This window comes from Algoriphagus zhangzhouensis (assembly GCF_900148515.1).
GTDB lineage: Bacteria > Bacteroidota > Bacteroidia > Cytophagales > Cyclobacteriaceae > Algoriphagus > Algoriphagus zhangzhouensis.
In genome coordinates this window covers 299,871-396,708 of record NZ_FRXN01000005.1, presented here as the reverse complement: position 1 = coordinate 396,708, position 96,838 = coordinate 299,871, and the positions used below count along the sequence as shown (strand labels likewise).

Here is a 96,838-nt window from a genome sequence, read left to right as displayed (position 1 = left end):
CCCAATGGGAAGATGGTCGGAGCATCGTTGGTGACTTGAACTCCTCCGCAATTGTCTCCTGATTGAGCTTCTCCCAAATCCACATTGCTTGCTTCGCAAAGTCCTGGATCAGTTCCAACAATGATATTCGCTGGAGCTACTAGGCTTGGAGCTTCAGTATCTGAAACTGTTATAGTGAAACCATTCTGAATTGTATTACCACTGGCATCCACAGCTTGGTAAAGGATCAGGTGTTCTCCCAATCCAAATGCCGAACCATTTGGCTGTCCAGTTATTTGTTGAATACTTGAACCGCTACAATTATCCAATGCTATTGGTTCGATCCAGCTGACTATTGCTGTACAATTCCCAGGATCATTTCCTACCACAATTGAGGCAGGCATATTCTCTATGGTCGGAAGGATATTATCTTTCACCATTACCAAAACCTCCTGAGAGGAGCTGTTTCCAGCGAAATCAGTTGCTGTGAATTGGAGTGGAATCCAAGTATCCAAAACAGAACAATCCAGGCTATTTTGATCCAATGTCATGGATTCAATACCGCAGCCCTCATCATAAGATCCATTATCAAAATCTTCAGCTACTAGATTTACCAGTCCAGATTCATCCAAGAACAATTCAAGGTTTTGAGTAAGCAAAGTTGGCGGAATGATGTCTTTGATTTCACCTACAATCCCATTGTCTAAAACATTGAATTCCTGAGGATCAGAGTTTTTGATTCTCGCCAAAATCGGATATTCAGGATTGACTACTGTCCAATTGATGGATTCGGAAATCCCAGATTGAAGGTCTACAAAAATCGCTTTAGTCTCAATTGGAATAGTATCGTTGTCAGTGATGTATGCGAATTCCAATTCGGCATTTGAAGCCAAATCTCCCTCATTAAATATATCCACGTGGATGCTGATTTCATCCCCTATTTTAGGACATAGATAGCTAAATGAGATATTTTCAAAATACAAATTCGGAGCTGTGCCTACCACCAAAGCTCTGGTAGCTTCATTGTTATTATAATTGACATCATTGGCCAATTGATCCGGATCAACTTGACCTTTCATAACTTTAATGCCAGCGGTAGAACTACTATAAGGTGTCGGAATAGCTACCGTAGAAATCTTTCCTGCACCCAGCCCACTTACGGAAATATCCTGACCCAGAATCTGATCATCCATCAACAATCTCAGTTTGAATGGACCAGCATCGACTACCCCGATATTTTCAAAAGACAGGAATATCTGCACCTGCTCATCCGGCTCAGGATTCAATTCAGTAGGTGAAATAAACTCTGAAAGAATTCTCAAATCAGGCTGAGGTCCTTTTACTGTGATAGATTTAGACCAGGTGTTATTTCCTTCATTGCATTCTATCCATTGATCTTCTCCATCAATTATTGCTTTCAAGACAAAGGTGCCTGACTCTGTGAATACATAAGGAATCGACACACTCACACCAGAGCCTGAATAGGAAGGCGGCACACTAGGCAGGGTCGTTTCAGCTATTTGGAAACCGTCCAATTCGAAGGCTACATTGACATTCGTTGCTGTAAAGAGACCTTTGTTTTTGACTTTCAAAGTCAGGTATTGCTGGGTATTGACAAAGAATCCACCATTCCAAACATTTCCTACCTGAATGGCCTCAAAATCAGTACACAATGGCATTTCAGCTTTATTGTCTGTTTCATAGGATTCAGCTATGGTATTTGCAGGATCCAATTGAAGCCTTACAAAATGATTTCCATAAGCATTCAAATTGGCAGGAGCGCTTATTTGGGCTGTTTCTCCTACTGCTAAGCCACCTGTCCAGATATCGTCAATGACAGTTTCAGAACCTGATTCATTGATAATCCATCGAATAGCAATATCCTCCGTGACAGGAGCTGACCCATTATTTCTAAATACTGCATTTATTTCAAAGTCCTGATTTTCAAGAGGTGAAATCGGATTGACGGTCAGATCATTGATCTGGACATTGAGGTTGGGATAAAGAACCGGAGGAGCGACATATCTTATTAATTTGGAATATTCATTATTGTCTTCCTTATGTTCTGCAATTTGTCCAGAACCGATAGGCTCGTCGACTTTGATTTCAACCAGGTGATCCTCCAGTAACTCAAAATCCAGATTAAGTGTGTAATTGATTTTTGCACAAGGTTCTAATCCCGGAAAATCCCGAATATCTACTAAGCTTCCATCCACATAGGTATTGACTGTAAAGGTATTTTCTACAGCAATGCCACCAATATTGTCCACTCTTACATAAACCTGAGTAGGCGATTCCATTTTACTGCTACTAGGAGTATAGCTTTGGCTAACTGTTAAATCCGGTGCATTTGGATAGACAGTTACATATCTGATTCTGGAATTATTGCTTTTGGATTTTTCATCCACTTGGTTGCCAGGATCTGCTACTGCCTGGAAGTAGCAATTATTCTTGTTGAAGCAATTGCCCAAAGCAGAAATCTGGGTACTGAACTCGAAGCTCAAGCTTTCTCCTGGGGCTAAGGAGCCAATCAATTCTTCTCCGAGCTGGATTTCACAATTTCTCCATTGGAAAAGGAAATTATAGGCAGTGGCATCTCCAGCGTTTGTAATCGTTGCCCTACCAGTTACAGCTTGACCTTGCAAAATTTCCAATTCATCCAACTCAACTGCGGCAATAAGGTCCGGCTTATTAGGGAATGGAATTACTTCCACTTCCATTGGAGCTATTTCCCCTGTCAATGTATAGTCCGTCACTTGACCAGAGAACATATAAGTACCCGGAACAGATGGCATTTTAAAGCTTTGGCTAAATGAGCCATCTCCCCTAGTGGTAAGGTTTACTGTTCCATTGGCCCATTGGATTTCAACAGCGGCTCCCACCACATCAGGATTTACACCATCATCAATTCCAAAATACTGAGCCAAACCATTCAGAGTCACATATTGACCTGGGTATACAGTATAAGAATTCATTGAAGCTTCCACTTCCATGCCTCCCGGTAATACATAATCACCCACCAATACAGGACGAATGGCAAAATTATTTAGCTCATTGATTTCTTGGATTTCATTTGCTTCATCGATGACAACTTTGATCGGATAGAAACCGGCTGATTCAAAGCTATATGGCCAAGAAAGATCTATGTTGGCATTTCCATTTAGAGTTGGAATGATTGTATTGAAAATCTGAATATCTCCATCGTATGCTGTGACAGAAATATTTTCTACCGGTTGGCCAGAATAATTTCTGACTCTGGCAAAAACAGTAATGGGCTCGAACGCATTTGGATTTTCATTGCTGAAACTGATATTGTTTGCAAAAATGCCCAAATCAATATCTGAATCACTAAGTGTTGGTCCTGCAATCCAATCGCTTGCCTGATCACAAGCCAGTAGGTTGGAAGCTTCCACTTTTGCCCGGAATGTGCTTGCAGGATTGAGATCTGAAATCAGAATTTGATATACTTTTCCATCTGCCAGATTTTCATCACTTGGATCCAATTCTTCCAGTATATAAGAAGTCTCAAAAGTCCCTGATGAATTTATCTCTTCCAAAATCAAGCGAGGATAACCCAAAGCAAGAGCAATCTCATCCGGGTCTGTATAGGTGATAGAGAATACAAACTCAGTTTCTCCATCTCCAAGCGCAGGACTAAAGGTCAATTCACCCAATTCGGATTGACAGGCTATTGGGAAACAAGATCCTTCATAACATGCGTAACCCTCAGGACAGGACAAATTGGAGCAAAGACTCAATAAGTCCACATCGATCACAGGATTGGACTCATTGGGAACCTGAATAGTCTGAGAATTGTAGCTGGTAAGGCTAAATATCAAATCCCCTATCACCTGAGCCTCGATATTGTATGTACCATCTGGCGCTGTAAACACAGTCGTATTTCCATCTCCAACAGCTACCCCTTGTAATGGAGTCAGTGAATCTGCATCTCTTACTGTTCCCGTTACAGTTACAAATTTTGGAAAACAAGACCCTTCATAACATTCATAACCTTCTGGGCAAATCACTCCGGAACAAGGATCTTCTTGAAGATAACATGATCCTTGATAGCATATATAGCCATCAGGACAAGTGATGTTGTAGCATGGATTTGAAATAAGATCTACATCGATCACTGGTGATTCCTGATCTGGCACCTGGATACTTTGCGTTTCATAGCCTTCCAATTCAAAGCTTAAGTTTGTCAAAACTTGAATCTCGATGCTATATGTACCTTCGGAAGACGTGAAAACTGTTTCACCACCATTGCTGACAGCCACATCTGCCAAAGGACTTGCTGTATCAGCGTCACGAACTGTTCCTGTTACCGTTACAAATGTTGCAAAACATGAGCCTTCATAACAGGAATATCCAATCGGACAGGTTACACCTAAACATGGATCTTCTTCAGGATAACAAGAACCTTGATAACATACAAAGCCTTCCGGACAAGTGGAGTTAAAGCATGGGTTTTCAAGATCTATATTAATAATTGGAGCTGATTCATCCGGAATTTCGAAACTTTGACTTTGATACCCTGTCAATTCAAAAGTTAAATCAGTAAGGACTTGGGCTTCGATGCTATAGGTTCCATCTGGGGCAGTATAAACTATCATGGCGCCATTTCTGACAACCACATTTTCCAATGGAGCGGCAGTATCGGCATCCCTGACAGTGCCTGTAACCGTCACAAAAGTTGCAAAACAGGACCCCTCATAACAAGTATAACCAGGAGGGCAGGTCACATTGTAACATGGGTTTTCCAGATCAACATCTATCACCGGTGCTACCTCATCCAGCACTTCAATACTTTGACTTTGATATCCTGCCAGTTCAAAAGTCAAATCAGTTAGCACTTGGGCTTCTATGCTATAAGATCCGTCAGAGGCAGTAAATACTGTAATTCCTCCATTGGTTACGGCTACATTTTCTAATGGAGTGGCTGTATCAAGATCACGGACTGTTCCAGTGACTGTCACAAAAGTGGCATAACAGGACCCTTCATAACAAGTGTAGCCAGGAGGACAAACGACACCCCAGCAAGCATCAGCGATCAGCTCTGCATCTATAATTGGATTTGATTCATCCAGAACTTCGAAACTTTGACTTTGATAACCAGTCAATTCAAAAGTTAAATCAGAAAGGACTTGGGCTTCGATGCTATAAGTTCCGTCAGGAGCAGTAAATACAGTAGTTCCTCCATTGGTTACAGCCACATTATCCAATGGAGCGGCAGTATCTGCATCCCTGACAGTGCCTGTAACCGTCACAAAAGTGGCAAAACAGGAACCTTCATAACAAGTATAACCAGGAGGGCAGGTCACATTGTAACATGGGTTTTCCAGATCAACATCTATCACCGGTGCTGCCTCATCTGGCACTTCAATGCTTTGACTTTGATATCCAGTTAGCTCAAAAGTCAAGTCAGTCAGCACTTGGGCTTCTATGCTATAAGTCCCATCAGGGGCGGTAAATACTGTAATTCCTCCATTCGTTACGGCTACATTTTCTAATGGAGAGGCTGTAGCAAGATCACGGACTGTACCTGTGACCGTCACAAAAGTGGCAAAACAAGATCCCTCGTAGCAGGTATAGCCAGGTGGGCAAACGACACCCCAGCAAGCATCAGCGATCAGCTCTGCATCTATAATTGGAGTTGATTCATCCGGTACTTCGAAACTTTGACTTTGATAACCTGTCAATTCAAAAGTTAAATCAGAAAGGACTTGGGCTTCGATGCTATAAGTTCCATCAGGAGCAGTAAATACAGTTGTTCCTCCATTGGTTACAGCCACGTTTTCCAATGGAGAGGCAGTATCGACATCCTTAACAGTTCCTGTAACTGTCACAAAAGTTGCAAAACAGGACCCCTCATAACAAGTATAACCAGGAGGGCAGGTCACATTGTAACATGGGTTTTCCAGATCAACATCTATCACCGGTGCTGCCTCATCCGGCACTTCTAGGCTTTGACTTTGATATCCTGCCAGTTCAAAAGTCAAATCAGTCAGCACTTGGGCTTCTATGCTATAAGTCCCATCAGGGGCGGTAAATACTGTAACTCCTCCATTGGTTACGGCTACATTTTCTAATGGAGTAGCTGTATCAAGATCACGTACTGTTCCAGTGACTGTTACAAAAGTGGCATAGCAAGACCCCTCGTAGCAGGTATAACCAGGAGGACAAGTCACATTATAACATAGATCCGGAATGACTTCAACTAAAACTGATCTTTCAACTTGGCAGCCATTCTCACCTGTAATCACAACGGTAAAGGTGGTAGTTTCTGTAGGCTGAACAGTGATTTGAGAACTTGATTCTCCTGTGCTCCACAAGTATGAAAGTCCACCACTTGCTTCCAAAAGGAGAGATTCACCTTGGTTAATGCTTGTATTTGGCGTAATTGATGTAACTAAATCTGCATAGTTTTCAACCTCAATTTGGATCATATCATTTGAAGGATCCAAATCGTCTTCAATCATCAAATTCACTTCAAATTGATAGACTTGATCTATTGATAAGTCTGCCAATTGATTAAATGTAAATGTGTAGGTTCCATTAGAAGGAATCAAATCAATCTGGGATAATTCTTCAATGACTGGATCTCCACCATTGATAGAATAGGACAATTTGATATAGTCGACGGGATATTCAGTCAAATTGGAAATCTCAACCTGTACTTCCTCTCCACTACTTAATTCACAATCAGACAATGGATTGATCAAAGTAGTCAAGGCAAGATCAATAGGTGTCAATGTTTCTTGAGAAGAAGTGTAAGCAGGAGCCAGATAGAGCTCTCCCGATGCAGACATCGCATATTCAAAAAATGCGAGGTAATAAACCGTTCCTGCTGAGAGTCCTTCCAGAAGGAAGGTTTCATCGGAACCCTGATAGATTACAAAATTTCCATTGCCTATTTCATCACCCCATGCGAAATGGCCATTGGAATTATACGAAGTAAAATCTGAAGGTCCGGCATCTACCGGGCTTCCTGCTTTTGCCAATACTATTCTGCCAGAGCCATTCCCTTTTGTAAAATCTACTGTAAAGGAATCGTTTGTAATCTGACTAAATGAAGCATTGGAAGTTTGAACCGTTGGTCTTTCACCATAAGTTTCCAAAGAAAACTGATAACCTGGCCTTAAATACATTTTGGCAGATGAGCCATTATATTCGAAAAGGGCAAAATGATAGTTGGTACCAGGTTCTAGATTGGTGATGTTCACAGCGTTACCAGAACTTGAATAGAGGACGTAATTGCCTGTTCCTATTTCTCTTTGCCCAAAAACTGAAGAGCTGCTATAACTACTTAAGTCTGAAGGCTCAACATTTACAGGGCCATCTTTTCTACCTAATAAAATCCTATTTGATCCATTCCCTTTGGTCCAGGAAATATTGATACTGGTATTGCTGCGGCTACTTGTGAAAGCAGAGCTTGACTGAACGGTTGGTGTTCCTAAAGTAGCCTGAAATGCTTCCAAGTAAGGATCAATTAAATAATATTGACCATCTCCATTGTGCTCGAAAATTGCGAAGTGATACTCTGTCCCTGGGATTAATCCATACAACCAGCTTCCTGAGCCAGTGCCTTCATAAACCACAAATTCATCTAATGACACCTCTTGACCAGATCCAAATGTAGTGCTTCCAGAATAGGTTTGACCATCTTCGGGTGTAAAGGTTACTGGACTTCCTGCTTTGGCTATTACAACCCTTTTGGTTCCATTTCCTTTCGTGAAACCATAGTAGAAGCGATCACCATCCACATTGCTAGTGTAAAAATTACTAGCTGGAACTGTCGGAGCAGTGCCTGTCAGTTGATTTCCACTTAGGCCAGGACGAAGGTATAGCCTTCCATTATTGCCTCGATATTCAAAAATCTTAAAATGATAAGTCCTATTTGGATCGACATTACTCAGGGTCATAGAGCTTCCGCTTCCATTAAAGACCACATAATTTCCATCACCTAAACTGGATCCTGATCCAAAACTAGAGCTAGGACTGTAGTTTGTAAGATCTTCGGGTTCTACATTGACCTCTGAATCTGGTCTGGCAATAATAGTTCTACCCCAACCATCTCCATTTGTCCAGGATAATCCGATTGAATTTCCTGTTACATTGGAAAATTGCAGATTGCTTACCTGAACGGTTGGTCTGTTGATGGTACTTTGACTTCCTGTCAAATAAGGGTTCTGCAGGTAATCTCTTTCAGCTCCTGTGCCATTGGATTCAAAAACCGAGAAGTGATAAGTCGATTCGGTTTGCAACCCGTATATCCAGCTTCCTGAAGAAGTACCCTCATACACCACAAATTCTCCAGCCGAAACCTCCTGCCCTGAACCAAAGGTCGTACTCGCTGTATAGGTCTGTCCGTCCTCTGGTACAAAGCTTACTGGACTCCCCAATTTTGCAATCACCAACCTTCTTGTTCCATTTCCAGCAGAAAAACCATAGAAAAAGCGGTTACCATCTACATTACTCGTGTAAAAATTACTAGCTGGAGTCGTTGGCTCTGAAGCAGTAAGTTGACTTCCTGTTATGCCAGGTCTAAGATATAGCCTACCATTATTTCCACGATATTCAAAAATCTTGAAATGATAAGTCCTATTTGGGTCCAGATTACTCAAATTCAAAGAACTACCCCCTCCATTGAAGACTACGTAGTTTCCATCACCCAAATTGGAACCTGCACCAAAACTGGAACTTGGGCTGTAATTTATAAGATCCTCAGGCTCTATATTTACTTCAGCATCTGCCCTCGCTATAATGATTCTACCCCATCCATCTCCATTGGTCCAGGACAAGCCTATTGAGTTACCTGTCACATTGCTAAATACCAAGTTGCTTGTCTGTACAGTTGGTCTATTGATTGTACTTTCGATTCCACTCAAATAAGTACTTTGCAAGTAGTCTATCTGTGTTCCACTTCCATTTGATTCAAAAATCGAGAAATAGTAAGTCGATTCAGTTTGGAGACCATATAGCCAACTTCCTGATGAAGTGCCTTCATAAACTACAAATTCTCCAGTTGCCACTTCCTGCCCAGAGCCAAATGTGGTACTTCCAGTATAGCTTTGTCCATCTTCAGGCACGAAGCTTACAGGGCTCCCTAATTTTGCAACCACTAACCTCCTTGTTCCATTTCCGGCAGAAAAACCATAGTAAAAACGGTTGCCATCTACATTACTCGTATAAAAATTACTTGCTGGAACAGTTGGTTCCGAACCTGTTTGCTGACTTCCACTAAAGCCAGGTCTTAAATAAACCCTTCCACTATTCCCTTTGTATTCAAATATTTTGAAATGGTAGGTTGTATTTGTAGCTAGGTTGCTCAAATTCATTGTACTTCCTGTCCCACTATAGACAACAAAATTCCCATCACCCATATCCGATCCCAATCCGAAATTTTGGCTGTAGCTATAATTGACCAGATCCTCAGGTTCAACATTTACTTCTGCTCCAGCTCTTGCAATAATAGTCCTACCCCATCCATCACCATTGGTCCAGTTCAAATTCATGGAGTTTCCTGTCACATTGCTGAAAAGCAGGTTACTGGCCTGAACAGTAGGACCACTGATAGTGGTTACTTCTCCCAATAAAAAATCAGAAGTGAGATATTCTGTAGAAAAATCAATTCCGTTATATTCTACAATTTTTAAATAATAAGTGGTTGCTGGGCTAAAACCATAGAGCCAAGTACCTGATGAGGCTCCGTCATAAACAACGAATTGCCCCGGAGCTATTTCATTTCCCAAGCCAAAATTCCCGGGAGTATAATCCACTCCATTGCTTGGCGAAGCAGTTACAGGATTTTCACTTGCAATAATGATTCTTTTCTGTCCATCACCTGCTGAGAATGAAACATAGAAGGTACTACCATCTATATTTGAAACAGAAAAATTGCTAGAGGGAACAGTTGGTGCTTGGGCGAAAAGACTAAGTACAGGAAGTAAAAAAAGTAAGGTGAAAAAATAAATAGACTTGCTAAAAGTCCCATGATTAAATAGGGAGCATCGCGACTGCAGTTCAAACATTTGAATACGCTTTGACTGAATTGCAGTTTTCAAAAAGGACCTGAAAAATTGAAAAGCAAGAAAAAGGCTGGGGTAATTTTTTTCCATATAATGAGTTGATAAACAATAGAATCAAAAATGCCAACAATGGCTGTCTTTCGATTTCAATCATGTATCAATTCATAGCACTATTGTAACAAACTGGTCCAAACGCTAAAAAAACTAGTCCTAGGCTAATCAAATACACATTTAGAACGAATTGGATTACAGTCCTAAGGAGCCTCTTTGTCAAAAGGGAGAATCAAAGAAAAGTCAAGATTTAACTATTTATATTTTAATTGAATTAAAAAAAGATCAAACTATTCCAGAATACTGGAATTCAGTTTATTTTAAGTCTTCCTTAATGGATTTTTTTATCACCTATTTCATCTGGAAATGAATCAATTTCTTTCAAGGCTGAAGGTCACTCTCCTGCTCCTTTGGTCTCTTTTTGCATTTATTCAAAAAGGCAAAAGTCAAAGTGACATTTCCTTTAGACAGCTCTCGGTCAATCAAGGATTGTCACAAAATAGTGCCGTGTCAGTGACTCAAGATCAAGAGGGATATTTGTGGATTGCCACGCAAGACGGACTCAACAAATATGATGGCCGTCAATTCACCATATTCCCCAAAAAGTTCAGTGACATCACCCAGAAAAATCAGTTGGTTTTGGGCAAAGTTTTGGCTGATAAAAACCATAGAATTTGGATAATTCCAGACAGCCAGAATCCAGAGGTTTTAAGGCCTGGAAAAATCGAATTTGAACCTATTTCTGAAATCCTAGGAGCAACTTACATCTTTGAAGATACGGAAGACGCTATTTGGATTGCAACTCAATATGGGCAGCTATTTAGATGGAATGAAAAGTTAGATTTTCCTGAATTGCTTTTTTCAAATTCGGAAAGTGACTTGGTACATATCTCCCAATTCGATAAAGATTTTCTGATTCTCACTTTTACGGATTCTGTCTACCTTTTTGACAAAAATACTTTTGAATTAAAGACTCTAATTTCCTCAGATATACAAGGCTTATTTTCTGTCTCCCAATTGATTCCAAATGGGCAGGTTTTAATGGGTACTCTGAATCAGGGACTTTGGCTTTGGGATCCGACTGAGGAAAAAATCGAGAAATTTCAAGAGGCAATCGGATTGAAAGTCGATCCCATTCAGCAACAAATGGTTTTGGATATTCTAGTTGACTCAAAAGGGAAAGTCTGGATAGCAACCTATGGTGCCGGAGCATATTTATTGGATTTGGAAAACCCAAGTATGGTTCAATTTTCAAATTTCAAACAAAATCCAAGATCTCTCCACTACAATGATATCCTGTGCCTGTTTGAGGACTATACCAAAACTGTATGGCTGGGAACTGATGGTGGAGGATTGAGTTTTTACGACTCCTATCTGGAAAAATTCAATTTTTACCATAACAATCAGGTGCCTGAAGACATAAATATCGATGTGGTCAGATCCATTTATGCGGACTCATCGTTTATCTGGATCGGAACATCAGGCAAAGGCCTAACTCAATTTGACAGAAAGGACCAAAGTTGGAAAACTTTCAAGGCAGCCAATTCTGGAAAACAAAGCCTACAAGGAAATCGAATTATGAGCCTTTTCAAAAATGAAAATGAGCTTTGGATAGGTTACCAAGGTGATGGGATGAGCATTTATGATCTAAAGACAAAGACTTTTAGACATTTTGGACTCCAAACTTCCCCTAGCCTACCTGCTCGGACAGTTTGGAAGATTTTCAAAGACGCACAAAACAGAGTTTGGCTATGTACACGAAATGAAGGGCTATTTCAATTTGATAAGAACCAAGGAGTGGTTCAAAGCTTTCAGTACAATGCAGGAGAAGAAGGATCGATCCCAGAAAATAATATCAGAGATATTATTCAAGTCAATGAAAATGAATTCTGGATCGGGACAGAAAATATGGGAATTGCCAAACTGGATCTGTCCTCAGGTTTATTTTCTTCAATTCCAGCAGAAGAAAATGAAATCAGTTCAACTAAGATTAAATCCCTCTATTTAGGTCCAGAAAATTACTTGTGGATAGGCACCAATGGTTCTGGTTTGAATAGGTTGAATTTGGAAACTTGGGAAAATAGAGTTTTCGACACCAAATCAGGTTTGGCTAATGATGTAGTCTATGGGATTCTGCCAGACGAGTTGGGAAATCTATGGCTAAGTTCTAACAGAGGAATTACCCAAATAAAGCTTCAAGGAAATGACAATTATGCAATCTTCAATTACAATAATTACGATGGCTTAGCAACTGAATTCAATACCGGGGCCTACTTTAAAGATCAGCAAGGATTACTCTATTTCGGTAGCTTAGAAGGTCTATATTGGTTTCAGGCTAAAAACATTGAGTTGAATTCAACTCCTCCGAAAACAGTGGTTTCAGGACTTCAGGCATTTGACAAAACCGTCGATATTGGAAGAAAAATCAAAATACCTTATGATCAAAACACCTTGACTTTCACCATATCAAGCATGTTTTTTTCATCCCCTGGGAAAAACCAATTTCAATACAAACTTGATGGGTATGACAAGGATTGGAACTTCAACGGGAATAACTCCATCGCCAGATACACTAACTTACCTCCTGGGGATTATACATTTTTGGCTAATTCAAGCAATTATGATGGAATATGGTCGGAAACCCCAGATCAGATTAAGTTTACCATTGCCCCGCCTTGGTATGGAAGCATGCTGGCAAAGTTCCTGTATTTCGTATTGTTTGTTCTCTTGATTTATTGGACTTATCAGTATTTGGTATGGAGATTCAAAATTCAATTCGAGCTTAAAAGTAAGAATGAGGAAGCGCAAAGACTGCGAGAGATGGACCAGTTCAAAACTTCCTTTTTTACCAATATTTCCCATGAATTCAGGACTCCTTTGACTTTGATCATGGGACCAGTTCAAAAGTTATTAGGACAGACGGAAAACCCACAAGTCAAATCTCAACTAAATCTGATCCAACAAAACTCTATTCGCCTCCTTAATTTGGTAGATCAGCTTTTGGAAGCTTCCAAATTGAAGTCAGGCAGGATCAATTTAAAAGTCAGAAAAGGAAACTTGAGTCTTCTTCTACAGACGCTAGTTATCAATTTCTACTATTTGGCTAATGAAAAAGGCATGAACCTCATTTCGAAAGGGCCATTGATCACCGAGGTATGGTTTGATGCAGATAAGATTGAAAAGATTGTTGGCAACTTGCTTCAAAATGCGATCAAATATGGAAAAGCAAAGTCTGATATCCATTTGAATTGGAAAGCAGATGGATCGCAACTGCTATTACAAATCAAGAATTTCTCAAGTCAATATTACTCTGAATACGAAAAAGAGCTCCTTTTTGAAAAGTTTTTCAAGCCAGACCCGAAATCGGAAGGATTTGGATTGGGACTTCCTTTGGTGAAAGATTTGGTAGAACTTCACAGAGGGCAGATCACATTGCAAATCCCAGAGGGCAACCTATTTGAGATTTCTATTTCTATTCCATTGGACAGGTATAGTTATGACTCAGAAGAGATTTGGGAAGAATCAAATTCCATATTGGAAAAGAAGCGAATCACAGGCAAAAAATCTACTGGAAGCACAGAAAACCTTATGATTTTGCTGGTGGATGACAATCAATCAGTGCGGGAATTTTTGAATCAGGAACTGGAAGAAAACTATACCATTCTTCAGGCAGAAAATGGAAAAGAAGGGATTGATATAGCTTTGGATAAAATCCCGGACCTGATCATTTCTGACATTATGATGCCAGAGGTAGATGGTCTTCAACTATGTGAAACCCTAAAAAATGATGAAAGGACCTCCCATATCCCGATCATTTTGTTGACAGCCAAAATTGAAGAGGAAAATAAAATCAAGGGATTAAAAGTCGGTGCAGATGACTACATCTACAAACCTTTCACGACCAATTCCCTTCTGATTCGAATTCAAAATCTAATAGACTTAAGAAGAAATCTAAGAAATCGCTATTCAGGGAAAACCAAAATCAGTCCTAAAGAATTGGCTGTAAGTTCATCAGAAGAAAAATTCCTTCAGAAAGTCCAAAAAATAGTGGATAATGAGCTGATGGATGTCAATTTCACCATTGAAGATTTCTGCAAAAACATAGGCATGAGCCGAATGCAGCTTCACCGTAAACTCACTGCGATTACCGGACTCTCTACTTCGGCATTTATCCGGGATCAACGTCTAAAAAAGGCAGAACAAAAATTAAAATCGGGAGATGAAAACATCTCAGAAATCGCCTATTCTGTGGGATTCAGTTCACCATCCTATTTTATCAGATGCTTTAAGGAAACCTATCATATGACTCCAAAGGAGTATCAGGAAACCAAAAAATAGAACCTGGCTTTAGGCTATGGTTTGATTTTTTGGAGGTAGTTGCTAGAAGATTAGGAGATTAGAGAGAAGAGATTGTAGAATAAGTAAAAAGGCTAAAATCAGAAAGCTGAAAACTCTAAAGGGGATTGGTGGATGAGAGTTATTGGGTTAGTGGTTATTAGTCCATAGACAATAGTCCTTGGTCCATTTTTGGAGGTTGAAAGATAATTTAGAAGGCTAAAATTTGAATAGTCCTAAAGGGGCTTAACCTTGAATAGGCCTACCAAAGGTAGACAGGTCTGGGTTTTAACCCAGGTTAAAAGAGAATAAAAGTCCATTTCCCTCGGCCCGGAGATTTGAATTGACTACGAGGATTGATGCCGAGGAGGGGACGCAAGCAGTGAACAGTGGTCAGTTTGTAAATAGTAAAAAGTAAGTGAAAATTGGTCCACAGTCTATAGTCCATGGTCCATTGTTGGAGGTTGAAAGATAATTTAGAAGGCTAAAATTTGAATAGTCCTGAAGGGACTTAACCTTGAATAGGCCTGGGTTTTAACCCAGGTTAAAAGAGAATAAAAACCATTTCCCTCGGCCCGGAGATTTGAATTGACCTATAGACATATTGCCGAGGAGGAAACGAAAACATCTTTTCTTTAACCTTTTAATGGGTCTATTTTGGAGTTGAAAACTCCTTAGATAGAGGTTCTAGATTGCAAATCTAGAACAGCTAGAAAGCCCTTATCTTTTAAAAACATATTTTTTGAATGGGCTAAAACGCCATTCCTATTCAATGAGGATATCGGTTGGTGAGAACTCTCATAGCAATCGAGATCTCGAAAAACGGAAATGATTAACCTCAGGGCTAAACAATTACCAAATTTTCAAAACAAAAAAAGCGACTTAGAAACTCCAAGCCGCTTTCTGGTCAACACTCAATCTATTATATCTGGGTTATTAACTCTTCTTTTGGGGTCCTTACCTTTTTCATATTGACTAACCAATCTTTGGTTTCATCTCTATATCCTAAAGGCAGAACAATGACACTTTTCAAGCCTTTTTCCTTTAGGTTCAATACTTCATCCAATCCTTTATTATCAAAGCCTTCCATTGGTGTAGAATCTACTTTTTGCTCCGCTGCTGCTACCAAAGCACTTCCTAGTGCGATATAAGCCTGCTTGGCAGCATGGGTAAAGTTTTCTTCCTGCGATTGAGCTTGGAACATTCCCAAAAGCCTGGTTCTGTAGGCATCTGTTGCACTGTCATCCAAACCTCTTTCAATGTTGTTTCTTTTGAAGACTTTGTTCACTCGCTCCTCTGTATATTGATCCCAGGCAGCAAATACCAACACGTGGGAAGCATCAGTGATTTGACTTTGGTCATAGGCTACTTTTCTGATTTTTGCTTTTACTTCTGGATCGGTAATCAATAGGACTTCGTAAGGCTGAAGGCCAGAGGAAGAAGCACTTAATTGGATGGCATCTAGGATATAATCAACTTTTTCTTGAGGAACTACTTGGCCATTCATGGCTTTGGTAGCATATCTCCATTTCAAATTTTGTAGGACGTTCATAATGTTGGTTCTTAAATATAGACATTAAATGTATATACATCAGAAAATCAAAAATGAACTGAAAAGGTTCCAAACCCAAAAGCATTTTTTTTAAGACCAGCCCCTTTTTTATAAAAAAAAATTAATGAGTCTAGAATATGAGCCACAAATAAATCCTCATAGCTTTTAGGGCTGGAAGACCGATGTCCGATGACGGATGCAAACTGGATCTAGACCTTCCTGCAGCTTTTAAGCAATCCAAAACTCAAAAGAATTGAATACGAAAATTCCTACTCTGGTTTTAAAAGTAAATCTTTACCAATTCTTGAAGAGAAGACTAAACTGATTGAAGTTTTTTAGAAGACTTTTCTAAATCTTCATTTACAAGCCTTCGAAGTTTAAAATCAAACACAAACCAGGTAACAAAAATCAATACTCCTAAAATTCCTGATACAATTAGGATGGATTCCCAAGACACTCCATAGCGCATAATTAAGAAGTAATACATATACCCTGTAATCAGCATTCCCAATCCCCAATTGACAAATCGCCAAGCTCCCATCACGGGTTTTATATTCGCTATAGACTTTTGAATTGCTTGTCTTTTCAAAGCAATCCAAATCCCTGTTAGTATTAGACCACAGATTGAAGCTCCTCCCAAAAACCAAAGGATTTTTGTTGTCAATCCTCCCCATTTCCCAAAATGAATAGGATCAGCAATATCATTGAGGTACATGACCGTTGATATTTCCTCAGCCTTTTGAATCTGGACAACTTTCTTTTCAAAAGGGTCCACATAAACTCTATTGGACCTTTTTCTAACCAAAGGAACATCGCTTTTCCCTCGGATATATATCGGATCATTCAGGGTCTTGCCTGGCACAATCCCTCCAATTTTTAAGTTAGGGATTTCTTTATGGGCCAATTGAGCCGCTAATTCATAATCTAGCTGAAAGTGAAAATTACCGTGATTTATTACAGAATCCTCAGAGCCTAGAATTTTGGGAGCTTTAGGATTAGCCAAATCTGAAATCCCCGCCGTATTGGTTCTTTCTAAGAAATACCAGATTCCAGTGATCGTAATTAGAAATGCAAAAGGCAAAGACCAAAGGCCTACCACACGATGGAGGCTTCTAAAAAACACCAGTGGATTCTTTCCTTGCTTCAATTCTAAAAACTTCTTCCACCATTTTTTATAAAATACCAAGGCTGAAATCCAGGCTATCAAGAGGAAAAACGCAAAAACAAGGACTATGAAATACCCGATTTGGTAAAAGGGCATAAACAGGTAATAATGAAAATCTCGGAAAAACCTTTGAAAGGTCACAGGGGTACTTCCTGTGACCTTTCCGGAATAGGGATCTACAAAAACATATTTTCGATAACCTCCAACTTCCACATAGACAATGTCATTGAGATAAGGCTCATCGGCCATTACCCAATAAGTTAATTTGCCATCAGGATAGGACTGTTCTATTGATTTGACGATCGTATTATAAGAAACTCTTTCCCCAGCCCCACTAGCTCTCAAACCTGGATAAAACAACCAGTCCATTTCATTGCTCAGGGTAGCCATTGTTCCAGAAAAGCAAACCAAAAAAAACAGGATGCTTACTTTCACTCCTACCCATGAATGGATTTGAAAAAAGAGTTTCTTATTCAGTTTCAATTTCTCCTTGCGTATTAAAAGGTGTATGAAACAGTGGTCATGATTGATCTTGGGCTTCCAGGGAATGCACGAAGTACATCATATCCGCCTACCCAATGAGTTTTATTAAGCAGGTTGTTTGCATTGACTTGGAACTGCACTTTCCCCATTTGGTAATAAACAGCAGCATCCACAATGCCATAAGATGGAAAGACATCTGGCTGATCTGCAGAAACGATAGATCCATATCTCTCAGAGACGTAATTATATCCCAATCCAACTCCTAAACCTGAGAAAGAACCTTGCTCAAATACATATTTGGACCAAAAATTAGCAGAGTTTCGAGGAGAATTCGGCTTTTGTCTTCCGATTACCGCCTCATCATCTGCCTGAGTAATCTTAGCATCATTGAAAGCATAACCTGCCACAATTGACCAGTTAGGAAGAATATTTCCAGTCAAATTCAATTCAACGCCTTTGGATTGTTCCTCTCCAAGCTGAACCAATAGTTCTGGGTTCTCAGCATTATTGGCATTGTAAAGCCCACCACGTTCTACAATTTGATATAGAGATAGTGTTCCAGTCACTCTTTTGTTAAACCATTCAGATTTAGCGCCTACTTCTATCATTTCACTAGTCAAAGGATCAAAAGGTCCACCTGCATCTGGATTGATGATACCTGCAGCTTCTTGTGGTTGATAGCCTTTTACCCATGTTCCATAGAAGTTGATACTAGGATTAAGCGTATATACCAATCCAACTCTTGGTAGCAAAGCATCTTGCTTCACTTCCACTTCCTCCGAACTATTATAATCCAACAAATCTTGGAAATACTCTTGACGAAGCCCTAGCAAGATTTTTAGTGGCCCAATTTCAGACTGGTTCTGAATATAGACTCCGTGAGTTTGTTGCAAATACTGATTATAAGTTCTGGTAGTGTAGAGGTATTTGCTCATATCTCGAAGTCCATTGGCAACTGGAGAAGTCAAATCAAAATGAGACACGTTAGTTGCTGGATTTCCAGATTCATCTAGGATATAATTATCTACATTGGCTACTTTGAAACTATTGGTGGTACCTCCATTTTTTAGCAAATAAGTCTGCGCCTCTAGTTGAGAACCGCCAGGAAGCAATTCTTGTCTAAAATAATCATACCCTACCAAAGCGGTATTCTTGATTTTTCCTAGCTGATATTTTGCATTGATATAATTATTGAATGCATTATTGTTCCAAGTTCTTTTTCTAATAAACACCCTCATTGCAACTTGGGTATCATCAAAAGAACCATCCCCTAGTGCTGCAAATTGATTGGAAGTACGGTGCTCTAGCAAATCTTCAGAATAACTAGACAGCTGATAGGTACTATTCAAACTGATATTTTCTGAAAAATTATGGCGAAGAGAAACCGTAGAATTCAATGTAACCTCGTTGAGATAATCATTCATGGCACTCAATGAAGTGGTAATTGGAGTAGTAGTTAAATCTCTATTACCAAAGGCTGCCTGACCTCTATCCAATCTTCCTTTTGAGTCCTGATATACCAAGTCAAAATTCAAACTGGTATTGGCTGTAGGAAGGAAGGCAAAAGACGGAGCAATCACCAAATTCTTTTTAAACTGAAGGTCACGGAACCCATCAGAATTCTCATAACCTAGATTCAATCTGTAAAGCAATTTCTTATCCTCTGTCATTGCGCCTGTAAAATCCGCCAAAGCTCTTACAGTATTGAAGCTTCCCACAGAAGTAGTAATTGACTTTCTGTTTTCTGCCAAAGGTTTTTTGGTTACTCTATTGATAGAACCACCCGGAGAAGCATTGCCAAAAAGGGCAGATGCTGGTCCTTTGATCACTTCTACTCTTTCGATATGAGGGATTAATTGTGGCTTCCAGAAACTGGTAAACGTTCTCATACCATTCAAAAGCGTTCCAGAATTCCTTTGTCCTTGGATTCTAAACCCGCGGATAGTGATATCATTGTAAAAAGTAAATTGATTTACTCCAGGCACATTTTTCACCACATCATTCACTGTGAAGGCAACTTGATCCAAGATCAATTCTTTGGTTACAAAATTGATTGTAGAAGGAACATCCTTTACCAAAGAAGCTGTTTTGGTCGCCGAGAAAGTTTCTTTATTATCATAGCCCACTTCTCTTCTACCTGTAATCTCTACAGTTTGCAATCCTAATTGACTTTCATTTAAAACAAATTCAATTTTCGTTTGCTCACCTTTAAGGATCTGAACCTGCTTTGATACCGGTTCAAACCCGATCATAGAAGCGGTCAAAACAACTGATTCTTGACCAACACCATCAATTGTAAATTTCCCCTCCGAATTAGAGATTGCTCCTTTGGAGCTATTTTTTATCAGGACATTGACAAACTCAAGAGGACTCCCATTTTGATCAGTAACTTTTCCTTGTATTGAACCGGTTTGTGCAAGAACCGAATTGATAAATAGAACGAATAGAATAGATAATAAGAAAGGGTAAGGATTTCTCATTTTTATTTAGATTGATTTTAAACAGCCGCAAAACTAAAGCACAAAATGTTTCTAATCTAGTTTTATTTAGATTATTTCTTAATAATAATTCAAGCCATTGTTTATCAGTTATTTGGAAAACATTTTAATAGCTCTAGCAATTAAAAAATGGATGAATTGGCCCAAAAGCTCACTATTTGATTGATTACCAGAGAGAAAAAATTCAATTCTTGGACCATAGAGGTCTCTCAAAAGTGGGATATTTTTTATCTTACTATTTTAAATAATCTTTTCAACACACTCATTTTGAGACAATAAACCCCATACCATGATTTTAAAGACGCTTTTTGGAGGCATCCTATTTTCAATTTTCTCCATTTTTCAAACCTCAGCACAATCCTATGACATCGTAATTTATGGAGGAACATCTGCCGGAGTAGCTGCGGCAATTCAGGCATCCCGAATGAATAAATCAGTACTCTTGATCGAGCCAAGCTATAGGTTGGGTGGATTAACCACTGGCGGTTTAGGGGCAACAGATATTGGAAACAAGCAAGCCATCGGAGGAATAGCGCGGGAATTCTACCAGCAGATCAAGGAGTACTATGCTCAAGATGAGAATTGGAAATGGGAAAAAAGGGAGGAATATATGACTGGGAGGCAGGCCCGAAATAAAGAAGGTGAAGATGCTATGTGGACCTTTGAGCCTTCTGCAGCTCTACAGGTTTATTTACAGATGTTGGCTAAGGAAAAAGTAGAAATTCTCTTTGGAGAAAGACTCCTCAGAAGTAGCGCTGGGGTGAAAAAATCAGATGGCGTAATCCAAGCTATCACGATGGAAAGCGGGAAAACATTTTCGGGAAGGATGTTTATGGATGCAACATACGAGGGTGATTTATTGGCTACTGCAGGGGTAAGTTATACAGTTGGAAGAGAAGGAAATGAGCAATACAAAGAGTCTTTAAATGGGGTTCAGGCAAATTTTTACAGTCCCACTTTAGGGGATAAGGTATCTCACAATGCCATCAACCATAATTTCGTGGCCCGAGTTGATCCTTACGTAGAAAAAGGAAACCCTGAAAGTGGTCTTCTTCCAAATATTAGCCATCAAGGACCGGGAATAGATGGAGAAGGAGACAACAAAGTTCAAGCATATTGCTTTAGGATGTGTTTGACAGATCACCCAGAAAATCGAATTCCTTTCCATAAACCTGAAGGGTATGATGAAAAAAATTATGAACTGTTGATCAGGAATTACGAGGCAGGTGAAAAGACTTTACCATGGATCAATTCAGCAATGCCGAATCGAAAAACAGATACAAATAATCGATTAGGCTTCTCAACAGACTTCATCGGCCAAAACTATGATTATCCTGAAGCTAGTTATGAAGAACGAGAGAAAATAGTCGAAGCCCATCGAAACTACCAACAAGGTTTGATGTGGACCTTGGCCTATCATCCCCGAATGCCACAATGGGTCAGGGATGTTTATTCAAAATGGGGAATGAGTAAGGATGAGTTTGAAAGAGGGGACGGCTGGCAAAACCAATTATACATCCGTGAGGCAAGAAGAATGATTAGTGATTTGGTGATGACTCAATACCACTGTGAAGGTTTGGAAAAAGTGGATGATGGGATTGGGTTGGCCGCCTATGGAATGGACTCTCACCACATCCAACGCTATGTAGATGCCAACGGCTATGTTCAAAATGAAGGGAATGTGGAAGCGAGGGTTGAAGGTCCCTACCCTATCAGCTATAGAGCCATTATTCCTAAAAAATCTGAGGCCAAAAACCTATTAGTCCCTGTATGTGTCAGTGCCAGCCATATTGCCTTCGGTTCCATACGGATGGAACCGGTTTTCATGGTTTTGGGTCAATCAGCAGCTATCGCAGCTTCCCTTTCCATAGATGAAGAAATAGCTGTACAGGATTTATCCTATGAAAAATTAAAATCTGTTTTATTGACCAATAAGCAAAGGTTGGAGTAATTAAGATTCTTGTGGGAGAATCAACCTAGATAAAATTCATTCAATTACCCAACAATTCGGGTAACTCATAAAATAATGGGAGTCGAAGGAGGGTTCCTGAAAAGCGATCTGCGTTTGGTAGTTTCCTTTGATATTGATCTGGGAAATATCGCTTTGAAAAATCGGATTTGTGAAGGCTTTGATAGTGAAAAACAGCCATAATTCCGCTTTCATCCAGCTTTTGAATATAAGCTTTCCGGCTACTTTCATTTTCAAATAAAAGGTAAAAAAGATGTGAATTTGCTTGATTGTTTAGACTCATGACCTGAAAATCAAAAACAAGCAAGTTTTCTAAATAAGCAATTGGTAATATCGAATCTCTGGTTGATTGGGACTGAAAAAAATTAAAATAGGAAAGCCAAATGGCTTCCCTTCTAGTTTGGATCTTCTCCAAACTTTCCAATTGTGCAAAAAGGTAGGCGGCATTGAGTTCGGATGGTAAAAAGGAACTTCCTAAATCTACCCAGGTGTATTTACCCACTTCACCCTTTAGGAAGGACGATCTGTTTGTACCTTTTTCCCAAATGATTTCAGCTCTATTTACAAGCTTCAAATCATTCACCACTAGCATCCCTCCTTCACCGCATTGGATATTCTTGGTTTCATGAAAACTAAAACATGCCATATGCCCCCAAGATCCCAAAGGTCTTTCCAAGTAATAACTATCAATTGCTTGGGCTGCATCTTCTATCACCATCAAACCATATTGATTAGCCAAGGCTGAAATCCTTTCCATTTCACAGGGATATCCACCATAGTGAACAGCTACGATCGCTTTGGTCTTTGGGGTAATCAACTCTTCGAGCAAGTCCACATCCATATTTGGATAATCTTCCTGACTATCTACAAAGACAATTTTGGCCCCTCTTAGTGCGAATGCATTCGCAGTAGAAACAAAAGTAAAACTGGGAACTATTACTTCATCTCCCTCTTGAATATCCAAAAGGATAGCCGCCATTTCAAGAGCATCTGTGCAGGAGGAAGTCAAAAAACATCTCCCAAACTGATACTTCTCCTGAAAGTATTGCTGGCATTTTTGGGTATAATATCCATTACCCGAAAGATGTCCTCTTTGAATGGCATCTTCAATATAGCTCAGCTCTAGCCCTGTTTGAAATGGCTTATTAAATGGGATTTTCAAATTCTAAATGTCCTGATTTCAGGTATTGCTTAGAATGATCCTGTTTTCTTTTCGATAATATAGATTGGCCTTCCTTTCACTCCTTCGAAGGTCTTTCCAACATATAGTCCGACCATTCCTAAGGTTATTAATACGATTCCTGTCAATACCCAAATGGAAATAATCAAGGAGGCATAGCCAGCGACAATGATAGTTCCTGTCAAATATTTATAAAGTGTAAAAATTGCAAACAGGAATCCTGAAAAGGCTATTATCAAACCTAACTTGACGGTCAGCCGGACCGGTTTATCACTATATGCTAGCATAATATCCAAACCTAAATCCAACAACTTTCCTAAACTGTAGCTGCTATTTCTTTCCCCATTCGCTCCATGTTCAACATGTATGGTTGTTTGACGAAAACCAACCCATTTGACCATAGTAGGAAAAAAACGAATAGACTCTCTCATTCCAATAATTTCATTAATCACATTACGATGATAAATCCCAAAGTTGGCGATTCTTTCATCTTGCTTCGATCCAGTCAACCAAGCCAGAGTCCTATAAAAGACCTTCGAGCTAAGCTTTTTGAAAAAGCCATCCTTTCGATTTTCTCGCAATGCCAAGACCACATCAAAGCCTTCTAGAGCTTTCATGTAAAGGTTGGGAATCTCCTCTGGTTTATCTTGCAGGTCACAATCCATTACAATTACCCACTCCCCTTTGGAGTGATCTAATCCAGCAGTAATCGCATAGTGCTGTCCAAAATTCCTCGAAAGTTTAATTCCTTTTACAAAATCATATTTCAAGGATAGATTTTCTATTTCAGTCCATGAACCATCTGGACTAGCGTCTTCTACCAAGATCAATTCAAAAGATTTTCCAAAAGGCCTAAGAGTCATTGCCACTCTTTCACATAGTTTTTGAAGAACATGCTCTCCCATATAAACTGGAGATACTATAGAAATGTGAGTACTCAAGAGAAATTTGGGTTCCAATAATGATAAATATATACCCTATCCACCTCCTGAAAACCCAAGGAAGAGTAAAGTCCCAAGGCTTGCCGATTGAGCTCTTGAGTAGCAACTTTCAATGCCTTGATTCCTTTTTCATTTGTAAAAAAGATTGCTGCATTTAGAAGTTTCCTACCCCAACCTTTCCCTTGATGTTCTTTTGAAACAGCTAAAAGACCAATATTTCCTACTTCATTTTCAAAAGATAGTGTCAGCATTCCTTCTAAATAAGGAGTGATGTATACATGTTTGTGCTTAATGGCCTCTGAGATCCAAGTTTTATAGAGTTTCCTAAACTCTCCATTGGACAATCTTGAATCCCTGCGGAATCGTGAATAAATACCACTTTCATAGGCTAAAGACTCCAAATCTGAATCCAATTCCATCGATGGATAAGTTCCAATATTAGTGGACTTAACAGGTGAGTTTACCTTCTTTTCTAGGGTTATTTTGATATCCACAAATTGAATAGATGAATCCTGAATTTGTAATTTTTCCTTTGAAAAAATATATGTCAGTTGATAAGGATTTGATTTCTTTAGAAACTCAGATTCATCCCATTTCTGATCTATACCCCAATTACTAACAGGATACCCAAACAACTCAGAATCAAAAGGTAAAGGGTTATTCAAGTGGAAAATAGTTCAGTAAAAACCAAAAGATGAGATTAAAAGCCTTTTAGGCTACATCTGCAAAAATCCGTTCCATTCTTCGGAAATAAAGCATTCCAAAAACAAAGAAAATAACTGCTACTATACTTCCAGGCCAAATCCAATCCCAAGGCATGGGTCTATTTAAAAATGCGGCTCTGAAACCTTCAATAACTCCCACCATTGGGTTTAAAATGTAAATATTCAGGTATTTTTCAGGAACGGCTTGTGTACTGTAAACAACCGGTGCTGCATATAAAAGCAGCTGTACCAAAAAAGTGAGTGCATGTTTGACATCTCTGTATTTGACTGCCAAGGCTGACAAAAACATACCGATTCCCAGGCTGCACATCAACAATTGAATGATCAATAAAGGCAAAAACACGATCCCCCAACCAGGCATCTGTTTGAAATAAATCAACAATCCTATCACCACTACAAATGCAATGATAAAATCCAATAGTTTTGAAAGAATAGCAGACAGTGGCAAAACCATTCTAGGAAAATACACCTTGGTAATCATATTGGCATTTTGAATCAGTGAATTGGCTGACTCAGTAAGTGTACCTGAAAAATAATTCCAAGGCCACAAAGCCAAATAGGAAAACAAAAGATAAGGCATCCCATCTGAATCAACCTTAGCTAATCCTCCAAAAACCAAAGTGAAAACTAGGGTAGTAAATAAAGGCTGAATAATTGCCCAGGAAACTCCTAGAATGGACTGGGCATAGCGGGCTTTGATCCCACGTAAAGTCAGAAAATAAAGGAGGTCTTTATACCTCCACAATTCCTGGAAATCTACCATTTTCCATCCTGAGGATGGCTCAATTACTTTGTAGTGTTTAGATTCTTGTGTTGTTGCCAACTTGGATTATGATTTTAGTATTTTTTTTTGCCGGAGGAAGCCTTGTAAAAGTCTTCCATATTTCAACCTAGCTTTCCCTAAATAGAGGAACCTAACAAAGGTATTTATGATAGTTTGAGTCTATTATAGACTAAAAAATAAAATTTATTCAAAGGAACCTTAAAATCTGGTCTGTGATATTTCAACATTTTCCCAGTACAAACAGTGTAATAATGCTTCCTGATAAATGTATATTTCCCGTTTTCTTTTAAAAACTCCCTTACCTTATTCCTAAATTGAAAATAAGTATCTCTTTTTTTCAAAAGATTATTTTTTGAATTAGTGATGGAGTTTTTCTGTGGAAATTTATGAACCAAAACAGGATCTGAAAATTTTACATCTTCATTTATTTTAAGAAGTTCAAACATTAAATGGTATTCCTGAACATTCAATAAACTCTCATCCCAACCGCCAACTTTTTGAACCCAATGCGAATTCCACAAATTTGAACTGGTATTTCCTAGACGTGTAGCAAGTAATCCTGCCCAGACATCTTTGAAGATGGCAATTTCCTTGCCTTCACTATCAAATTTCCCAACAATAAACGGAACATCTGGGCTTGCTTTTTGCAATTGAGAGCCAATTTTCCCTGCAAGTAATTCATCGTCTGCATCCATGAATTGAATCCAAGGATAGTTAGACTTTTTTAACCCTAAATTCCTTGAAGCAGGTGCACCTTTATTTTCACCATTTGGATGTTGAAAAACGCATATTATAGAATTTTTTTGAGCCAATTTTTGACAAAGTTCGAGGCTGCCGTCTCTACTTCCATCATCTATTAAAATAACCTCAGAGATTTCTGGTTGAATCAGAAGCGAATCTACTGCCCTTTCTAGGGTTTCAATAGCATTAAAAACTGGAACTATTGCTGAAACCTTCATATCCATTTAAAAATTATTTGGCAAAAAGCGTTTTGAAACAATATTCATCTTCATTGAAAAAAACATGAATGAAAGAAAACCTAAAGTACTCTTTTATCTCAAAAAGAAAAACTAAATCTTCTTTTTATAACTCTAACTTAACATGTGAGATTTGGCTTTAATGATTAACCACTTGAGGTTTCTTGTTTGCCAAATATTCATAGGAATTTAGAATGTTTTTCATCTATAAAAACGGAAAAACCATAAAAAACTAGATTCTAAAATTGTTTATCCCTATATCCCAATTTCAAGCACCAAAAACCAAAATACCTGAAATTGTACCTGGGTCTTCTTCTAAGATGGATACCTGTACCTTTCTATTGACTTTCTCGAATGTCTTGTTTTTGATGAACTCCAAATATTGGGTATCCAAATCTTTCCCTATTAAAATCATTTCAACTGTACCAGAGTCAATTCCATTTGCATAATCACCAATGATATATGCTTTTTCTACATCTCCCATTCGTTTTACAATTCTTTCCATCAGATCATCAAGACCCAAAAATTTAGAAACCATATTTTTGATTTCTGTGAAAAACGGGTGCTGAGAATTGGCTTTATACACTTTTGTTTTACCCTCTTCTTCTGATACGAGAAGACCTGCTTCTGTTAGCCGGTTCAATTCAACTCTTACCGAATTTGTAGATTCATCAAAATCTTTGGCTAAAGAGCGTAGATAACCCGAATTCTGATGAGAGAAGAATTTTAATAAAAGCTTAACTCTGGTTTTTGATGTGACGAGAGATTCTAACAAGGTGTTGATTTAAAAATCTAAAAATTGGGAGAACAGTAATTTAAAAGCTTCGCCCTTTCACTCCCATAGAAGCTAGCCTCGGATGAGTAAAAAAATTACTCAGTAGCAAATTAAGGTGATTTGACATATTTCAAAAGAACATGAAACGTTTTTAAAAAAAGTATCCTGAATAACTAAAATGGAATAAATAGTAGATTCCAGAAAGGACTTGAATAAAAAAGACCATACAAACAAGATTCTTTTTTATAAATCTGGACAGACTCTTTTTTTCTTCATCTTTCCAAATCACCAATACATGCTTGATCATAACTAATAAAAATAAAAAAAACGCCACTGGTATTTGCCAATAAAAATTCCCATGCAAGTAGCCAGGCCCAGTTTCTGAGTATGAAAAAAATACAATCATAGAAAATAAGAACACAAAAGCTGAAAGTTGAAAGTCCTTTTGAGTTTTCAATTTCTGCCAATAAAAAACCATAATAAGCATTGGCAAAAGGAAGCTACTTAACAAATCCCAACCTAAATTTTCTGAAAACTCTAACCAAACCCCCAGGGGATCTATCCTCACTCCACCTTTTGAATTGAAATTATAAAAGATGCTTGAAGGGGCACTTCCTTCAAAAATCAATATTTTACTCAACCATAATAATAACAAAATAAAGGTCACGTAAGCAATCAGAACTCTCCATGTTCTGGTTGAATATTTCTCAATTGCCAATGCTGTCAGAATGCCAGGAACATATCCAAACAAATAGCTAGGCTTGATCAATAAAATAATAACTGAGTAAATAACTATTGCCCAAATACTCGAACTCTCTCCTTTTAAATAATCAAGTGTATTGGTGAAAAGTAAAAAACAAAATGGCCACATGAGGACAGAACTTCCATTATGCCAAACATTTGGAGAAAATTTACCCAAAAAAAAACTTTTCTCAATCCATGGTATAGTGACTGGAAATAAAAATAGAAATGCAACCGGAAGCCAAGGAAGCAATGCTTCTACCCTTCCTTTTTGATCGAAATATTTATACGTCAAAATATACTTCCAACCCCAACCTAGAATCACAATAATGAGCAATCCTATTTCAAAACTTTTTTCAATTGGTAATACCCAACCAAAAAAACCAAAAGCCGCATAATATAAAGGGGGATACGGGAATTTCTCATTCTCTAAATAGAAATTAAGGATATCGATATGGGCAGGAAAATCTGAAAATATTCTCCCTGAAATCATCCAAAACCCCAATAATCCATTAATCCCACAAATCAGAAACAAAGAGTACCAAAAGGATTTGGGTAACTTTTTTATGTCCCAATTGATATTCATCGCACCTTTAAAAAATTGAGAATTCGCAAATTTTCTAATTCAAACTCAGATTTGACTTCATATTTTGAACCTAAGCGCTGAATATAATCTGGAAATACCAATGGTTCAGGAAACTGAAAAGCTATCAAACTATAGGATTCTAATTCATTTAAATTTTCAAAACCTCTAAGCTCAAATGCTTTTCTTTGAAAAGGGCTATTGGATATCCAGCCATAAGTTAGAGCTGGCACAGGCTCTAATTTATTGAATGATTCCATATAATTATATTCAAAAAACCCTTCCAAAAACAAAGGTGAATTCTCTTCTTTCTTTTCAAATAAAAAATAAAACTCCTTGTTAATCTTCTCTCTTCCTAAAGCTTCTTTCCAAAAATTAAAAGCATGTATACCCAGAAAGGTCCATAATACTAAAACACTTGGTATTATGAATTTTGAAGGTTTTTCTGTTTCTGGCTTTTTCAAGATGGGAAACAAAAAAACTAGAAAAAACAGGAGATTAACTCTCCCTAATAAGAGGTTATAATGGTTAAAAATCAAATAGAAAATCAGCCAAACCACCAAATAGAGGAGCTTTCTATCGAGTTTCCATGAACTTCTTATCACACCAAAAAAGAGAATCAAAATCATCATTGATTTGAAAAGTTCTGTCAATTGGACTCTAATAATTCTCTGCAAACCATTTTTCAACTCTTTCCAGGTGTACAATTGTTTATCGAGTTCAATCTTTTTTGATTTAAGTCTTTCTATATCAATTGGGAGTTCTTCAAACATCCATCTCCCATAATAAAACCAATCACTTTCTCTACTTATCTCTTCATTTCTGATACTTTCAACAAATACGGGATGATCAATCACTCCAGCCCTTGCTTTATTGAAAGCCAAAAAATCTTGCTCAACAAATCTTTGTTCATAATCTAATTTCAACCCCAAAAGGGTTAGAAATATGGCTACAACAAGCAATAGATTCTGAAAAAGTACTTTTCTATTATCAATGGAGAAAATAAAAGAACTCCAAACCCAACCAATCATCACTAAAGCAACAGATTCCCATCTAATCATTACCCCTGTAACTATAAGAATAATCGAAATTCCTTTTTCAAGATAATTTCTCCTATTACCAGATAAGCAATACATACCTGAATAGCCAGCCAAACCAGCTACTAGTGTAAACTGGGGAAACAAACAAAAATGAAATCCAAGTAAAAAAATGAACGATGCCCAAAATGCTTTCCATTTGGGTGAAGCGATATCACTTAGAATGCGATTTAGTACTAATACAACTGAAATTGAAATAGTTATATACCATGAAAGCCCATACCAATTGAACTGAGGATATGCATCATAAATCTGAGCAAGACTCCAACTTAAATAAGGATGAATGAAAACTGCATAAGTTTCAGAAACTCCAGTATAAGCACCTGAAACTAGCCACATTATTATTACATCATCGTTTGTCTGAAATCTCCAAGGAATTAGAAAAAACAGACATAGGTATACAATTACCGTTAAAGCTAAGACAAGATGATTCCACGAAGGCAATCTCATTTCCATAGAAACTGAATTTTTTCACCTTGATAAAACCCAATATTTTCTGTTTGGTATTTTTCTTTCATACCGAACGGCAATGCTTCCTCTCCCCAATAAATCAATTCATTTGGAAATCCCTTTAATTGAATAATCATTTCCAATTCGGACTTTTCCCAAAAGCCAATTTTCCCCCAATTTTTCATACCAGCAAGATAGGCCATGCCTGGGTTTCTATATGCACAGGCAACTTCATCTTTTTGTGTAGCTCCCCTGAATTCCCGAAGATTTTCCAACAAAGTAACTTGCTCTTCATTTAAAAGTATTGAATTACTTGAACCATACTTCCATTCGTACTTGGCTTCCCATAAAGGTTTCTGCTCAAATGGATTTAGCCAAATTCCATTTAAAACGAGCAGAAATGTTAAAGGCCCAATACTAAATCCAATGAATTTCCTTCCATTTTCCCATATAAGAAATAAGGCCAAAAGCCAGAAAACCAAAAAATGAATCCCTAGCCTGAGCCAATACACATTGCTTCCAAAATGAAGGACGAATGGAAGTACCATTAAAGTAATCAGGATTGAAACATCAGGAGATGAAGTCCTTTTCAAGTCAACTTCAGCCATGACCCAACCCAGCCCAGCAGATATAGCTAGTAAAATTAGATGGTTCCATTCATCGGTAATGTGGGTAAACCATCCAATAATTGCCAAAACTAAAATCCCAAAAGTAAAGATTAGGTTTCGTCCGCTTCGCTGGACAATACTAATTTTCCGACTTGAATAGCAAGTCATAAAAGATAGAAATATCCAAAAAATCCCAACCACAGTACTTTTAATCAATGCAAGTAAACTATAACTGGGCCTGGCAATTGAATTGGTGAGGAAATAGTTTATTCTATTTAAAAACCCATCCTCAAAGAGGAAATAAAAGATCAATTCAAAGCAAAACAAAGTCACAAACAAGCCCAATAGGAACCATAGGTTACCCAACCTGTTTTCCCTCCAAATCAAAAGAATTGAAATGAAAAAAAGTAGAATAGCTGAAGGCAACTTTACATAGCACAATAAGGCTATACTGACTCCTGCCAGAAATAAACGTGAGTACTTTTTTTGAAACAAAAAATAAAGCCACCAACAAGTGCCAATCAACAAAAGCGTATTGTATGACAAACTTGGAGGCAAAAAGGCATATGAACACATCAAGCCAAAAAAAACTACCCATACCAAACTTGAATTAGCTTTTTCTTTCCGGAGCTGATTTGTAAATAAATACAAGGCAAAAACTGAGCTTAGAGTCCCAATCAACCTTATCCATCTTAATCCCTGAATATTAAATTGAATACTGAAAATCTTGTAAACCAATTTTAAAAATAGGTCATATAAAATCGGTCCATTTGAATTGAGTTGATTTGGATCAGCCAATAGCACATACAACCCTTCATCTGAAAAATCAAAGCCTCTTGGGATACCCCAAACAATAATTAGTAGGGTTAATATTGAAAAAATCTGAAGGGTGCGAAGCATGCACACAAATTAGCTAGAGTGTAGTAAAAGAAAAAAATCAACTGAAAAAATCCATCTTGAATTAAACTACAGCCAAAAACAGGCATCTTGCTTAAGTATTATTATTTATTGCTTTCCTACCATTTTGTGGAAAACTTTTTATGAATTACCCTAAAAAATACCCAGTACAGGGTATTTTTTTTTCATTAAGAGGAAGTACCTTTGAAATAGGGTGATTAAGCAGCTTTTCTCATCAATTTTTTCTAGACCATCATTAAGGGATTTTTTCCAACACTTTTTGTTCCCTTAATACTTTATTACCAAAAGTAAAAACCTCCATTCAGAAGATGAATGGAGGTTTTCTTTTTTGAATTCAAAAAAAACCATCCCGCAACGCTGCAGAATGGTTTCCGAAAAAACGAGTCAATCATCACTCAATTAGGATGTAACAAACATCTAACCTTATTTACTTTACTTTCAACTACTTAATTCCATCCACCACCAAGTGCCTGGTACATGTTGACCATGGCATTCATCTGCTGCATCTTGGTTTCGATCAACTCCATTCTAGATTCCAATGCTTCTCTTTGAGTAAGCAAAACTTCCATGTAATCTGCACGAGCAGAACTAAACAAGTTATTGGAAATAGTAATAGATTCTGTCAAGGCTTGTACCTGTTGAGATTTCAGGGCAAAACTCTGCTGAAGGTTTTCAATTTTGGCCAACTGATTCGCTACTTCTACATAGCCGTTCAAAATGGTCTTTTCATACTCATAAACAGCAGCTACTTGCTTGGCATTTGCAGCTTGATAGTTAGCCTTGATTGCATTTCTGTTGACTAATGGTGCTACCATATCACCAGCCAAATTGAAAATCAATGATTCTGGTGTAGTCAACAAATACTTGGCATTGAATGCATTGTACCCAATTCCACCGACAATTCTAAAAGAAGGATAAAACTCAGCCTTTGCAACTTGGATATCCAGCTTAGCAGCTTCTAAGCCCATTTCAGCCTGGCGTATATCTGGTCTGTTAGCTAAAAGTTGAGAAGGAATACCTTCTTTCAACATTTGAGGCATCAAATCAGGAAATGCTGCAGAACTTCTTACAATTGGTTGAGGATATCTACCCAACAAGAAATTGATGCCATTCTCAGTTTCGGTGATTTGCTGACGAACTTCATAAATTCTACTTTGGTTTTTAGCTACTTCCGCTTCAAATCGCTTAACCGCCAATTCGGTAACCTTTGCGGCTTGCTTTTGCATTTTCACCACCTTTAATGCATTCTTTTGGATTTCAATATTCTGGTTTAGAATATCTAATTGATTATCCAAAGCCATTAGCTCAAAGTATGAATTGGCGATTTCAGCGACTAATTTGGTTGTCATGAAATTCTTGCCCTCCACAGTGGACAGGTAATTCATCACAGCTGCTTTCTTGGAGTTTCTCAACTTTTTCCAAACGTCAAGTTCCCAAGAAGCAACAGCTCCGAACATCAAATCCCCTAATGGCTCAGGGAATTCTTTTCCTTCGGTAATTTCATGGCTATGCTCAACTACGCCATTACGTGTATATCTTCCTACTTTATCCATTCCGGCACCTGCCTGAATATTTACAAAAGGAAGGTATTCTCCTTTTCTAGCCTGAATTTCTGTTGAAGTGATAATTACTTCTTGCATCACCTGATTCAACTCCTGGTTTCTTACCAAAGCTGTATCAATCAATGCCTTCAAATTCGGGTCATTGAAGAAATCAGACCAAACGATTTGAGCGGAGTTAGTAGTATCCGTGGATCCCAGAAAAGCATCTGGGACCTCACGGTTTTCCTTTTTAAGAGCTTGAGTAGGTGCACAAGAGTAAAGTGTGGCCGCAACCAACAGGGCTCCGACACCTTGAAATATATGTTTCTTAAGCATGGCGTTCTTCTGTTAGAGGTGCAAAATCTTCATCCTTGATCATCTTTCTTCCATCTGCAATCGTGGCAAATATGTAGTACAATCCAGGGACAATAATTACCCCGAAGACGGTACCGAACAACATACCTCCCAATGCGGATGAACCGATAGTTCTGTTACCAATTGCACCAGGTCCAGTGGCGATTACCAATGGAATCAAACCGGCAATGAAGGCAAATGATGTCATCAAAATAGGTCTGAAACGTACCTTTGCACCTTCGATCGCGGAATCAAGAATACTCAATCCTTCCTGATGCTTTTGCACCGCAAATTCCACAATCAATACGGCGTTTTTACCCAATAGACCGACCAACATGATCAAACCGATCTGGGCATAAATATCATTGGCCAAGCCCATGACTTTCAGCAGTAAGAAGGATCCAAATACCCCCGCAGGCAATGAAGTAACTACCGCCAATGGAATAATGAAACTTTCATACTGTGCTGCCAATACCAGATAAACGAAGATCAATACAACCACGAAGATGTATATCGCCTCATTCCCTCTTCTTGCTTCATCATAGGAAAGACCTTCCCAGGCGATATCATATCCATTTGGCAAAGTAGCCGCAGCCACTTCTTGAATTGCTTTGATAGCATCCCCTGAAGTAAAACCTGGTGCAGGAACCCCTTTGATTGATGAAGATGTATACAAGTTGAAACGAGTGATCTCATTCGGTCCTTGCGTTTTCTCCATTTTCATAAATGAAGAATAAGGAACCATCTCACCCTCTTCATTCTTAATGAACAGATTCAATACATCGCTAGGAAGTTTTCTGTATTCAGGAGCAGCCTGAGTATATACTTTGAAGAAGTTACCGAAACGTATGAAACCTTGCTCATAAGTAGAACCGATCAAAACGTCTAGATTTTCCATTGCTTTCCCGATAGAAACCCCTTTCTGCATCGCAAGCTCATTGTCAATCTTCAATTCATACTGAGGATAATTGGCAGCAAAGAAGGTAAACAGACCAGCTAATTCAGGTCTTTTCTTCAAAGCAGTCATAAACTCAGCATTCACTTGATCAAACTCTTGATAGTCAATGGTTGGGTTTTTATCGATCATTCTCAAAGAGAAACCATCAGAAGAACCGTACCCAGGTACTGCTGGTGGCTCAAAGTATTCGATCACTGCACCCAAGTTGTGAGTTTTTTCTTCCAACTCTTCAATGATTTCATGAACAGAATGCTCACGATCTGACCAATCTTTCAAGTTGATCAAACAGGTACCGGCGTTGGAACCACGACCTTCGGTCAAGATTTCATATCCAGCCAAGGAAGAAACAGATTGAATCCCATCAACCTCTTCTGCAATAGCCTGCAATTGTCTGGAAACTTCATTGGTTCTTTCCAAGGTAGATCCCGGAGGTGTCTGAATGATCGCGTAGATCATACCTTGATCTTCATTCGGGATAAATCCTGTAGGAAGTGTTTCATTCACCGCAACGATACCGAAAGCAAAGGCACCCAAAATAGCCCAAGTAACTACTCTTCTATTCACGATCAATTTCAATAGACCGGTATATTTCCCTGTCAGTCTTTCGAACTTGTCGTTGAACCAGTCAAGGAATTTATCTATTGGGGATTTCTTTCTCTCTTTACCATGGTTGTTTTTCAAAATCATAGCACAAAGCACTGGAGTCAAAGTCAAGGCAACCACACCGGATAGTACAATGGAACTAGCCATTGTAATAGAGAATTGACGATAGAATACCCCAACCGGTCCAGTCATAAAGGCTACCGGAACGAATACTGCGGTCATAATCAAGGTAATCGCGATAATTGCACCAGAAATTTCACCCAATACTTCTTTTACTGCTTTGTAAGGAGATAAGTGTTTGTCATGCATTTTTGCGTGAACTGCTTCCACTACCACAATCGCATCATCGACCACAATACCAATCGCCAATACTAGAGCGAAGAGAGTGATCAGGTTGATCGTAAGTCCAAATATCTGCATGAAGACAAAGGCCCCAATCAAGGATACCGGAACCGCAATGGCCGGAATCAAAGTGGATCTCCAGTCTCCCAAGAATAGGAATACCACCAAAGCCACCAAGACGAACGCTTCAAACAAAGTATGAAGTACTTTATCAATAGATGCATCCACAAACTTGGAAACGTCATAGTTGATCTCATAACTCATACCCGGAGGGAAAGTAGGCTCCATTTCTTTAAGCTTAGCTTTCACATCCTCAATTACTTTACTCGCATTGGAACCAAAGTTCTGCTTCAACACCATGGAAGCAGCAGGGTAACCGTCTTTGTTGGAATAGATATCAAAGAATTCACTACCCAATTCAACCTCTGCGATATCCTTCAATTTTAGAATCTCACCTTCAGCATTCGCTTTGATAATGATATTCTCATATTCTTCTGGCTTATTAAATCGACCCTGATACGTCAATACATATTCTAGAGATTGGGCAGTTTTACCAGATGCTTGTCCCAAACGTCCAGGTCTACCAATCACACTTTGCTCATCGATCGCACTCAATACTTCTTCAGTAGAAATATTGTAAGCTCTCATTCGATCTGGCTTCAACCAAACACGCATTGCGTACTGTCTACTACCCAGAATCTGAGCTCTACCCATACCACTAATACGCTGTAGCTCAGGAAGAATATTCACCTTCGCATAGTTGTACAAGAACTTCTCATCTGCATTTTTATCCTTACTGAACAAGTTCACATACATTAACATACTTGGCTGGATCGGAGTGATAATTACCCCTTCTCTCTGTACCAATGGAGGCAGGTTATTCATGACCTGATCGACCCTAGTCTTTACGTTTACAACAGCTGCGTTCGGATCAGTACCAGGTTCAAAAATGATCTGGATTGTAGCTTCACCGGCACTGGTAGCATCAGAAATAATGTATTGCATTCCCTGCACACCATTGATGGCACGCTCCAAAGGAATCAATGTTGATTTCACCAAAACATCGGCACTGGAACCCGGGAAGGCAATAAAGATATTGACGCGGGGAGGTGCGATCTGCGGAAACTGAGAAACTGGACGGGTATTGATCGCCAGAAATCCCAGAAATACGATAGCTAATGAGATAGCTATGGCCAATACTGGCCGTTGTATGAATTTCTTAAACATCTTACTGTGATTTAAAGGTTGACCTTATTCAGCATGTAAGCCGTTTAGTTCACTCATCACTTCATCGTGACCAACTACTTCGAATTCAATTTTCTGTCCATTGACAACTTTTCGAAGACCTTCGATCAAGATTTTATCATTTGTATCCAATCCAGAGCTAACTAGATATAAGTGAGGCAATTCAGCCGCAATTGTAATTTCTCTTGATTCTAATACTCCCTCCTCAGTAACAACGAATACGAATTTCTTATCCAAAACTTCGAATGTTGCTTTTTGAGGAATCAATAGAGCTCCTGGGAAGTGGACAGGCAATTGAATATTCCCTGTTTCCCCATGTCTTAGGATTCCTTTTTTATTTGGGAAAGTTGCTCTAAATGCGATGTTACCTGTTTCATTATTGAAATCAGATTCGATTGTGGTGATAATACCTGGAGTATCAAATGGTTTTTGATTGGCCATATGAAGGTAAACTTCCGGAAGGCTATCCAGAGAGGTAGTAGAAACGAAGTCCAGATACTGTGCTTCAGGAACATTGAAATAAACCCACATATCTGAGTTGTCAGAAAGGGTCGCCAATAGCTCGCCTTCATCCAACAAACTTCCCAATCGTACATGGAACCTACCCATAATACCATCAAAAGGTGCTCTGATTTCGGTAAAGCCCAAATGCGCTTGAGCCAATGATAATTCTGCGTTTGCTTTGTCCAACTGAGCTTTTGCGAGTGCCAACTCATTGGAAGACACGATATTGCTATCCGCTAGACTTTTTGTGTTCAAATATTCAATTTCTGCAAAGCTTGCTTCAGCTTTTGCTTTTTGCATTTCTGCCTCATAGATCAAAGGCATAATTCTAAACATGAGCTGACCCTTTTTGACATGTTGACCTTCATCTACAAATACATTTTGAAGGTAACCTCTCTCCAAGGCTCTTAACTCGATGTGTTGAATTGAGTGAATTTGACTGACGTATTCTTCGTATACGATCGTATCCTTTTCAACAGGATTTGTAACAAGGTAGGTTGATTCGTGTTCTACTTGTTCGTGTTTTGCTCCACAGCTAGCCAATGCAAATACCACGGCATAGCCTGCGAGAATGATGATTTTCCTCATAATCGGATTTAAATTTTTCTAAACTCAGGGATTAGGAATGACGAATACCAATCGATTCGCCAATAGGTTATTGGGCTGAAATTCTAATAAATAATGGGTGACAAGAGGGTATACTCCTCCCCTTGCATGCGAGAATCAGCAAAAAAGCCTAAATGATAAAAACTTGCTTTAGGATGTAAAGCGGTGTTGAGTAATTTAAGAATACCGGCAAGTCAAAATAGCTCTTTGACTTTGGCATTAAATCTCCCCATAATTCTGAAATCCAATCAATAGTGATGGACACAAAATCAACAGGAAGTCTCTTAATCGTGATAAAGTCCCTTTCCTTCTCTTCTTCTACTTCCCAAAAAGTGTCTTGCTGGGGTGTGTAGTAAGTTTTTACATGGGATTGGACAAGATCTGAAGAATGATAATCCAAGAGGGCATGTTCAAGCGAATGTGGATGAAGAACATCAATACTTTCCACTGCATCTTCAGAACTTGACATAGCCTGAGCGGAAGTGAACAATGTCACTCCGACAGTTAGGCAAAGCCAAGAAGTAAAAATTCTGAAAAACAGATTTTTGAACATGGGCTCAAATGTAGAGTGATTTTTATTTCAAAAAAAAATTTTCAACCAATTATTTTCATATACGTCAGAAGATTTTAAAAAAATTAGCATTCACCTATCAAAACAATCCTCTTAAGTAATATTTATCACATGAAACTCTTTCATTTTGACCTAGGGAAAAATATTATTCCAAACTATTAACATAAAAGCATACTAAGCAACTTCTTTTTGACAATACAACTTATAATCAAGGCATTAAAGCTATAAAAATGGAGGATTTACTTACCGAGATCAAACAATTTCTAGGTTGGATTTGTAACCATTTTTTAAGTTTGACACAAATATTTTTTGAGAACTTGGTAAAAATTAGAACTCGATTTCAAACTTTTCAATTTGATTTCATGATTTTCCTTCGAAAAAATAAACTACCAGCATTTTACAGGTTTCATCTCCAGGGTTAAATGGCTTATGTGGTATCCTACCATCAAAAAGCATAGAATCTCCTTCGTTTAACTGGATAGTTTCATCAGGAAAAACATAGTTAACATCCCCCTTTATTATATATTTATATTCAAAGGCTTCTGTTTCGGCAAACTCTCTATCGGAGCCTGGTTCAACATCTAATAAAACTATATCTACGGTACTTTCTTTTACTTTCTTAGTAAAGATTCGATGGTATATATAACCACTTGCTGTTTCTTTTTCGAAACGCTCGTAATTCTCCTTTCTTTGGATCAAAATGGGAGCTTGATTGGTATGCAAACTCAATTCCCTAAAAAATTCATCCAGATCCTCCTCGAGAGCCTTAATAATCTGGATCAAGACCAAAAGTGATGGGATGGTTCTCCCATTTTCTATTTGAGAAATCAAACCTTTTGTCACACCAGCTCTATCGGCTACCTCTTGCAAGGTCAGGCTTTTTTCCTTTCTAATATGTTTCAGCTTATTGCTAATCTGAACTATTACTTCCTGTTCCATTTAAATTATTTTGGGTTTTAGCAGGAAAACTACAAAAGAATTCTTTGACAGAGAATAAAATTGAGATGTCCGCCAAATTCAAATATGGTAGTCCTCACCCGGATTTTAGGTTCAATTAATTTATTAACGAAAATTCAGTCATTACTGAACTCTCCTTTCTCTTCAATTTTCTTTGGAAATACATAAATGAGCCAGCCATCAACACCAGAGAGATTGTCAAAAAGACTAAAACTGATTCAGTGTAAAAATTCAACCAGCTGACTTGCTCTAGCCCGCCCATTTGTTTTGCAAACAATATTATCGATGAGCCCAAATAGCCAAAGCTGTCTATCAAATACATTAAAAAACCAACGTTTCCCACAGATTTGAATGTGGCAATCATCCGATCAAACAAGAGGCAATTGAAAGGTATGTAAGCCATATACACCCCTGCTCCGACCAATACCATCCATGCAAAAGGAGGAAGAATGCCTGATTGTAAGGCCAAGGTAGCCAAGATTGAAATTGAAAATCCTGAGATGATGATCCAGTGGTTTAAGAAAAAGGCCTTCTTATTATTTTTTACCAAAACCAATAAGGACATCAATCCAAGCATCAAAAGTGTGATGGGAATTTCTGTTTGGGAAAGCAACCCTGGATCTGCAGTGATATTCAACCCTTGCCAAATCTCTACCACAAAATTATCTCTCAAATCCCTCAATCCCGTCAACATCATATAGACCAGAATCATCAAAATAATCCCCGGCTTAAATTCCTTCCAAAGACTCGACCTATCCTTTCCTTCCATTGGAGGTCTTGAGCTTCTCATTGCTTTATCTTCTTCGGTAGGTGCCGGAACTTGATTCAGCATCCATACACTTATTCCCAACAGTGGAAAAAACACCATTCCTGTTAAAAAAGGCATCCAATATTCAGATACTTCCCAATTTTGAAGCAGATACTGCCCTACCGATTTCACAAAACCTGACGAAAACACAAAACTTGCAGCCAATACAGCTCCCATCATTTCGGTGTACCTTCTTCCTTCTAGGAAATGAAATACAATCCCCCAGATCAAGCCAAGAGGAAATCCATTTAATACAAAAAAGAGAATCCCCAATGGACCTTTAACCAACGCAAAACCCAATAATCCCAAAGCAGAAATACCTATCAAAGAAACTATCAATCTAGCCCTTCCCTGTTCTTTGAGCTCTGAGATTTTTTTGATTCCGTAAAACTTACTGGCCATGTAGCCCAAAGTCTGAGCAAAAATGAGCCAAACTTTATAATCTAATCCCAAAAATGACTCATTTGAAAAGGTCGCTACCGCAAATGGCTTTCGGAATGCATACATACTAGAATAAACCAAAAAAGCCATCAAAGCAGCAAAAAGGCTCATTTGAAAGGAAGAGGCTTTTTGCAGTTTATTCTTCAAAAAATTAGAATTCATTTGTTTAAGAAACATTCGAATTATCAGAAATGCTTTCAGCAATCGATCCTCGCCTGCTCGAAAAAAAGGGAATCATACCGAAGTAATCATCCCTCCCAATCGAGCAAAACCAACTCAATTACTGTTTAGCAAAATTAAACATCTGTTTAGCTGGATTTAAAATTTACGGATTATGATTCTATTAAACATGTGTTTTGTGAAAATTATATCAGGATATTTTTGTTAATTTTAAGTTCATATTAGCAGGTCGCTTTGATTTACAAATCTTCAAGAAAGCTTAACCTGACATTTTTGAGTTTTTAGAAGCAATCAAAGAATTTAGTATTTGTAAACTTTACACAAATGAAAGATTTAGAAAACCTAAGCATTGAGCAGAAGCTAGATTTGATTTTTGACCTATATGAAAAGTATGGCGAAGAAGATTATATAGGAGAACCTGTATCACAGATCGAACATATGTCGCAGTCAGCACAGTTGGCAGAGAAAGAGGGCTTTGATGATGAGGTTATTCTTGCCGCATTTTTTCATGATATAGGCCATCTTTTTGCCCACTTGGGTGACAGTGAATCTATGGGAGGATATGGGGCAAAAAGGCATGAACAAATAGGGGCTGCCTACCTTAGAAAACTCGGCTTTTCTGAAAAAATCGCCAAACTGGTTGAGAATCATGTTCAGGCGAAAAGATACCTCACCTACAAGTATCCTGAGTATTTTGAAAAACTCTCTGAAGCAAGTGTGAAGACCTTAGGCTACCAAGGAGGTCCTATGAATGAGGATGAAGCCAAAGAATTTGAAAATGATCCGCTTTTTGAAGCTTCTTTAAAAATGAGAACATGGGATGAGGAGGCTAAACTCGAATTCATTCCCCTTCCGGATTTGAATAAATATCGTGAAATGGCGAAGAAGATATTGTCCTAAATCCTATCTCTTTATAAGGTATAAAGGCCAGAGATTAATTTCTCTGGCCTTTTCTCATTTGATTCCAAATTCAAAACATCCTATTCCACTTCGGCAATCTAACTACTCTGAATCAAGCGTTTCCGTATTCCCTCTATTGATCAAACTACCCTTGGGAATATTCAGTTGGATATATTTCTCAAAATGACTCAAAACTCAATTCGATAGTTTAGCACCGGAATCAAAGGAGTCAAATAAACCGTTTCGATCTCATTGGACATGGGTTCAAAATAGGTCCCATAAACATTCTTTCGATTGGTTGCATTCTGAAGATCCAAAGACCAAGTTCGAGTTGATTTTGGCTTATTCTTTTTTAGACTCACGCGAAGATCAGTTCTGAAATATGCTGGGTTTTGTACTTCATAGGCATGGTTTTCTTGATAAATAGTCTCCCCTTTTTCAATTGAAGCTTCTAAATCAATTGGTGTAATCCTCTGTCCACCACCATAGTTCATTCTAACATTCACCCCGAACACTCGGTTGTTTTTCCATTGAAACTCTTTTCCTCCGGTAAAGGTGAAGTTGTAATTCCCATTGTAACGGGTATCCCGCCAAACATTTTGCTCGGTCTTATACAAAGAGTTATAGATTGACCCCGTAAACAAAAAGTACATTCCTTTATTGGTAAACTGCTCCAAAGTCACTTCAAGCCCATAGTTCTTCCCAAAACCTTTATTCACCAAAGGGTCAGTCATCAAGGTCCATTGTTGATTCAAAATGGAGTAGGTTTCAGTTTCACCTTCCTTGATTGGGATTTGATACAGATGCTGATAATAGGTCTCTACCTTAAATCTCAAATAGGGATTGAGGGATCTATCATAACCCAGAACTAAATGGTGTGATTTGCTTAAGCCTAAGTCTTTGTTGGGCAAAGTAATATCCCTATCCACCTCTTCCTCAGCAAAATAAGTCCCCAAAGTTTGCACCTGACTATGTAAACCATACCCAAAGCTTAGCCTTTGCTTTTCATCCAACTGATAATTTGCACTGAATCTCGGCTCCAAGGAATTGGAATTATTCAGCATAAATTGAAGGTAATGTAAGCCCATATTTAGAGAAAGGCGTTCTGAGGCTTTGTAATTGAGTTGTGAAAAAGCCTGAACACTTTGAGAATTTCCTTTGGAATCAACGTGTTTGACAATCTGCCCCAAATCCTGGTCATAAGCACGATTATACTGGTTGTAGGAAAGTTGATTAAAGTAAAAACCACTCCTCAAACTTGCTCTGGAAGAAAGCTTGGAGTTCAGTACCATATTCCAAGTGATTTTGGAATTGGACAGTCTTTGATAAAAGCGCTCTTCGGGAATATACTCATCATCCACAAAATCATAGGCATCCCCCAATTCAGTACCTGAAGCCAAAACAGTGGCCTGGAGAAAATGCTTGGAGTTCACACTCAAATTGTATTTGACTCCAACTGCACCTGTATTTGAAAAGAAATTGGTATTGTATCGATCCTCTTCAAACTCCCATTCAGAAGCATCTAATTCAGCATCCTTATTTTGGTCACTTTTACCTCCAAATCCAAAAACCGAAACACTACTCTTTTTACCGGTCGGTAGATAAAAATTAAATGACAAATCCTGAAAATTGGTCACATAATCACCTAAAGGAACTCCGATTTTCCCCAAAAGAGAAAGTGTAGAATACCTATAATTCACCAAATAGGATCCTCGGTAATTTTTGGAGAAAGGACCTTCCAATGCTACATCTGTCCCCAAAAATCCAGCCTGGATCGTGTACTCGCGTTTTTGGTTATTCCCTTTCCGAAGATTTAAATCAAATACACCTCCCAAGGCATTTCCATATTCAGCAGGAAAGGCTCCGGTAATAAAATCTGAATTGTCTAGTAATTGGCTACTCAGAATTGAAATCCCTCCCCCAGCCGAGCCGGGAAAAGCAAAATGATTGGGATTGGGTATATCGATACCTTCCATTCTCCACAACAATCCATTCGGGCTATTCCCACGAATTGATATATTGTTATTCCCATCATCAGTACTCACTACGCCAGAAAATGAGCTCGCCATTCTTGCAGGATCATTGATTGCTGCAGCATACTTTCTGGTTTCTTCCACTGAAAATGTCCTCCCACTTACACCAATCATTTCATTGATAGTTCTATCTTTTTCACTTGCAGTCACCACAAATTCCTGAATTTCAGAAATGCTTTCTTCTAAAGCGACTTGCAAAACTGTCTCCTTTCCGGAATTGACTTGGATTTCCGGAAGCAACCGATCCGAATACCCTATATAACTCACTCTCAAGGCGTAAGTTCCGAGCGGAACTTCAGAAATAGTAAAGTAGCCATCTAGGTCTGTTACAGCGCCTTTTGCTGGCTCAAAACCCAAAACAGAAACAGAGGCTCCTATCAAAGGTGACTTGGAAATCTGGTCAACAATTTGACCACGAATGGTCTGATTGAGCTGTTGAGAATCCACATTTGGGATATGAATAAAATATAGCAATCCCAGGAGGCTTAGAAAAAGTCTCATAATTTGTTGGTTTAGATAAAATGATTAGAAAATTTTAGAAGAATCGGAATCCTGCTCGGAATCCCCACCACATCTGACTGGCTACATCTTCTGGATAATATCGCTGGTTGCGAATTTTAGTCTGTGTATACTGGAATAACTCAGGATGAAATTCATAGGAATCATCGTAGACTCTGAAGTTGAGGGTAGGCCCTGCGAAGATTGCGAACTTTTTGGCTACTTGGAATTCAGCTCCGAAATAGAGCTTATTGATCAGGTTCAGTGCCAAGACATTTCCCTGATTGAGCTGTTCGGAACTCGCTTCAATATTCAAAAAAAAGTGGTCCGTAATTCGAGGAGAGGAACCTACCCCATATCCAAATGCCCAAACGACATCCTTATTGATTTCCGGTCTCATACCGGCGAAAAGCATGGTATAAAATTCCCTTTTACCACTTCTGAAAGCCAGATTGAAAGGAAGCACTTCATTGGAACTCACTTCGAGTGTGTGATAGCCTGACCTGACAAAGCTAATCAGACCTACAGGCACTCCACTCATGCTATCCGCATAATTGAAAAGTCCCAATTGAAAGCCTTTCACCTTACCTCCGAAGTTAAAAAGCCCGACTTGTGATCCTTTTACTTCTTTGGCAGTAAAGTTTAGCCCACCAGATATCTGTGACCCTTCCAAATCTTGGGCTGAGAAATTCAATAAGCCAGCAAGCTGAACTCCTTTGACAGACTTCGGTGAGAAATTCGCCAATCCTGAGATTTGTACACCATCGACTTTTCCAGTAGTAAAATTGGTCAATCCCGCAAGTTGAACTCCTTTAACAGAATCTAGATTTGAATTAAACAGACCTGCCATTTGAACTCCATCCACTCTACCTCTGACTTGATTGAAAAGCCCGGCCAATTGGACTCCATTCATGTCTCCACGGTTGATATTGAACATGCCGGCAGCTTCGAAGGATTCGGTACCGGCAGAATAACCGCCTAAAACATTCAAAGAAACTCCATTGACTACATTTCCGGAATTGATTCCATTGGTTCCCAGGTAAGGAAAAAATGAAATCTGAAATGGAGCAAAAGTGGTATCAGCACCCGGCTTGGTAAAAGGCTTGAATTCCACATGAAACTCCTTGGCCTCTTCCTGCTTCTCTCCCTCTTGTTGGGCCCAAGCAAATTGGGAAAGAAGCAGCATCAGGACAGTAGTGATTTTGTGAATAGTTTTCATAGTATTGGTTCGTTTTCATCTTTATGACAGATGAAAGAACCGATACCCCTATCCGAGTTTGAAAAAATTTGAACATTGATATAAAATCATTAAAAAAACCATTTCCTTCCCCTCAATAATCGTGTTTCAATGTAAAGGAACGGACTATATTAAATCCAAAATGAATATCTCCATCAAAGAAATTTCCTTGGGTAGAAGGAATAAATCCTGAAGGTGTCATCTCATTTGAATTGGTAAAATGCAATTGAAAGACATGTCCTCCGGTCTCTATGTCCACCCCAATTCCTAGTGAATTATGCCCAGATAGATCTTTGCCAAATCGATAGTAATACTCTCCAGTTAAGCTCACTCTTTTTGAAAGAGCCACTCTCCCTCCCAATCCCAAAGCTGCAAGATTGTTTGGATCAGACTCACTCTCTACTAGGTTATGGTGAACCAAACTAGGCATCAGTTGCAAAGAAAGCCCGGGGGAAAATTTGCGGGCCAACAGCACTTGATGGACATAGCGAAGCCGTCTTTGAAAAGTCATATTCAATTCAGGCCTTTTCAAAGTATAAATAGACATGTCACTCATCCAAACTATCGAAAGTGGTGATCCAATTGTTTTCTGCTCCAATAATTTTCCTTTTACAAATCCGTCGTAAACCTTATTGACTGAATTTCTTCCAAACCCTAAGGTTAGTCTATCCAAAACCGCATATTCGAGGCCGAGTCTTACATTGGAATCATCCAAACCAAAAAAGTTATATCCTCCCGAATTCAGCCTTCCAAAACGATGGGAAATAATCACGTCTAGGTTCCCCTGACCTCTTAATTCAATAGACTGCCCATTGAAAATTCTTGTTCCTTTGAACATGGCAGTAACCGGCTTGGACACATGGGATTGTTGATTTTCTAACTGCCCCAACAAATCCTGACTTTGGGCTGAAAAAGAAATTATCAAAACAAATAATAAAGCTAAGAAGGATTTCATCGTAATATTCATCGTTATTTCAGTTCAAATTTTATAGTCACCTCCACCTTCTCAGCAATATTCTGGAATACCAATCGGGGAATTTCGATCTCATATTCTTCTAGTACGATCCAAAAAATAGACTCTAGGATCAAGACATCTTCTTTCATCGAATAAGTCCCTGGAATCTCTACTTCCTTACTGACTCCATGAATGGTGAACGTCCCCTTTGCTAGGGCTGTCCCTTGTCCCTTTTCCAGATCTACTCCTTCAATTCTCCCTTTAAAAACAGCATTGGGATACTTTTCGGACTCCATATAGTTCTCATTAAAATGCTCCTTCATCAATGATTTTCTGAATTCAAAATCACTGATAGGAACCAAAAATGCCACTTCCCCAGACTGGGCATCAAAAACAGCTTTTGCATTCTTGTTTTCGGCTGTAATGTCCTCTACTAAGGCCTCACTAAAAAACTTGACATAGCCGGACTGCGAATTCATCTGCTGCCCCAAAGCCTGCATCAGGTGAAACAAGAAAATTAAAAGAAAAAGCAAGCGTTTCATGGCCTAGTTATCCTTTGCCCCATTAGTCACCCAACAAAAAATCTCGTCCTTTTGAGCTGTGGTCAAAGAACGACCCGAACTTGCTGGGGGCATAGATCCAGCCTGTGTATTGGTCCTGATCTGACTTGCATTGCTAATAATATTAGTCTTTACAGTGAAGTCAACTCGACCTGTTCCAGAAACATGGCAGCCTGCCACAGCACAATTTTGCTCCACAATGGGGATGATATCATTGACTAATGAGACATTGCTGTCTTCACACTTATTTGCAGAAGGTGCAGGAACCTGATCCTCTGACTCTGAGGAACAAGAAATAAGTACAATCGAAAGGAAAGCGAAGCTAACCATGCCTGCAATCAGTTGCTTTGTGAGAATTTTTTGCGTTTTCATACTAGATTTCATTTTTAGATTTTGACAAATAGGTTCCATGCATACCCGGTTTTTCAGGTATGTACGAATGAGTTATAAAATTTGGATTAGCGGATATTTATGCCACTTGGATAGAATTTAAGTCCCACGAACAGTCCGGTACTTTTTAGAGAAATATCTCCTTCTCCTACCCCATTCAAAGGGACCTTGAAATACGGTTCAACTTGGATACTCAAAGTCTTTCCTAACTTTCGTTCGTAGCCTATGCTGAAATTTGCAACCCCAAAAAAGTGATTGTTTTTACCTTTTACTTCCAATTCTTGAGTGTATGAATCATTGGCACCATAGCCATAATACTCCAATTCATAGTATTCGCTCAGCATCAAATAAGAAGAGAGTCCCAAGCCTACAAAAGCCCTTTGGACTTTCCCTTCAAAAGGATAAATCCGAAGATTTAAAGGAATATCCAGAATATCACATTCACCAAATACAGAATTGGGTTGCTTTCCATAACCGATCATATACCCCTCATTGGCACTATAGGGTTTATAAGAATAAAAAACACCACTTGAAATACTTAGCCTAGGTTTGACAAAGTATTCGGCGCCTATTCCGATCATATTTCCAGCTTTCCCAAATTGATCCAGTTTGACGCCACTCAGATCAGGAGCCAACTGAAAAGAGAGGTTAAACTTTCCCCCAAACCTTTCTTTCTTATCCTTATTTTTTTCCTGATCAAAATCCTCCTCTACAGTATCCGGTTCGGCTTCAGCCACGACGATTGGCTCTTCAATTTCCTTTTCGTCAGATTCCTCTGATGAAAAACCTAACTCATTTTGGGACTTGGGTATTTCATCCGAATTTGCTTGAGTTACTTCCTTATTTTCTGTAATCCCAATCTTTGTTTCGGCATTACTTTCATATTCATTCTCTTTCTCAGAGACAATAACTACCATTTTTTCAGCGCTTGTGGCACTTTCCGAAAATCCCAGCGATTGCTGAGGTATTGAGACTTTAATCGAATCAGATAAAAGCTCCAAATTTTCGTCTATCTGAGATTCTCGATTCAAATTCTTACTCTCAATACTTTCGATCCCATTAGTAGAAGAAATATCAGTATTACCCTTTATTTCTTTCGGGGAATTCCAGATGAGTAAGGCAATAGATAAAGCAATTCCCATCGATCCAAGCCACGCCATCCCCATAGCAAACCAACCTAAACCAGCTGGTCTGGAGTCCAAATCCAAGCGGGATTTCATTTCCCCCCAATCTTCTTCAGAAAAGGGGATATCTGCTGAATCAGATACTTCCCTCAGGATTCTATCCAATTCCTCATCCCTATTGTCTGAGAGTCTTTCGCTCATGGATTTTTGGATTTAACATTTCTCTTAATTTTTCTCTTGCTCTGGATAGATTCGATTTCGAAGTCCCTATACTTATCCCGAGCATTTTTGAAATCTCTTCATGGCTAAAACCGTCCAGTACATAAAGGTTGAAAACAGCCCTGTAAGCTGGAGGAAGGCAATGAATCAACATCACCAATTCTTCAAATTGAAGGTTCTCAAGAGCGTTTGGCTGATCATCTCTTAAGTCAGGAATTAATTCTACTCCTCCTTCTTCTGAAATATTCCTCAGGTGCTTCTTGAAGGAATTGATGCATCTATTGACTAGTACTTTTCTGAACCAAGGTTTAAACGGCTGCTTGGGGTCAAATTTTTTCGGATCAGAAAACAATACCATAAATCCATCATGGAGAATTTCTTTTGCCTCATCGCGGGTTGTGGTATACCGTAGGCATATACTCATCCCATAACTGTAATAGATTCTATACAGTACCTCCTGGTCTTTTCGGTTTTTCTCCACCAGGCCTTGCCAGATTTTCTTTTCAAGAAATTCAGATTTCACATTCCCAAGCTTGCATTAGCCCATACAAGGGAATTTACGAATTGGTTGCGTGGGAAATAAAAAAAATAGTAAAATGGACTAAGCCCAAAAATTTACAAGCTCAATATTGCCCGAAAGCCCCTTGCAGCATAATAGGAATCTGCGCCATTGTGATATGTGAAAACATGATCGTATCTCCGATCACAAAAAAGTGCTCCACCCAAATTGCGGATAGCTGGAGGTGTGATGATCCAACTGGAAGTTTTCAAATCAAATTCACCCAATTCCTGAAGTTCTTTGTATTGTACCTCATTCAAAAGCTCAACTCCCATCTCTTGAGCCAATGCCATTGCGGAATTTGCAGGCTTGAATTTCTTTCTGGCTTCTAATGCCTCCTGGTCATAGCAAAAACTCCTTCTTCCAATAGGACTTTCTTTGGAACAATCCACAAAGGAAAATTCTTCAGTACTTGAATTAAAGATCACAACATCCGGTTCTCCACCCGTTTCTTCCATCAAAAATAAAGAATCCAAAAGGGAAGGCTTCGCTTCCAGTTTCTCCAAAACTAGCTTCCAGTCCAATCCGGAATGCCTTTGGGGATTTTTGTTGAATCTTAGCTCAAGTGTTTCAAGCAATTCTGCTTTTAGTTCCTTTTCCATTTTGTCTCTCATTCAATTATTTAAAAAAAGCGAATCCCTAATCTTCCTCCAAACCAAAACTGATCTGCCCAATCATTGGCGGCAAACTCATGCTCGGAGAAAATCTTAGGATCAGTGTAGGTGAATAAATCTGGGTGATAGTCATAAGAATTATCGTACAACCTCCAGTTTAAAGTTGGTCCGGCATAAACCCCAAAGTTTTTGCTTATTTGATAATCAAACCCTAAATAAGCTCTACTCACCAAATTCAAGGCATTTACATAGCCTTTGTTAACTTGCTGAGAACTCAATTCTATGTTCAAGAAGGTCTTTTTCCCTAACCTTGGAGAGGTCCCTATCCCATATCCAAATGCCCAAGTAACTGAATCTGTTTCTTCTGGTCTGATTCCTACAGAAAGGATATTGTAAAATGCCCGCGTTCCTGTCCTAAAAGAAAAATTAATCGGCAGCATTTCATCTGCTCCGAGTTCCACTTTATGATATCCTTTTCTCACAAAGGAAATCAAACCAATGGATACCCCTTGAACAGTATCTGCATAGTTAAATAGTCCGATCTGCGTTCCTTTCACCTCTTTAGCTCCATTGAAAATTGCGGATGCCTGCAAACCTTCCATTTTTCGATGGGTATAATTAGCTATTGGAGAAACCTGAAAGCCTGTCAAATCTCCTCCTGCAGCATTGACTAATCCTGAAACCTGAGCACCTTTCACATCGCCCAAATTGAAATTTACCAACCCTGATCCCTGAACTGCTTCTGCATTTCCCAGATTCATATTGAGAATCCCTGACACCTGGAATCCTTTCAAATCTCCTCCCGTGAAATTGAATATTCCAGCCCCCTGAAACTTCCCAACATCTCCCCGGTTCATATTAAACAAACCTCCAATTTCAGCCTTTTCGGTTCCTGCAGAATAGCCTCCCAGAATGTTCAATGAATAATCATTGATTACGTTTCCGCTTAGTTTCCTATTGGTACCGACAAATGGAACGAAAGAAACCTGAAAGTCTCGATGAATGGTATCACTCAGGTTAGTAATATTCTGAGCGGGTTCTTTGTCTTTATTCAGTTTCCAAAACTTCCATTTTTCAGGACTATCGACTGCGGTCAGGATTTTCTTGGGGTCCAGTTTCAAAAAGATATTCTGGAAAAACTGATTCTTATTGGAAGAAACCAGCATCGTATCAGAATAGCTTGCCTTATTGACAATCAGCTTAAAATCTTCCTGATCGTGATTTTTCACCTGAATTTCGAAAAAACCGTATTCATCCGTCACAGAAGACTGCAAAGTGATCGGATCGTAAACTGTGGCATTTCGGATTCTCTCTCCCGTATTTTCATCGACCACATAACCGCTCACAGTCACCTCTTTTTTCGAAATTGGCGCAGGTGTCAAAATCACATAAATCCCCTTTTCCTTGTATTGAACAGAGCCCTGAAAGACTTCCTCCAAGATCTCCCTAACGCTTTGTTGCTCAAAATTGCCAGAAAAAGACTGTTCTACATCAATCGCCGAACTGCTATAAGAAAAGACCAATCCTGCCTCTTTGGAAAGATCATCCAGAAAATTAGCAACTCGCTGATTTGCCACATTCATGCTGACTCTTTTTTCCAAAAGAGGAATTTGCTGGGCATAGACTTTTACAAAAGCACACAGACAGATCAGGCAAAGACTTAAAAAGTATCCTTTCATAGAGATTTTGACTCCTTCAATTTAAAAACAACTTTCTCCAGAAAGAACAATTTCATCGCCAGACTCATCCAAATCCAAGCCCATTGTCTCTGTAATGATCGAAAGTACTGTTTCCAAACTTTCATTTTCAAAATTTACGGTGATTGGACAATTACCAATTGGACCTTCTAATCTGATACTTTGCTGATAAACCTGATTGAGTTGATCTACAACTTCTTGAAGAGGAAGATCCTCGAATTCGAAAATCCTTGTTTTGTAAGCTATCACATTTGGATTGGCTTCATCTTTAAAAAATTGCTGAGTTGCCTTATCAAAGCGACCTTTTTCACCAGATTCCAAAAGAATACCTTCCTGCTCATCGGTAAAAAACTGAACAGATCCCTCAAAAACTGAAACTTCAACATGATCCTCCTCAGGAATAGCTCTGACATGGAAAACAGTACCGATATCTAGGATTTTCAATTCGCCAGCCTCAACTAACCAAGAGGCTTTTTTATCCTCAGATATACTGATTGTCGCCTCTCCTTTTAGGTCAATGACTCCTGTTTTCTTTCTGGAGTTGAAAGCCACTTTTACCTCAGAATCTTTATTCAATGTCACTTCAGCTTCCTCTTCAAAGATTTGGGTCACAACCTCATTTTGACTGATGAATACCTGCTCCTCTACAAAATTAAGCTGGGTGTAAAAAATATAGGCCAATGAAGCTATCAATACCAATCCAGCAGCAACTCTCCAGAAAGGCTGCATGAAAACATGCCTTTTCCCTGGAATATCTAGCTGAGGATGTACTTTTTCCCAAGCCTTATCTGCATTGAATTTTGGAGAAGACGGTATCTGAGATTTCTCAAAAATCAATTGAGAATCTTTCAGGTACTTCTCATTTTCTGAATTGAGCTGGGCCCATGCCTCCACCTCAGCTTTCTCTTGCTGAGTAGCTTCATTGAGAATATATTTCCCGATCAGATCTTCTATATGTTCTTTTTCTTGTTCGCTCATAGATCTAGAAATCCTTTCATCAGGACAATGATCATCGGTAAATAATCTTTCAATTGTTCTCTTAGCACTTTCAAGGCCTTGCCTATCTGATTTTCCACCGTTTTGATGGACAATCCTAGTTGATCCGCTATTTCTTGGTATTTCAATTCTTCAAATCGACTCATCTTGAAAATCAACCTGCACTGCTCTGGAAGTTTTTGGATAGCATGATGAATCCGATCTTCCAGTTCCATTTTAAGTGCATCATGATCCGAAGCTTCAGCCACCTGAACCTCTTCCTGAAGGACAGCCTGAGCATGAACCTGACGAACTTTTTGCCTTTTGATTTCATTGAGGCAAGAATTTCTCACACTACGATACAGGTAAGCTTTCAGAGAAGTCTCAATTTGAAGGTTTTCTCTTTTCTCCCAAAAGCCAATAAAAGTCCCCTGAACCACCTCCTCTGCCTCATCAACGTCCAGCAAATAAGAATTCGCAAAACGGCATAATCCGTCATAGTGCTCTTTGAACACCCGCTCAAATGCCTGCATATCTCCTTTTTGGATTTCTGAAAAGTCGGCTGGTTTCTGGCCTTGCATGGAAAAACAGAATTCTTTCCCACAAGATAAGACTTTGCATTCTTTTTAGAATATGACAACTCAAGAGAAGCTTACCCCTATGGGAAATTGAAAAAAGATTAAAAAAATTGCCACCCAATTAGAACCAGGTAGCAATTCATTTACAAAATACTATAAATCAATTTATTGAGACTTAGACACAGAATATGAATCTAGGATTTCTCCCTTTTTACCCATGACAGAAAGCTTCAATTCAGTTGAATTCAGATTCAAAATCCCCACATGATGTTCTTTGATTAATTCATCCATTTGAGGTTCAGGGGAATCTTCTCCTTTTGGTTCTAATCCACCTCCTGCTCCTCCAAAAATGAAGAACTGAACCTTATTCCCAGAAAATTCCTGACTCAGTCTCTCATAATCATGGGTATGCCCAGCCATCACCACATCAATCAATCCTTGGTGGAAATAAGGCTCCAATAGATCGCGAATGCTTTGCTCACCCTTATATCCAGGCCAACCCTGAGAATAGGGAGGTTGATGCAAAGCAATGATTTTCCATGGTTTTTCCTTCCACTCTGGAGAATTGATGACTGATTGAAACCAATTGAACTGTTCTGAACCTTCGGGTAGGGAAACGGGAAAAAATGTATTGGGATCCACTCGCATCAATGCCATTGGACCAACATAATTCACCCCATAAGTCAATTCATTCTCCCTGAAAATTTTACTTTTTAATGCTTTTGGAAACAAATCTTCGTAATAGCCATCGTAATCATGATTTCCAGGCACGGGAATCTGAATAGTATTCATATTCGAGGCTGATTCTAGGAAGCGTTCATAAGCCCATTCTTCAGAACCATCATTGACCAAATCACCCAAGCCAATCGAATAATCGACCCCTTCATTGGCGATATCTTTAGAAAAATTCAGAAAGGTATCCCAGCCTCCTTGAGAATCACCCCAAACAGCCAGTTTAAGACTCTCTTCTTCTTGAGGAATCTGAAAAATAAAATCACCCAAATTGGAATCTTCTTGTCTTAAAGTAAAGAAGAGGCTAGGCTCTTTCATTTCGTAGGTAAAAACCCCATCCTTTGACTCTATCTCCACTTTTTCCCCTTTTCCAAAATCCAAAATAGCTACTCCTGGCTTTTCACTGATCCATCTTAAATAATAGCTTCCATCAGTTCCCAAAATCAAAACCGGACTTGAAAATAGAATTGGATAAGAATCCAAATCCTCCTCTTTTTTACCCAAAAATAATTCATTTTTTCTAAGAGAAAGCAAAGAATCCTGGGCCTGAGCTACCCGGTCCTTCCAGTCTAAAAAATCAGATTGATTCAACCAATAAAGTCCCCGAAGACCACCAGCCATGGCATTATTAACGACTCTCACTACCAATTCCAATTCTCCTGTTTGAGAAATCTCGAAAAATTCTCCCAAAGGAGATCGTCTGGCTCTTTTGCCATTCACCCACAGTTGAGCTCCATCATCGGCATGGACATTTAAGAATCCATGTCCCAAAGTAACCTTTGTTTTGTACCAAAAAGAGTGGTTGGCATTCCCCAATCTATGAGGCAAATCAACAGGAACTCCGTTAAGATTTTCAGGGAGCTCCCGATCAATTCCCGGGATAGAATCCATTCCCAAAAATTCCCAATTCAATTCCAAAGGAGATGCTGCCACTGAGAATTTTGAAAGGTCTGCCCACAATGCATTAAACTCGTTATTCGAAAAAAATGCCTCCCCATAACTTGGAGAGGCAGATTTTTCTTCTTGACTGCATGCAAAAGCAACCAAAATCAGAAAGAATAAAGAATACTTTTTCATTTGATCATTTCTTGAATCACCTTTTCAGCTTTCGCATCAGGATATTCCATACCAAGCAATTGGAAGATAGTTCTTGCAATCATCGCTGAATGCCATTGCCCTTGAACTTTCATCTCTCCGGTTGCTGGAGTATCAGGTCCCATTGCTGCGATCCAAATTTCACCTGCTTCAGGTACTTCATCTCCGTGACCTCTCCAAGTTCTTTTAGTAACTCCTCTACCATGGTCAGTAGTGATGATCATCGTTGTTTTATCCTTGTATTGAGTCATGGACTGAACGGTTTCCCAAATCTCTTTGATAAAAGCGTCTGTTTGCTTTGCTGACCAAATGTACTGGTCATACTTGTTGCCATGAGCCCAATCGTCTGTTTCGCCATAAGAGATATATAAGACCTTTGGCTGATACTTTTTAATAGCTTCCAAAGCATAATGATGCGTAAATGGATCCAATCTCACTCCTCCCCATGGTCCTCTGATCTCTTGCTGTAGACTGTTGATGGTCTTTTCTACCTCCGTTAAATCATCTCCTTCAGCCAAATCAAACCCGGCATTTACGGGAACACCACTTCTTTCCTCATTGATAATGTAAGGGAACACATCCCAAGAACCGAATGCCATCACTTTTCCTTTGTAGGCATCATTCTGATTCAGGTATTCCAAAAGAGTTTTATTCGGATTATTGATTTTGTCATTGGAATCAATCCTTTCGTCATCTGCGAATCCAGAAAGCACTTCATTGTATCCAGGATAAGAGAACCACATTTTATTGGCATTATCTACCTGATTCCCATAAGCACGATTTCCATAAAGCTGTCCTTGCTTAGCAATAGTATTCCAAAAGAAAGGCATCAACATTTCCCTTCTTTTTATAGGATCTACATTCCAAAAATCATTGAGCAGTGATCCCTGAGACTGAATCATTCCAGTATCATCTACCATCAAAGAATCCGCTCCTTTGAATATCTCCTGCCATCTCATCCCATCCAAGGTGATAAGGATAACGTTTTCGGTTTTGTAATCATTTTGGGCCCAAGTCAATTGTCCCAATAAACAGAAAGTGAGTATTAAATAAATCTTTTTCATTTGAGTCATTAGAAAGAATCCTGCAAAACAGAGGTCTTGCAGGATTCAATTGATTTAAGGTGGTGTTATCGATATTAATCTACATCCCACCAAACTTTGGTGGTGATAGCGTCTTCTCCTTGACGAGCAATCGCATCCAAGTAGTTTTGCTTATTCAGCGCCTGCACACTAGTAGGATACATATATCTTACCGGAACAGAGCTGATATAGGCTGCTGGTCCAGGCAAAATTTCTGGATAATTTGTTCTTCTCCAATCATACCATCCTTCCAAACCTGTGAAGAATAATGCCAACCACTTCTGAGTTCCGATTTTAGAAAGCTTCTCATCAGTAGTACCTGTATAAGCTACATCTGCTTGAGTAAAGTAAGAATCAGCCACATCCAATTTCTCAGCAATCTGAGGAAGGTTGATCATTTCATATCTCTCTTTATAGTATGCAAAAGAAGCCTTGATACCATTCATATAATACTCTTCTGCAGTTCCTGTAGTGATGAAACCTCGTTCTCTAGCTTCAGCCAAAACGAATTGCAATTCTGCATAGCTCATCAACATCGCCTGAGCACCGGTAGGATTTGCAAGAGAAGTACATGCAGAACATGACCACAACAAACCTACTCTTGAGATAAAGTTAGATCCACCTTTTGCAGGATCTCCAGATGGAGAATAAGCTAAAGCTTCCTCATCTGCAAGTCCGTTAGGTACGCCTTGATAATCATCTAGTTCACCGATGATTCCAGCACCGGAATCATTGGTTGGTTGTGCATAAGCATACAATCTAGGATCATCCAAATCTTTCAAAACACCTTCCATCTTTTCACTCAATCTGTATTCATCAAATGATCCAGAACGAGTGGTATACAATGGATGCTGATTTGGAACATCTTGCAAATATTGCAAAGCTGCTTGATCTTCGATACCAGTGAAGATTGGAGACTGAGAAGGATTATCCAAAATAGCCTGCATAGCTGAAGAAGGATCTTGTCTATCTGACAATCTCATCAAGATTCTTAGTCTTAATGAGTTTGCGAACATCTTCCATCTTTCGATATCACCATTGAAAAGAATATCTCCACTCACTTGCTCAGAGGTACTACCCAATAGGGTGTTAGCCTCAGCAAGTTCACTCAAAATACTAGCATAAATGGACTCCTGAGTATCGAATTTCGGATAGTTCACTCCTTCTTTTGCTTGAATAGCTTCAGAGTAAGGAATATCTCCATACGCATCAGACATATAAGAGAACAAGTTTGCTCTGATGATTTTAGCTATCCCAACATAGTTTTGCTGATTAGCTTCTCCAGAGATCAAAATCACATTATTTAGATCTCTCATGGAGTTATAGAAGTTATTATAAGGGTCACCAGATGGTCCCCAGTTATATCTATCTTCACTGGTAAACTGGATTTTGGCAGTCATCTGCATGACAATGTTTCCAGTTCCCCAAGCACTTCCAGCGATTTCATTGGTAGTGGATCGAATGATATTTGGCAACAAAAGATCAGAGGATACAGTCTCAGGACTGTTAGGGTTCATATTGATTTCCTCAAAATCCTTATCACAAGAGCTCAATCCCAATGCTAAAGCAAGAGAAAAAGCAGAAATATATTTTGTATTGAATTTCATGATTATTGTCTTTTTAGCTGATTCAGATTAGAATTTCACATTTAAGTTAAATCCTACACTTCGGGTAGATGGCAAAGCCATATCTTCCACACCAGGAATCAAAGAACCACCACTCATAGCCATGGTTTCAGGGTCGAAATGTGGGTTTTCAGTCCATAGAGCCAAGTTTCTACCTACTAGTGAAAGCTTAACACTTTGGATAGGAAGATTTCCTAAAACTGATCTTGGAATAGTATACCCGATAGTTACTTCTCTCAACTTCAAGAAAGTTGCGTCATATTTGGCTGCCTCTACGTTGTTTCTTTCGTAGTAGCGGTTATGCCAGTTTCTAGAAGATACTTTGAAAGTATTAGGGGAATAAGTTCCGTCAGCATTTTCTACCACACCTGGGCTGATGATACCATTTCCTTCAACTTCAAGATCATATCCATTTTCACGACCATACAAAGTCTCTTCCAACTGACCAGATGTAGATCCGATTGTTTTGGTTCTGGACACTACGATTCCACCATATCTGAAATCAAATAAGAAACCTAAAGAAAGACCTTTGTAGCTAAAGTTGTTTTGCAATCCAAGCATCCAGTCTGGGTTATAGTTACCCTGAGGCTTCAATTCAGAATCACGAAGTGGAGTCCCAGTGGTGTTGTGGATGATTTGACCGTAATATTCAGAAGAAGGATCTTCCACTCTCGCGAAACCTACACCGTAGATATTACCCATTCTTTCTCCGACTCTCGCTTGAATATTTGCGCCGTTTCTACCGATTAGAGTGTATGTATCTAGACCTTCCGTCAATTCCAATACATAACCTCTAGTTCTGGTGAAGTTAGCCATGAAATTCCAGTTGAATCCATCAGCATTCACTACTGGAGCACCTCTAAACATCACTTCGATACCTTTGTTTTGAACCTCACCAGCGTTGATGATTCTAGAAGAATAACCTGTCGCAATATCCAAAGTGATTGGAAGAATTTGGTTTCTGGTTCTGTTATCGAAATAGGTGAAATCCAAACCATATCTGTCATCATGGAATCTCAAGTCAAAACCTGTTTCGAAAGAACCAGTTTTTTCAGGCTTCAAAGTCGCATTAGAAAGAGTACTTGATTCAGATTTTGTCTGAACAGATCCCCAAGCAGTTCCTGAGTTAAACACGTTAGTCAAGGCATATGGATTGGTATCATTACCAACTTCAGCATAGGCTGCTCTCACTTTCAAGAATGAAATGAAGCTTGGCATTTTCACCATGTCAGAGATCACTGCACTCATCGTAGCAGATGGGTAGAAGTAGCTGTTGTTACCCACTGGCAAAGTTGAAGACCAGTCATTTCTACCTGTTACGTCCAAGAACAAGATGTTTTTGTAACCAATCTGACCAAATCCATATAAAGAGTTAATTCTCTTTTCAGAATTGTACTGGTTAACTTGAAGGTTTACCGCTGTGTTAGTGAAGTTATAGATTCCAGGGATCAACAACTGAGGCGCTACGGTCTGCAGGTATCTATTTTCCTGTCTCATTTGGTTTCCACCTACTGCGATACTATAAGACCATACTGGCTTGGTATGCTCAGAATAAGTCAACAAGAAATCTGAGTTTTGCTCAGTGAAGAACACATTATCCTCTCTGTAGTTACCCTTAGGGAATCTTTGAGTAGAGAATGCTCTTTTTCTATCTCTCAATTCATTGTAAGTATCCAATCCAGTTCTCAACATCAAGCTTAGCTTATCTGTGAACTTGTATGTCGCTGATACGTTTCCGAAGATTCTATCTTTCGCCTGACCATTGGTATTTTCATATACGTTGAAATACGGGTTGTCATGGTAGTTGTAGTTGTAGTTGAACTGCTGAACCCCTTCCAAACCCCTCATCCAATAGTCTCTAAGGTTTCCAGTATTCAATTGTCTACCATACCAAATCCACAAATACATCAAGTTTTCCGTACCATAGGAAATATTAGGTCTGTTTCCACTATTGGTTCTTTGATAGTTTACCGCAGTGTTAATAGACAACTTATCAGTTACATTGATACCACCATTCAAGGCAAGTGTATTTCTCTTCAAGTCAGTATTTGGAACAATACCTTTCTGATCCAAATTCGTCCAAGATAGACGGATATTGGCATTTTCATTAGAACCAGCAATGGAAACGTTATTTGAAAGCGTTACGCCAGTCTCAAAGAAATCACTGATATTGTTTGGTTGAGGCACCCAAGGAGTTGCTGTAATAGTACTTCCTGCAGGAGCATTCAAATCACCACCTCTATATCCATCTACGTTTCTTGGAGAATCAAATTGAGGGATCATCAATCCAGCATCCAAAGCAGGACCCCAGCTTTCATCCACACCATCCGCAATACCAGAACCAGCTCCATCCACAAACTCAAATTGGCCGTTGTTACCCTGTCCATATTTGTTTTGCCACTGTGGCAATCTCAAAGGATTGTCAAAGGTTGTATTGGAGTTGATTGTCACTCCCAAACCTTTTTTACCTTTTCCAGATTTGGTAGTAATCAAGATCGCACCATTTGCAGCTCTTGACCCATAAAGTGCGGCAGCAGCTGGACCTTTCAATACAGTCATGGAAGCGATATCATCCGGGTTAATTTCACCAGCAGCATTACCATAATCCACTTCTTGGTTACCAGAACCTGAGGAGCCAATCACATTATTTGAAATAGGCACACCATCCACTACGAAAAGCGGTTGGTTGGCATTGATATTCAAAGAGGATTCCCCACGAATGGTCACTCTACTAGAACCGCCCAAACCTGAAGAACTATTAGTAATCTGAACACCTGCTACTCTCCCACTCAATGAATTGATCACGTTGGTTTCACGAGCTTCAGTGAATCGATCACCATCTACCTCCTGAACTGAGTACCCCAAGGCTTTAGTTTCTCTTTCCACACCCAAGGCAGTTACAACAACCTCATTTAGGGCAAGACCTTCAGAAAGGCTTACGTCTATTTTAGTTGCGTTCCCTACTGTTCTTTCAGTTGTTTCGAACCCAACAAAAGAAAAAATCAATACATCTGAAGGTGAAGCTTCAATGGAATAGTCACCATCGATACCTGTTACAGTACCACGAGTGGTGCCTTTTACCATTACCGTAGCCCCTGGCATGGGCTCATTATTTGCATCTGTCACGATTCCTGTTACCCGGACTTGTTGGGCGTAGGAAAAATTAAGAACGAACAGTAGACAGGCTACCATCATTCCTTGCCAAATCCTTGTTTTAGCAGTCATTTGAAGTAGAAGTTTTGAAATAGAATTGTTTTTTGTTAAAAATTTTTACCAAAGCTATACTTTCACTGTTCCTAAAGAGTTAAAAAGACTTTACGAAAAAGTGAATTAATTTAAGGTTAAGCACCGAAAAATCGGCCTAAACAGGGTCTATTCAATCATTTCTTCAATTAACACGACTTAATATTGGCAGGAGTGTTAACAAAAGTTGAATTCTAGTTTAAGAAAACTTGTATATAAATCCTAAACTTTTTGATTTGAAAAAATACAAATCCTCCACAATTGAATGATTATTCAAATTTTGATTGGATTTTTACCCAAAAGCAACTCAAAAAGAGAGCTTTAGCCCATTATTAGAATCTCATAAGCCAACTCTCCAAACAAATACAGTAAAAAGCATTTTAATAATTCTATTTAGTCTTGTAAAATTTGTAATTTAAAAAATCAGATTGTTCTCTAATTTTACCAATTAGGATTAAACCTTAACACCCACCAGCCCCTATCTATGTCTATCTCCTCTCAATACCACCGATTGATTTTGGTAGATGACGACCCTCTTGTCCATTTTTTAGTCAAAAAATATCTTTTGGTAGCTGGAATTTCAATAGAGGTGGTTTCATTTCATGATGGGGAAGAAATTTTTCAATACACTTCCAATAATTCTGATGGAAATTCAGTAATCCTTTTGGATCTATCCATGCCTGTTTATAGCGGTTGGCACTTTTTGAATAAGTTCCAGGTATTAGACTCAAAGATTAAGAATCGCTACAAAATTTATATCATGAGTAGTTCCATTGATCCCATTGATCAACAAAGGGTAGATGAATTCGAAGAGATACTCGGATTTCTTCCAAAACCCATCAATGATGAGATACTCAAAAAAGTATTGCTATAAAAAAAAGGAGCCTTGATGGCTCCTTTTTTTATTTGTCATTTTGACCAAGTATTGTCAGTTACGTCCTTATCAGGAAATCTATTGTGGGGATCTAAAGTGATCTTTTTGATAGATTTCAAATTAGGGATTTCGACCTTATATTCTCGCTTTCCATCAAGCCACACATCCACTGGATAAGAAAACTCTAAGGTATTTGGACTAATCATCACAGCATTTTCCAATTCAGAAACTCCACCAATTTCACCTTCATATTCCACCTGAAGAATAATTGGCGAAGGCATTTCCCCATCTTGTCTCACAGTAACTATAGTCTTATCAGAATTTACCTCGACTGATTTTATCGATCCATCTACAGATTCTGTAGTAAACAACCAATAATACCAAAACCAACCCAGGTTTTCTCCCAAAGCATGATCCATGAAAAACATGTAGTCCCAAGGTGATGGATGTTTGAAAGCCCAAGTGGCAGCATATTTTTTCATAGCGGCAATCACCGCATCATCTCCTACGATTCCTCCAAGCATAGAAAGCATCAAGGGAGTTTTCAAATAAGTCTGGTATCCATAGCCACTTCCTGCATTGTTTGCAGACCACATTAAAGGAGCTTCATCTTCGTTCCCACTCATCCTTCCGTAGCTTTGCCCCCATCTGTCCAAATCGAAGGGAACACCTTTGCTATCCGCTCCCGAGAGGATATTCATAAATTGGTTGAAACCTTCATCCATCCAGCCATAGCGAGTTTCGTTTGTACCAACCATCATAGGCCACCATTGGTGAGCCACTTCATGATCTGCAGCACCTTGATTTGAATTGATTACCATTGGGTATTCCATACCTGCGCTGGGCCCATCTTGCATGGTCAGTTGAGGAAATGGATAGGGTACCCAAAGGGAAGAATAAAACTCCAAAGCATGTCTGGCTCTTTCCCCTGCATGTTCAAAATATTGAGCACGCTCAGGAATAAAGACCATATGAATAGGAATCGCTCCTTTTTCAGGAATCATTGCCCGGGTAGCTTTCCAGATAAATCTATCTGAAGTAGCCCAAGCAAAATCATTCACCTTATCTGCCAAAAATCTCCAGGTCAGAGTTTCTCCATTTTTAGTGCTTTTTCCCGGTCCATTTTCTTCTTGGCTGACGATAGTCACCTCCTCATCAGTACCCAAAACGGTAGACAATCTTTGAATAGCAGTCGGCGTCAAAACCTCCTCAGGGTTTTGCAAAACCCCCGTACCACTTACAATCCATCCAGCAGGTACTGTCAAAGACACATCAAACTTTCCAAAATTGTTAAAAAACTCAGCTGGCCCTAAATACTCGCTTGTTTCCCAACCTCTCAAATCATCATATTTCGCCAATCTCGGGAACCACTGCGTAGGCTGAAAAAGTGTACTGTCAAATCTCTGGGTCATTCTATGGCCTCTTCCTGCTGTTCCTCCCGGCAATTTGGTATGCCAGCTAATTTCCAATTCCCCAGTGCTTCCTGCAGGAATTGGTTTTTCCAAAGTGATATAAGCCACAGTTTTTGTCAAATTACTCGCTCTCAAAGCAGGAGGATCATTTCTTCTTGCTGGCGGCAAATCCAGATCAATAGAAGTCCCATTCACTTTGATGGAAGTCACTACCATTCCTTCTGTTTGCTCAGCAGGAGTAGAAGAACCCCTTGGCACATCCGCACGGAAAATATTATGATCCAATCGAAGGACTAAATTAGGTAGATCAACTTTGCTATTATTATGAATGGTAATGGTCTCCGTACCTGTAATGGTCTGAGTTGAAGGATCCAATTTCGCATCAATGACAAAATCCGTTTCCAATTGCCAATAGTTAGGCCCCGGCTTCCCAGTAAAATCTCGAGTACCAGCTTCAAAGGCTTTTTTGATCGAATTGGTCATAGGCACATCTGTTCTGATGGCCCGACTGTCCGTCTCAATGCTTGTTCTAAACTTCTCTTGCCCAAAAGAAGAAGAGGAGCAAAGAAATAAGAGTAAAAGTAGTTTCTTCATCGTTTTTCGTTTCTACCTTTCAAGGTAAGAAAATTGAACATGTCGCAGAAAAGAATTTGAAAAGCGGTAAAATGAAGGATAGTGTATTAGTTTTCCTTGGCAAAAAGCTGGATTGTATAATCCAATAACTCTACACCTCCTGCTTGTCCATGACCCGGAACTACCAATTTCAAATCCGGGAATCTTTCCTTCACTTTCGCAACTGTAACAGGCCAAGCTTCCACATTTGCATCTCCCAAAAACCCTTCACTTGCACCCTTTGCTTTGATCATGCATCCCCCAAAAAGAACCTGGTCTTTGGGAAAGTAGGCGACTACATTATCAATCGTATGTCCTTCTCCAAAAAATTCCACCAGTAACTCTTCACCTCCTACATGGAATGTTTTTGTTTTATCAAATCGCTCCTGAGGAATAGGAAGCTGATGAGAAGCAGCCAAATTATGGGTCATGATATTCGCATAAGATGGAATCCATGAAGCCTGAAATTCCAAAAGTCCACCTGTACAATCTTCATGAAAGTGAGTAGGAATCACAGCTATAATTTTACTTTTCAATTCCTCTTCCACATACTCAATCAATTCTTTGGAGGAGGCATCATCAACCGGTGTATCGATGACAATTGCCTCGCCATTCGAAACGACCACCATCCCATTGCATTCCACTTTTCCAAAAGAATCTGTCTGCAAATAAGAAATGTGACGATATGTATTTGGAGCAATTTTCTCAATCTTTAGGATTTCACTTTGTCCAAATGAAAGGTTGGAAAACATAAAAAATGTGGCCGCTAAAAGGCCCAAAGAGAAAAAGAATCTAGACATGATCAGAGTTTTAAAATGAAATAAAACCCAATCAAAAATCAGTCTAGATTCTTCAATTCCAATTTATTTCCTTTGAATTAATTTCATGATAATTTGATGGACTTCAGAATTTTCAATAATGCCTGAAAACTCTTCGCTTCCAGCTCCATAAGCAAACAATGGTACCATGATTCCAGTATGGTCATCGCTGTAGTAGGAAAGTTCAACTTCTCCTTTTTTTACATTTCCCTGCGGTAAAGCAACCCCACCTGTTTCATGATCTGCGGTAACCAAAACCAAAGTCCCTGAATTTTCATCGGCAAACTTGATTACATCTCCAATTACTTTATCGAAGTTGACCATTTCTCTGACGATCTTTTCAGAATCATTGGCATGTCCTCCCGAGTCAATCATCCCGGACTCCACCATCAAAAAGAAAGGCTTATTCTTTTCTTTCAGAAATGCTAAAGCAGCCTCCACACTTTCATCAAACAAAACTCCTCTCCCATCCTGCATGGCAGGAATCCCATCTTGACTGGCAAAAAAACCGACTTTTTCAGATCTAGAATTCTCGATTTCTTCTACGGATTGAGCAAGTTGAAAACCTGAATTTTTTAAATTCTCCATTTCAGTTTGGAAAGTTTTCTTTCCACCTCCAATGAACAGATTCAATGGACTTTTAGAAAGCCAGGAGGCTAAAATCGCTGAATCGTCTCTTTCGGAATGATGCGCATAAAAAGAAGAAGGAGTAGCGCCAGTCATTTGATCAGTAGTCACAACACCGGAATTCCAGCCCAAAGGCTGAATTTTCTCTGGAAGGTTTGCCAAAATCTGTCCATTGGGATCTACTCCAATTGCACGGTTGTTTGTTTTCTCACCTGTGGCATAGGCCGTAGCACCAGCTGCTGAATCTGTCGTAAAATCATCCGCCGCATGGGTTTTCACCAAGGCCATTTGTTTCAAATTCCCTAGGTTTAGTTGCCCGCCATTACCGACCATTCCTGCAGAAATTTGCGCCAAACCCATTCCATCTCCGATCATCAAAATGATCTGCTTGGGAGTATTGGGCTGCGAGATAAATTTCGGCTGGTATAAGTCATGTCTTTCCGCTTGGGTGAACGTATTTTTTCGATAAACCTGTAGGTAATCGAAAGCGCCTTTCGGATCGTCAGTATTGATATAATCGACTCCCATCATAGCGAATGCATTCCAGGAAGTCTTGCTATCCGGTGTAGCCCAAAAGCGAACTGGCTTGTTAAATGAATGAACCTTGGCCACAAATTCTTCAATAGGCTTCAATTCAGATTCTACGATTCTACCTTTTCCATTCCAAACAGAAAAAGATCTGAAACTTAGACTCACCATCCCGATTTTGTCCCAAGGAAGGGAAGCGTCTAAATCTCTGCTTTGGTAATCAAATTCTATAAAGGAAGGGTATTTTGAATAATCCTCCACTTTGGGACGACTTCCGGAAATAATCAATTTCAACCCTTCTGGATTGCTATCGGAATAAAAAATCGATTCAAACTTTTGAGCTTCCTCTATCACTTTGTCCAAGGTGGAATAGGCTTCTGTTTTTAAATCCACCAAAAGCGTAAAATCAATCTCTTCGATCAAACCCAATGCAAGACCTTTTTGAATCGGCTCAAAATAAAGCGAACTCAAGGTCTTGTTGGGATCAATGCTTTCCTTTTCGTGAGCAACAGTCAATTTGCCATTTTCTAAAATCACATCTGCCTCAATGGATTGGGCTCCACCTGAATAGGCATCCCAAAAAGGGACTTTTTGAAGGTAATCGTTATGGGAATGGATTTTAAATGAACTCTGGGCAAACAGACCTACACTAAATAGGATTGAAAGTAAAAAACTAAGAAGTACTGATTTTTTCATGGCCAAAAGTATAATGATTTAAGAAAAGGACTCGATTATACATTCCTCTCAAGCTTAAAATTAATAGTTTATTAATCCATCCTACTATTTGGCAACATTCACATAAATCATTTTGATGATTATTTGATCCCAAAAATCAAGATTAGTCAATCCTTATTTTGTTTATTTCGACCATGAAGTCCCCTTTTAAAGCACCTTCCTTCTTTTTCTTTGCTGCCTGTTTCTTCCTATTCAGCCTGAGTAATATTTCAAGCCTTTGTGCACAGCAAAGTCTAAAACCAAAAGTCGCCTTCGTTTCGGACATCCATCTACAAAACGTTTACGGTGATTTTGGTAAAGACTCTTTTCAGGGAATCTCCATGGATAATGGCCAACCAAACGCCACTATCCGGAGCATGCGGGCTCAGATCAACTCGACAAGGCTTTTCAATGAGAATTACTTCGCGCTAATCCAAGCATTGGAAAACTTAGCTGAACAACAAATCAAGTTGGTGGTTTTGCCGGGGGATTACACTGATGATGGACAACCTATGAATGTTCGCAAATTGGCCAAAATCCTAGATTCTTACTCTCGAAATTATGGGATGAGATTTTTTATCACCACAGGAAACCATGATCCGGTCTTACCCTTTGGAGGAAAAGCCGGAAAAAGAGATTTCTTAAACATGGATGGTTCTGAGGTTGGAATTACCGGAGACAGTCTTTTGCTTGGAAAAGGCTATACTTTCCTATCAGATTCTTTGAATTACTGGGGCTATTCGGATATCATGAACACCTTGGAGCCCTATGGTTTCTTCCCTCATCCTGAAGATATTTTCTGGACTCATCCTTTTGAGGAAATCGATTATGAGTCCTATTCTTTTAAAAAGGCTGAAAGCAATTCAATACTGGAATCCCGACAATTTATTGATGAAAAAAGTGGTTTAAAGCTACCCGATGCGAGTTATGTTGTAGAACCTGTGGAAGGACTTTGGCTTTTGGCAATTGATGGGAATGTTTACCAGCAAACTGGCTCCGAAAATCAATCTCCTTTCGATAATTGGAAAGGATCAAGCGTCGGATTCAATCAAGCTTCCCAGCTCAAGAAGCATCAGTTGGATTGGATCAAAAAAGTAAGGACAGAGGCAGATAAAAGGGGGAGATTACTTATTTCATTCAGCCACTATCCGTTGGCGGACTTCAACAATGGAAGCACGCCAGATATGAAGGAATTATTCGGTGAGAATAAAATGCAATTGGCGCGAGTACCCTTGCCTCAAGTTTCCCAAGCTTATTCAGATGCAGGTATTCAGATTCATTTTGCAGGACATATGCATCAGAATGATACGGAAATCTTCAAAGGAGAAAACGGAAAGAAGCTTGTGAATATTCAAGTGCCTTCATTAGCTGCTTTTCCTCCGGCATTCAAAACGATGTCCTGGGTAGATGCAGACAGCCTTTTGATTCAAACCCAGACTTTAAATCAAGTTGAGGACTTCAAATCCTTTTTTGACTTGTACCAAAGAGAATATGAGTTTCTTGAAAAAAATGAACCTTCCAAACTTTGGGATAGTCAAATCTTATCCGTTGAGAATTATTGGAACTTCACCAATGCACATTTAGAAGAATTGACCAAAACCCGATTTCTAAAAGAGGATTTCCCAAAAGATCTGGCAGAGTTGCTGCAAAATTCCAGTTTGATGGAATTGATAAATCAACTCGGATTAGACAAACAATCTATTTCTAAATTAGAGGGAGCAGATCAAGCTGGTTTGGTGATTCAGGATTTTTACCGGATCAAAAATGCCGGAGATTTTGGAAAGCAATTGGTTGGAAAAGACCGAATGGAACTCTATCAGAATTTGACCTTGGAAATGCCTGAATCTGGCGAAAACAAGGAGCTGATTCAATTTTTCAAAATCCTCAAACAATTAAGCAATGACTTGCCTTCTTCTGATTTCTGGATCAAAATATCTGAATTAGAGGTCATTGAATTTTAAGCCTGAATTGAGGAAAAACCCGAGATTCCTATAAATTGACAAAAGATTCAATAGCTCTTAACATTGAATCAACATCCAAACTTTTAATTCGCGGTAAAAAAATGCGCAAACTCCTTTTCCTTGTAGGGATTTTTCTAATCCATTTTTCAAGTCTTGCCCAATCGGATCTAGATCTTTGGCTTTGGCCAAATCCAGGACTTCCCCGAAATGCAGCAAGTCCTTTGTTCCAAGATAGTTTGAGCTTAAGACCTTTTGAGGTTCATAACCCTATTTACCTTCCCAATCGGATCAACGAACCTTTGAGCAAACAATATCAATTTGACTTGCCAGAGGGAAATTCCGAAATGGAGTTTTGGTTTTTCGAGCATGGTAATGAGCCCATCGGACTGGAGTTGTTTGTTGGTAACCAAGTTCTACTGGGCCTTTGGAATCATCAATGGCAACTAGGAAATGCTGTTGCTTCCCAGCAAAAATGGAATAAGAGATTCACTCATCTTGTTATTCAAAGACAAGCTAATACCTGGACATTTTGGGAGAATGGGAAACTGATTAGAACCCAAGACTTAGTTTCAAATAGCGATCAATTATACATCCAATCTTACCTACAGCAGGAACCCTATTTCAACTTGGATCACTGGATCAAACATTTGGCTATCAAGGCAAATATTTCCAATGAATCTGAAATTCAAAAGAGCTTTTTGGCTCATCAAGAATGGACTCAGGAAGGAATCAGGATACCTGGAAAGTTGCATTTTGTTGCTGAACCCTATCTCTACGCACCAGATGCTGAAAGCATGAATATTACAGTGGAGACCAATGAAAAAAGTAATCTCTTCATTCAGGTTGGAGAAAGCATTCCTTTTATGAACAAACCCAGTCCTGCTCCAGGAACTGAGGGAGTTCAGACTTTTGAGTTGAAAGGTCTCAAAGCCGGGATTCAATACTTTTATCAGATCAAGGGAAAAAATCAGGCTGGTGAAGAAATTGATTCGGGAGTACTCACTTTTAAGACCCCAGAACCGGCAGAAAACCCGATCTTATTCGGGGTTGTATCTGATACAGAAGCACGTCCCTGGGTCAATGAGCAAATCGGACAAAAGCTTTGGGAAGAGCGAGTGGATTTTGTGATCCATATGGGAGATATCACCGATGGAGGAAAAGAAAATAATAAGTTTGAATGGACTCAAGAGTTTTTTCCGGGATCTTCTGCCCTTTTCTCCAGAATAACTCACGTTCCTGTGGCAGGAAATGGCGAAGGAGATATTTTTTGGTACAAATACTATCATCCTCAAGCCAATGAATTGGGAGCTTACCGCTATAGCAATGGGCCTGGCGATTTTTATGTACTCAACTCTAACGAGATGGATGAATTGCAGCCTGGTGGAGCACAATATGAATGGCTAAAAACTCAACTCCAACAAAATAAGGCAGACTGGAAGTTTGTTCAGATGCATCATGCCCCCTACTCTTCAGATGAAAATGATTATGGCAATACTTGGGAAGGTTCCAGTACTTGGGGAAATAGAAAGCTACAGCCTCTTCTGAGATTATTGGAGCAGGAAGGTGTAGATGTGATGTTCTTTGGTCATTTGCATACCTATATGAGAACTTTCCCACTTTTTGAAGATCAGGTGGATGAAGAAAAAGGAATCCATTATATCCAATTAGGTGGAATGGGCGGAAATTTGGAGGATTTTGCCCCCGCAAGACCTCATTTTTCCACCAAAAACTTTAGAGGGTTTCATTATGGCGTGGTGGCATTGACTTCCCATAAGTTCGAATTGAAAGTCTATAATGCTGATGGGAGTTTGATAGATTTAATGGAAATCGAGAAGTGACTCAATCCTAACTTGTTAAAAAAGCAAAATTGAAAATATAAAGAGGAGCTTTCACAAATTGTAGTTCCTCTTTTTTTTCAAAAATCCCTTTTCGACTTTCTCTTGGAGATCCAAACGATCAATTCTGATAGGGCTAAAAAGGAGGATGCGATGGCAAGAATAGAAATAAAACTCAAGGGATGGTGCTTTTAATCGGGGCGCAATACTAAAACAATCCTCTCCCTATTCTAAAAAAACCGTGTTAAGTTTTAAAGGAACCCGTGAAACTTAACACTAAGACTTTAATTCAACCTTTTTTGATTTGAATACCAAAAAGAAAAGCAAGCCTCATTGAAGCTTGCTTTTCCAAAACAATTCTATTCTTAATCTACCTTATTTTTTCATTATTAATTAAACAAGTCAAACTTCAACCCGAAGTTGAACCTTGCATTGTAGTACTCAGCTTGCATGGTTCTAGACTGGATTCCCTGATAATACCTCAAAGGTTGATTGGTCAGATTATTTCCTTCGGCAAAGACTCTCCATTTAGGTGTGATCGCATAAGAAGCATTGACATCCAAGAATGTTTGCTGATCATAATAACGATCCTCAAATCCTTCACCACCCAATTCATCCAAGTAATCTGATGCATAGTTCAGAGATACTCTCACAACCCATTTCTTATTTTCATAAGACAAAGAAGCATTGAACATGTGGTTGGCCGTACCCGGCAATTCCAAATCTTCACCCTCTCTACCTTCAATACCAGTTGTGCTTGATTGGGTATAGGTATAGTTCAAGTACACACCAAAGTTCTTCAGCAATTGTCTCTGAAATGAAGTTTCAAATCCAAATACACTAGCCGTTCCACCATTATCTGGTCTGGAATATTGAAGGTCAGAACCGAACTGAGGATCGGTATACCCTTGAGAAGTAATCGTGTACACGAAATCATCAATATCCTTATAAAAAAGCCCCCCGGAGAACAAACCTACATTGTCATAATATCTTTCAGCCATCAGATCAAAGTTCATGGATGTGGAAGGCTTCAGATTTGGATTTCCTCTTTCTAATTCTTCATCTTCTGGACTGAAAGCCGCATAAGGAACCAAGTCATAGTAATTTGGTCTGGCAATGGTATTGGTCCAAGCAAATCTCAAAATTGTATTGGAGTTCGCATCGTATTTGAAATGTAGACCAGGCATCACATTGGTATAGTTTTGACTTCCCTCAGCTCTTGAAACAGTCTCATTATCGATGTCAAAAATATTTCCAACATAATCGATGGAAGTAAGCTCTAATCTCAATCCTCCAATTACAGCCAATTTACTGCTCAATTGATGATCTGCCATCACATATCCTCCAGTGATTGACTCCTTTGCATTGAAGTTTCCAGGAACATATTCCTCCAAAATATCGGACTCCTCAAACAAAGAGGAATTTTTGAAATCCAGATTACCCAAGAAGTTTGGATCTACAAATGTTCCAGCTGCATATTGAGAACCAGCCAGGAAGTTTCTATCTGAGACATTGATATTCGTTACATCTCCGATGGTAGCACCAAAAGCTTCCTCATCCAATGGCTCATATTCGAAATAGTTGTTGTTTCTATCCTTGTTTTTGCCTCTATATCTAGCTCCGAATTGAAGAATACCTTTGTCAGAATATGGAAGTTTAAAGTCAACTTTTGCATTCAAATCTTCATCATAGGTATAGCCATACTGTTCAGAAAGTCCATTGAATCCGATTCCCATATTATCAGATATATCTGTCAAAATCGCCAATGGTTTTTCGGGATTAGAAACATCCACAGTCACATTTTGACCGCTGGAACGATAGGATGTATAGCGTTCATGAGGTCTTTCTTCTGAAGCTTTTGCATAGGTCATGCTCCAGTCCATCTTCAATTTATTGAACAGGTGATCCCCGCCCAAAGTCAGATTGTAAACTCGCTGATCTTCCAATCGGGCAGCCTTGTTCCTTTTGCTGTCCAAGCCACCTTTCGTTTCAAATTCTACTCTCCCTGCAGTCTGATATACTCCTGAGGAGACTTGCGTGAAATCACCATCATCAAATGAATCATCCAATTGGCTTACTCTCATTCTGAATCTGTTCTCCCAATCATCCCTGTGATTATACATTCCAGAAACATAAAGTTTGTGATTGGCACTAAATTCATAGTCCAAAGCCAAAGTTGCCGAGCGTCTTACACGTTGAACGCGATATTCTCTGATATCAAATTCCTCCAATACAACCCCATTGTCTGAGTTATACCATACGGCTTCAATGTTATCTGAGCCAAAGTTGTGATTGTTGTAAGAGCCAGAAAGGATCACGCCAAGTTTGTCATTCAAAAAGCGGTTTCCAATCACCAAAGCGCCTGTCCAAATGGGCTTATTGGACAGCATATTCACTCCTGAGGCAGCCGTACCAGAAATTCTCAATCCATTGGGTGCCTGTCTTGTCACCAAGTTAACCGAACCACCGATCGCATCCGCATCCATACTTGGCAAAACAGCCTTGTTTACCTCAATGGTCTGGATCATATCTGATGGAATCAAGTCCATCTGCACATTTCTATTGTCACCTTCAGCAGAGGGGATACGCTCGCCATTCAAAGTCACAGAGTTTAACTGGGGAGCCATTCCTCGGATGACAATATTTCTGGCTTCACCCTGATCATTCTGCATGGTGATGCCTGGAATTCGTTTCAAAGCATCCCCTACATTGGCATCAGGAAATCTACCGATCTGATCAGAAGAAACCACATTGGTGATATTTGCATTGTTCTTTTGCTGATTTAGAGCTTTGGCTTGGCCTTTCAATCTATCTCCGAATATGACAATACCCGTTCCTTCAATGGCAGCCTCTTCCATTTCAAATTCAACCTCGGTAGTTTTTGAATTCTGAATCTGAACAGTTTTTTCTTTACTTCCATACCCGATGTAGCTCACCAATACATTATAGGAACCTTCTTCCAAATTCAAGAGAATGAATTCACCATTCTGATCAGTCACTGCACCTTTGGCAGTCCCTTTCAAAAGCACACTTGCACCTGGCAAGGATAAATTTTGATTATCGACAACTTTCCCTTTCAGGACTCCTTGTGCCATCCCTGTCAACGTTGCGACTAGAAAAGCACAGATCATTAGAAAACTTCTTTTCATGATTGTTAACATTGAGATGGATTATTTTTTAATTGCTTTTTCAAGATCCTCCCAGTTGTAGATTTGGAAAGTCTTGTCGTCGGACATGGCTACAAATAGCCCTTTTGGAAATTCAGCTCCCAAAGCCTGGTTGGTGACTTCAGATCCGTCGCTAGAAATCGTGCTTAGTGGAAGTTTGGTGATCAAAGGATGTCTATTTGAATTGGAGGCCTCTCCTTCTCTGGGAAATACATGAAACAAGTTGGCTTCCTGATCGGAAACTAGAATATATCCTGTTTGTGCCCCTGTTTTATAGATGGAGATCCCTTCATGATCTTTTGTAAAACCTTCTGTGGCAAAAAGTGCCAATTCCTCATTTCCTTTCTCTGGATCAGCATAGTATTTTCTTACGCCAACCCCCTCGTCAGAATAGTAGATAAAACCTAACTCAGCATCAACTGCAATTGCTTCGATTTCCTTGTTGCCGGAATAGTTACCAAACTTTCGAACCAACTCAAGTTCAATTCCGTCAATCGAACCTTTCATTTCGTATTGCCACAGGTAGCTTCCATCGGTAGGACCGTTTTTCCTACCAGCGATTACATAGGTTTTTCCGGTTACTGGATCTTTATAAGTCGCTACCCCCATCAAATCCTTGTATTCAGGACCTGTTTGACCGACATAAACCTCAATTCCTCCTGGATTGATCTCAGTCATATCTGGCAAAGAATAAAAGCGAAGCTTTGAAGTCAGTCGCTCGCCAGTTACAGCAAAGTCGACAGTTTTGTCCCCCATAGGCAGGCCATAGCTGATGTCTACATTATTGGGACGTTGAATTCCTTTTCTAACCAAAGAGTCAATAATTTTTCCCTGGATATCGAATACATAAAGAGCTCCCAAAGAGTCTTTGTCCGTTCCTACAATCAGACTTTTTGTAGGATCCTCCGGATTGATCCAAATAGCTGGATCATCGGTATCGTGAGTCACTTCGTCAGTCACATAAACCGGTTGAATTTTCTGTTGCTCCATTGCCTCTTCTGAGACAACTTCTTCCTTGGGTGAGCTGCAGGCAAAGCTTGAAATCAAGCCAGCAACACTCAAAAACTTTGTAAAATTTTTCTGCATTTCGCGTTGGTTATTTGCTGGGACAATTTTAGGGAGGAGGGCTAGCTCAGACTAGGAACAAGCGTTATCAATTAGGCAACAAGGTAAAAATCAAGCGTTAACAAAACGAAAACAAAAAATCAAATACAGATCACAAACATCTGACTTAAAACAACTTACACAAAGTTAAAATGGAGTTAACAAATTGTGAATCATATACAGAGTATGTAATTCTGAAGACTTTCTCCTTTCTGAAGTCCCAATTTCTTTCTGAGTCTGTAACGTGAAATCCGAAGGCTTTCTAGCGAAATCCCCAAGGTCGCTGAGATCTCTTTAGAACTTAAATTCATCCGGATCAAACTGGCCAATTTCATTTCTGCCGGGGAAAGGTCTATTCCGCTTTTGGAAATAGATCTAAAAAAATCCTGATGAACCTTTTCAAAGCTGCTTTTGAAATCTTCCCAATCGGTATCCTGTGAAAAATTATAATCAATCTGCTTGATCAGGTGTCGGATTCTTTTCTTTTGATCTTTGACATCTACATCCAAGGCCTTCTTCAGTTTTTGTCGGATTTCTTCCAACATCTGATTCTTTTCAAGAAGGTGGACTGTTTGAGCTGTCAAGGCTTTGGATTGAGACTCCACTTCTAAGGACATCCGAGCTTCCAACAAATTGATGTTTTCTTTTTCAGTTGCGATCAGACGTTCCTTGATCTGCAATGTTTTTGCCTGCTGGTCAACCAATGCCTTGCCAGTTCGGATTTTGAGTTTTTGTCTGTTAAATATCAACAAAGCGATTCCCACGATCAGCAAGAGTAGAAAGACCAGCAAGGTTCTAAATTGGGATTGAAAAGTGGCTTCTTTCTCCAATTGCTGGATTTGAGCATTTTTAATTCGGAGATCATATTGAGCTTCCTGAATAGAAATCTGTTTTGCCGTTTCCTCTGTAAAAATCTCCTCATCCAACTTTCGGACTTTATCCAAAATCAAATAGGCTTCATTGAAATCTCCTCGCAAAGCATAAGTTTTTGATAAATCAACTAGAGCACTTTTTTGCTGTGAAAGGCTACCCAGTTCAAGACTTTGATCCAAGGCCTTTTGGCTCAGTCTAAATCCTTCCTCCAAATCCCCCGTCTTCCTAGCGATATCTCCAAGATTATTATAGTTGCCAGGCAAATGGATTTTATCATTCAAATCAAGATTAATTTGAAGTGCTTTTGAAAAATAGAATTTGGAGGAATCGTACATCTCCAAATCCTCATATATACTTCCCAGATTTTCAAAAATGAATGCTTCCAAACGATCACCTGGAAATCCTTTCAATTCTCTCAATGCGGAAAATTGGCTTTGAATTGCTTCAGGGTAATCACCATGCTTTTCATACATCGTCCCAATGAAGCCCATGGTTTGAGCAAACCCTTTCTGGTCTTTGTTGGCTTCATATATACTTAAAGCTTTTTGATGTCTCTCAAGGGATTCATCGGGGCCTTTCACCCGATAGTAAAGTTCTCCCAAAAAATTATGATTGATCGCTAAGCATTTGCCGCAATCAGTTTGGGAAAGGTATTCCTCGGCTTCATAAAGTGTAAGGGTAGCTTCTTGATACAGCCCAAAGTCAAAAAGCAATTTCCCTCTCAAAGATTGGATCTGCCCGAGTTCAAGCTGGTTTAGATCAGTGGACTTTTCAAGAAGTAAAGTAAGTTCTTGATAGGTATTTAATGGATCCTGAAGTGCTTGACTCTCATATTTTGACCATTGAAAAGCCGATTCATCAAGATTCAGGAAGCTTAGAAACAAGAGTAAAATTGCCATACCAAGCAAGTACAGTAATTCATGTAAACTGACTGTTACTTGAATTTTGTGTTATTATGGTATTTGATCTTAAGAGTCACCATTGACTTTTAAAATCAGATTATCACTTTTAAACATAAAGATTAATTAAAAATATCTTAACTATTGATTTTCAATTATCTATAGTAAAAAACATGAAGAACCGCTTGAATAAACATCTCCTCACAGCAAATACTTTTAAGCCTAATATTGATAAATTAGAACTTGCTATAATTTATTTTTAAACTAGAACTTTATGAAACGAATCGTCCCCATCTTTTTCTACATCTTCCTTGCTTCCATTCTTTCCTTACAAGCTCAAACCCTCAAAGTGATGAGTTATAATATCCATCACGGCGCCACAAAGGAAGAGAAGTTAACCATTCGGGAAATGGGAGATTTCATATTGAAAAGTCAAGCAGACTTAGTTGGATTGCAAGAAGTAGATAGTGTTTGCAACCGGTCTGGGAAGCAAAATCAGATAAAAATTTTGGCACAGATCACAAAAATGAATCCGCAATTTGCTCGTCACTTTGCCTACGATGGAGGAGCTTATGGATTGGGAATTCTTTCTAAATACCCTATGGAAGATGTAAAAAACGAGCGAATTTTAAGCATTCGATCTAATGGAGACACCAGTACTTTGGCTTTCCTTTCTGCAAAAATCCAATTGGGTAACGAAAAGACTGTAAGGTTTGCCACAGCACATTTGGCTTTGGATCATGCTACAAGGATGACTCAAATCTCCCAGATTTTAGAATATTTAGAAGGAGAATTCCCTGTCATTTTAACAGGAGATTTCAACACATTGCCAGATAGTCCTGAAATTGAATTACTCAACAAACGCTTCCAACTTACCCAAGAAGAAGATGATCTGACATTCCCAGAAAAAGACCCAACCAAAAAGATCGATTACATTCTGGTGGACAAGGAACTTTCTCAAAAAACCTTTAAAAAGAAGGTGTTCATTGGCAATTTCCTTTCAGACCATTTACCCATTCAATCCGAAATCATCATTCATTAACCCCCAATTAGTACTCTAATCAATGAACCTTTTCTCTTCAATTTATCTCCCACTATTTATCAGTGTAGGACTTTCTTTTTGCCAAAATGCTCCTTTACCAGAAAAAGTTGACCAATTAACCGTCCTTTCATACAATATCCATCATTCCAACCCACCGAGCATTCCCGACTCAATTGACTTGAAAGCGATAGCAAAAGTGATCATCGAAAGTGAGGCTGAAATTGTGGGACTACAAGAAGTAGACGTTTTCACAAAGCGTTCGGGCTCGTCCGTTCATATGGCCAAGGAATTAGCTGAATTGGCTGGTTTTGACTACTACTATTTTTCTAAAGGAATTGATTTTCAAGGTGGAGAATATGGAACTGCCATCATTTCTAAATATCCAATGAGTCTTACGGAGACCATTCCGCTTCCAGGCAAAGAAGGAACAGAGCCAAGAACCCTTTCATTGGCTACTATCGATTTAGGAAAAGGGAAATCCCTTCTTTTCGCAAACACACACATGGATTTTAGCTCTGACTCTCTTGCATTGGTTCAGGCAAAAGCTATAACAGAAACTTTAAAAAGCAGCGAGCTTCCCTTGATTTTGATGGGTGATATGAATTCCACTCCTGAGAGCCCAGCAATTCAGCTTTTTGAAACTTATCTTGCCCAAAGCTGCCCTGACTTCTGCCCTCCTACTATCCCGGTCATCAATCCCAAAAAGACGATAGATTTTATCCTTTATTCAGAAGGAAAAGGATTGAATGTGGTTTCCCATGAAGTAATTTCTGAAACCTACGCTTCCGATCACCTACCTGTTAAGGCTGTTTTTGAAATCGAATAAATCTACTCATTCATGAAAACACGTTTTGCATTTCTGATTTTTGTTTTGAACCTAATGAGCTTTGGAAGTTTAAAAGCTCAAAAATCCCAATTTCTGGTTTGCGGAGACACCAAATTGCTATTAGTAGATTACCAAAAATCAACTGAAGAAAAAGCTTCTATCATCTGGGAATGGGATGCCAGTCAGGCAGCTGATTTATCAGAAGAACAGAAAAGAAGATTTCGAACATTGGATGATTGCAAAGCAGTCAATAATGGGAAACAGATTCTCGTTTCTTCCTCCTCTAGCGCGATAGCTCTTTTGGATAGCAAAACTAGAAAAGTTGAATTTGTGGCGAATGTGCCAAATGCTCATTCCATTGAACTCCTTCCCCACAATCGAATAATAGCTGCAGCTTCAACTAACGATAAGGGAAATAAAATCATGGTTTTTGATTTGGACAATCCAGACCAGGTATTGTTCGAAGACAGTCTCTATTCCGCCCATGGAGTAGTTTGGGTAAAGGAACAAAAGCTATTGTATGCTTTGGGATATGATGTTTTGAGAGCCTATTCTTTCCCGAATCCCAATGAACTGAAACTGGAGAAAACTTGGAAAATCCCCGGTGAAGGAGGGCACGATTTATTTCTTTCAAATGACAGAAAAAAATTCTTTATGACAGAACATCATGGTGCTTGGACCTTTAATTTAAAGTCAGGAGAATTCAAAAAAATCAAAGATTTCCCTCAAGCTGAAAATATCAAAAGTGTCGGAGATAATGGTTCTGGGCAGTTCATCTACACAGTTCCGGAGGAAAGTTGGTGGACTTTTCATGTTAGTTTTCATCAACCTGAGAAAAAGATACCATTCCCAGATATGAAGGTCTACAAAGCCCGATGGTATAAATAAAAGAAACAGCCTTTGACCAGAAATCAAAGGCTGTTTGATTATGATAGACCTTAATTAATTACTATAACATTAAGTAAGACTAATTGTTTGGTTGTCTCCTGATGATATTTCTTTTGTCTCGGTAGAATCTCCACTTGCAAGTTCGATAATCTGACCAGCCAGAGAGCTAATCAAACCGCCGGCTCTTACCAAAATGACTATGGCATAATAGGGGCTTTTATTGATCGGGGGCACTCCCAAACCTGCGGGCAGGTAATAAATCACTTTTCCGATATAATTCATGGTAACCTCTTTTCTATAGACCATAAAGGGTATAATTAGAACTCCAACGAAGCTATAAAGGAATGGCATCACGTATTTTATCCCAAATTCCACCCCTTTGATCAATTTTGTTTTCCCGAAACCCAATAAACCAAAGAGTACTAATAATGCACCTACATGGAGTAAGATAAGCGGAACCAAAAGCCACTTAATAATCGGGGGAATATCGACGTATTTATGATAAAGCATCCCCATAGATCCCATCACAGATACTACTCCAGCGCCGGTCAAAATTTTCGAAGCTGTTCCTACCACACCAATATCTGTTTCGGTGGAATCAGCTATCTGCTGAATCGGAAAAAACAACACATCTAGACTTGTCAAGCCAACGCTGGCAAAGTCCATTATTTTTTGGATTTCATCTTCTACACTCATGATTGATTAGTTTAGATTTAATTGAAAAACTTTGGTTCCTGAATTGACAAAAGCATCTTTTATTTCTTTGGAAGCAAAAGGAGCTTTGCCTTCTCCGATTTTGAAAAGAATGGTGCTTGGAATCGCCACTAGTAGACACATAGCGTCCAGAAAAGTCAATGGGTCTCCCCCAGAAATCTTTTTATAAAGTGAAGATATGATTGGAATATTCCACTCCTTGTTCATACCAACCTCGGCGACTTTTATCAGCATTTCCAAGGTTTCAAGGATAATGTCAACCAAGGCTTTGAGTAAGGTCAAACCCGCTACAGCGAGCCGATCCAAGGCGAATTTTAAAAAATCCACAAAGGTCATTTTCCCATTTATGACATCTGAAAATGCACTACCAACGAGTTTCATTTGATCCAGTAGTTGAGTGCCAGTTTCTTGAAATATCGGAGTTAGCTTCTGAATAAACTGTTCGAAAACATCTGAAAATTCAGTTGGCATCTTCTGATTGACTTCACCTTCTTTTCCTTGACTGATATATTGCTTTTTGGAATCCAGCCAATTTGCTCTCGGATCAGGTTTTGACTCTTTGGGAGCTTCATTCACATTTACCTTATCGTTCAATTCATCAGGTATACCAACATTTTTGGGATCAAACTTAGCAATCTCAGCATCTAGGGTAGCGTCAATATATTTTCGAATCGCTCCTATTTCATTTCCAAGACCTTTCACAGCATTTTTTACAAAGCCTTTGTAGGCTCTTTTAGTTTCGATTATATCATCCCACTGGAAAAGGAAGGCCAAAAATTCAAATAGATCTTTGAAAAAGACTTCAATGGCATGGAACACTTTCTGAATAAATCCTCCAACTTCTCGAATGGTTTTCACGATCCAATTGAACACCTTCTCGCCGATTTTGATCACGAACTTGAAACCATCTTTCACCTTTTCCATGATGAACTCAAAGGCTTCTTTTGTTTTGGTCCAGATAGAATGCAAAAAATCACCAAGCGAATGTCCAAAATCAGAAGCTGATATTGTCAATGAACTGGCTGAAACTCCAGAAGTTGCAGCTCCACCAACTGAAAAAGAGGTAGTTTGAAAAGAAGAACTGTTATTGTTCCTGATATCTTTTGCTACACCAATCATCTTGGAAATACCCTCCTGAGCCGATTTTACAGTAGAATCGCTCACACCCTTAGGGATTAAATTTTTTCCATTCTGCTTTTTGGCACCAACAAGCCCATTTCCAGTATCAATTTTATTTTGAAGCCGGTCATACACCTTACCTGTTAGATCTATGACTTGATCATTTTGAAGGAAATCAGCACTCATAGTAATATTGGAAGCCCCAAGTTCATCGACAGGGCAGATAATGGTAAACTGCGGGATCAACCCAAGTGGAATCGCTACCTGATGGTCAGGACCTAAATGATAACTTTTGTTGTCCACATAAATAAACAGGTTGGATTCTGAACTTAAATAAACTTTCTGGCCACTAAACGATTTTAGGTTAAGACTTGTATTGAACCGAACCTGAGCTGAATATGACTCTACTTCTTTCAATTTATCCAAGTTAGACAAGGCCACTTTATTAGTATTCCATAAGGTGGTGACGCTATCCTGCCATAATCTAGTTAACTCACTTCCATACTCAGTGCTGATAGCATAGAGTTGATTTCTAACACCTTTTCCTTTGGCACAGCTAAATTGGGAAGCTCCCTCCACCATCAATAGAGGTGCTGTCCAAGATTTCCCTACTGAAAATTCCTGGGTAGTTTGGTCAAAAAAACGATTGGTTTGGTATTGAAGACCAGCATCATCCAGTACCCAAACAGACTTTTCCCCTTCAAAGAAGGCCACCCGGATTTTTTGCGAGTTTTGGTAGGTACCAGGAAGGACCACGTGAGTTCCATCCGCACTAGACCCCTCAGGGCCTTTAAACTCATTCACTTGACTTCCTACAGCATATAAAGTATCATTTCCACCATCTGACTCCATCAAGGCAAAGCCGTTGAAATTATCATCGCCTAAAAATCTGGCTTTAGTCGTATTATCCGGATATTTGGGATCGGGAAAGGATTGATAAAGCATGGTTCTTTCACTGCCTAATCCATAAAGAAAGAAGACCCCATTAGAATAGTCATAATTTCCCAATTCAAACTGAATAATTGATTTCGCATTTTCGGGAAAAGTATAGGATTTGGCTTCAAGGGTACTTAGCTCTGCTAAATAATAAAGTGCGTCTTTTCCTTTTTCAGAGGTTCCGAAAAGTACATGTTTGGTTCCTATAGAAACCTTTTCAATGATTTCTGTTCCGGTATTTGCACTGAGACTTTTCCAAGTCAAGATATCTCCGAGCTTTTCAAAATTTGTCCCAGAAATATTTAATGATTGAGAAACCCAAACCTGATTCCCTTCCACTTTAGCAATTTGAAATCTATCATTTTCTGTGTTGTATTCGAATTCGTAAGACTTGACTTCGTCTTTTGAAAGTTCAAATGGCAGCCATCCTGACTCAGTACCTTCTTGCCGAAGGATTGCATTCAATAGCCCTTTAGAATCTTGGTAAAAAATCAATGGTTGATCCTCTCCCACCATTAATGTCCTAATCTCACCTGTATTTTCTATTGTTGATTCAGGGAAATAATTATTCATTAGCTCACTATGAAAGCTAACACTGACATTATCTTCTTTAGTAACGATGTTATCTTGTAGATTTTCCATAATGTGTGATTTTATTCAGTAACAGGGGCATAAGAGATATCATAAGCGATTAAAGATTCATTCTGAACATATCGCAAATTCTTATAGGTGTAAGTTTTCCCTAGAGGAAGGATCACCTTGTTTGTTTGGTTAAGGACGTCCAAGTTTTTGAGTGCTTCTATCTTTTTGTTCTCGATTTTCACTCCATCTCGTCCCAAATCATCTGCGATTTGTTGGACTATACCATGCACTATTTCTAGTGGCCACATAAAAATCAATCTGAAAATAGTGGCTATGGTTTCCCACACATCATTTCCAAAAATTGAAGGATTATCGTCAAAAGCTATAATTGGTTCTTTAAAGTCCGGATCCAGATTAAACTTACCAGTGGCACCACTTGAGATCAAGAATGAGAGACTTCCTTCTTTTCCTTTTTTGTCCAATTCGGCATACTTATAAGTTCCCGAAGTTGAAAGATTCACTTTGTAGTCTACGAATAAAATATGGACTACAACTTTGATATGAATAGCAATGGAGTAGTCTATTTTCAACCCTCCACTGACACTTTGGATTCCTCCTCTGGTTACAGTGTAGGTAGTGTAAATATCATCCCCATTTTTCTTGCGATGATTTGTTGCAATCATCACATGCTTTCCACCTTTATCTTGAAACTTTCCTTTTTCTACCTCAATTCCATCTAAAGCTGAAAAAACGCTGACTACATAAGCATCCATAGATTGGAGATATTCATCAAAAGCGTCAAAATTCATGGCGAATACCCCGTCAGTGGTAGTTGTTGTATCTACTCCCAATTCAATGAGACTAGATGGCAAAACACCTGCATTCTGTCCAGTAGGTGGATTTTGATCATTTAGCATCATTAAAAAATTGAATGCACTAAATTTGCCAGGAGAAGGACTTGTTCCAACTTTTTTATCACTGAAAGAAGTGGAATAATCAAGTGAAGTAGGTCTAAACAAAGCTTGATCGCTTTTGACATCAGGTTGAGTCACACCATATCCTAAAATATATGGGTTATCGCTTCCTTTGATTGTCAAATTGAAGAAATTCTCAATAGCTATCTGCAAAGGCGTTGTAGCACCTTCAGGGAGCTTACTACGGCTTTGATCAAATGTCGAAATATTGGCATTTTCAAAATTCAAAAACAGGCTTTCTATTCTAAAGTCTGCTTCAGTCAGTCCAGACTCCTTGATAATAGATTCCATTTCATCATCTGCCTCCATGATCATCTGATCTTTGGTGACCTTGAGGCTCCCAATTGGAACTTTAAAAACGTAAACACAACCTGCAAGGTCATAGGGACTAACAGCCGAAGTGTCATCTGGACGGAAATACAATTTACCAGAAGCAAAGGCCAAACTGAAATATAGATTCTGAGTATCCTTACTAATTATTTCAATGGTTGGAGAATCCAATAGACTATCCCAAGCATAATCAAAGTTTAATCCTTTGGACTTTAAGGAATCTATTAATTTTCCAATTTCGGACCATTGCCCGGCATTTTTAGCCTCCGCAATCTGGTTTTGAATTGAAATCCATTCATTCAATTTTGACTTGAATTCCGGATCGCTCCCATCAATGATAACTGGCTTTTCACCTGGAGTGGGCTTCAATACATTTCCCACTAGGACTAGCCAATTGTTCTTTATAAACTTCCTTTGAAAAAGTTTATAAAACTGGAAATTGATAGTGGATTGGGAAAGCCCCAACACCATATCAAATCCACCTAAATTCTGATTTTCTGTCATGAGTTATTTTTGGTTTGTATCCCAAATACTCTTGATCAAAAACATGAAAGGCTTATCTCACAAGCTTAAATCCTAAATAATAAGTAATCAAAAATAAAAATAGACTACCTTTTCCTATAACCTGTGAAAATCAGCAACATACAAAACAAAAGAGTATTTAGAAAAATTCAGAAATGATTGATTATCACAAAATTATATCATTTTATTATCGAATAAAATACGTATTTACACGTAAATTCGAGTCAAATGATTTTATATATAAAACTTAGTTTTTTAAATAATTAAAAATGATCTTTATAGTATAAAAAACTAATAAATAAAATTCAAAAAATTTCAAATTTCTTGGAAATCGATAGAAAGCACCAACTTTATAACCCTTTGATTTACAACCAATACTACTGAGAGATCGAAATATTTAGATGGGGATTATCAGAGATTTCATAGTGAAATTCCAATGTAAAATCACTTAATCCTTTTAAATCCAAGCTTACTATTTTCGGAATAGTCAATCCACTTTCGTTTGTTTTTATCCAGTTATTTTTAAACACTTGAATTTCAGTTAAGATCACAGGTAGCACCACATCCGAGAACTTTTGACTTGAAAAATTTTTACTCACTTTCTTGAACTGACTTTCCTTATCTATTGAATATTCCTCATTTAAAAAGTCTCTTTTCGTATTATTATTAAGAGTAAAAACAGAGGATAACGACTCGTATTCAAACAATGGTGTAGAGTCGAAGCTAGATGAGGGTTGAGACTGACCAAAAGACAAAACTACTTGCTGAGGAATGAATAATATATCGTCCCCAAATTGGTGTTGAAGGTTTAAGTAAATGGGAACCTGGCACTCGGTATCCAAAGCCCGTTGCATGGTTTCGCTAATTACGATATCGATTTCAATTTCTTTCGAGAATTGGTATTTTGTAGCATCTACCTGAAGAGTATCCCGAAGATATCCTTCAAATCCGAGTTTTTTGAAAACATGAATAACATGATCAAAACTGTCAGGATTTATTTCAACAAGAGTGACTTTCACTTCTTTCTCAGAATAGCTCGCCAAAACAGGTAAAATCAAGGTCGCATAAGGCCCCGTACCTGCATAAAGAATATGGATAGGCCTCGAATCTTTTCTCTTTGAAAGTAGTTCTTCAACTGCCTCAAAAATCCCCTTTACAAACTTTTGGGTTCTTGTGATGTCATCCAAACACATCGCTGCCCAAGTTGGCCCAATGGCAACTCCAGTTTCAGTGGACAGATTTTCACGATTTCTCTCATCTTCCAAATCCAACCCCAATAAGTCATACATCAATTGTTTATACCGATCTACAGCGAATTTTAAGTTTTCATAATCTCCTTCTTTTTTTATAAAAACTTGACCTATTTCGAATAACGTATGATTGAGATCATTTTTGGATTTCATAGATGTAATTGTATTTGAAGAATTCTATTGGCTCTAATTTTATTCAGTAATATGATTTTCAAATGTTCTCGTATTTAGACAAAAAAATAGCGACTTCCCACCGAAGAAGAAAGCCGCTTTGTACTTAATCCTCTAAGTACCCAAATTTGCCTTCATTGAAGTCATTGAATGCTTCCATCAACTCCTGTCGAGTATTCATCACAAAAGGTCCATGGGCAGCAATTGGCTCATTGATAGGTTCTCCACTCAAAACCAACACTTTTGAATCCTGGCTTGCTTTTACTGAGAATTCTTCACCATCGTTTGCCATCAACACCAAGTGATCTGTTGGAGCTTTGTCGGTGCCATTCACTTCTATTTCTCCCTCGATCACCAATAAAACAGTATTGAAATTTGACGGAAAATTCAATTTCACTTCAGCTCCTTCCTTCAAATGAGCATTCCACATGTTGATTGGAGTAAAAGTTGAAGCTACTCCTTTTACACTTTCAAACTCTCCTGCTATGACTTCTATTTCACTTCCCTTTGAACCCAATTGAACTCTTGGAATTGAATCATTTTTGATAGCTTGATACTTTGGAGTGCTCATCTTATCCTTGGCTGGCAGATTTACCCACAACTGAACCATCTGGAATTCACCACCTTTTTTGCTCCATTCTTCTTCATGAAACTCCTTATGAAGTACTCCAGAAGCAGCTGTCATCCACTGAATATCTCCTTCGTCGATAATACCTCCACCACCACTACTATCATGATGCTGTACTTTCCCTTTGTAGGCAATCGTCACCGTTTCAAACCCTCTATGCGGATGTACTCCCACTCCTTTTGGTCTGGAAGAAGCAGGGAAATGGAATTTGGAATTGTAATCCAACATGATGAATGGATCCATCCGCTGCATATCCATGCGGAACCCGCTTGGAATGAAATTATGTACTCTAAACCCATCTCCAACAAAATGTGGTTGTCCTGGGCTTGCTACTAATTCTACTGATCTAGGTTTCATATTTCCTCCTTTTTATAACCTACACAAAGATGAATAGAATGAAAGAGGATCGCATTGATCTATGGTAAGATCGATTTTATGTGTGCCTTTGGGCCAATTCCTTTCGGACTCGACTTAAGCTTTCTGGAGTAATTCCCAAATAGGAAGCGATCATCCATTGTGGAACCCTCAATGGTATGTCAGGATATTTTTTGATGAATTTCAGATATCTCTCCTCCGCGGTATTACTCAAAAGCATCATGATCCTGTTCTGAAGACTTCGGATATAACTGTGAATCATCCTATGATTGAAATCTCGAAATGACGGCATTTTTTCCTCCAAAATCTTAAAAAAAGCATCATCCAAAACAGCCACTCGAGTATCCTCTAAAGCTTGAATATTAAATTGGGAGGGTTGATTAAAAAACACACTTTCGCGGTCTGTCACAAACCAACCTTCTGGTGCAAAATGAAGAATGTGCTCTTTGCCTTTTTCATCAATGGAAAATTGCCTCAGTAAGCCATCTTCCACAAAAAATATATGCTTACAATACTCTTGGCTTTTCAGCAAATACTCATCCTTTGAAACTATACGAGTATTACATTCAGTCAAAATCGTATTGATTTCTTCTTCCTTCAAATCCAGATTCGAAGTCAAATAGCTTTTTAGAGTAAAATGATTCATTCCAATGAGGCTGGTAAAACTGTATTGAATATCTTTTGATTTTTTATTTTCTGAAATCAATTTCTTAAATATCTCCTCGAATTCAAGATGGATTGCATGAACCTAAATCAAAACACACCTGTTTTACCCTACAGATTTTATAGATTTTTACTATGGATGAATCATTAGACCATAAGCTGATTTACTATATCAATAAATGGGTAAAACTGAAGCCTGAAGAAGAGAAGAAGATTCTAGCTTCATTTGAAAAGCAAGCAGTAAAAAAGAAAATCAAACTTCTCGAACCTGGCCAAATCTGTCAATACATTTATTTTATCATTCAAGGAGGAGCACGATCCTATTATCACGATGCCAAAGGTGATGAACACATTTACCAAATCCGTCTGGAAAACAATTGGATCAGTGACTTGGAAAGCTACTTTTCTCAACAACCTTCGAAATTTTATCTCGAGACTCTAGAGGAATCCATTGTGCTGAGGATTTCTCCTGAGGTATTGGAAAATCTTTATAAGGAGGTCCCCAAAATGGAACGATACTTTAGAATTCTTTTTCAAAAAGCCTATATCAATTCTTTGGCTAGACTCAACTCAACTATGTGGGAAACTGCCGAAGAACGCTACAATGAAATGATCAAGGAGAATTGTGATATTCTACAGAGAGTACCACAAACTTACATTGCATCCTATTTGGGCATCGCTCCAGAAAGCCTTAGCAGAATTCGCAAAAAGAAATAAGGTCTTTTTTTTCTTAACATAGGTTAAGGGTGCAGCTGGAATGGCAACCCTACATTTGTATCGTACTAATCAACAAATGGAAGGGGCTATTAAAATAAGATGAATAGAAAATCATTCCTCAAACATTTAGCAACCACAATACCATTAAGTATTTCAGCCATGAATCTATCTACTATCAAATCAATGTTGGGGCCTTTGGAAAACACTCCTAAAATGCCCGTTTTATTCTTAGGGCATGGAAGCCCTATGAATGCTATTGAAGAAAATGAATTTGTGAAAGGCTTTAGAAAAGTCTCTGACCAGATAGCTACTCCGAAAGCAATTTTGGTGATTTCTGCGCACTGGGAAACAAAAGGCACTCAGGTTACTGCAATGCAAAATCCTCCAACTATCCATGATTTTGGAGGCTTTCCCAAAGCTTTATATGAGGTGGAATATCCTGCTCCCGGTTCTCCAGAATTAGCAAAAGGAGTTCAGGAATTGGTTCATAGCACGGATGTTCATTTGGATGACAAATGGGGCTTGGATCATGGTGCTTGGACAGTTATTCGTCACATGTATCCAGAAGCCAACATCCCGGTAGTTCAGTTGAGTTTGGATTATTATAAAACCCCAAAGCAACACTATGAATTGGCTCAGGAGCTTTCAAAATTGAGAGAAAAAGGTATCCTCATTGTGGGAAGCGGAAATATTGTCCATAACCTCAGAATGGTTCATTGGCAAAAAATGAACGAAAACTACGGTTATGATTGGGCCATAGAAGCAAGTGAAAAGATTAAACAAAACATCCTAAGTGGAAACCACGATGAATTGATCAACTTCTCACAAATGGGAAAATCTTTCCAACTGGCTATTCCTACACCCGAGCATTACTTGCCATTGCTTTATACTTTGGCTCTTCAGGGAAAGAATGAAGAATTAGCTCTTTTCAACGACTCTTATTTAGCAGGTTCACTAACCATGACCTCTGTCAAAATCGGATAAATATTAATTTTAAACATAACCAACACACTACCATGAAAATTGGAATTACAGGAGCCACAGGTCAATTGGGATCTTTGGTCATAGAACACCTTAAATCAAAAACTGCTAGCGAAAACATAGTAGCACTAGTTAGAAATCAAGAAAAAGCAGCAGGACTTGGAGTAGAAAGCCGCTCTTTTGACTACAATGATGCTGAGACTTTGAAGCAATCTCTTTCTGGAATAGACTATTTGCTTTTAATCTCCAGTAGTGAAGTGGGCCAAAGAGCCAGACAGCACAAAAACGTTATTGAAGCTGCAAAAGAAGCTGGTGTCAAATGGATCGTTTATACGAGTTTGCTCCATGCCGACACTTCCAGTTTAAGTTTGGCTGGGGAGCACTTGGAAACCGAAGCATTATTGAAAGATGCTGGCATTCCTGTTACCATACTTAGAAATGGATGGTATACTGAAAACTATCTGGGCTCAGTGGATTCCGCTTTGAAAGCAGGGGCATTTATAGGAAGCGCAGGAGAGGGAAAAATCTCTTCTGCTGCTAGAAATGACTTTGCAGAGGCTGCAGCAGTTGTTATTTCAGATCCTAAGCACCAGGGTAAAGTCTATGAATTAGCTGGAGACGAAAGTTATACACTTTCGGATTTGGCGAAAGAAATCTCCAAGCAAGCAGGAAAAGAAATCCCTTACAACAACCTGGAAGAAGCTCAATATGCAGAAATTCTCGAATCAGTCGGTTTGCCTGCAGAATTTGCTCAAGCTATAGCTGGATGGGATGTCAGTGCAAGCAAAGGAGATCTTTTCGATAACTCGAAAACCCTTTCTGAATTGATCCAAAGACCAACTACCCCAATGAGGGAATCAGTTGCTCAAACACTTAACTAAATCAATTTATTTACAGAAAAGCACTTCTATTCGAAGTGCTTTTTTTATAGCCCTGAAGCCTGAACTAGATTTGTCCAGTCGCCTCTTAATCCTTCTAAAATCCATTCATTCCATTTCTGCTGAAGATCTTTGTTTATCCCATTGGCACATTGAGTGTCGTAGGCTTCTTGAATTTTATTCATTTCACGATAGGAATCGAAAAACACTTCATTCAATTTCGCCTGGAAATTATCAGGAGTTAAATCCATCGTGGTTAACCTCGCTTTCAGTCGATCCACAACAATCCTAACGATATCAAAATGCTTTCTTTCATGATTCAAGGCATAGTCGTCTGGCTCTTTTACCCAAGATTGATTGGGCAACATATAGACTTTAAACTCTAAGGTTTGGATGATATTCCCTTGTTGCAACACAGCATTACCTTCAATAGAAAAACTGGTGTTAATCACAGCGTTCTTCCTACTTAGAAGGTTGGGTTTAGCACTGAAATTTTCCCAATAAAGAGGGAATTCAGGGTTGTAAAAAACAGTATCCATTGATGAGGGTCGCACTGGGTCCTTCATTCTCAACTCAACAGTTTCTGCAAGTTCTCGATGCTCAAGACCATTGGTTTTGATCCATGAATCAAAAAAACTGAGACTTTCATCCATGTACTCAGTTACCAAATCTTGCAATTTATTGATCCCATTTAGAGATCGTTGGTAGGTTATCCTATTACCATATCTGATTAAATAAATGGGATCTAAATCTGTCAGGAGATAAAAACTCATCCTGATATCCATCCTGCCCTCATATAACCCTGTTTTTGAATTAAGCCTCTCCCAGACATTGAGCATATCAAGTCTCACTTGAATATCTCGTTCCACAGAATCCGGAAAGGTAATTTCACTTTGAAACCTCTTCAAAATCAAATCCGAAAGCTCCTTTTCAAAAACCACTGGAGCCTTATGAATTTTGGTATAATAAACTTCCCCAATGGACTTTTCGGATACTCCACGAACATCCACCACCTCGGTAATCCGATAATTTGTCTCGTACAATGGCTCTAAAACAGGCCGCAGGTGTAACATTGCTTGTTGAGCGATGGTCACACTAGATAAAAATAAAAAAAACAGGGTCATCCGAATCCAAATCCGCATAACCCAAAATACACTTTTTTGGAAATTTAGCTATCCTGAAAATTCTGTTTTAAGGAAGTTTAAACCAGTCAATATTTGGCGTATTCCCCAGTTCTGGTCTTATAAAAATGCTATTGATTTCCGTTGATTCGTCAAAAAAAACTCCATTCATTAAATAAAACTGATCTTCAAAACTGCCACCAGCAAAATCCTTTCTATATCCTCTTCTTGCAATATCATCCCCAGTAAATTTAGCCTCAGTTAACTCAATCCAGTTTCCTTCTTTATCTGCTGCCCATTGGTTTTTGTAAATCCCTCTTCTTGTGATATTTCCTGATTCAGGAATAAAGTTTTCCAAAAATGAATGAGGTCTTTTATACCAAGTATCAGTTTTTGGTCTTGAAAAACTTGCAATCAGTTGCCATTCACCTTTCTCAGGATCCAAGAAATAAGCGGTGTAAACAGTATTTCCTTTTCCATCTGGTTCAACTGAATTCAGAAAACTATAGGTCACGCCAGCCTTCCACGGGTATTTCAAATAAGACTGCCCACCAGACCCTTCATTTCCAAACTCCCCGGTATAGACTTGCCCCCCCTTTTTCAATAGTTTAATCTTTTCTTCTTCTGGGATTTCGTTGGGGTTATCCGTCTTGTAAGGACTCCAAACTGAAAATAAGATCCTTCTCTCTTGTTCAGAATTGACTTGAATCCCAAAATAACCTTCTCCAAAACCATTTGCCATAAAATAGGATCCTATCGGATCTTCCCCTACAGGCACTTCAATTTCATTATAAAACCATTTGAAATTTTGATCATCGGGCAAGGTATAAGTCAAGTGAACAGATGGACCTCTTCTTCCCCAGTAGAATCTGTTATTCTCATTATCTTTTACATATTCCAACTCAATAGAAGCAATAGAATGGATTTCTAAATCAGATATTTTCGCAAAATCACTTCCTTCTTTACTAATACCTTTCAACTGGAATTCATTGTACCCTTTTTTCAGAATTACATTTTCCAGATTCACCTCGGATTGTCCAGGTTCAATATCAATTTCAAAAACTCTATCAGCAACCAATTCAATTGTACTTCCTTGAGATTGAGGGATCAGCTTTAACAAAACACTCACCTGAGTTGCTTGACTGGATTTGAAATAAACACTAAACTCAGAATCTTGATTTTCCCAAGAAAGAATCCCTTCCTTAGCAATTTCCTCTTTTTCTATACCTGCAGTTTGATAGGTGTTTCCTCCCAATGGAATCTGAAAGCTTGAATCCATTAAAGCAGAACTATTATTTGTAAAATTTAAACTTTGAAACAAGAGAAATAGGGTTGAAAAAACTCGTAGAAACATATTGAATAGGGATAATTTTAGGCTACACGGGATTCGGAATACAGATCATAGGCGGCTACCAACAATTGCCTATCAGGCGAATCACCATATCGCTCATATCTATTGATATCAGATCTATTCTCGACAAAAACTGGAGAGTATTTCCCTTCAAGCTCATCCCAAATCACCAATAAATAGGCATAGGAAATTTTACTTTCTCTTCCTGTTTCCAACCAAGATTCAAATTCACTTTCTTCCAAAGATTGGGGAAAGTCGGGACTATCAAACATATGAAGGCTTTAATTTTAAGGTGTGGCAAGTTAGATAATCCTAACAACTAATCTGAAAATCCAAGACAATCCTTTTCTTAAGTTTTTAAACAAAATGGGCTATATGCTATTTAAATAGCCATAAATGGATTTCAAATTTAACGAACCTGACAGTTATATAACAAACACTTTAAGTCTTATATAATTCCTTTTTTATCTAACATTTGCCTCATATTTTGTAAAAAATTGTTCGCTTTAGTTTCTATAACTAACACCTTATTGTAAATAAGGAAATAAAATAAAATGGCATTTTCCTCATCTGACTTTCTTCCAGAAGAAAACTTTTCTTTATCTGAAATTTTAGACTCAAAATCAATTTTAGAGTTATCCAAGATTTGTCAATTGACATCGCTTCTTACTCAAACTTCTGGAGCCTATTTGGCTTTTGAAGAAGAAGAAAAATGGAAAATCTTCTCAAGTTTTGGGGTAGAGACGGAAGGAGTAGTACCAGTGACTTTTGACGAAAAAGAGTTATTGAAAATCAAAACGATACAAATCTTTACTAGGCCTATCCCTCTGTTTGAAGGTGCCAAGTTTGGCACAATAGCTATTCTCCCAATACAATTTCATTCTGAAAAGGTTTCAGGTCTATTGACTATTGTAAACAATGAAATAAAAGATTTCTCCGAAAAAGAAATACAAGGCCTAAACTTGCTAAAAGATGAGGTTGAAAGAATTATAGATTCGAGAATTCAGGAATCTCAAAAGGAAAACTTTGAAACACTTTTCAATCTTTCAAAAGATTTGGTTTGCATTGTCAATCGTCAGGGGCAATTTGAAAAAGTCAATCCCTATTTTCATTCACTTTTGAGATATAAAAAGGAAGAAGTACTAGATCAACCTTTTGCCAATTTTATTCACCCTGAGGATTTAGGGTACACTTTTGAGATTTTTCAAAAGTTATTGACAGACTCCAAAACCATCAGTTTTGATCATCGATTTTTAACCAAAGAGGGCCTCAGCAAAACGATTCAATGGACAGCCACACCTGAACCCAATACTGGTAAAATTTTCGCAATAGGCCGTGATATTTCTGAAGCTAAAGAAATAGAAAGTCAACTTGTGGAAAAAGAGGCACGATTAAAAGTCTTTTTTGAAAACTCCCAAGGGCTCATGTGCACTCATGATTTAGAAGGCAATTTTTTATCTGTGAATTTAGCAGGAGCTTCAATATTGGGATATACTGTGGAAGAAGTAATCCAATTTTCCCTTTTTGACTTGGTGCCCGAGGAAAACCACCCTGGAGTTAATAATTATTTGAAACTTATTAAATCAGAGGGAAAAGCAAATGGTCAAATGGCTATTCGCCATAAAAACGGGTCGATAAGAACATGGATTTTCAACAATGTCATGTATTATCCCGAAAATGGAGAAACTGAATATATTATTGGAAATGCTATTGACATTTCTAACAGGGCTGTTTTAGAAAAAGATTTAAAAGAGACTAAAATCCTTCTTGAGGAAACAGGTCAAGTAGCTCGGGTAGGTGGTTGGACTTTGGATCTAATTCACCAAAAGCTTTCCTGGACACCTGTAACCAAACTAATCCATGAAGTCCCTGATGACTTTGTTCCTGACCTCGAATCTGGCATTAATTTTTACAAAGCAGGGGAAAGCAGAGAGAAAATCACAAAAGCTGTAGATGAAGCCATCAATGAAGGAAAACCTTGGAGTTTGGAACTTCAAATCATTACTGCAAAAGGAAAAACCCTTTGGGTAAGAGCCATTGGAAAGCCAATCATGGAAGCTGGGAAATGCATCAGAGTCGTTGGGACATTTCAGGACATTGATGAAACAAAAAAGGCTGAATTAGAGGCTGCTTCAGCAAAAAAGCTTTTGGATGACGTTTTTAGTGCCTCTTCAGAAGTTAGTGTAATTGCGACGGATTTGACCGGTGTAATCACAGTCTTCAACAGAGGGGCAGAAAAAATGCTTGGCTACCATGCTGAAGAAATGATCGGAAAACAAACTCCTGAAATAATTCACTTGAAACAGGAAGTTATTGCTCATTCAAAAGTGGTCTCAGACGAGTTCGAGAAACCCGTAGAAGGATTTCAAACTTTTGTAGCAAGGGCTGAGAGAGATGGGTCAGAGCAACGGGACTGGACCTATATTAGAAAAGATGGTAAAAAACGCCTAGTTTCTTTGGTAGTAACTCCAATCAAAGACACCGAAAATATCAGCATTGGCTATTTAGGTATAGCCATAGACATCACTGATAAAGTGGAGACTGAGATCGAACTCACTAATGAAAAAAGCAGACTTTCGGCCTTCGTCAAGCATACTCCAGCTGCTGTAGCAATGCTCGATAAAGACCTTAAATATATTGCCGTTAGCAATAGATGGCTCGAAGAATTTCAACCAAAAAATCAAAATGTAATTGGAAAATATCATTTTGATCTTTTCGCAGAAGTAATAGACGATGAAATCAAAGAGTTGTTTTTCAGTGTACTTAGGGGAAATGTTGAAAGTAAGCAAGAGGACATTTTTAAACTTCCCGGTTCTGATGAAGATGTTTATGTAAGCTGGGAAATGCGACCATGGTTTATGCACGATGGCAAAATAGGAGGCATGATGCTATATACCCAAAATATCACGGGTATGGTCAAACGTCGAGAGGAACTGAAAAATGCCAAATTAGTAGCTGAAGAAGCAAGCAGAGCTAAATCTGAATTTTTGGCAAATATGAGCCATGAAATCAGAACACCTTTGAATGGGGTAATTGGTTTCACAGATCTTGTCCTCAAAACAAAGCTAAATGAAACACAGCTTCAATACCTGACCATTGTCAACCAATCTGCAAATGCACTTTTAAGTATCATCAACGACATTCTAGATTTCTCTAAAATCGAAGCTGGTAAGCTTGAGTTGGACATAGACAAAAGTGATCTATTTGAAATGGCATCGCAGGCTACAGATATTATCACATACCAGATTCAAAACAAGGGACTTGAAATGCTACTCAATGTTGATCCGAGCCTCCCTCGTTTTATCCATGCAGATTCTGTAAGACTTAAGCAGGTATTGGTCAACCTTTTAGGGAATGCTTCCAAGTTTACCGAGGAAGGAGAGATTGAACTAAAAATTGAAAATCTAAATGAGGTGGAAGGTAAAAACCTTCTTCGATTCTCCGTGAGAGATACTGGAATCGGAATCAGTTTAGAAAAGCAAGAAAAAATCTTCGAAGCTTTCTCCCAAGAAGACAGCTCAACTACCAAAAAGTATGGAGGAACCGGACTTGGTCTGACCATTTCAAACAAACTCTTAGGTTTGATGGGAAGTAAACTCCAATTAATCTCCTCCCCGGGAAAAGGAAGTACATTCTATTTCGATGTAGTTCTGGAAACCGAAGTAGGCGATCCGATTGAATGGTCTGGAATGGAAGAAATCAAAGAGGTTTTGGTGGTAGACGACAATGACAATAATCGACTCATTGTCAACCAGATGCTTTTACTGAAAAACATTAAAACAACCGAGGCTAAAAATGGATTTGAAGCGTTGCAGATTCTTTCCAAAGGGAAGCAATTCGATGTGATTTTGATGGATTACCACATGCCATTTATGGATGGGATAGAAACCATCAAAAAGATAAGGGAAAGCTTCAATGATCATTTGGAGGACATGCCTATTCTTTTGCTTCACAGCTCATCGGATGATCAAAGAATCATTCAGGCCTGCAAAGATTTGAATATTAAGTTCCGAATGATCAAACCGTTGAAACTTCAGGAATTCTACCATGTGCTTTCCCATCTCAAGGAAGAAGTAGAAGATAATCAAATAGAAGTTGAGGCAATTCCTTTTCAAGACAAATCCCTCAAAGTATTAATTGCGGAAGACAATCCTGTCAACATGTTATTGGCTGAAACGATTTTCCGAAAAATTGCCCCTAACATCACTCTGATAAAAGCCATGAATGGAAAAGAGGCTTTGGAACGATGTGAAGAAACAATACCTGATTTAATTTTCA

Annotated in this window: 63 protein-coding genes (1 of these 63 running past the window's edge); 13 read left to right on the top strand and 50 right to left on the bottom strand. The window is 38.7% G+C overall.

What is annotated here, in order from left to right:
- Positions 1-10,013, bottom strand: a 10,013-nt coding sequence (locus BUF13_RS17760) for a CARDB domain-containing protein (RefSeq protein ID WP_170865154.1), incomplete at its 3' end; no start/stop codon positions are given.
- 414 nt (positions 10,014-10,427) lie between these two features.
- Here BUF13_RS17760 and BUF13_RS17750 point away from each other — a divergent pair.
- A complete protein-coding gene (locus BUF13_RS17750) occupies positions 10,428-14,399 on the top strand; it encodes a hybrid sensor histidine kinase/response regulator transcription factor (protein ID WP_073573150.1) in 3,972 nt (1,323 codons plus the stop codon).
- A gap of 919 nt (positions 14,400-15,318) precedes the next feature.
- Here BUF13_RS17750 and BUF13_RS17745 read toward each other — a convergent pair.
- The 3 genes from BUF13_RS17745 to BUF13_RS17735 form a co-directional block, all read right to left on the bottom strand.
- A complete protein-coding gene (locus tag BUF13_RS17745; RefSeq protein WP_073573149.1) occupies positions 15,319-15,948 on the bottom strand; it encodes a nitroreductase family protein in 630 nt (209 codons plus the stop codon).
- Positions 15,949-16,264: 316 nt separating this feature from the next.
- On the bottom strand, positions 16,265-17,596 hold the full coding sequence (locus tag BUF13_RS17740) for a PepSY domain-containing protein (protein WP_073573148.1): 1,332 nt from the start codon (positions 17,594-17,596) through the stop codon (positions 16,265-16,267).
- 14 nt (positions 17,597-17,610) lie between these two features.
- Positions 17,611-20,076, bottom strand: coding sequence for a TonB-dependent receptor (locus tag BUF13_RS17735; RefSeq protein ID WP_073573147.1), 2,466 nt, complete (start codon positions 20,074-20,076; stop codon positions 17,611-17,613).
- 307 nt (positions 20,077-20,383) lie between these two features.
- On the opposite strand from BUF13_RS17735, the gene BUF13_RS17730 reads away from it, so the two are divergent.
- Positions 20,384-22,045: an FAD-dependent oxidoreductase gene (locus BUF13_RS17730; protein WP_073573146.1), complete on the top strand. Its 1,662-nt coding sequence runs from the start codon at positions 20,384-20,386 to the stop codon at positions 22,043-22,045.
- A gap of 40 nt (positions 22,046-22,085) precedes the next feature.
- On the opposite strand, the gene rffA is transcribed toward BUF13_RS17730, so the two are convergent.
- The 15 genes from rffA to BUF13_RS17655 all read right to left on the bottom strand — a co-directional run bounded on the left by rffA (position 22,086) and on the right by BUF13_RS17655 (position 40,934).
- Positions 22,086-23,225 (bottom strand): dTDP-4-amino-4,6-dideoxygalactose transaminase, encoded by a 1,140-nt coding sequence (gene rffA / locus BUF13_RS17725; protein WP_073573145.1) that lies wholly within the window; start codon positions 23,223-23,225, stop codon positions 22,086-22,088.
- Positions 23,226-23,254: 29 nt separating this feature from the next.
- The gene (locus BUF13_RS17720) at positions 23,255-24,184 is read right to left on the bottom strand and encodes a glycosyltransferase family 2 protein (protein WP_134204549.1); all 930 of its coding nucleotides are present in this window, start codon (positions 24,182-24,184) and stop codon (positions 23,255-23,257) included.
- On the bottom strand, positions 24,181-24,849 hold the full coding sequence (locus tag BUF13_RS17715) for a GNAT family N-acetyltransferase (RefSeq protein ID WP_073573143.1): 669 nt from the start codon (positions 24,847-24,849) through the stop codon (positions 24,181-24,183). The genes BUF13_RS17720 and BUF13_RS17715 overlap by 4 nt, the downstream gene beginning before the upstream one ends.
- A 46-nt stretch (positions 24,850-24,895) precedes the next feature.
- Positions 24,896-25,672: an ABC transporter permease gene (locus tag BUF13_RS17710; RefSeq protein WP_073573142.1), complete on the bottom strand. Its 777-nt coding sequence runs from the start codon at positions 25,670-25,672 to the stop codon at positions 24,896-24,898.
- A 164-nt stretch (positions 25,673-25,836) separates the two neighbouring features.
- Positions 25,837-26,658 carry a glycosyltransferase family 2 protein gene (locus tag BUF13_RS17705; protein ID WP_073573141.1) on the bottom strand — a complete coding sequence of 274 codons (822 nt, stop codon included), beginning with the start codon at positions 26,656-26,658 and terminating at the stop codon, positions 25,837-25,839.
- 280 nt (positions 26,659-26,938) lie between these two features.
- The gene (locus BUF13_RS17700) at positions 26,939-27,445 is read right to left on the bottom strand and encodes a winged helix-turn-helix domain-containing protein (protein ID WP_073573140.1); all 507 of its coding nucleotides are present in this window, start codon (positions 27,443-27,445) and stop codon (positions 26,939-26,941) included.
- 151 nt (positions 27,446-27,596) lie between these two features.
- Positions 27,597-28,073: a hypothetical protein gene (locus BUF13_RS20555; protein WP_134204547.1), complete on the bottom strand. Its 477-nt coding sequence runs from the start codon at positions 28,071-28,073 to the stop codon at positions 27,597-27,599.
- Positions 28,074-28,768: 695 nt separating this feature from the next.
- Positions 28,769-29,401: a hypothetical protein gene (locus tag BUF13_RS20760; protein ID WP_139243100.1), complete on the bottom strand. Its 633-nt coding sequence runs from the start codon at positions 29,399-29,401 to the stop codon at positions 28,769-28,771.
- A gap of 911 nt (positions 29,402-30,312) precedes the next feature.
- A complete protein-coding gene (locus BUF13_RS17685; protein WP_073573137.1) occupies positions 30,313-31,824 on the bottom strand; it encodes a hypothetical protein in 1,512 nt (503 codons plus the stop codon).
- 464 nt (positions 31,825-32,288) lie between these two features.
- Positions 32,289-33,719 carry a TolC family protein gene (locus BUF13_RS17680; protein ID WP_073573136.1) on the bottom strand — a complete coding sequence of 477 codons (1,431 nt, stop codon included), beginning with the start codon at positions 33,717-33,719 and terminating at the stop codon, positions 32,289-32,291.
- The gene (locus tag BUF13_RS17675; protein WP_073573135.1) at positions 33,712-36,867 is read right to left on the bottom strand and encodes an efflux RND transporter permease subunit; all 3,156 of its coding nucleotides are present in this window, start codon (positions 36,865-36,867) and stop codon (positions 33,712-33,714) included. The genes BUF13_RS17680 and BUF13_RS17675 overlap by 8 nt, the downstream gene beginning before the upstream one ends.
- A 24-nt stretch (positions 36,868-36,891) precedes the next feature.
- The gene (locus tag BUF13_RS17670) at positions 36,892-37,977 is read right to left on the bottom strand and encodes an efflux RND transporter periplasmic adaptor subunit (protein ID WP_073573134.1); all 1,086 of its coding nucleotides are present in this window, start codon (positions 37,975-37,977) and stop codon (positions 36,892-36,894) included.
- 148 nt (positions 37,978-38,125) lie between these two features.
- Entirely contained in the window at positions 38,126-38,548 is a 423-nt protein-coding gene (locus BUF13_RS17665) for a hypothetical protein (RefSeq protein WP_073573133.1), read from the bottom strand.
- Positions 38,549-38,926: 378 nt separating this feature from the next.
- Positions 38,927-39,505, bottom strand: a complete 579-nt coding sequence (locus BUF13_RS17660; RefSeq protein WP_073573132.1) for a helix-turn-helix domain-containing protein — start codon at positions 39,503-39,505, stop codon at positions 38,927-38,929.
- Between the two features lie 115 nt (positions 39,506-39,620).
- The gene (locus tag BUF13_RS17655) at positions 39,621-40,934 is read right to left on the bottom strand and encodes a DUF5690 family protein (protein ID WP_073573131.1); all 1,314 of its coding nucleotides are present in this window, start codon (positions 40,932-40,934) and stop codon (positions 39,621-39,623) included.
- Positions 40,935-41,276: 342 nt separating this feature from the next.
- On the opposite strand from BUF13_RS17655, the gene BUF13_RS17650 reads away from it, so the two are divergent.
- Positions 41,277-41,852: a phosphonate degradation HD-domain oxygenase gene (locus BUF13_RS17650; protein WP_073573130.1), complete on the top strand. Its 576-nt coding sequence runs from the start codon at positions 41,277-41,279 to the stop codon at positions 41,850-41,852.
- A 188-nt stretch (positions 41,853-42,040) separates the two neighbouring features.
- On the opposite strand, the gene BUF13_RS17645 is transcribed toward BUF13_RS17650, so the two are convergent.
- The 15 genes from BUF13_RS17645 to BUF13_RS17575 all read right to left on the bottom strand — a co-directional run bounded on the left by BUF13_RS17645 (position 42,041) and on the right by BUF13_RS17575 (position 61,050).
- On the bottom strand, positions 42,041-44,386 hold the full coding sequence (locus tag BUF13_RS17645; protein WP_073573129.1) for a TonB-dependent receptor: 2,346 nt from the start codon (positions 44,384-44,386) through the stop codon (positions 42,041-42,043).
- Positions 44,387-44,420: 34 nt separating this feature from the next.
- The gene (locus BUF13_RS17640) at positions 44,421-45,602 is read right to left on the bottom strand and encodes a hypothetical protein (RefSeq protein ID WP_073573128.1); all 1,182 of its coding nucleotides are present in this window, start codon (positions 45,600-45,602) and stop codon (positions 44,421-44,423) included.
- 112 nt (positions 45,603-45,714) lie between these two features.
- Entirely contained in the window at positions 45,715-46,575 is an 861-nt protein-coding gene (locus BUF13_RS17635) for a DUF5777 family beta-barrel protein (protein WP_073573178.1), read from the bottom strand.
- Between the two features lie 14 nt (positions 46,576-46,589).
- On the bottom strand, positions 46,590-47,117 hold the full coding sequence (locus tag BUF13_RS17630) for a YceI family protein (RefSeq protein WP_073573127.1): 528 nt from the start codon (positions 47,115-47,117) through the stop codon (positions 46,590-46,592).
- A 3-nt stretch (positions 47,118-47,120) separates the two neighbouring features.
- Positions 47,121-47,507, bottom strand: a complete 387-nt coding sequence (locus tag BUF13_RS17625; protein WP_073573126.1) for a 2-polyprenyl-6-methoxyphenol hydroxylase — start codon at positions 47,505-47,507, stop codon at positions 47,121-47,123.
- Positions 47,508-47,593: 86 nt separating this feature from the next.
- Entirely contained in the window at positions 47,594-48,850 is a 1,257-nt protein-coding gene (locus tag BUF13_RS17620; protein ID WP_073573125.1) for a hypothetical protein, read from the bottom strand.
- Complete coding sequence (locus BUF13_RS17615; protein WP_073573124.1) at positions 48,825-49,391, bottom strand: RNA polymerase sigma factor; 567 nt, start codon at positions 49,389-49,391, stop codon at positions 48,825-48,827. Before BUF13_RS17615 ends, BUF13_RS17620 begins: the two co-directional genes overlap by 26 nt.
- A 92-nt stretch (positions 49,392-49,483) precedes the next feature.
- Entirely contained in the window at positions 49,484-50,029 is a 546-nt protein-coding gene (locus tag BUF13_RS17610; RefSeq protein ID WP_243839762.1) for a DUF4256 domain-containing protein, read from the bottom strand.
- A 20-nt stretch (positions 50,030-50,049) separates the two neighbouring features.
- The gene (locus BUF13_RS17605; RefSeq protein WP_073573122.1) at positions 50,050-51,720 is read right to left on the bottom strand and encodes a carboxypeptidase-like regulatory domain-containing protein; all 1,671 of its coding nucleotides are present in this window, start codon (positions 51,718-51,720) and stop codon (positions 50,050-50,052) included.
- Between the two features lie 21 nt (positions 51,721-51,741).
- The gene (locus BUF13_RS17600; protein ID WP_073573121.1) at positions 51,742-52,716 is read right to left on the bottom strand and encodes a FecR family protein; all 975 of its coding nucleotides are present in this window, start codon (positions 52,714-52,716) and stop codon (positions 51,742-51,744) included.
- A complete protein-coding gene (locus BUF13_RS17595; protein ID WP_073573120.1) occupies positions 52,713-53,294 on the bottom strand; it encodes an RNA polymerase sigma-70 factor in 582 nt (193 codons plus the stop codon). The genes BUF13_RS17600 and BUF13_RS17595 overlap by 4 nt, the downstream gene beginning before the upstream one ends.
- 162 nt (positions 53,295-53,456) lie before the next feature.
- Complete coding sequence (locus BUF13_RS17590) at positions 53,457-55,100, bottom strand: metallophosphoesterase family protein (RefSeq protein ID WP_073573119.1); 1,644 nt, start codon at positions 55,098-55,100, stop codon at positions 53,457-53,459.
- Positions 55,097-56,182, bottom strand: coding sequence for an alkaline phosphatase family protein (locus BUF13_RS17585; RefSeq protein WP_073573177.1), 1,086 nt, complete (start codon positions 56,180-56,182; stop codon positions 55,097-55,099). The genes BUF13_RS17590 and BUF13_RS17585 overlap by 4 nt, the downstream gene beginning before the upstream one ends.
- 74 nt (positions 56,183-56,256) lie before the next feature.
- The gene (locus tag BUF13_RS17580; protein WP_073573118.1) at positions 56,257-57,807 is read right to left on the bottom strand and encodes a SusD/RagB family nutrient-binding outer membrane lipoprotein; all 1,551 of its coding nucleotides are present in this window, start codon (positions 57,805-57,807) and stop codon (positions 56,257-56,259) included.
- A gap of 27 nt (positions 57,808-57,834) precedes the next feature.
- Positions 57,835-61,050: a SusC/RagA family TonB-linked outer membrane protein gene (locus BUF13_RS17575; RefSeq protein ID WP_073573117.1), complete on the bottom strand. Its 3,216-nt coding sequence runs from the start codon at positions 61,048-61,050 to the stop codon at positions 57,835-57,837.
- A gap of 502 nt (positions 61,051-61,552) precedes the next feature.
- Here BUF13_RS17575 and BUF13_RS17570 point away from each other — a divergent pair.
- On the top strand, positions 61,553-61,942 hold the full coding sequence (locus BUF13_RS17570; RefSeq protein ID WP_073573116.1) for a response regulator: 390 nt from the start codon (positions 61,553-61,555) through the stop codon (positions 61,940-61,942).
- A 35-nt stretch (positions 61,943-61,977) separates the two neighbouring features.
- Here BUF13_RS17570 and BUF13_RS17565 read toward each other — a convergent pair whose 3' ends face one another.
- The 3 genes from BUF13_RS17565 to BUF13_RS17555 all read right to left on the bottom strand — a co-directional run bounded on the left by BUF13_RS17565 (position 61,978) and on the right by BUF13_RS17555 (position 66,635).
- Entirely contained in the window at positions 61,978-63,948 is a 1,971-nt protein-coding gene (locus BUF13_RS17565; protein WP_073573115.1) for a M1 family metallopeptidase, read from the bottom strand.
- Positions 63,949-64,034: 86 nt separating this feature from the next.
- Positions 64,035-64,766, bottom strand: coding sequence for a subclass B1 metallo-beta-lactamase (bla, locus tag BUF13_RS17560; RefSeq protein WP_073573114.1), 732 nt, complete (start codon positions 64,764-64,766; stop codon positions 64,035-64,037).
- Positions 64,767-64,829: 63 nt separating this feature from the next.
- The gene (locus BUF13_RS17555) at positions 64,830-66,635 is read right to left on the bottom strand and encodes an alkaline phosphatase (protein WP_083586511.1); all 1,806 of its coding nucleotides are present in this window, start codon (positions 66,633-66,635) and stop codon (positions 64,830-64,832) included.
- 173 nt (positions 66,636-66,808) lie between these two features.
- Between BUF13_RS17555 and BUF13_RS17550 the strand changes: the two genes are divergently transcribed.
- Together BUF13_RS17550 and BUF13_RS17545 are read left to right on the top strand one after the other, a co-directional pair.
- Complete coding sequence (locus tag BUF13_RS17550) at positions 66,809-68,614, top strand: metallophosphoesterase family protein (RefSeq protein WP_083586510.1); 1,806 nt, start codon at positions 66,809-66,811, stop codon at positions 68,612-68,614.
- Positions 68,615-68,715: 101 nt separating this feature from the next.
- Positions 68,716-70,452 carry a metallophosphoesterase family protein gene (locus BUF13_RS17545; RefSeq protein ID WP_073573113.1) on the top strand — a complete coding sequence of 579 codons (1,737 nt, stop codon included), beginning with the start codon at positions 68,716-68,718 and terminating at the stop codon, positions 70,450-70,452.
- 386 nt (positions 70,453-70,838) lie between these two features.
- Here the strand turns inward: BUF13_RS17545 and BUF13_RS17540 are convergent, their stop codons facing one another.
- The 3 genes from BUF13_RS17540 to BUF13_RS17530 all read right to left on the bottom strand — a co-directional run bounded on the left by BUF13_RS17540 (position 70,839) and on the right by BUF13_RS17530 (position 76,492).
- A complete protein-coding gene (locus BUF13_RS17540) occupies positions 70,839-73,598 on the bottom strand; it encodes a TonB-dependent receptor (protein WP_073573174.1) in 2,760 nt (919 codons plus the stop codon).
- 21 nt (positions 73,599-73,619) lie between these two features.
- Positions 73,620-74,702 carry a phytase gene (locus tag BUF13_RS17535; RefSeq protein WP_073573112.1) on the bottom strand — a complete coding sequence of 361 codons (1,083 nt, stop codon included), beginning with the start codon at positions 74,700-74,702 and terminating at the stop codon, positions 73,620-73,622.
- A gap of 191 nt (positions 74,703-74,893) precedes the next feature.
- The gene (locus BUF13_RS17530; protein WP_073573111.1) at positions 74,894-76,492 is read right to left on the bottom strand and encodes a tetratricopeptide repeat protein; all 1,599 of its coding nucleotides are present in this window, start codon (positions 76,490-76,492) and stop codon (positions 74,894-74,896) included.
- A gap of 274 nt (positions 76,493-76,766) precedes the next feature.
- On the opposite strand from BUF13_RS17530, the gene BUF13_RS17525 reads away from it, so the two are divergent.
- From BUF13_RS17525 to BUF13_RS17515, 3 genes are read left to right on the top strand one after another with little or no spacing between them, the layout of a single operon-like run.
- Positions 76,767-77,534 (top strand): endonuclease/exonuclease/phosphatase family protein, encoded by a 768-nt coding sequence (locus tag BUF13_RS17525; RefSeq protein WP_073573110.1) that lies wholly within the window; start codon positions 76,767-76,769, stop codon positions 77,532-77,534.
- A 22-nt stretch (positions 77,535-77,556) separates the two neighbouring features.
- Positions 77,557-78,360 carry an endonuclease/exonuclease/phosphatase family protein gene (locus tag BUF13_RS17520; RefSeq protein WP_073573109.1) on the top strand — a complete coding sequence of 268 codons (804 nt, stop codon included), beginning with the start codon at positions 77,557-77,559 and terminating at the stop codon, positions 78,358-78,360.
- A gap of 12 nt (positions 78,361-78,372) precedes the next feature.
- Complete coding sequence (locus BUF13_RS17515) at positions 78,373-79,248, top strand: DUF6528 family protein (protein WP_073573108.1); 876 nt, start codon at positions 78,373-78,375, stop codon at positions 79,246-79,248.
- A gap of 69 nt (positions 79,249-79,317) precedes the next feature.
- On the opposite strand, the gene BUF13_RS17510 is transcribed toward BUF13_RS17515, so the two are convergent.
- From BUF13_RS17510 to BUF13_RS17485, 6 genes are all read right to left on the bottom strand, one after another.
- On the bottom strand, positions 79,318-79,944 hold the full coding sequence (locus tag BUF13_RS17510) for a hypothetical protein (protein ID WP_073573107.1): 627 nt from the start codon (positions 79,942-79,944) through the stop codon (positions 79,318-79,320).
- A 6-nt stretch (positions 79,945-79,950) separates the two neighbouring features.
- Positions 79,951-82,659 (bottom strand): hypothetical protein, encoded by a 2,709-nt coding sequence (locus BUF13_RS17505; RefSeq protein ID WP_073573106.1) that lies wholly within the window; start codon positions 82,657-82,659, stop codon positions 79,951-79,953.
- A gap of 11 nt (positions 82,660-82,670) precedes the next feature.
- Positions 82,671-84,407, bottom strand: coding sequence for a hypothetical protein (locus BUF13_RS17500; RefSeq protein ID WP_073573105.1), 1,737 nt, complete (start codon positions 84,405-84,407; stop codon positions 82,671-82,673).
- 395 nt (positions 84,408-84,802) lie between these two features.
- Positions 84,803-85,828 carry an SAM-dependent methyltransferase gene (locus BUF13_RS17495; protein ID WP_073573104.1) on the bottom strand — a complete coding sequence of 342 codons (1,026 nt, stop codon included), beginning with the start codon at positions 85,826-85,828 and terminating at the stop codon, positions 84,803-84,805.
- 124 nt (positions 85,829-85,952) lie between these two features.
- The gene (locus BUF13_RS17490; RefSeq protein ID WP_073573103.1) at positions 85,953-86,831 is read right to left on the bottom strand and encodes a pirin family protein; all 879 of its coding nucleotides are present in this window, start codon (positions 86,829-86,831) and stop codon (positions 85,953-85,955) included.
- A gap of 76 nt (positions 86,832-86,907) precedes the next feature.
- Positions 86,908-87,495: a Crp/Fnr family transcriptional regulator gene (locus BUF13_RS17485; RefSeq protein WP_073573173.1), complete on the bottom strand. Its 588-nt coding sequence runs from the start codon at positions 87,493-87,495 to the stop codon at positions 86,908-86,910.
- A 152-nt stretch (positions 87,496-87,647) separates the two neighbouring features.
- Here BUF13_RS17485 and BUF13_RS17480 point away from each other — a divergent pair, with 152 nt between their 5' ends.
- The 3 genes from BUF13_RS17480 (at position 87,648) to BUF13_RS17470 (ending at position 90,091) form a co-directional block, all read left to right on the top strand.
- A complete protein-coding gene (locus tag BUF13_RS17480; RefSeq protein WP_073573102.1) occupies positions 87,648-88,229 on the top strand; it encodes a Crp/Fnr family transcriptional regulator in 582 nt (193 codons plus the stop codon).
- 159 nt (positions 88,230-88,388) lie between these two features.
- Entirely contained in the window at positions 88,389-89,213 is an 825-nt protein-coding gene (gene ygiD / locus BUF13_RS17475) for a 4,5-DOPA-extradiol-dioxygenase (RefSeq protein WP_073573101.1), read from the top strand.
- A gap of 32 nt (positions 89,214-89,245) precedes the next feature.
- The gene (locus tag BUF13_RS17470; RefSeq protein WP_073573100.1) at positions 89,246-90,091 is read left to right on the top strand and encodes an SDR family oxidoreductase; all 846 of its coding nucleotides are present in this window, start codon (positions 89,246-89,248) and stop codon (positions 90,089-90,091) included.
- Between the two features lie 44 nt (positions 90,092-90,135).
- Here BUF13_RS17470 and BUF13_RS17465 read toward each other — a convergent pair whose 3' ends face one another.
- The 4 genes from BUF13_RS17465 to BUF13_RS20685 form a co-directional block, all read right to left on the bottom strand.
- Positions 90,136-91,161, bottom strand: a complete 1,026-nt coding sequence (locus tag BUF13_RS17465; protein WP_134204544.1) for a hypothetical protein — start codon at positions 91,159-91,161, stop codon at positions 90,136-90,138.
- Positions 91,162-91,279: 118 nt separating this feature from the next.
- Complete coding sequence (locus BUF13_RS17460; protein ID WP_134204542.1) at positions 91,280-92,488, bottom strand: DUF3472 domain-containing protein; 1,209 nt, start codon at positions 92,486-92,488, stop codon at positions 91,280-91,282.
- A 92-nt stretch (positions 92,489-92,580) separates the two neighbouring features.
- Positions 92,581-92,832: a hypothetical protein gene (locus tag BUF13_RS17455; protein WP_073573097.1), complete on the bottom strand. Its 252-nt coding sequence runs from the start codon at positions 92,830-92,832 to the stop codon at positions 92,581-92,583.
- A gap of 176 nt (positions 92,833-93,008) precedes the next feature.
- Positions 93,009-93,203, bottom strand: a complete 195-nt coding sequence (locus BUF13_RS20685; RefSeq protein WP_166669843.1) for a hypothetical protein — start codon at positions 93,201-93,203, stop codon at positions 93,009-93,011.
- A 10-nt stretch (positions 93,204-93,213) separates the two neighbouring features.
- On the opposite strand from BUF13_RS20685, the gene BUF13_RS17450 reads away from it, so the two are divergent.
- Positions 93,214-96,838 carry the 5' portion of a PAS domain S-box protein gene (locus tag BUF13_RS17450; RefSeq protein ID WP_243839761.1) on the top strand. 575 nt of this gene lie beyond the right edge of the window, so 3,625 of the gene's 4,200 nt are visible here — the first part of the coding sequence; its start codon is at positions 93,214-93,216; the stop codon falls past the right edge of the window.

Bases quoted from the DNA above. Each gene is read 5' to 3' on its own strand.
- BUF13_RS17620 (WP_073573125.1), bottom strand. From the start codon at position 48,850: ATGAGCGAAAGACTCTCAGACAATAGGGATGAGGAATTGGATAGAATC.
- BUF13_RS17660 (WP_073573132.1), bottom strand. From the start codon at position 39,505: ATGGAACAGGAAGTAATAGTTCAGATTAGCAATAAGCTGAAACATATT.
- BUF13_RS17635 (WP_073573178.1), bottom strand. From the start codon at position 46,575: ATGAAATCCTTCTTAGCTTTATTATTTGTTTTGATAATTTCTTTTTCA.
- BUF13_RS17485 (WP_073573173.1), bottom strand. From the start codon at position 87,495: ATGAATCATTTTACTCTAAAAAGCTATTTGACTTCGAATCTGGATTTG.
- BUF13_RS17705 (WP_073573141.1), bottom strand. From the start codon at position 26,658: ATGGATATGAAGGTTTCAGCAATAGTTCCAGTTTTTAATGCTATTGAA.
- BUF13_RS17490 (WP_073573103.1), bottom strand. From the start codon at position 86,831: ATGAAACCTAGATCAGTAGAATTAGTAGCAAGCCCAGGACAACCACAT.
- BUF13_RS17730 (WP_073573146.1), top strand. From the start codon at position 20,384: ATGATTTTAAAGACGCTTTTTGGAGGCATCCTATTTTCAATTTTCTCC.
- bla (WP_073573114.1), bottom strand. From the start codon at position 64,766: ATGTCTAGATTCTTTTTCTCTTTGGGCCTTTTAGCGGCCACATTTTTT.
- BUF13_RS17575 (WP_073573117.1), bottom strand. From the start codon at position 61,050: ATGACTGCTAAAACAAGGATTTGGCAAGGAATGATGGTAGCCTGTCTA.
- BUF13_RS17625 (WP_073573126.1), bottom strand. From the start codon at position 47,507: ATGAAAACGCAAAAAATTCTCACAAAGCAACTGATTGCAGGCATGGTT.
- BUF13_RS17500 (WP_073573105.1), bottom strand. From the start codon at position 84,407: ATGACAGAAAATCAGAATTTAGGTGGATTTGATATGGTGTTGGGGCTT.
- BUF13_RS17585 (WP_073573177.1), bottom strand. From the start codon at position 56,182: ATGAAAAAGATTTATTTAATACTCACTTTCTGTTTATTGGGACAATTG.
- BUF13_RS17495 (WP_073573104.1), bottom strand. From the start codon at position 85,828: ATGAAATCCAAAAATGATCTCAATCATACGTTATTCGAAATAGGTCAA.
- BUF13_RS17520 (WP_073573109.1), top strand. From the start codon at position 77,557: ATGAACCTTTTCTCTTCAATTTATCTCCCACTATTTATCAGTGTAGGA.
- BUF13_RS17610 (WP_243839762.1), bottom strand. From the start codon at position 50,029: ATGGAAAAGGAACTAAAAGCAGAATTGCTTGAAACACTTGAGCTAAGA.
- BUF13_RS17605 (WP_073573122.1), bottom strand. From the start codon at position 51,720: ATGAAAGGATACTTTTTAAGTCTTTGCCTGATCTGTCTGTGTGCTTTT.
- BUF13_RS20760 (WP_139243100.1), bottom strand. From the start codon at position 29,401: ATGATGATTTTGATTCTCTTTTTTGGTGTGATAAGAAGTTCATGGAAA.
- BUF13_RS17525 (WP_073573110.1), top strand. From the start codon at position 76,767: ATGAAACGAATCGTCCCCATCTTTTTCTACATCTTCCTTGCTTCCATT.
- BUF13_RS17540 (WP_073573174.1), bottom strand. From the start codon at position 73,598: ATGAAAAGAAGTTTTCTAATGATCTGTGCTTTTCTAGTCGCAACGTTG.
- BUF13_RS17745 (WP_073573149.1), bottom strand. From the start codon at position 15,948: ATGAACGTCCTACAAAATTTGAAATGGAGATATGCTACCAAAGCCATG.
- BUF13_RS17565 (WP_073573115.1), bottom strand. From the start codon at position 63,948: ATGAAGAAACTACTTTTACTCTTATTTCTTTGCTCCTCTTCTTCTTTT.
- BUF13_RS17665 (WP_073573133.1), bottom strand. From the start codon at position 38,548: ATGTTCAAAAATCTGTTTTTCAGAATTTTTACTTCTTGGCTTTGCCTA.
- BUF13_RS17590 (WP_073573119.1), bottom strand. From the start codon at position 55,100: ATGAAAAAGTATTCTTTATTCTTTCTGATTTTGGTTGCTTTTGCATGC.
- BUF13_RS17455 (WP_073573097.1), bottom strand. From the start codon at position 92,832: ATGTTTGATAGTCCCGACTTTCCCCAATCTTTGGAAGAAAGTGAATTT.
- BUF13_RS17670 (WP_073573134.1), bottom strand. From the start codon at position 37,977: ATGAGGAAAATCATCATTCTCGCAGGCTATGCCGTGGTATTTGCATTG.
- BUF13_RS17650 (WP_073573130.1), top strand. From the start codon at position 41,277: ATGAAAGATTTAGAAAACCTAAGCATTGAGCAGAAGCTAGATTTGATT.
- BUF13_RS17465 (WP_134204544.1), bottom strand. From the start codon at position 91,161: ATGTTACACCTGCGGCCTGTTTTAGAGCCATTGTACGAGACAAATTAT.
- BUF13_RS17655 (WP_073573131.1), bottom strand. From the start codon at position 40,934: ATGAATTCTAATTTTTTGAAGAATAAACTGCAAAAAGCCTCTTCCTTT.
- BUF13_RS17545 (WP_073573113.1), top strand. From the start codon at position 68,716: ATGCGCAAACTCCTTTTCCTTGTAGGGATTTTTCTAATCCATTTTTCA.
- BUF13_RS17515 (WP_073573108.1), top strand. From the start codon at position 78,373: ATGAAAACACGTTTTGCATTTCTGATTTTTGTTTTGAACCTAATGAGC.
- BUF13_RS17505 (WP_073573106.1), bottom strand. From the start codon at position 82,659: ATGGAAAATCTACAAGATAACATCGTTACTAAAGAAGATAATGTCAGT.
- BUF13_RS17595 (WP_073573120.1), bottom strand. From the start codon at position 53,294: ATGCAAGGCCAGAAACCAGCCGACTTTTCAGAAATCCAAAAAGGAGAT.
- BUF13_RS17645 (WP_073573129.1), bottom strand. From the start codon at position 44,386: ATGAGACTTTTTCTAAGCCTCCTGGGATTGCTATATTTTATTCATATC.
- BUF13_RS17480 (WP_073573102.1), top strand. From the start codon at position 87,648: ATGGATGAATCATTAGACCATAAGCTGATTTACTATATCAATAAATGG.
- BUF13_RS17470 (WP_073573100.1), top strand. From the start codon at position 89,246: ATGAAAATTGGAATTACAGGAGCCACAGGTCAATTGGGATCTTTGGTC.
- BUF13_RS17570 (WP_073573116.1), top strand. From the start codon at position 61,553: ATGTCTATCTCCTCTCAATACCACCGATTGATTTTGGTAGATGACGAC.
- BUF13_RS17750 (WP_073573150.1), top strand. From the start codon at position 10,428: ATGAATCAATTTCTTTCAAGGCTGAAGGTCACTCTCCTGCTCCTTTGG.
- BUF13_RS17600 (WP_073573121.1), bottom strand. From the start codon at position 52,716: ATGAGCGAACAAGAAAAAGAACATATAGAAGATCTGATCGGGAAATAT.
- BUF13_RS17555 (WP_083586511.1), bottom strand. From the start codon at position 66,635: ATGAAAAAATCAGTACTTCTTAGTTTTTTACTTTCAATCCTATTTAGT.
- BUF13_RS17640 (WP_073573128.1), bottom strand. From the start codon at position 45,602: ATGAAAACTATTCACAAAATCACTACTGTCCTGATGCTGCTTCTTTCC.
- ygiD (WP_073573101.1), top strand. From the start codon at position 88,389: ATGAATCTATCTACTATCAAATCAATGTTGGGGCCTTTGGAAAACACT.
- BUF13_RS17580 (WP_073573118.1), bottom strand. From the start codon at position 57,807: ATGAAATTCAATACAAAATATATTTCTGCTTTTTCTCTTGCTTTAGCA.
- BUF13_RS17510 (WP_073573107.1), bottom strand. From the start codon at position 79,944: ATGAGTGTAGAAGATGAAATCCAAAAAATAATGGACTTTGCCAGCGTT.
- BUF13_RS17680 (WP_073573136.1), bottom strand. From the start codon at position 33,719: ATGCTTAAGAAACATATATTTCAAGGTGTCGGAGCCCTGTTGGTTGCG.
- BUF13_RS17675 (WP_073573135.1), bottom strand. From the start codon at position 36,867: ATGTTTAAGAAATTCATACAACGGCCAGTATTGGCCATAGCTATCTCA.
- BUF13_RS17535 (WP_073573112.1), bottom strand. From the start codon at position 74,702: ATGCAGAAAAATTTTACAAAGTTTTTGAGTGTTGCTGGCTTGATTTCA.
- BUF13_RS17735 (WP_073573147.1), bottom strand. From the start codon at position 20,076: ATGAGAAATCCTTACCCTTTCTTATTATCTATTCTATTCGTTCTATTT.
- BUF13_RS17460 (WP_134204542.1), bottom strand. From the start codon at position 92,488: ATGGATTCAAGCTTTCAGATTCCATTGGGAGGAAACACCTATCAAACT.
- BUF13_RS17550 (WP_083586510.1), top strand. From the start codon at position 66,809: ATGAAGTCCCCTTTTAAAGCACCTTCCTTCTTTTTCTTTGCTGCCTGT.
- BUF13_RS17685 (WP_073573137.1), bottom strand. From the start codon at position 31,824: ATGCTTCGCACCCTTCAGATTTTTTCAATATTAACCCTACTAATTATT.
- BUF13_RS17710 (WP_073573142.1), bottom strand. From the start codon at position 25,672: ATGGTAGATTTCCAGGAATTGTGGAGGTATAAAGACCTCCTTTATTTT.
- BUF13_RS17530 (WP_073573111.1), bottom strand. From the start codon at position 76,492: ATGGCAATTTTACTCTTGTTTCTAAGCTTCCTGAATCTTGATGAATCG.
- BUF13_RS17630 (WP_073573127.1), bottom strand. From the start codon at position 47,117: ATGAAACGCTTGCTTTTTCTTTTAATTTTCTTGTTTCACCTGATGCAG.